This is a genomic window from Arthrobacter sp. 05T444, assembly GCF_056395905.1.
In genome coordinates this window covers 56,130-169,522 of sequence record NZ_JBFTKK010000007.1, presented here as the reverse complement: position 1 = coordinate 169,522, position 113,393 = coordinate 56,130, and the positions used below count along the sequence as shown (strand labels likewise).

Sequence of the window (113,393 nt, the reverse complement as noted above, 5' to 3'; positions counted from 1 at the left end):
CACCTTCGCCACCGCCGGTGCCCCGCTGAATGCGTATGCCACCGGATCCCTGACGTGGACATCGTCCGATAACAGCGTGCGGTCTCCGGTGGCGGTGCGGCCGGTGGCCCCGTAGCCGCTGTCACCGTAGCCGCTGTCCAGCTGCCGGACACTTGGCTGGCGGGCACTTAACAAGGACGACGCCGGCACTCACCTCACGGGGTGAGTGCCGGCGTCGTGCGCTGTCCCGTTCTTGCGGGTCATCCCGTTGCCCGGCCTAATCCGGAGCTCAGCTCCGGGCGGCGCCGGTTGCGGCGATGAGGTCCATCATCGCGCGGTGCAGCGTCTCCACCTGTTCCCGCGTGAGGCCCAGCTTGGCCATCATGGTGCCGGGAACCGAGGTTGCCTGTTGACGCAGTGCTGCTCCGGCGGGGGTCAGCGCCACGGCCAGGGTCCGTTCGTTTCCCTCGACGCGGCGCCTCGAGATGAAACCGGCCGATTCCAGACGACGGAGGAGGGGGGAGATGGTGGCGGGCTCCTGGGCAAGTGCCTCGCTGATGTCACGGACTGAGCGGGGGCTGGATTCCCACAGGCACAGCATGACCAGGTACTGGGGGTGGGTTAGGCCCAGCCTCTCCAGGACCGGCTTGTAGGCGCCGACGACGCCGCGTGAGGCGACCGTCAGCGCGAAGCACAACTGGCGTTCCAGCAGAAGATCGTCCTCCACGGATTCGGCAGCGGCGTCGTGGACCGCTTCGTCGGCGGCCGGGTACGTTGCCGGGGCATTCCGGTTCCCTGTCATGAGCGTTCCTTCAATAGTTAGTGCACTAATAATTAGTGTATCGTTGATTCTGGCAGCAGCCTTCGAAATGGAGAAGTGGATACCGTGGCAAAAGAGAATGCTTCACAACGGTTCATGCGGGCAACCGGCAAGCTGAAGGCGATATTCGGCCCCGCGAACCGGAGTTCCCTGGTGCACGACATGACCGAGGAGAACCGCAGGCTGCTCGCCCAGCGCGAGGCCGAAACCCAGCAGTGGGAAACGGTCCACCGCCCGGACGGCAGCACCTACGTCGTGCCGCGCAATCCGGACGATAAGTCCCTCCGCTAGGCGCTGAAGAGGCCGGGGCCTTTTCGGCAGTCCCGGCGTAAAATGAGGGCACTGGCAGTTACGAAGAGCAGATGCTCGACCTTCGTTCAGGGAAGGAGGTGGGACTTGTGGCACATGTACTCGCTGGCTTTATGGACCTGACCGACAGGCTCCGGTTCGTATTCGGCCCTGCCACCCAAGGCGATTCCTCAGCGCCGGTGGTTCACATGCATGACGACTTCGAGCACGCCTCGGAAGACGATCTGGCGCAGTTTGAGGTCGAGACCGATTCCGAAGGCCATCACTACGCAGTGCGCAAGAGCGATCTCCAGTAGGGGGAAATCCTGAAACTTGCGCAGTGAACACGACGCATTGAACATGGCGCGCTCCACGGCGCATGACCAACGCGACTGCTGGCCTGGCTGAGCCAGACCGGCAGTCGTTTTCTTGTGCCTGAAGCCTTTGGTTAGCGGCCTGTGCCGCCGTAGACCGTTGCCTCGTCTTCGCTGTCCAGGTCGAACGCCTTGTGGATGGCCCGGACGGCGTCGTCCAGCAGATCGGCGTGCGTCACCACAGAGATGCGGATTTCTGACGTGGAGATCATGTTGATGTTGATGCCGGCGTCGGACAGGGCCTTGAAGAACGTGGCCGAAACGCCCGGGTGGGAGCGCATGCCCGCGCCGATCAGCGAAAGCTTGCCGATCTGCTCGTTGTACTCAATGCTTTCGAAGCCGATCTCCGGCTCGGCCGCCCGGAGGGCCGCGAGGGCGTCTGCACCTTCCACGATGGGCAGCGTAAAGGAAATGTCCGTGCGGCCGGTCCCGTGCGTGGAGACGTTCTGGACAATCATGTCGATGTTCGAGTGCGCGTCCGCGATCACCTGGAAAATCGCGGCTGCCTTGCCGGGGATGTCCGGAACACCCACGACGGTGACCTTGGCTTCGGACCGGTCGTGTGCAACACCGGAGATGATTGGCTGCTCCAAGGCAACTCCCTCTTGAGTCTTGATTTTGTCGTCGGCGCCCGGCAGGACCCAGGTGCCTTCGTGCTGGCTGAATGAGGAACGGACGTGCAGCGGCACACCGAACCGGCGGGCGTACTCGACGCACCGCAGGTGGAGGATCTTGGCTCCCGACGCGGCCAGTTCCAGCATTTCCTCGCTGGAGATGCGGTCGATTTTCTGGGCGGATGGCACCACGCGCGGATCGGCGGTGTAGATTCCGTCCACGTCCGTGTAGATCTCGCAGACATCGGCGTCGAGGGCGGCCGCAAGGGCAACGGCGGTGGTGTCCGAGCCGCCGCGGCCCAGGGTAGTGATCTCGTTGGTGGTGCGGCTCATGCCCTGGAAGCCGGCAACGATGGCAATATGGCCCTTGTCGAGGGCCGTCCGGATGCGGTGCGGATCGACATCGATGATCCGGGCCTTGCCGTGGATGCCGTCGGTGATCATGCCGGCCTGGGAACCGGTGAAAGACTGGGCGGAGGCGCCGAACTTGTTGATGGCCATTGCCAGCAGCGCCATGGAAATGCGTTCGCCGGCGGAGAGCAGCATGTCCATCTCCCGGGCCGGAGCGGAATCGGTGACCTGCGCAGCGAGATCCAGCAGTTCGTCCGTGGTGTCGCCCATCGCAGAAACCACCACAACGACCTCGTTGCCGGCTTTCTGCGCGTCGACAACGCGCTTGGCAACCCGCTTGACGCCCTCCGCGTCGGCCACCGAGGAGCCGCCGAACTTCTGCACGATGAGCTGGGCGGTGGCGGCCGGCTTAACGGCGTGCTCCTGCGGCTGCGGCTCGGTCTTCACATCGGTACTGGGCATACTCATGCGTGCACCTTCACTGGATCAATCGGAGTTCTGGAGGCCAGGCGGCCTTGCGGCGCGGCGGCGTAACTGATGTGACCAGTTTATCGCCGCCCCCGGCGGGCGTTGAATTGTGACCCCGGACGGTCAGCTGAGGGCGTTGCGGCGGCCCTCGAAGGCCCGGCCGAGTGTCACTTCGTCGGCGTACTCGAGGTCGCCGCCTACCGGGAGGCCGGAAGCCAACCGTGTCACTGCGATGCCGATCGACTTGAGCATCCGGGCAAGATACGTGGCCGTTGCTTCCCCCTCGAGGTTGGGGTCGGTGGCAATAATGATTTCCTGGATGGCGCCGTCGTTGAGGCGGGTCAGGAGTTCGCGGATCCGCAGCTGGTCGGGACCGATACCGGCGATGGGGTTTATCGCGCCGCCCAGCACATGGTATCTGCCCCGGAAAGAGCGGGTACGCTCCACCGCCAGGACATCCTTGGATTCTTCCACTACACAGATGACGGAGGGGTCCCGGCGCGGGTCCCGGCAGATGTTACAGAGCTCCTGCTCGGTCACGTTGCCGCAGGCCGTGCAGAACTTAACACGTTCCTTGACCGTGGTGATGGCATCCGCGAGGCGCTTCATGTCCTGGGGATCGGCCTCCAGAATGTGGAAGGCCAGCCGCTGGGCCGACTTTGGCCCGACGCCGGGCAGGCGTCCGAGCTCGTCGATCAGCTCTTGAACTGCACCCTCGTACACAACGTCCTCGATTACTTGGTTGGAAGATGGCCGCTAACCCGTGCCGCCGGCACGGCGCGACCGGCGACGGACAGCGGACGGAGCGGGCGGGCAGTCCGTTCTAATAACGGGGCACCAGCGGACTTCCGTCCAGTGACCGTTCCTCAATCAGCTTTCCGCCCAGAATACGCTCAACCGCGGCCCTGCCAAACACGCCGGACTCCTCGATGGTTTCGTCGTCCGCGCTGGGGATGTCCTGTACGTAGGACGCCACGGAGTCGGCCTTGCGGGCCGGTGCCTTCGCCCGCCCTGCTTCGGCTTCTGGGCTGTTCGACAGCCTCTGGTAGAGGCTGAGCTTTCCGCTGGCGGGAAGTACAGGTGCCGCCTCGGGCGACGCAGCCGGGACTGCCTCAGGGCGGGGCTGTGAAGCGGGCGCCGCGCTTGGCGCGAATGCAGTGGCGTGGGCTGCCGGAACCGGAGCGGACGCCATGGCATAGGCAGGAGCGAACGCTGGCGTGCCTGCTTCAGGCTCGGTGGATTGAGCCTGTGCCGGAACGTGGGCGTCGACCGCAGCCGGCGTGGACACCGAAGCGCCTGCCAGGACCGGTTCCGCCGGGGGCACCTGAGCCGTTGCCGGTTCATAGCGCGGTGCAGTTGTTGCTGGCGGCGTTTGCCCACTTCCATCCGCGGTTTCGCCCGAATACTTGCCCACATTGCTTTCGGAGCCAATGAGCCACACGCCGGGGGCCTGTTCCACGGCACGCGTCCAGGGGTCGCCGGAGTTATCGGGCACTGACTGGCGGTCAGTTTGGCCGGGTCCGTCCTTTTGTTCGGCGCGTTCAGCTGGTGCCGGGTGCCCAGTCGGTGCCGATACCGCGTCGGCAGCCTGGCGCGGCAGATCCTGCGACGACGGAGCATTGTGCTGCTGACGTTGGGGCGAAGGCTCCCAGTCCATGGGCGGTTCTTCGTCCAGGGGCGGGGCGTCCTCGTCGAGGGGCGGACCCCAGTCGTCGTCAGGGTAGGAGTAGGAGCCGCCCAGTCCGGCACCGGATTGCTGCCCAGCGTCGCCTGATGGCAGGTCATCTGATGACACGGCGTCTGATGACACGGCGTCGTCCGGTTGGCCGGCGTCGGCGGGCTGCAGCGAAGCGGTGGCCGCAGGAGCGGGCGAAGGCTGACTGCCGGTGCCGTGATCCGGGGCGGTTGGAGCGGGTGCCGGACCAGGGGGCGGCGTCCAGCCTGACACGCCAGCAGGCGAGGCTGGTGGGGTTGAAGCCGACGACGGAACCACCGCGGAAGCCGCACCGGGCGAAACGGCCGATGCCGCTGCCGGCGCTTGCACCTGCCGCTCCGGTTCCCGCGCGGATTGAGGCGTGGCCGGGGTCAGCCCCCAGTCCGCATCCGTGGTGGTAGCCGGGATGTCCCGGCTAGTAGGCCCTTTTGGGTTTGGGTCAGAGCTCGCTGCGCTATTGGATCCGCCTGCCGTCGCAGTGATCTGGCAGTCGATGCCGATGGTCTTGTGGATGGCCTGCCGCAGGTTCTCGGAATGGTCGGCGCGCCCGAAGGCTCCCGCCAGCCCGGGCGTCGTGAAGACCAGCGTCAGCACCTGACCGTCGAACTGGCCAACCTGGGCGTTGGGCTCCACAAGCGCCCAGGTGCTGCGCTTGATTTTCGTGAGCGTCTGCAGGATCTCCGGCCATGCACGCCGCAGCACTTCGACGTCGGCGGCTGCACCCGCAGGCGCTGAAGCTGCTGCGCGAGGGGCAGTGGCCGGAGTTGCAGCAGGTGCTGAGGGCGCCACTTCCGGGCGTGACTCCGCGGCGTGCGCAGGCGCGGCGCCGGAGGCGGGCGGGGCAGCCTGCGCAGGTTGAGCGGGTTCTTTTGGCTGGGCGTGCGGAACGGGCTCGCGTCCGGTGCCGGCAGCCGAATCGGAGGACGGCCTGCGGACGCCTGGCTGCGGTTCTTCCACCGGCCAGTCGCTGCTGCTGATCCGGGGTGCAGCGATGGTCTCCCGCTCTGCAGGCGTGCCGACCTGCGGGACAGCCGGTGGGTGGCTGCCTGGCGCTTGAGTGGCAGTCCCGGCGGTCGAAGGGGCCGGCGTCGTAGCGGGCGCGGGAACAGCGGCCGGTCGGGGAGCAGCGGCCGGTGCCGGGGGAGCAGCGGGCGCGGGAACAGTGGCCGGCGTCGCAGCGGGCGCGGGAGCAGTGGCCGGGGGAGCAGTGGCCGCCGGAGCGCCGACGTCGTTCCCTGCGTAATTGAGTCTGCGCTCCACGCGGTCGATCCGCGCCGCAATGCCGCGTTCGGTCTGTTCCGAACTGGGCAGCAGGATGCGGGCGCAAAGCAGCTCGAGGTGCAGCCGCGGGGAGGTGGCGCCGGTCATCTCCGTCAGGGCGGTGTTGGTGACGTCGGCTGCCCGCGACAGTTCGGCGGCGCCCAAGTTGTGCGCCTGGTTCTGCATCCGCGCGATCTGGTCGGCCGGCGTGCCCCGAAGGATGGACTGTGCGCTTTCCGGCATGGCCTGGACGATGATGAGGTCCCGGAAGCGTTCCAGGAGGTCTTCGACGAAGCGGCGGGGATCATGCCCGGTCTGAATGACACGGTCCACCGCCCGGAAAACGGTCGCGGAATCGGAGGCGGCAATGGCCTCAACCACATCGTCCAAGAGCGAAGCGTGGGTGTAGCCAAGGAGCGCGACGGCGAGCTCGTAGTCCAGGCCGTCGGGTCCGGCTCCGGCCATGAGCTGGTCAAGAACCGACAGCGAATCCCTGACAGAGCCTGCGCCCGCGCGGATGACCAGAGACAGCACGCCTGGCGCCACGGGAACGTTTTCCTGCTTGCAGAGCAGCTCGAGGTACGCCATCAGCGGTTCCGGCGGCACCAGCCGGAAGGGATAGTGGTGCGTGCGGGACCGGATGGTTCCGATGACCTTGTCCGGCTCGGTGGTGGCAAAGATGAATTTGATGTGTTCCGGCGGCTCTTCAACGATTTTCAGCAGGGCGTTGAAGCCTGCCGAGGTGACCATGTGGGCTTCGTCGATGATGAAGATCTTGTAGCGATCCCGAACGGGGGCGTAGGTAGCCCGCTCCCGGAGGTCCCGGGCATCGTCAACACCGCCGTGGCTGGCGGCGTCGATCTCGATCACGTCGAGTGATCCTGAGCCGCCGCGGGCCAGTTCAATGCAGCTGGGGCACACGCCGCAGGGGGTGTCTGTGGGACCTTCCGCGCAGTTGAGGCAGCGGGCCAGGATGCGGGCCGAAGTGGTCTTGCCGCAGCCGCGCGGTCCGGAGAAAAGGTAGGCGTGGTTCACGCGGTTTTTGCGCAGGGCCGTCATGAGCGGCTCCGTGACATGTTCCTGCCCGATAACGTCCGCGAACGAATCGGGGCGGTACCTACGGTAAAGGGCGGTAGTAACAGTCACAGAGAAAACCCTACCAATCGGGACTGACATAAAAGACCCCCCATGCACCCGCCAGAGCCCGTCTACCCTTGCTACCTTCCGGTCCTGGGGGAGTTCAACAGGATGACGCCACATGAGGGGCCGTCAGACAGTTTACCCGAAGTTTCGGCGTGCCCCGAATCGGCCCGGGAGCGCCCCCACGCCGGCTACCGATGCCCGTTCACCGGCCAGGTCATGAACGCCGGTTCCTCGTAGGGGTGGGCCGCCCGCAGTGCACGTACGACGGCGTCGAGCACGGCATCATCCACCACGCACTCGATCCGGTGTTCAGGCACCATCTCCTGCACACCTTCCGTGCCGAGAAACGGCCGGGAGCCGCTCAGGGGCGTGAACCGCCCCGTTCCCGGCGACGTGAAAGAGCAATGCGAATAGTGGCCAAGCCGCCCGGCACCCGCGTCCCCGACGGCGGCCATCAGGGCCTCGGCATGTGACTCGGGAACATACACGACAAGGGCGTGGAGCTGCGACATGACACCCATCCTGCCAGCCGCGTACCGGCCCGTCACGGCCGAACAACCACGGCGAAAAATAGGGCCCAATCCACTCAATTGGGCGATGCCGGAAAGTTCGGGTATTCTAGTATCTGCTTTTGATTCAGAAGCAACTGGAGAATTCGCCTAGCGGCCTATGGCGCACGCCTGGAACGCGTGTTGGGTTAACGCCCTCGGGGGTTCAAATCCCCCATTCTCCGCCATCGTAAACCCCGGTTCTGACATTGTCGGAACCGGGGTTTCGTGTATTCGGGCTTCCCTCCCAAATTACGGAGCTCCCAGCTTTCGGATCCGCTGCCGGGCGGCGCGCTCGCTCGGACTCATCCGGCCCAGCGCCAGGCGCACGACGGCGAGAGTCGCGCTGGTAGCCAGCTTCACCGGGAGGGGCAGCGGGCCAAGACGCGCCTGCCGCAGTCCCAGCATCTCGCGGTATTGGGGTTCCAGGCTGAGCACCGCTCCTTGGAAAAGCACCCGGTATCCGGGCTTCAGGGAGGGGTGCAACGGCGGATTCCGAATGAAGGCCACGGTCTCGGCAACCCTCTGGTCCGCGCGCAAAGCGCCCGTTGCAAACCACGCGTCCAGCTCCCGTTTCAGCTCGGTCTCGCTGAGGGGTGGAGAATTGATGCCCATCAGCCGGCCTGCCTGCGCCCACTCACGGACGTAGGCATCGGGTCCGCCCGGAATGGGGCCGCCCCACCTCTTGTGTGCCTCCAGAAACGAATCGACGAAGGTGACGTGCACCCAGGTGAGCAGCTCAGGATCGTTGGCCGAATAGTCCCGGGCGGCGCCCGTCCCGTCCACGTACGTTCCGCGAACTGACTCGTGAATACGGAGCACGGAGCTGGTCGCAGCCTGTGCATCGGCCGTGGACCCGTAAGCGACGGCGTGGATCCAGCGGGTTGTCCGGGCGAGGCGGCCCAGGGCGTCCTCGCGGAATCTGGAGTGGTCGTGGACCCCGGCGAGGACGCCAGGATGAAGCGACTGCATGAGCAGTGCCCGGATTCCTGCGACCAGGGTGGGCATGCCCCTGTGGACAGCCCAGACGGCGGATCCCGGCAGGAAATAGCCGGCGTCGTCGCCCTCGGCGAACAGCTGCATCCATTCCGGCGGCGCGTCAGGGCTTCCCGTGAGGGTCCGCTTAACTTCTGCCTGCCATTCCCTGGGGAAGTTGCGCATGTTCTATTCTCGCGCACCCGGCCTGGGCCCCCTAAACCTATATTGGGCCGGTGCTTACCCCCCGTTTTAGGGGGTTTCCCCCTGCTCGTGCCTGTGGCCACAATGGAGGACGCGCTCGTCGAGACAGGAGTTTGACGGGTCCAATTTCAGGAGAATTCTGTGGCAGCTCATGGGGGATACCGACACGCACCGAGGGTAAACGGCCCGGGCCGGATTGCCTTGCGGAGCCTTTCCGCTGCGGTGGTCGTGGGGTTCTCCGTCTTCGCCTTCGGATTCCAGGGACCGTCCGGTCCGGTCCCGCAGCCTGCTGCGGCCACCATCGCACTGACGCCTCCCTCGGGCACAGTAGGCCCGGCGCTGCTTGACCCGGACAGCGTCCCCGACGGGCATGAAGTGGACGGGGCAGCCGCCGACTCCGCTGCAAAAATACCTTCCGGCCGGACACCCGGGGGCAGTTCTGCCCGTGGTGCGTCGGCAAAAACCGGCGCCAAACCGCAGACACCCGGAGTCGCGTCGACGGTTCTGAAGCGTCCCGGCAAGGGCTTCCTCATGGCTCCGCTCGAAGACCTGGTTCCGAGCTCACCGTTCGGGCTGCGTCACAATCCCCTGACCGGGGAGGCCGGAGAATTCCACTGGGGCCAGGACTTCGCCGCCGCCTGTGGAACCCGGGTCTATGCTGCCGACTCCGGCGTGGTCCGGGCGGCCGGTTGGCACCCGTGGGGCGGCGGCAACAGGGTTGAGATCGACCATGGAAATGGCCTGATCACAACGTACAACCACCTGCGGGGCATCGCCGTGGAGAAGGGCGATCACGTCCGCGTCGGTGAGGTGATTGCCGAGGTCGGTACCACCGGATCCTCCACCGGATGCCACCTGCACTTCGAAGTCATCAAGGACGGGCAGCACGAGGATCCGATGAAGTGGACCTTCCTGCCCATCCGGCAGGTCGCGTCCCTGAAGCCTGGCGTTATGGCCAGCTTCGACCCCGACGCGCCGAGCATGGCAGGCTGGACGATTCCCTTCCTTGACGGAAGCACGGACGACGGCGGCACCTCACCGGCTGTTTCGGCGGTGGGCAGCGACCCGAAGCCGAGTGCCGTCGCGAGGTCTTCGCGGCCTTCCCTGCTCACCAGTTCGTCATCGCAAGAAGTTGTCGCAACGCCGAGCCCCCGTGTGACGCCCAAACCGGATGTTGTCACCAGGCCGGCCGCCCCCGCGGTGACGCCCAAGCCGACACCAAAACCAACGCCGACTCCAACCCCAACGCCTGTGCCACCGCCAACCCCGACTCCAACCCCCACCCCGGTGCCAATCCCGACGCCGGAACCGGCGCTCCCACCGACGCCTGAACCGGCACCGCAACCGACTCCGGTCCCGCCTGTAGACCCGGCCCCGGAAACACCTCCGGCTGATCCGGCGCCTCCCGCGGATCCGCTGCCTCCCGCAGAGTCAGTGCCCACACCCCTGACGGAACCAGCGCCTACGCCGGCTCCAACGCCGACCGAGCCGCCAACTCCGACGCCGACGGAGCCGCCGGCCCCGACGCCGTCAGCAGCAGTCGATTCCGCGGCTGATCCAAGTGTTGTCACAAAAGAAGCCCCTGCGGATGCGCCCGCAGGAACTGAAGCTGCCGTGACGGCGGATCCCACCGCCGCGCCGTAATCGCGCGGCAGGGTTCGCCGTCCGGCTCCAGCCGGTAAGGAGGTCGAAGGAATGCAGCGGCTGCAATTACCGTTGTCATTAATATCAACCATGCGACCGGCCAGAGAGCACCATGTAACTTCCCTCCCCACGATTCCGCCGACACTCAATGACGGAACCGTCATTGATTTTGGACGCTTTACAGGGAACACAGTGCCTGTTGGCTTCGGTGTCACAGTCCCGCTGACCGCCTGGACAGATCTCGATGGCCAGGAACAGCACCCCGCGTACAGCGAGTTGACCAAATCCAAGAAGAGCATTCTGCCTTGCACGGCGCGGTGGAACCCCTGGAAGTTCCGCATGAACCAAGCTGTGAAGGTGGAGATGTGGGGCGGCTCGCCCCCGCCGTTGATCCGGCGTGACCGGACCTCCGGCAAACCCAAGAAAGCGGCCATCGCATGATGACCGCCAATATGAAACGAAAGCGAGGAGCGTTAGCCAAGAAGCGGCAGGCATCGTAATTTTTCAACATGCCAACTTCAGTTTCCCCAAAGTTTGCTTTTTATCTGGTTGGATGGAGCGTACTGAGAGGGAACACTGGAGGCGCCCGCTTCCTAACTACCGCGAAGGCAGCAATGGAGCTCATCGAGGCCGAGCACCCCAGGCCACGTCATTTTCTACTCCACCTGAGTGACCCCCACCTGTTGGGAGGTCCGGACCCCCTTTACGGCGCAGTTGACAGCGAAGCGCGCCTAATTCAGCTATTCGACGAGGTCCAGGCATCAGGCGCTCGTCCGGAAGCCGTCATTTTCACCGGCGACCTGGCGGACAAGGGAGACCCCGAGGCTTACGCCAAACTCCGCGCGATCGTTGAACCGGCGTGCGGGGATCTGGGCGCCAAGGTCATCTGGGCAATGGGTAACCACGACAACCGCGCCAATTTCCGGGCCGGTCTGCTGGACCAGCCGGGGAATGATGACCCCGTGGACCACAGCTATTACGTCAACGGCCTGCGAGTCATCACCATGGACACTTCCGTGCCGGGATTCCACCACGGCGAGCTCAGCGGCGACCAGCTGGACTGGCTGGCCGCGCAGCTGGAAACCCCGGCCCCGGACGGCACCATCCTGGCGCTGCATCATCCGCCGGTGCCCTCGGTGCTTGACCTGTCCGTGCTCGTGGAGCTTCGCGACCAGGCCGCCCTGGCTGCCGTGGTCCGCAACTCGGACGTGCGGACCATTCTGGCAGGGCACCTTCACTATTCCACCACTGCAACCTTCGCCGGTATCCCGGTGTCGGTGGCCTCGGCCACGTGTTACACCCAGGACTTGAACGTCCCTGTGGGAGGCACCCGCGGCCGTGACGGCGGGCAGGCCTTTAACCTGGTGCACGTGTACGAGCACACCATCGTCCATTCGGTGGTGCCGCTGGGCGCGGCGCCCACGGTGGGGGAATACGTCAGCCCCGAAGAATCCGAGCGGCGCCTCGTGGCCGCCGGAGTCCGCATCCCCGAGCATGCCAAGCGCCCGGTCCTGACCGCAAAGTCCTAGCCCCAGGGGCCTGACATCGAGGCGGCAGGTCTGCCGCGGCGACGCAATCGCCGCGGCAGGCCCTTACTTGTCCCAGCCCTTACTTCTCCCAGGGTGCCTTGATGGGGTAAAACTTCTCCAGGAAGTCGGTGACGAGCTCGGCCCGCTCCTCGGCCGGAACCTCTGGGAAGCTGCCGTCATTGAGGCAGAAGAAGTCCATGTTGCGCTTAGCCAGCAGCTTGGGCAGATAGTTCAACCCCGCCCGGAGGGTCGTGTCCACGTACCTGACCTTGGCCGCTGTCTGGGTGACAGCACGGCCGGTGAGCAGCGCGTAGTAGTGGTAGAAGGAATTGGTCACGGAGATGTTGTCCGCCGCGCGGAAGGTGCTGGCCGCAGTCTTGGCGAATTCATTAGGGAACTCCTGCTCCATCTGGGCCACCACGCTGCGCCTGAGGGGCGCGGCGGAGTGCTCCAGGTGGCGCGTGGTGATCCGGCCAAAGCGGTTCCACAACAGCTTCCGGTTCACCCTGGCGGCATTCTCGAAGCCGCTGCGCTCGGCTGCGTTGTCCCCGAGCCCGATCCGGGTCTCGGCCTCGATGAACTTGGTGATCCCGCCCGGGGTGAAGAACATGTCCGGCCCCACAGGACGCCCGAAGAACATGTCGTCGTTGGAGTACAGGAAATGCTCTGAAAGACCCTCGATGTGGTGCAGCTGGCATTCCACGGCCTGGGAATTGTGGGTAGGGAGCACGGACGGATCGGCGAAGAACTCTTCGCTCCGGACAATCGTCACGGACGGGTGGTCCGCCAGCCATTCGGGCGCGGGGGAGTCCGTAGCTATGAAGATGCGGCGGATCCACGGCGCGAACATGTAGACGGACCGGAGTGCGTACTTCAGCTCGTTGATCTGCCGGTACCGCGCTTCGTGGTCGTCACCCTCACCGAGGACAGCGCCGGTCTGCCGCGCCCTGCGGGCTGCGATGTACTCCGGAGAACTGCCGTCTACCCACGAGAAAACCAGGTCGATGTCGAAGCTGATGTCGCTCGCGTGATCAGCGAACATGTTCTCGATGGTGGGCCAGGTGTGGCCATAGCGTTCAACGGTTCCCCGCACGGCGTCCTGCGTCAGCATGGTGCGGCGCGTCAGCGAGTTCTCGATCGGCAGGATGAGCTGGTCGCCCTCGAAGCTCCAGAGCTCCACCTGCACGCCTGCGGAGGCGCCGAACTCGAAACCGCCGTTCGGCTCCACCCGGGGCCTGTACAAGCGGAAGATCCTCGCCTGACGGTTGGTGGAAAGTTCACCGTCCGCCACGAGCACGGAGGTCTTCTTCTTGGCGTCCACGGTCATGGAGTAGAACGGCTCGTTGCGGCACGCCTCAACCAGGGCGGCCCGCAGCTTCTTGCGGTTCTTCCAGTCCAGGGCGATCACAGGGCGGTCGTTGTTGCCCCGGACCAGCAGGTAATCCAGGCTGGCGCCTGCCAGCACCGTCCGCAGGAAGAGCAGGTCCTCCACCATGGCCTGGTAGGGCGTGCGGTTCTGGTTGATCAGTGCATACCGGCCAGAGCGACGGACCACGTCAGGGCGGTGCTTGAGGCGCGCAACAGCGGCCGGCGACGTTACTTCCGCAAGCACCGGGACATCCTCGGAAGTCTGTCCGCCGTAATAGATGTCGTCCTGAACCGTTACGTCTGTAATGGGGATTCTCCGTGCTGCTAGGGGATGGGCTCTTACTTGCATGATAGTCCTGCCAAAAAACTGCAGGAGAACAGTGCCGCCGCCCAGAGTGGCGCGTGCGGCCGAGCGGCGGGAGCGGGCTCAGCCCGCCAGCGCCTCACGCCAGCTGCGAAGGAAAGCCGCTCCGGCGTCGTCGTGGATGACCGTCGCATCCAGGCCCAGGTCGGTGGCGGTGAGGATGTCGTAGGGCTTGACCGGCACTCCGTCCGCGGGCCGGACGTCCACATGCTTGACCGGGTGGTCGTTGTGGTGCAGCCAGTCTGCCATGGCGTAGTCCGTCCGGGAATCACCCACGGTCCGCCAGGCCTGGGGCGTGACGCCCTGCGCCGCGAGGAGCTCCACGGCCCGGCTCGCGCCGAGGTCCTTGCCGAGCCGGACGGACTCGATGTCCGTGGAAATGATGGTGGGGTCCACCCGGTAGTCGACTTCGTCGTCGGAGTTCGGTGCGTGGTGGTCCAGCCGCACGACACCGAGGCCGTGGCGCGCCATCAGTTCCATGGCTTCCTCGTCGAACAGGTGCTGCTCGGCCAGGTATTCGCTGTTGGGCACCTCGATGTGCTGTTCCACGGACACCATGGCGCGCTTGGTCTCATCAAAGAACATGTGCGAGGAATAGTCCTCCGCCACCATCCGGCGAATATCGTCACCGTAGGCGGCGGGGACAGCCAGTTCGTGGTCCACATGGACAGGGCCGGGGCCGGCAGCCGTGTAACTGAACCAGACGGCGCCCTTTTCACAGATGGCATGGATCAGCGTTCCTGCCGGCATCCCCGCCGCGATCATGGGTTCCATGACCTGCTCGCGGATGAAGGCGTCCGAGCGCCCGGTGTTGAAGATGATGGGGATCCCGGCGGCGGCCAGTGCCACGAGGTCCGCGATGATTTCCGGCTTGACGTTCCTGGTCACGGGGCTGGCCACGGGGCCGTCGACGTCCAGGAGGAGGGCAAGGGGAGGAGTCGACGGCGTGTGGGCGCCTAAGGTGGCAGCGGCGGCATTCGCGGGAGGTGCAGTCATGGCTCCATTCTGACAGCCACCGCCTGCCCGGGGCGCCGAGGCAGGCAAATCCGGGCCGGATGTGACACATGGTTACTGTTTGGCTACAACCTCCGATGCGGGCCGGTTCCACATTCCCTTGGACAGGCAAGGTGCTTAGGCTTGCATGGTGATATTCAAAGCTGTGGGCGAGGGACGCCCGTACCCCGACCATGGTTTCAGCACGCCCAAGGACTGGGCATCGCTCCCGCCGCGGCCCGTGCGGCTGGATGAACTTGTAACCACCAAGCGGACTCTGGATCTCGAGGCCCTGCTGGCCGAGGACTCCACCTTCTTTGGCGACCTCTTTCCGCACGTTGTGCAGTACCAGGGCACGCTCTACCTGGAGGACGGCCTGCACCGGGCTGTCCGGACGGCACTGCACCAGCGCACCGCCATTCACGCCCGTGTGCTGGTGATCGATGGCTAGAAAACGCAAGGACGTCACGGTCCTGCATGGACACCGCGTCATCACGGGTCCGGAGCTGCGGGCCACGTTCGTGGAGCAGGACGACACCCTCGACCACCCCGGCAGGCTGCGGCGCCGGATCCTGCACGGCGTGGTGCTTATCTTGCTTCTTGCGCTGATCGTTGGGGCGATCCTGGCAGCCCTGGGCATCATGAACGGCCAAATCAAAATTCCTGGAACCGAGGAAAGCGGGGCGAAGGCTTCGGCCTGCCCCGCCGCAACGTTTGACTACACCCCTAACGCCAAGGTCAAAGTCAACGTCTTCAACGCCACGAGCCGGGCCGGCCTCGCCAAGTCGGCCGCCAACGAGTTCAAGGTCCGCAAGTTCGGCGTCGGCAAGGTGGGTAACACCGAAACAGGTTACCGGGGCGTGGCCGCCGTGGTGTCCGGTGCCGCCGGCCAGGCTGCGGCCTTCACCGTCCAGCGGAACGTCCCGGGGTCCGACTATTTCAAGGACGGGCGCACGGATGCCAGCGTTGACGTGATCCTGGCCGGCGACTACCGGGGATTGGCCAAGCCCGAGTTGGTGGACCAGACCCCTGGCAAGCTGAGCTGCCCGCGGGAAAGCAGGCGCATCGCGGATGATGCCCCGTTGCCGGTCGTACCCACGCCAAGCGTCAAGCCCTGAACGGCGGGAGCCTAGCCGGCCACGGCGGGCCGCCCGCCGAGCGGGACAGGGCGGCCGCCGTCGTCGAACCTTGCACCGGAACCCAACTGGATGAAGCGCACTGTCCTTGAAATTCTTTCCTCCAGGTCGTCCGGCTCCTCGCTTCCGCGGGCCGCGCTGGAGGACAGTGTTCCGTGGATCAGCTGGGCCTGCTGCCGGACGTCTGCCACGGGCAGGTAGCCCTGGTCCATGCCGCTGCGCAGGATGTCCTGCAGGAGGTCACTCAGGCCGCCGACGTGATCGGCGAGCTTGGCGAAGGACGCCGGCGAAAGAACGGCGCCCATGGCCGGTCCGGGCGGCAGGTGGCGGCGGCTGAGGTCCTCCACCTGGGCGCGAACATACAGGGCGAGCCGGTCCACTGGATTCTCCAGGCGGCTGAGCGACTCGCGCAGTTCCGCCAGAAAGCGCTCCGTTTCGACGAGCGCGTACGAGATGAGCAGCTCTTCAATGTCGGCGTAGTAGTTGTACACGGCCGTCCGCCCGATTCCGGCATGGCGCGCAACGTCCGTCATGGTCAGCCCGGGCAGTCCGTGGGTGAAGAGCAGCTCGCCGAAGGCATTCAGGATGCGGCGCTGGGTCTCGGCGCGCTGCGCAGCATTGCTGGGGGCCGAAATCCGGGGCATACGGACACTTTACCGCGATCTGTCAGTAAACCCCGGGCGCCGACACCCGAACAATCCGAGAATCAGACGGCGCAGCCGTCTGGACCGCATGCCTCGCCGCCGTTTGCGCCGGCGTCCTTGGTCCCGGCGTCGGCCGCGACCATCACCAGCGGATGCGATTCCTGCCACGCCTGCTCCAGCGCCATGCTGAACGTTGCGGACGGCTGGGCGCCGGAGAGCCCGAACTTGCGGTCGATGACGAAGAACGGGACGCCGCTGATGCCCAGGGCGCGCGCTTCGGCAAAGTCGTGCCGCACGTCGTCGGCGTACTTGTCGGAAGTGAACAGCTCCGCGACGTCGACGGCGTCCAGGCCCAGCTCCCGGCCGAGGACGGTGAGGTATTCGCGGCTGCCGATGTCCTTGCCGTGTTCGAAGTGGTCGCTGAGGAGCCGCTCCTTGGCGGCATCCTGCTTCCCGTGAGCGGCGGCCAGGTGGATGAGCCGGTGGGCAGTGAAGCTGTTGGCAACCACGACGGCGTCGAACCGGTAGTTGAGCCCCTCGCCTCGGGCCTCAGCTGCCACATGGTCAAACATCTGTGAGACCTGCGCCGGGGCCATGCCCTTGCGAGTACTGAGGTAGTCGAGCTCGGTGCCGTCGTAGTGCTCGGGCAGGGAAGGGTCAAGCTGGTAGCTCCGCCACTGCACCTCCACGGCATCGCGGTGCGGGAACTCGGCCAGGGCGGCCTCGAAACGGCGCTTGCCGATGTAGCACCACGGACACGCGACGTCTGACCAGATTTCAATCTTCATGCTTGCCACAACCTGAACCCACGCGCTGGCATTCCTGCCGTGCACTGTTGGCTTGGCCACAGCGCACAGCGCACAGCTTCAGTTACCAGCCTTGCCCGGCGTCACTGCGGACAATATCGTTTGACGTAGGTTATGAAGTCAGCCGTCGGATGCTCTTCATCCGAACGCCATCGTTAGTTCTGCCCCGATGCGCCGAGGACGGCGCCGCAGCCATTGTGCGGGGCCGTCTGCTCTGTCACCTGGGAGGCCGGGGAATGCGGATAGGACTTATTGCGGGACCCTGGATTCCCGTTCCTCCGCCCTCTTACGGCGGCACCGAGAGGGTGGTGGACAGCCTTGCCCGTGGTTTTGCGGCTGCGGGGCACGAGGTGTTGCTGGCTGTTCCCTCCGACAGCGAATGCCCGGTCCCGCGTGTTTCGGGGATGAGGGTTTCGGAACCTGCCGAGCTGGGGTCCACCCTTTCGGAGCTCAGCCACGTGATACGGGCGTACCAGGGCATGCGGGGTGTGGACCTGATCCACGACCACACGATGGCCGGTCCGCTGTACGCCCATCGCCCCTCCTCTGTCCCGGTCGTGACGACGATCCACGGCCGGCTGACGCCCGCAGCGGCGGACATCTACCGGGCCGTTGGGAGGACCGCCAGCATCATCGCCATTTCCCGCGATCAGGTCACGCATGCGCCGGACGTGCCGATCGCACGGGTAATCCACCACGGGCTGGACCTGTCCACGGTCCCCACGGGCACCGGCAAGGGGGGCTACGCGTGCTTTGTGGGGCGGGTGTGCCCGGACAAGGGCTTGGTTGAAGCAATCGCTATTGCCCGGAAGGCAGAAATTCCCCTGCGCATCGCGGCAAAGATGCGCGAACCCGATGAGTTGCGGTTTTACCGGGAAGTCGTGAAGCCCCTCTTGGGCCCCAACGAGGACTTCATGGGGGAGATCACGGACGACGAAAAGTACGCGCTCATGGGCAACGCCGTCGCATTCCTAAATCCCATCCAGTGGCCGGAACCGTTCGGCCTGGTCATGATCGAATCCCTGGCCACGGGGACACCGGTAGTGGGCACTCCGGTTGGCTCGGCTCCGGAGGTCGTGGACCACGGTGTCACCGGGTTTCTGGCTTCCTTGGCGGAACTGCCAGCGCTTCTGCTGGGCGTGGCCTCACTCAGCCGGGAAGCTTGCCGGGCCTCTGTAGCGGAGCGCTTCAGTTCTGCCCGCATGGTTGCTGATCATTTGGAGCTGTTCGCCAGCGTTCTGGAGCAGGGGCAGTCTTTCGGGGTTCCGGATCCGGGGGCGGTGCACGAGAATCAGATGCGGGATCCCCTGGGGCGCGGAGTAGAAAATCGAGGGCCTGCTGGAATCTGAGTCTTGCATTGCCGCAACTGCCCGTAGGAAAGGAAGCAGCCCGTGAATGCGTGGAACTCCGATACGGAGGCAGGTCCCTCGGAAGCAGGCGCGGTGACAGTCGTAGAAGGATCGTCGTTTTGCATCTCGTCCGACAGCGGAGACATTGTGACGGGTGGAACGCAAGGCGTTTTCTACCAGGACACCAGGATCGTTTCCCGCTGGATGCTCCGCGTCAACGGAGCACTCCGGGAACCGCTGGTAGCCAGGACGCCCACCGCTTTCCAGGCGACGTTCGTAGGGCGGGCCCGGTGGGCGGACGGGAGGTTTGACAGCCCGTTGGTGGTTCAGCAGCAACGGCACGTGGGCCCCGGGCTGCGGGACGACATCACGATCCGCAATTACTCTGGCGAGGCAGCCGTGTGTGACATCGAACTTAGCCTCGATTCCGACATGGCCGATCTCTTCGACGTCAAAGGCGCCAGGGTGACGACCGGGGCTGTCGTTCGCAGGAGCGTCCATGACGGGGAGCTCCTTATCGAGGCCGAGCGCAACGGCCAGCGCCGGGGCACGGTTCTCCGAGCAGCCGCCGCGCACGTGCGGGAGGATGCACTGACATTCCGGGTGGAGATCCCGCCCCGGGGGCAGTGGTCCACGAGCGTCATCGTGGTGCCGCTGATCAACGGAAAGGGGCCCGATGAACCGTTCAGCGAAACGGCCTCGCCCCACCAACGGACGGGTGTGCAGCGGCATATCGCGTGGGCGGAACACGTACCGCGCATTACCGTCACCGACTGGAATGTTCAGCACGTGCTGAGCCGCAGCCAGAGCGATCTGGGGTCCCTGCGGATTTTTGATGCCGCACACTCGGGGAGGGTGGCGGTCGCCGCCGGTGCCCCATGGTTCATGGCGCTCTTCGGCCGGGATTCACTGCTTTCCTCCTACATGGCCCTGCTCGTGGACCCCGGCCTGGCCGCCGGGACGCTGCAAACCCTGGCCGAAATTCAAGGCACGAAGGTGGACCCCGATTCGGAGGAGGAACCCGGCCGGATCCCCCATGAAGTGCGGTTTGGCGTCAATGCCGGCCTGGCGCTGGGGGGTACCTCCTACTACGGCACGGCCGACGCCACCCCGCTGTTTGTGGCCGTGCTGAGTGAGCTCAGCCGTTGGGGACTGGGCGAGGACATCATCGGTTCGCTGCTGCCGCATGCGGACCGTGCCTTGGACTGGATCGAGCACTTCGGGGACCGCGACGGCGACGGCTTCGTGGAGTACCTGAGGCCCAACCCCCACGGATTGTTGAACCAGGGGTGGAAGGACTCGTGGGACGGGATTAATTTCGCCGACGGCAGGATGGCTGAGCCACCCATCGCACTGTGCGAGGTCCAGGGTTACGTCTACTCCGCCTACGTGGGCCGGTCGCTGCTGGCCCGCTGGGCCGGGGACTCGTCATTGGAACACCACTGGGCCGAGCGTGCTGCCACCGTGAAGGCGTCGTTCAACGAGCGGTTTTGGCTGCCCGACAAGGGGTATTTCGCCATCGCGCTGGACAAGGACAAGCAGGCGGTGGACTCGTGCGCATCAAACATGGGCCACTGCCTCTGGGTAGGAATAGTCGATGAGGACAAGGCGCCCATGGTCGCCGAGCGACTCATGTCGCCGGAGATGTTTACGGGGTGGGGCATCAGGACACTGGCCTCGGATATGGGCGCCTACAACCCTGTCAGCTACCACAACGGCTCCGTCTGGCCGCACGATACGGCACTGGTGGCCACCGGGCTCATGCGCTACGGCTTCGTGGACGAGGCCCGCCGGGTCGCGGGCGGGCTTTTTGCCGCCGCCGCGCATTTCGACGGACAGCTGCCGGAGCTGTTCTGCGGTTTTGACCGGAGTGACTTCCCGGAGCCGGTGCCGTACCCCACAGCCTGCTCCCCGCAGGCGTGGGCAGCAGCCGCTCCGGTGCAGTTGGCCCGGATTCTTTTGCGCTTTGACCCAGACTTCACGCGGAATGTCCTGCACCTGGCGCCCATACTGCCGGCCGAGCTCGGCGATGTCCGGGCAGAAAACGTCCTCTTGGGCCGCTCCAGGATCACCATCCGGGCCCATAGGGGGGAGGGGAGCGTGGAGGGGTTGCCTCCCGAACTGAAGCTCCGGAAGGAGCCGCGTCCGCCCCTTAACAGTGACCTTGGCGGTTAGCTATCCCAGCCTGCGCTCCATCACGAAGTCATGTTCCACGGTGCTGCCCAGCTGAAATGACTTGGTTCCCACCTTCCGGAAACCGGACTTTTCGTAGAACCGGATCGCCTTGGCGTTCTCGCTGTTGACGCCGAGCCACATCCCGGCGGCCCCAGTACCTGCGGCGGACTCGAGGCTCGCGTGCATGAGTTCGGCCGCGGCGCCGAGACCGTGATGGTCCGGGTGCACATAGCATTTGCTGAGCTCGACCGACGGGAGGGCATTGAGCGCGGAGGCCACGCCCGGATCGGAGGTTGGCCGGTCCACGAGCAGGCTGTAGCCGCGGAGGTCTTCGCCGGCATCAATGACCAGGACCGTCACCGCGGGATCGGCGAGGTACGCACGGAAGTGGCGCTCGCTGAGTGTGTTGGCGAGGTGGGCAGCGATGTCCTCACGCGATGATCCGGGCGGGCATGCCAGCGGAAAGGTGACGGCAGCCAGCTCGGCCAGCCGCCCGGCGTCGTCCGCGGCCGCCTTGCGGATAGTGTGCGTCATGCAGGTCCTCCGACGAGAGTGTCTTGTACAGGTATGCTCGATCGCCACGCCATGGCCCTCGGCAATCGCATGGTCGGCGATGAGAGAGCCGAGGCGCCACGCATCGTGGTGGTCAAAACTCGCGAAAACGAGTTCTTCCTCGTGCTGCCGCAGTTCAGCGATCCGCGGCGAGACGGTGTCAGTCATTCGAGACTGTCCCTTCCGGCACGGCATCGGCGTCGTAGCTAAGCCCGATCTGGCGGCGGATCTCGTCCATCGCGGCCATCACCGCCACGCTCTCGTTCGGCGGGAGAGTGGTACCGGCAGTGGAGCCTTCCCGGACCAGGCGTTCCAGCTCAACCGCCTGGTACTGCATCCCCCGGCTCTTGACGGGCTGGTCGAACCTCTCCACAACATTTCCGCGCGTGTCATACACAGTGAAAGGCGTGGGGTTGTACCAAGTGGACTCGATGTCGATCCAACCCTCCGTCCCGATAACCACTGCCCGGTTCGCTCCGGCGGCATCCAGCTCACAGTCCACGAGGGCCTGCTGTCCTTGTGCGTACTCAAAGATTGCCGCAGTCTGGCGGTCCACGCCCGTGGTTGTCATCGAGGCACTTGCCCGAACGGCGGACGGAGTGCCGAACACGTCGAAAGCGAACGAAACCGGGTAGATGCCCAGGTCCAGCAGCGCTCCGCCGCCCAGCGCGGGGTCGTTCAGCCTGTGCGCAGGATCCTTCGGCAGGTTTTGATTGTGGCTGGCCACCAGCTTGCGGACTTCGCCGAGCGTGCCCTCGGCAATGATCTCGCGGATTCGGGCCATGTGGGGGAGGAATCGGCTCCACATGGCCTCCAGGACCACAAGGCCCTTGGCCTCGGCCAGCGCCACGATCTCCTGCGCTTCGCGGGCGTTCATGGTGAACGACTTCTCGACCAGCACGTGTTTGCCGGCGTTCAGGGCGAGGAGAGCGTGGGCATGGTGGAAAGTGTGCGGGGTGGCAACGTAAACCACGTCAACGTCCGGATCCTCAACCAGCGCTTCGTAGCCTTCGTGGGCAGTGGGAATGTGGAACTTGTCGCTGAATGACTTGCTCGATTCCACCGTGCGGGAGCCGACAGCCTGGACAGTAAAACCGTTGTCGATCAGGTCCTGCGTTTGCAGACCGGCGATGAATCCGGTGCCGAGGATTCCCCAACGGATTTGTCCGTCAGAGGTGCCGTTGCTGTAGTTGGCCACGTGATTAGTCCTTTGTTGAATCTGAGCTAGAGAGCGGGTACGCCACGAACGCAAAGCGCTCAGAGTCCGGCGACCAGCTCGTGACGTTGAGGGTATCCTGGCCACCGAAAAGGGGCCACGTGTGCAGCGGCGTTGCCCAGTCACCGGTGGAGACAAGTACGACGGCGACAGGCAAGTCGGCGGGGTGGCCTTCGGTTCCGCGGGGGAACCGGATGTAGCTGGCAAAGCGCCCGTCGGGAGAGACGTGCGGAAACCAGTCGACGGTGTCAGACTCCAGGAGGCGCTCGAACCCGCTCCCGTCAACCTGCACACGGGCAAGCTGGGCGTGGCCCGGGAGAGAGGTAAAGGACTCCGTGTTCAGATAGAGCCACTTTCCGTCCGGGGAATACTCCGGTCCGTCACAGTGGCCGCTGCCGACATTGACGCTGGCGGTGGCGCCGCCGTCGGCCGGGATGGTCATCAGCCTGCCAGGTTGGGTGAAGTCGCCCGCCTCGATACGGACGTAGGCAAGCTCTTGGCCGTCCGGGCTCACCCCGTGGAGGAAGTGGAAGGATCCGTCGTCCTTGGTGATGCGCTCGGCCTGGCCGCCACTGAGCTCGGCACGGTAGATGTGGCCGTCATTCGCCGAGAGGTAGATGCCGGTGCCGTCCGGGTCCAGGACGTGGTCATTGTTGAGGTCCGGGACGCCGGTGAGAGGCACTCCTGTCAGCGACGCGCCGGCGACGTCCAGCTTCCAGAGCTTCCCGTCGCCATTGAGGACGAGTGAACCGCCGTCGAGGGTCCAGTTCGGTGCCTCCAGGAGAACGTCCTCCGTTGAGTACACCAGCGCGGATTCTCCGGAGACCGAGGCGGCCCATACCTCGCAGCGCTGGCCGGGTTGGAGGGTGCGGATCACCTTGCTTCTTCTTTCGTAAGATCCTTGATCCTGATGTTCCGCCACCGGCACTGTGCGCCCTTGCCCCAGCGGGCTTCGCCGAACATGGCGTCATTGTCGTGCACTTCGAGCGCGATGTGGCCGCGCTCGCTGAGCACTCCAAGGACAGCGTCGGGATCGTAGTTGGGCGAGTCAAGGCTGGCGGTGTCCAGTTCGGCGACCTTGAGGCCGTTGACCCAGGTGGTGATGACCGGCAGTGTTCCTACGCAGCGGATCCTTAGCTCGTTCCAGTCGTCCCAGCGCCACACTTTGAGGAAATCCTCGACGTCGGCCGCGTATTTCAGCCGGGCACGTTTGTCTTCGGTGACGGGTTCCACCGAGGTGGCGGGATCGTCGGCAATCAAGCCGACCGGGCGGCCGTCGGCATCCCGCGCGGCATCGATCGCGAACGGCACGGCGGAAAAGCTTGCGAGTCCGTTGCCGAAGAATCCGCGGATGCCGCCGGACGGCCTGTGGTCCACCAAGACCTGGAAACCCTCCCACGTGTCTGGCCGGCGCCGGATCATGACGCCCGTGTCGGCCGGCCAGTCGGGGCGCATTTCCAGTACGAGCTCGAAGTCGCCGAACGCCTGCTCGCTGACCAGGTAGCCGCCGTACCCGCTGCCGGGGGAGTCTTGCTCGCCCACCAGGACTCCGTCCTCCACGAACCAGTGAGCCGCGTGCTTCTCGGGTTCCGCCGGCCGCGCCAGGCCGCGGCGGTCGAACAGCTCCAGGATGCTCGGACCACCCGGGTATTCCGTGCCGTAGACGCGGGGCACAGTGCGCCAGCCGGACAGGCTGACGCCGTCGAACAGCGGAAAGTACCTACCGCCGTCGGGCGCTTCAGCCTCAGAGGCAGTGTCCGGCGGGCCTGCCGGAGCCGTGTTGGGAAAACCCACCTCCGCTAGTCCTTGCTGCTGAAGGCGGCGTCGAAGGATGTTTGGGAGGCGGGGAAATCGAACTTCTTGAGCGCGGCGAGGGCTTCGGGGGCGCCGTGGAGGCGGTCCATGCCGGCGTCTTCCCACTCGACGGAAATGGGGCCGGTGTAGCCGATCGCGGTGAGGGCGCGGAAGGAGGATTCCCAGGGGACGTCGCCGCGTCCGGCGGAGACGAAGTCCCAGCCGCGGCGGGGGTCGCCCCAGGGAAGGTGCGAGCCCATGACGGTGTTCCGGCCGGTGGGGCGGAGCTTGGTGTCCTTGCAGTCCACGTGGTAGATCCGGTCCTTGAAGTCCCAGATGAAGGAGACGGGGTCGATGCCCTGCCACATGAAGTGGGACGGATCCCAGTTCAGGCCGAACGCCTCGCGGTGCCCGATCGCTTCGAGGGTCCGGACGGTGGTCCAGTAGTCGTAGGCGATCTCGGAAGGATGGACTTCGTGGGCGAAGCGGACTCCGCAGTCGTCGAAGACGTCCAGGATGGGGTTCCAGCGGTCGGCGAAGTCCTGGTAGCCGGCCTCGATGACCTTTTCCGGAACCGGCGGGAACATCGCGACGTACTGCCAGATGGAGGAGCCGGTGAACCCGACGACGGTGTCCACACCGAGGGCCTTGGCGAGCCGGGCGGAGTGCTTCATTTCCTCCGCGGCGCGCTGGCGGACGCCTTCGGGGTCGCCGTCGCCCCACACCTTCGAGCCGACGATGGCTTCATGGCGGAAGTCGATGGGGTCATCGCACACAGCCTGGCCCTTGAGATGGTTGGAGATGGCCCAGACCTTCAGGTTGTATTTCTCCAGGAGCGCGAGCTTGGACTCGACATAGCCGGGCTCGTCCCAGCGCCAGGCATCCAGGTGGTCCCCGGACACGGCGATTTCCAGGCCGTCATAGCCCCATCCGGACGCGAGCCGGGCAACTTCCTCGAAGGGCAGGTCGGCCCACTGGCCGGTGAACAGGGTATACGGGCGGGGCATGTCAGGCTCCTTCGGTGACCGGGGCGGCAGCGGATGCCGTCGCGCCGGTGGGCGGGATGAGTTGGATGATGGCACTTTTCGCGGCCGAGGACTCTTCGACGGCGTTCAGGACACGCTGGACGGTGAGGCCGTCTTCAAACGACGGGGACGGCGCGGTCCCTGTTGCTATCGCGGCGAGGAAGTCCCGGATTTCGTGGGTGAACGTGTGCTCCCAGCCGATGGTGTGCCCCTGGGGCCACCACGCGGCCAGATAGGGGTGCTCTGGTTCATTGACGAGGATGCGGCGGAAGCCCTGTTCCCGGATCGGAGCGCTGGCATCCAAATATCCGAGTTCATTCAGAGACTCAAGATCAAACAGCATGGTCCCACTGTCGCCGTAGATCTCCAGCGTCAGGGAGTTCTTCCTGCCTGTCGCCACCCTCGAGACTTCAACCGAGGCGATGGCCCCCGAGGCGAGGGACAGCGTGGCCCAGGCGGCGTCGTCGACCGTCACCTCTTCCATGCCGTGGGCACCCGGCCGCTGGGTGGTGAACGTGTGCATGCGGCCGGATACCTCGGTCACGGCGTCGCCGAGGAGGAAGAGCACCTGGTCGATCGCGTGGGAGGCGATGTCGCCCAGGGCGCCGGATCCTGCCGTTTCCTTGTTCAGGCGCCAGGTCATCGGCGACTCCGGATCCACGAGCCAGTCCTGCAGATAGGCTGCCCGGACGTGCCGGACCCGTCCAAGCCGGCCCTCGGCGATAAGCTCACGGGCCAGTGCCAGGGCGGGGACACGGCGGTAGTTGAAGCCGATCATCGATTGCACGCCGCGTTCCCTCGCGGCCCGGGCGGCGTGGGTCATGGCCTCTGCCTCGGCCAGGGTGTTGGCCAGCGGCTTCTCCACGAGCACGTGCTTGCCGGCCTCGAGCGCAGCGATGGCGATCTCGGCGTGCATCCAGCCGGGCGCGCAGATATCGACGATGTGGATGTCGTCCCGCTCCAAGACCGTGCGCCAGTCTGTGGCGGACTCCGCCCACCCATACTTGGCCGCGGCCGCCGCCACCTGGCCGGCGTCCCGGCCCACGAGGACTTTCTGCTCGAAGGCCGGGACATCGAAGAAGCTGGCCACGTTCCGCCAGGCATTGGAGTGGGCCTTGCCCATGAACGCGTACCCGATCATCGCCACGCCCAGAGTCCTGGTTCCCGGTCGCGTTCCTTGGGATTCTTGGGAAGTCATTGCACTGTTCCTAAAGTGTGGGTGCGGTGGGGTTCCAGTCCTCGGGGAGGGCTGCGGACGCGGGCGCTGAGCTTTCGACATCCACGAAGGTTCCCGATTCCATGGACTCTGAGATTGAGACCATGGTGTCCAGAACGTGGTAGGCGAGGTTGCCGGTGGCGCGGTGCGGGACTCCCGCTCGGATGGACCGGGCCATGTCCAGCACGCCCATGCCGCGGCCGTTGGCCGGACCGGTGGCCGGGATGGTGGTCCAGTCCTCGTCTCCCGCACGCCAGAGCCGCACGGCGCCGTCGAAGAAGTTGGGGTCCGGGAGCGAGATGGTGGCCTCTGTGCCGGTGATCTCCACGAATCCCATCCGCAGGCGCGGGGACTCGAAGCTGAAGACGCTGTGCGAGGACTGGCCGCCCTCGAACTGGGCCATGGCGCTGACGTGGGTGGGGACCTCGACGGTGAATTCCTCGCCGGCCTTCGGGCCGGAGCCGATGACGCGGACTTCCTTGGCCTTGGAGCCGACGGCGGCCACCTTCCGGATGGCGCCGAAGGTCTGTACCAGGGCCGTGAGGTAGTACGGGCCCATGTCGAACAGCGGTCCGGCACCGTACTGGAAGAGGAACGCCGGATTCGGGTGCCAGGATTCCGGTCCCGGGGTCTGGAAGGTGGTCATGGCTGTCAGCGGAGTGCCGATGTCGCCGCGCTCGATCAGCCGCCGTGCCGTCTGGAGGCCGGCGCCGAGGAAGGTGTCCGGGGCGCAGCCAAGCCGCAGCCCGGCCGCGTCTGCTGCCTTGAGCAGTCCCAGCCCGGATTCGCGGTCCAGCGAGAACGGCTTTTCCGTCCAGACGTGCTTGCCCGCGTTGACGGCGGCCGTGGCCACTTCAACATGGGCTGCGGGGATCGTGAGGTTGACGATGATCTCGACGTCGGGGTGGTTCAGTGCCGCATCCACCCCGCCCCATTCGGGGATGCCGTATTCCTTCGCCCGCGCCTCGGCGGCCTCCTCGAAGAGGTCGGCAATGATGTGGACCTTCAGGTCCGGGAAGACCGTGAGGTTGTCCAGGTACTGCTTGCTGATGACACCGGCGCCGATGACGGCGACGCCGACCGGCCCCCGGCGCGAAGCTGCGCCGCTCATGCGCGCGCGCCTTCGCTTGCCGCGGTGTTCAGGAAGGCGAGGCTCTGGGCGATGCCGTCGAAGATGTCACCGGAATAGTCGTCAAATTCCACGACACCCACTTCCAGGGATTTGGCCGCGCCGATAACGTCCCACACGGCGATCTTCCCCTGGCCGGCCGGCTGCTGGGCCTTGGTGTCGGTGCTGAGGGGCCCGTCCTTGATGTGGATGAACTTCACTCTGTCACCGAGGCGCTCAAGCACGGCCACGGGGTCCTGGCCGCCCACGGCGACCCAGTAGGTGTCTACTTCCAGGACCAGCTCGGGGTCGAGCAGCCCTGCGAAGTACTCCAGGGCGGTCTGGCCTTCGATGGTGGACTCCAGTTCCCAGGCGTGGTTGTGGTAGCCCACGCGGATGCCGTATTCGGCGCCCTTCTTGGCTGCGGCGTTGAGCTTGGCTGCGGTGCCCTGGATGTCCTCGGCCGACTGCCAGTGTTCTGCCGGCAGGTAGGGGTCAATGACGGTGCTGATGCCCAGCTCCTTGGCGGCGGCAAAGATTTCGTCCTGGTCCTGGCTGAGCAGGGGAGCGTGGCCGGACGGGGCGGTCAGGCCGTTTTCCTTCAGCGCTGCACCAAGTTCCTTGGCCGTGGCCACGAAGTTGTAGGGCTCAACCTGGGTAAAGCCGATCTCGGCTACCTTTCTGATGGTGCCGGGCAGGTCCTCCTGCATGGCATTGCGCAGGGTGTACAGCTGGAGTGAATAAGACATGTCGTTCCTTTGCGGGAGTTGGATTGTTCTCGAAAATGGGTCAGGGCCTAGCGGCCGGCGAGGGATCCGCCGATGCCGCCGACGCTGAAGTACTTGTTCAGGGTGGCGAAGACGATCACTGGCGGGAGCATCATGATCACGGCGAGGGCCATGACGGAGGTCCAGTCTGTCTGGTTCTGCTGGAAGAAGGACTGCACGCCCATGGGGAGGGTGAAGATCTCCGTGGAGCGCAGGAACACGATGGCTACGAGGTAGTCGTTCCAGGCCAGCAGGAAGGCGAAGATCGCGGTGGAGAGGATGCCCGGCAGGGAGTTGCGGAGCACCACCTTGGTGAAGGAGCCGAAGACGGAGCAGCCGTCGATCCAGGACGCTTCTTCGAGGCTGATGGGGATGGAGTCGAAGTAGGCGGCCATCATCCACGTGGCCACGGTCATGGTGGAGCCGACGTAGATGATGGTCAGGCCCATGAGGTTGTCCACCAGGCCCATCCCGGCGAACAGGATGAACAGCGGCACCACCGAGGTGATGATCGGCAGCGACTGCATGACGAACAGGAGCAGAGAGTAGCCGGAGACGGCTTTGCTGCGGCCCCGGGACAGGACGTAGCCGGCGGGTGCGGCGACGGCTACCGAGACGATCACGGTGCTGAGCGTGGTGATGAGGCTGTTCTGCAGCCAGGTGGCCGCGAGGGTTTCGGAGAACACGGAGCCGAAGTTCTCCAGCGTGAATCCGGTTGAGGTGCTGTTCGGACCCGGTGTGAAGGCGAGCACGACCGTGACCATGATGGGGACGAGAACGATCGCGGTGATGGCCAGGATCAGGACGAACCGCCACCATTGGTTGCGGTGCCCTGCTTCGGAAAGGACACTTCGGTTTTTGACGGGGCCGGTGTCGGCGACGCCGAGGACCGGGCCGGTTTCGGGATGGGCGTGGACTACTGCGCTCATTATTCGACGCTCGACTTTCGGATCTGGCGGTACAGGAGAACGGAGATGACCACCAGCGTCATGGTCATGAGGAAGGCGATGGCGACGCCGGGTCCGGTCTGGAAGTCCTGGAAGACGCTTCGGTAGGCAAGGACCACGAGGGAGGTGGTGGCGTCCACGGGACCGCCGCCGGTGAGCAGGTAGATGGTGGGGAAGTCATTGACGCAGAAGATGGTCATCAGGATCCAGCTGATGTAGGTGGACCTCGCGATCAGCGGCAGGGTGATCTGGCTGAACTGCTGCCAGCGGGTGGCGCCGTCCATGCTGGCGGCTTCGTAGACGGTGGTGTCAACGGAGGCCAGGGCCGCTGAAATCATCATCATCATGAACGGGAAGCTGACCCAGACTTTGAAAACCATGACGGTGACGGCGGCGAGGGTCGGGTCCGCGAGGAAGAGCGGGGTGCCCAGTCCCAGGTTCCTGAACAGTGACGGGATCAGGCTGTCCGGCGTGGCGACGAGCCAGTTCCAGGCGGTGGAGGACACTACGATCGGGACCACCCAGGGCAGGAGCAGGAGGACCTTGAACGTTCCGCCGGCGGGGATCTTGGTGCGCAGCAGGAGGGCCAGTCCCAGGCCGACGAGCCAGGAGCCGAACACTCCGACGATCGTGAACATCAGGGTGAATCGGGCGGCTTTCCAGAAGGCATCGGAGCCCAGGACATTGGCGAAGTTGTCGGCGCCGACGAAGTTGCCGGTGGAGATCAGGGAGCCGTCGTGCGTGGCCTGGATGCCCGCGTACACGAGCGGGTAGCCGTGGATGAGGACGAGAAGGATCACCGAGGGCAGCAGGAGCCAGAAGAATGTCCGGCTGGTCTGCGCGCTGAGTCTGCTCTTGCGGTTGGCCGGTCCTCCGGGCCCGCCGGGGGCAACTCCCCGGCGAGCCCGGCTCAGGCCGTTCTGTGCTGTAGTCACTGACATGGGAGGACCGCTTACTTCTTTATGACTGATTTAAGGCCGGACTCGAAGGCCTGCAGCGCGGACTTGGCGTCAGTCTTGCCGGTAAGGATGGTCTGGGTGAACTGGTTGAGCGCCTGGCCGCCGTCGAGGACGGCGAGGTTGTCGTTCAGCACGGTCCCCTGGGAGGCAAAGGTCTTGGCGATGGGCTGCCATTCCTTCACGATCTTGACGTTGTTCGGGTCGCTGGCGAACTCGGGGAGTTCGGTGATGGACTTGAAGACAGGAAGCGCGTTCATCAGCTTCTGCCGCCACAGTTCCTTGAGCTGGCCCATGTAGTGGACCAGGAACGCCTCCGAGGAAGCCTGCGAGGGGGTGTTCGTGTACATCATGATGTTGTTCGGGAAGACCAGGCCGTGCTTGTCGCCGTGCGGGCCGGCGATGGGGCTGGCCACCACAATGTCACCGGATGTGTCGCCAACGCGCTCTGGGACGCCCAGGACGTATGGACCGAAGGCGGCCTTCTTGTTCTTCCACATGGCGTTGAGGTTATCGGTGGTGTAGCTCACTGAGGCCGGGTCAATAATCCCGTTGGAGACCAGTTCGAGGAGGAACTCGATGGCTTCGACGTTGCGGTCGTTCATGACGTCGAGCTCGCCGTCCTTGGTGAACACCCCTCCGCCGTTGTTGACCATCATCATGATCATCGAGTGGTTGCCGATGTTGTTGCCTGCGCCGGAGCCGGTGGCGAAGCCAAAGGCGCCGATATTCTTGAGCGCCTTGCCGGCCTCAAGCAGGGAAGCCCAGTCCTTGGGCACCTCCACGCCAGCCTTCTCGAACAGCGACTTGCGGTACCAGAACACGCGCATGTCCAGCTGCCACGGGACGGCCACGTAACCCTTGTCGGACTTGAACGGTTCGAGCACGCCCGGCAGGAAATCATCGAACTGGCCGTTTTTCTTGAGCTCATCGACCACCTTGTCGGCGTAGGCGATCTGGCCCTGCTTCTCGAACTGGAAGGCCTGGAAACCGCCGCCGGTGGACACTGCAGGCCCGGTCTTGGACGCGATGGCCGAAGAGAAGGTCTGGTAAAAGTTGTTCCACTGGATGGTCTGGTAGCTGGCCTTCAGATTGCCCGAGGCCGGTGAATATCCGTCAACGAGCTTCTTGGCGGCGTCGTTGTAGGCCGGGGTGGCCCACGGCATGTCCCAGAACTTGATGACGCCGTTGCCCCCGCCGCCGCCCTGGGAGGCCGAGCCGCCGCCACAGGCGGCCAGGAGCGGAACGGAGGCCGCGGCGGCGGCGAAGCCAAGGAATCCCCGGCGCGAAAAGGCGGAGGATGCAATGGAGGATTTGGTAGACACGATGGTTTCCTTTCAGGTCCGGGCTAAGTGAATGCCCGGCCCCTTCTCGACAATGAGCGGATAGTGACTCTGGAATTGGAATGCTGGTGGTGCTGACTAGCTGTTGAGTTGGCTAAGGAGCGAAGTAACTGCCATGAACCGCGCCAGATCGTTGGCGGGGGTCCCGGAAGACAGATGCGAGTGGACCCTCGACCAGGTGGTCCGGTGGGATGACTCGTACAGTGTGGGAAGCGTCGTCGCCCCTTCTGCCGTTACCATGCGGACTTCGGCCGGCCAGGCTGCTGCCGGGTCCGGCAGCACGACGTCGGCGCGTCCCGCTGACGTGAGAATCGAAACGCTGGCCGTGGAAGGCAGCGCCGACGTGATGATGCCCTGGAGCGCTGCAGGCACTCCACCGGCAAGGACTCCAGCCACGGTGTAGCCGTTCCCGCTGCGCTGGATCAGCCTCACGTCCTGCAGGTCAATCCCGCATTGCAGGATGACGGCGAGGTGTTCGGTCAGCAGGTGCAGGGGATCCGTTCCGGGCGGCGCCACGGCAACCGAGTCCAGCAGTACGGCCTCATTGATTGCGCCGGCAATCGCGCCGCGGACGTTCGTGCCGACCAGCGCTACGTTTCCGGCCCACTGCTGGTCAAGCACAACGACGGACCCCGCGGCGGGTGCCGTAGCGGTCAGCCCGGCAAGGTCCTCAGCCACCGGCGCGGAGACCACAACGCCCTTGGCGCCGCTGCGGATCGCTTCGGCGGCGCGTTCGGCCCACCCTGCATGACCGGCAACGGCGACGACATCCGGTGTGCCGGCATCGGGCGTTCCTGCCGCCGTGGCAAAAGACAGGGGGAGGGAAGCAACGACGGCGGAGACCGCACCTGACGCTTCGGCCTGCGGATCCGCGGATACGGACAGCTGCGTGGTCATGCGTTGATCTCCTCATCTGCGGTGGTCCCGCTGGCTGTGCCGGCATCAACCCGGGCTGTATCAAACCGGCTTGCGGCCGACTCGGCGATTGCCAGCGCGAACTCAAGGTCATGGATGAGCGTCTCGGCAGATGGCGGCCGGCCCGTTCCCCGCGCCAGCTCAGCCAGCTTGCGCCATTCGCCCTCGTAGCCGTTGTGGCCGAAGGGGCCCAGGACCGTGGTCTGCCCGGCTTTCCGGATCTGGGCTGTAGCGGAGCCTGCGTGAACATAGGACGGGGTGAAGTCGATCTTCAGTGCCGCGTCATTGCCGATGGCCTCGAATACCCAGGACGGTTCCCAGGTGGCGTTCATGGCGGCACGCAGTTCGATGGTGACATCCCCGGCCCGCAGGGAGATGACATAGCCGAAGGGTCGGGCGATCTCCGCGTGCAGGACTTCCACGGAGGCAAAGTCGCGGGTGAAACGGCGAACCAGGGGAAGATCGTGGATGGCCAGGCCCATCACTCCGCCCTTGAGCATGGCCTTGATGACTTCGGGGTCAGTTGAGTCGCGATCCGGCATTGGAACCCGGCCGACGATCTCCGTGGCGAAGTCCTCAAAGCGCGGATTGGGCGGCAGGACGATGGAGGACCGGATCGTGTGGACCTTCTCAGGGAGATCCTCCCAGGCCTCCTCGGCCGCCAGCCAGCCCGGATCGAAGGTGTGCATGGCGCCGACGATGATGGGAACGCCGGTTTCGGCTGAAACGGCGGAAATGCCGGCTGCTTCCTCGCCACTCATGGCGAAGGGCTTTTCGCACAGCACCGCCTTCTTGCCGGCCCGGCAGCTGGCGATCACCTGCGCCGCGTGGAACTGGTGCGGGCTGCAGATGGCAACGATGTCCACATCGGGATCGGCGAGGAGTTCTTCCATGCTGGTGCTGAAGTGTGCCCCCACCCTGCCGGCAACTGATTCGGCCACGGCCAGATCGACATCCATGATGTGGCGCACCTCAAGAATGTCGCGGAGCCTGGCCAGCGACGGGAGGTGAATTGCCTGGGTGACAGGCCCTGCGCCCAGAATTCCGACACCAAGCGGCGCCCGTGATGCCTGTTGTTCGCTCGACAAGATTATTACCTCTTTGTAATCGCTGGAACACTGCATGCCCCTGTCCGCGAATGCTTGGTGACGGGGCTCACAGCCAAAGCTAGAACTACTTTTGTCGATCGTCAAGCAAAAGTCGGAAAGTCTCCGACAATCTTTCTGGTGTGTGACACCCAGAAGCAATCGTGCTATCAAGGATCCATGAGTCCACGAACGGGTACAGGCAACACAGCGGAGCTGACTACTGCCGACGGCGTCGGCAGTCTGTCCCGCGCCGGCGACCTGTTTCAGCTCCTCCGCGACGGCAAGGCGCGAACGCGGGCGGAACTGGCCCTGACCACCGGGCTTGCCCGTTCAACCGTGGCTTCCCGCATTGACGCCCTGATCTCCTCCGGGCTCGTGGGCCCGGCGGGTGAGGCGACGTCGAGCGGCGGCCGGCCGCCGTCGCGGTTTGCCTTCAAGCCGGCCGCGCGGGCAGTGCTGGCTGTCGACGTCGGGGCGACGCACGTGATCATTGCGGTCACCGACCTCGGCGGGAACATTCTTACGGAGCGGCGGCTGGCCCAGGATGTGGCCGAGGGGCCGGAGGCCGTGCTGGGGCGGATTATCGCCGAGGCCACGTCGCTGCTCACGGAGACGGGACGGGCGCCGGGGGACCTTGCCGGCATTGGCATCGGGCTGCCAGGCCCCGTGGAACACGCCACCGGGATGCCGGTGAAGCCCCCCATCATGCCGGGCTGGGACGGGTTTGACGTGGTCCGCTATGTCCAGCGCTCGCTGCCTGTTCCGGTACTGGTGGACAACGACGTCAACATCATGGCGCTGGGCGAACGCACCGCCCACTGGCCTGAGCACGACAATTTCCTGTTCATCAAGGTGGCCACGGGCATCGGCGCCGGCATCATCAGCAGCGGTGAATTGCAGCGCGGCGCCAACGGCACGGCCGGGGACCTTGGCCATGTGCGGGTTCCCAGGGGCGACGAGGTGCTGTGCCGGTGCGGCAATTACGGCTGCCTTGAGGCGCTGGCATCCGGCCCGGCGGTGGCCCTTTCGCTGGCGGCGCAGGGGCTCAAGGCTGAAAACGGAGGGGACGTGCTTCGCCTGGTGGCCGCGGGCAACCTGCCGGCCATCCAGGCGCTGCGCCAGGCAGGCCGGGACGTCGGCGACGTGCTAGCCACGGTGGTGAACCTGCTCAACCCTTCCGTCATTGTGATCGGAGGCAGCCTTGGCCAGGCCGGCGAGCATCTCATGGCAGGCGTGCGCGAAGTTGTTTACCGGAGATCCCTGCCCCTTGCCACCACGCACCTGCGCATCGGCCTGTCCATGGCTGGAGACCAGGCTGCGGTACTGGGTGCGAGCCAGATGGTTACCCAGCATGTGCTGTCCCCGGCGGTCATCGAGGCCACGCTGCAGGCTACGGGGTAGTCGGAACAGCCAGACCGACATTCAGACTGAAGTGAAACGGAGGCATGAAACGTGAGCAATCAGCAGCCCGCACCCCTGAAGGTCGGCGTTGTGGGGATCGGATGGGCCGGTCAACAGCACATCAAGGCCTACAAGAATATTGACGGCGTGGAGCTCGTGGCCGTTGCCGCCCAGGAGGCGGACCTCCTGGGCAGCCTCAAGGACGAGTACGGCATTCCCCACACGTTCGCCCGCTGGGAGGACCTGATCGGGTTCGAAGGACTCGACGCCGTCAGCGTCGCCGTGCCCACGTTCCTGCACGCACCGATTGCCATTGCGGCGCTTGAGCGCGGACTGCACGTCCTGAGCGAAAAGCCGCTGGCCCGCAACGGCGAAGAGGGCCGGAGTATGGTCGAGGCTGCTCGCAAGGCCGGCCGCGTCCTGGACGTCGCCTTCAACCACCGCCGCCGGGGCGATATCCAGAAGCTGAAAGGCATCATCGACGACGGCGAACTCGGCCGGCCGTACTACGCCAAGGCATCCTGGCTCCGCCGCCAGGGGATCCCGATGCTGGGCAGCTGGTTCACGAACCCTGCGCTGGCGGGCGGCGGCCCCCTCGCGGACATCGGCGTGCACGTCCTGGACTACTCGCTGCACCTGCTGGGTGAACCGAAAGTGCTGTCTGTCTCGGCCTCCACGCACTCCGAGCTGGGCCCCCGCGGCCTCGGCGGAAACGCCCGGTACACCGCCATGCAGTCCGCCCACAAGTTCGAAGTTGAAGACTTCGCGTCGGCGTTCATCCGACTGGAGGGCGGCGGCACGCTGATCCTCGAGGCCGGCTGGGCGGCGTACCGGGAGGAGGATGACCTGCTGGACTTCACGGTTTACGGTACCGACGGCGGAGCGGAACTGCGCGCCGTCGGGGCCTCCAATGCCCCCGTCGCAGGCCTGCGGATCTTCAAGGAGAAGGACGGCGAGAACGCGGACTACGAGGTGGTGGCGGAGCAGGGCCGCGCGCACGACGCAGTGGTGGAGGACTTTGTCACCGCCGTCCGCGGAGGTGAGACCGAGTGGGGCGCCCACGACGGCTCACTCGCGCTGAGCCGCGCGCTGGTGCTCGATGCCTGCTACAAGTCCGCCCTCGAACAGCGCGAAGTGAGGCTCTGACATGACTGACAAACTCAACATCCTGGTCTGGAACGAAGGCGTCCACGAATCCCGCAACCAGCCTGAAACTATGGCCGAGATGTACCCCAGCGGCATCCACGGCGCCATCGCGGACGGGCTGAAGGGTTTCTACCCGGACTCCGGCATCACCACGGCCACGCTGGCAGACCCGGAGCACGGACTCTCGGAGGAGACCCTGGCCGCGACCGACGTGCTGCTGTGGTGGGGCCACGTGGCCCACGATGACGTCAGCGACGAGGTGGTCGAGCGCGTGCAGCGCCACGTACTGGGCGGCATGGGGCTCATCGTCCTCCATTCCGGCCACTTCTCGAAGATCTTCACCGCGCTGCTGGGCACCACCTGCTCGCTTAAGTGGCGCAACGACGGCGAACGCGAACTCGTGTGGACCGTCAAGCCTTCGCATCCGATTGCCGCCGGTGTGGAAAGCCCCATGGTGATTCCGAAGCAGGAGATGTACGGCGAGCTCTTCGACATCCCGGATCCGGATGACCTCATCTTCATCAGCTCCTTTGAAGGCGGCGAAGTCTTCCGCTCGGGGGTGACCTTCTCCCGGGGCAAGGGCCGGATCTTCTACTTCAGCCCGGGGGACCAGGAGTACCCCGTCTATCACCAGCCCCAGATCCGGCAGGTGATCGCCAACGCGGTGGGCTGGGTGGCGCAGCCGAAGCAGTTCCGGGAAGCGCCGGGAGTGAGCAACGCGCCGCGGGACTGGTACCTGTAACTGAGCACTGACGACCATGTCCTGGCGGGCCGGAGCGCAGCGATGTGACCCGGCCCGCCGACTTTTATTCTTTCGACATAAGCCCGCCGTGATAGCAATGAAGTGATGAAACCGCTTGCCTTTTTCTTGCCGCCAGCCCGGGCCGCACTGTGAGGGCCCGCCTGGGCTCCAGGGTCCCCGGCAGCTGGGTTCTCCTCGCCTGCATAGGACTCATCGCCCTTAACATGCGGGGACCGTTCGTGGCGGTCGCACCCGTGGTGGGTCCGATGCAGCAGGATCTCGGCTTTTCGCCCGTGGAACTGGGTCTGCTCACCGGAATCCCGGTGCTGTGCTTTTCGCTCGCTGCGCCCCTGGCGTCGCTGGCGGCGCGCAGGCTGGGCGCAGAGGTGGCCATCACGCTGACCCTTCTTGGAGTCCTGGCAGGGGTCATCGTCCGGTCCGCCGGCGGCGGCGTGCTGGTGATGCTCGGGACGGTGATCCTGGGCGTGGCCATCACGGTGGGCAATATCGCGGTGCCGCTGATCATCCGGCGTGACTTTTCCTCCCGCCGGCAGGGCACCGCAATGGGCATCTATACCGCGGCCCTCAACATCGGGTCCTTCCTCACCTCGGTGGTCACGGCGCCCCTCGCCGAACTGTGGGGCTGGCGCCCGGCACTGGCCGCCAGCGCGTTGTTCGCTGTCGCCGCAATAGCTTTCTGGGTGCCCGCCGCCGGCCGCGGGTCATTGGTACCCGCCGCCGACGACGGCTCCGGTGGGCCGCCAGCCAGCGGCCGCCCCCCTTCACGCTGGATTACCGTGGGCCTGACCGTCGGTTTCGCCGGCCAGGCCATCTCCTACTACGGCGTCACGGCCTGGCTGCCCACGTTGCTCGCTGACGAACTGGGGATGGCGCCGGCTGCCGCCGGCGCGGGGTCGTCGCTCTTCCAGATTCTTGCGATCGCGGGCGGCCTTGGGGTTCCGATGGTGGCGCGCTTTGCCAGCACGACGGCGGTTGCCCTCACCCTGGGTGCCATGTGGCTGAGCGTGCCGTTGGGACTGCTGGCGGCGCCCCAGCTGTGGTGGCTATGGTCTTCCCTCGGCGGCGCGGCCCAGGGCGGCGGCATCACGGTCATCTTCATCGCCATCATCAAGCTGGCCCGCGACCAGGTCTCGGCCGGCCGGATGTCAGCGGTCGTCCAGGGTGTGGGCTACTGCTTCGCCGCGGCGGCCCCGACTGTCGTGGGCTACGTCCACAGCATCTCCGGCACGTGGTCCCTCCCGCTGCTGCTGATCCTGGGTTCGGTGCTGGCGTTCATCCTGGGAACAACGCTGTCAGTGCGCAAGGTGCCGAAACAGCGCTAGGCACCACCCGCCGTCGCGCCCCTGCCCCGCTCTAAAACCCCTCAGCGCGAACGAACACCTAAGCCCTCCACGCAAAAGCGCGAACGAACACTTAACCCCCCGTGGAAATGGGGCCTCAAGTGTTCGTTCGCGCTGGAAGGTGGTTCCGTTGCCGGGCTGCCTCCCCGGATTTCGGGGGTGCTGTTGCGGAGGCGTGGCAGCCCGGCGGACGGAGATCTCTAGGCGGCTACGAGTTCGTCCTCGATCGCTTCGGCCGTGGCGTCCACGCCCTGGCGGGCCTCATGCAGGTACCGGGCGTACGCCGGAACGGTGAGGAAGCTGGGGAACTTGTCGCTGAGCGTGACTTCCTCAAAGATGTCGCGGGCGTCAGCAAAGCGGTCTCCGTCGAAGCGTTCCAGTGCGGCGAACTCCTCGTCCAGCATGTCCTCAACCCACTGCTTCGTGATGATCTCGCCGTGGTCAGTGATGGCGCGGGAGTAGATCCACTGCCACAGCTGCGAGCGGGAGATTTCCGCGGTGGCGGCGTCCTCCATCAGGTTGTGGATGGCCACGGCGCCGTTGCCGCGCAGCCAGGATTCGATGTAGCGGATCCCGACTTCGATGTTGTTCCGGATGCCCTGCTCCGTGATCGTGCCCTGGGTCGCGGCCACGTTGATCAGGGCGCGGTCGTCGGGGATGACGTCCTCGCGCAGGCGGTCCAGCTGGTTGGGGCGGTCGCCGAGGACGCCGTCGAACACCTCGCGGCACACCGGAACCAGGTCCGGGTGTGCCACCCAGGATCCGTCGAAGCCGTCGGCGGCCTCGCGAGTCTTGTCCGCGCGGACCTTTTCGAAGGCGTTGGCGTTGGCGGCCTCGTCCTTGCGGTTGGGAACGGCTGCGGCCATTCCGCCGATCGCCATGGCGCCGCGCTTGTGGCAGGCGCGCACCAGCTGTTCGGTGTAGGCCCGCATGAACGGTGCGGTCATGGTCACCTGGCCACGATCCGGCAGGACGAAGCGGGGGCCACGTGTGCGGAAGTTCTTGATGAGCGAGAAGATGTAGTCCCAGCGGCCGGCGTTCAGGCCCGAGGCGTGGTCCCGCAGTTCGTAGAGGATCTCCTCCATCTCAAAGGATGCCGTGATGGTTTCGATCAGCACCGTGGCGCGGATGGTGCCCTGCGGAATACCGAGCAGGTCCTGGGCCAGGATGAAGATGTCGTTCCACAGCCGGGCTTCGAGGTGGTTCTCGATCTTGGGCAGGTAGAAGTAGGGACCCTTGCCCTGGGCCAGGAGGCGGCGGGCGTTGTGGAAGAAGTACAGGCCGAAGTCCACGATGCCGCCGGCAATTGGCGTGCCGTTGATGAGCATGTGCTTCTCGGGCAGGTGCCAGCCGCGGGGACGCACCACGATGGTGGGCAGATCCTCGGCGGCGCGGAGCTTGTATTCCTTGCCTTCCGGTGATGTGAAGTCGATGCGGCGTTCCAGGGCATCCGTGAGGTTCAGCTGCCCCTGGATGACGTTGCGCCACGACGGCGTGGAGGAATCTTCCATGTCCGCGAGCCAGACCTTGGCGCCCGAGTTCAGCGCGTTGATGGTCATTTTCTTGTCCACCGGGCCGGTGATTTCGACGCGGCGGTCCTCCAGGCCCGGCGCCGGGGGAGCAACCCGCCAGTGGGGATCGTTGCGGATGGACTCGGTCTCGCGGAGGAAGCGCGGATCCTGGCCCCCTGCGATGTCCTCCCGCCGTGCCTTGCGGGCCCGCAGCAGCTCCTCACGCCGCCCGGTGGTCGCCTTGTGAAGCTTGGCGACGAACGCCAAAGCATCCGGAGTAAGAACCTCGCCCTGCCGGCAAATCGGCTGCGCGGTCAACGTAATCCCGTTGATAGTGAAGTTGTCAGTGAAGCTGTTCATCTCAATTGCTCCTAAATAGGAAGAACGACGGCGACACGCACTCAGGTGCGGTCCTCACCAGGCCGAAGGTGTCGGTGTTGCGGCAGCCTGCGTAAAAGGGGCCCTGTGCCCGGGTCCGTCCTCGCTCAGCGAGGTCGGACCCGGGCATGGGGAATAGCAGGCAGAGCAATGCCGGACCGAAGGCCGCAGGCAAGTCCCGCCGTCGAACGAGTGCTAGTGGAACTGGCCTTCTTCGGTGGATCCCACCAAGGCCAGGGTGGATGCGTTCGGGTTGAGCGCAGTTGCGATGTCGTCGAAGTAGCCGGTGCCGACTTCGCGCTGGTGCTTGGTCGCGGTGTAGCCGCGGGTCTCGGAGGCGAATTCCTTCTCCTGCAGCTCGACGTAGGCGCTCATGCCTTCACGAGCGTAGCCGTGGGCGAGGTCGAACATCGAGTAGTTCAGGGCGTGGAAGCCGGCCAGGGTGATGAACTGGAACGTGAAGCCCATGGCGCCGAGTTCACGCTGGAACTTGGCGATGGTGGCGTCGTCCAGGTGCTTGCGCCAGTTGAACGACGGCGAGCAGTTGTAGGAAAGCATCTGGTCCGGGAACTCGGCCTTGACGGCCTCGGCGAACTTGCGCGCCAGTTCCAGGTCCGGGGTGCCCGTTTCCATCCAGATGAGGTCAGAGTACGGGGCGTAGGCCTTGGCGCGGGCGATGCAGGGTTCGATGCCGTTGCGGACCTTGTAGAAGCCTTCCGGGGTGCGGACTGGCTGTCCCCCTTCGCGGAGGATGAACTCCTGGTCGCGCTCGTCGACGTCCGAGGTGATCAGGGTTGCTGCCTCGGCGTCGGTGCGGGCGATGACGACGGACGGGGTGCCGGCGACGTCGGCGGCCAGGCGGGCCGCGTTCAGCGTGCGGACGTGCTGCTGGGTGGGGATGAGCACCTTTCCGCCGAGGTGGCCGCACTTCTTCTCCGACGCGAGCTGGTCCTCCCAGTGAACGCCCGAGGCGCCGGCCTGGATCATGGACTTCATGAGTTCGTAGGCGTTGAGCGGGCCGCCAAAGCCGGCCTCGGCGTCGGCGACGATCGGCACCATCCAGTCCTCGACCGTCTGGATGCCCTCGGAGAACTCGATCTGGTCGGCCCGGAGCAGGGCGTTGTTGATGCGGCGCACAACCGTGGGGACCGAGTTGGCCGGGTAGAGCGACTGGTCCGGGTAGGTGTGGCCGGAGTTGTTGGCGTCGGCGGCCACCTGCCAGCCGGAGAGGTAGATGGCGCGGAGGCCGGCCTTGACCTGCTGCACCGCCTGGTTGCCGGTCAGGGCGCCCAGAGCGTTGGTGTACCTGCCTTCCTTGTGCTCCTCGGTCAGCTGCTTCCACAGCTTTTCGGAGCCGCGGCGGGCCAGCGTGTGCTCTTCAGAGACGCGGCCGCGGAGGCGGACGACGTCGGAAGCCTTGTAGTCACGGGTCACACCTTCCCAGCGGGGGTTGGCGGCCCACTCGAGCTCCAGTGCGGCGGCCTGCTCTTCGGGCGTCTGCTGGGTGGGCTCAAATGCTGCAGTCATCTTTGTCTCCTAGTTTGTGCTCCGGAAGCCGGCCCGTCCTGCGTCTTTGCAGTCGGGGCCGGCTGGCTCGGTGCGGTGTTTCTTTCCGTGTTCCCCACTTTTCTGCACTTTCGAAGGGGTTACTAGAGGAAAACCATGGAAAGAAATGCACTTCTTCGCGTAAGCTCAAGAAATGCACACAACCAGCTGGAGCCGCCAAGCCGAATCGCCGCCGTCCCCCGCCGCGCCGGACGTCGACGTCATCAGCCTGGGCCGCCGCGTCCGGCACTTGCGCAAAGCGGCAGGGAAGACCCTCGATGACCTCAGTGCCGCCGTCGGGACGGCCCCCAGCCAGCTGAGCCTGATCGAAAACGGCAAGCGGGAACCCAAACTGGGCCTGCTGCAGCAGCTTGCGGCGGCGCTGGGCGTCACCATCGACCAGCTGCTGGGGGCAGAGCCGCCCAACCGCCGGGCGGCGCTGGAGATCGAGCTGGAACGCTACCAGCGCAGCCCGATCTACGAGTCCCTGAACCTGCCCAAAATCCGCATCAGTTCGCGCCTTCCCATGGATGTGCTGGAGTCCATGGTGGGACTCCAGCACGAGCTGGAGCGCAAGCTGAATGAGCAGATTGCGACGCCCGAAGAAGCCCGCCGCGCCAACGGTGAACTGCGGGCCATGATGCGCGAGCGGAACAACTATTTCCCCGAGTACGAGGCCGAGGCCCAAAAGGTCCTGGCGTCCGTGGGGCACACCAGCGGCCCGCTTTCGCATCACGTGATCGCCGACATCGCCGGGCACCTCGGCTTCTCCCTGCACCACGTTGGCGACCTGCCGCATTCCACGCGTTCAGTGACGGATCTTAAGAACCACCGAATTTATCTGACGCAGAATGAGCGCTCGGACCACGATCCCCGCTCCGTGCTCCTGCAGGCGTTGGGCCACTACGTCCTGGGCCACCAGACCCCCACCAACTACGGGGATTTCCTGATGCAGCGGGTGGCCACCAACTATTTCGCGGCGGCCCTGCTCCTTCCCGAGCAGGCCACCGTGGAATTCCTGCAGAAGGCGAAGCTAGCCAAGGAAATAGCTGTGGAGGACATCCGGGACGCTTTCGCGGTGTCCTATGAAACAGCCGCCCACCGGTTCACCAATCTGGCCACCCAGCACTTGGACATCCGCACGCACTTCCAGAAGACGCACAAGAGCGGAATCATCTACAAGGCGTACGAGAACGACGGCGTGACGTTCCCGCACGACCATACCGGCGCCATTGAGGGCCAGTTCTCGTGCAGGAACTGGACCAGCAGGGTGGTCTTCGATGTGGCCGACAAGTTCAGTGCCTACAACCAGTACACTGACACCCCGGCCGGGACCTACTGGTGCACAGCCCGGACGGAACGCTCAGCCAATGGTGAATTTTCCCTCTCCGTGGGCGTGCCGTACGCGCACGTGAAATGGTTCCGCGGGCGTGACACCACCGAGCGATCCAAGTCCACATGCCCGGACGAGAACTGCTGCAAGCGTCCGCCGGCCGCGTTGGCGTCGGAATGGGCGGGCAACGCCTGGCCGTCCGCCCGGGCACACTCGCACCTGCTGGCGGCCATGCCCCCGGGTGCTTTCCCGGGCGTGGACGAGACCGAGGTGTACTCGTTTCTGCAGGCGCACTCCGGGAGCTAGCGCGCGCACGGTCCTGGGCGCTGCCCCGCCCGGCCCCTGTGACGCTCTCTCACGTCCTACGGGTTGTCGGCGGACGCTCTCTCACTTCCTGCGGGTTGTCGGCGGACGCTCTCTCACTTCCTGCGGGGCGCCCCAAGCTGGGCGGACTATATTGGGCCCTGTCAGCTCATCAACCTGATCGCGGAAGTGTGCACTCATGGCCAAGGAACTCGCCACCCAGCTCATCGAACAACTTCAGGCTGCCGGAGTGCAGCGAATTTACGGGATCGTGGGGGACAGTCTCAACCCGATTGTCGATGCCGTGCGGAAGACCGGCGGCGCGACCAATGGCGGAATCGACTGGATCCATGTCCGGCATGAAGAGGCCGCCGCGTTCGCCGCCGCTGCGGAAGCCCAACTGACCGGCCGGCTTGCAGTCTGCGCCGGCTCCTGCGGTCCCGGCAATCTTCACTTGATCAACGGGCTGTACGACGCGAACCGCTCCGGAGCGCCCGTTCTGGCCATCGCTTCGCATATCCCGAGCAAACAGATCGGCAGCGGCTTCTTCCAGGAAACCCATCCCGACCGGATTTTCAACGAATGCTCCGTGTACTCGGAACTGGTGAGCACAGCGGAACAGGCGCCCCGGGTGATGCACAGCGCGATCCAGCACGCTGTCGCGTTAGGGGGCGTCGCCGTCGTGACCCTTCCCGGCGATATCGCCGGGCTCGAAGCGACGGGCGAAACTCCGCTGCCCGCTGTTTTCCGGCCCGCCACCCTCACCCCGGCCCCGCAAAGCGTCCGGGAGCTCGCCGATGCCATCAACGCGGCGGACAAGGTTGCCATCTTTGCGGGCGCAGGAACGCAGGGCGCCCACGACGAAGTCGTCGCCCTCGCGGAGTTAGTGGGCGCCCCGATAGGCCACTCGCTGCGGGGCAAGGACTTCATGCAGTACGACAACCCGTACGACATCGGGATGACCGGGCTGCTGGGCTATGGCGCCGCGGCCGAGGGAATTGAGGACGCGGACCTGCTGATCCTGCTCGGCACAGATTTTCCCTATGACCAGTTCCTTCCAGGTACCCGCACCGCCCAAGTGGACCGCGCTGCCCACAAGCTTGGCCGGCGGACCGACGTCGACGTCGCCGTCCATGGCGACGTGCTGCCCACGCTCACCGCACTGACGCCCTTGATCACCCGGAAGAAGAGCCGCCGCTTCCTCAACCAGATGCTCAAGAAGCATGACCGGCTCATGAACAAGGCAGTGGGGGCCTACACCCGCAAGGTGGAAAAGAAGCAGCCGATCCACCCGGAGTACGCGGCTTCCCTCCTGGACCAGGTGGCGGCGGAGGACGCCATTTTCACCGCGGACACCGGGATGTGCAACGTCTGGACCGCCCGCTACATCAATCCGCTGGGCACGCGCCGGTTGATCGGCTCGTACCTGCACGGCTCGATGGCCAACGCCCTCCCGCACGCGATTGGCGCCCAACTTGCCTACCCCGGACGGCAGGTCATCTCGGTCTCGGGCGACGGCGGCCTGTCCATGCTGCTTGGAGAGCTCATCACCGTTGCAGCGCATCGTTTACCGGTGAACGTGGTGGTCTTTAACAACTCCACCCTAGGCATGGTCAAACTTGAAATGCTCGTGGACGGGCTGCCCGATTTCGGCGTGGACGTGCCCGACGCTGACTACGCCGCCGTCGCCCGGGCGCTCGGCTTCCACTCCGTCCGCGTCACCGATCCGGCGCGGATCGAGGACGCCTACCGCGAAGCCTTCGCGCATCCGGGACCGTCGCTGGTTGAACTCATCACGGATCCCAAGGCGCTGTCCATTCCGCCGAAGATCACCGGTTCGCAGGTCCTTGGCTTCGCGACCGCCATGTCGAAAGTCGTCCTCAACCGCGGCGCCGGCGAGGCCGTGAGCATGGCGCGGAGCAACCTGCGCAACATCCCGCGGCGTTAGGTTCAGCAGCGGACGACGACGGTGCTGCCGCCGTCGTTCGCCTTCGACGGCGGCTGCCGCGCGGCGGTGGTCACCGCCCGCGGCGCTCGGCCGCCAGCAGCGCCGCCGTCTTTTCGATGAGTCCGTACGGTATGGGCTTGCCCAAGGGGAATTTCAGCGTTCCCTTGGCGGACCGGTACGGGGTGATTTCAGCTTCGAAGTCAGCGTCTCCGGCCGGCACTGGATACACGGAAATATGGTGTGCCCACCCCGCGAAATACACCACATACTTCCCGTCCAGGGTGATGGTCGGGATGCCGTAGCTGATCTCTTCGCCGGAACCCGGCACGGCAGCGGAACACCGGCGCCGGATCTCCTGGAGGGTGCCCTGCACCTCGACGGGGAACGACGCAATGTATTCGTCAACGCTGTTGAAATGGTTTGCCATGCATCGTTCCTCCATCCCTCCAGGTCCCGACGGAACCGCCTCTACTCCGCTTCCGGCATGTCTCGAGGATACGCCGCGGCGGGATCTGAGAGAGCGTTGGCGAAATCGTTGCGAAAAGTGAGAGAGCGTCGGAGCAGGCGAGACCAAACCGACGGCGAACCGTGACCCGGCAGGCATCGAACTGGCGGGGTCAGGCTGGTTGACTGAAGGGAGATGGGCGGGATCCCGTCAAATGCAGGTAAAAGGGGGAGCAATGAAGACATTCCGCATGGCAAGCATCGCGGCTGCAGGGGCGCTTGTGGCGCTGACAGGGTGTGCGGCTTCGTCTCCAGAGCTCCTGAAGGCCGACGGCGTGGAGCGGGTTTCGGTTGACCGCGCCGCTTATCCCGCTGAGCTTCGCTCCTTCCGGGCTTCCGCTTTCGGGCTCGGCGAGGCCCTGATGGCTGACGGCGGCGACGGTGCCAACGGGAACGTGGTGTCCTCGCCCGCGAGCCTCCTGGTTGCCCTCGCGATGCTTCGCGCTGGCGCTTCCGGCGAGACGGCGGCCGAGATGGACAGCGTCCTACAGCTCCCCGCGGCGAACCGCGATGAGGCCATGAACGCGGTTCTCGCTGCGCTTGGGAAGTTCGACGGCGACCCCGGGGCCGTGGACGAGGACAACCCGCCGCGGAAACCCGTCATGCACAGCGCCAACGGATTGTTCGTGGATAAGGACGTGCCCACCGGGGAGTCCTTCCTGGACACTCTTGCCCGGCACTACGGAACCGGTGTGTATCCCGTGGACTTCAGCGATGAGGGTGCAACGAAGCCCGCCATTGATTCCTGGGTGAACAGGAACACGGGCGGCCGGATCAAGGAAGCCCCCGCCGAATACGATCGCCGGAACACGTTCAGTCTGCTCAATTCCCTGTACTTCGCGTCCGCGTGGAGCGTGCCGTTTGACCCGGGCGAGACCTCGGACCTGCCCTTCAGAACGGCATCCGGCGAGGAAATCGAGGCGCCCGCCATGCACAGCATGCTTCAGATGAAGTACGCGGAAGGGCCAGGCTGGCGCGGGGTGGACCTTCCCTACGCCGATGGTTTCGTCATGCGCCTCGTTTTGCCGGATGCTGCAGCCAACGCCGGGACCGGTTCCCGCCCCGCCTCCGCTGCCGTCACCGCTACACAGCTCACGGAAATCGCGGACGCCTTCGATGCCGCGCCGCTAGAGACAGTGCAGATCCAGCTGCCCCGTTGGGACCACAAGTGCAGCTTTGACCTCCGCAAAGTCCTCGAAACCGTGGGCCTGCACAAGACCCTCAGCACCACCGAAGACTTCAACAACATCCAGCCCAAGATGATGCTCACCCAGGCCGCACAAGCTGCCAACATCACGGTCGCCGAAAAGGGCACCATCGCAGCGGCGGTCACCCAGATCAACGGGATGGTTACCAGTGCTCCGCCGCAGCCGGAGCGGTCCATTGCCTTCGACCGGCCGTTCCATTATCAGATCGTGCACGTTGAAACCGGCCTGCCGCTGTTCATGGGAACCGTGGCCGATCCGCGCTCCTAACCCGACGCTCTCTCAGATCCTGCAGCGAAAACGCAGACGCTCTCTCAGCAGGTGGGAGAGCGTCCGGGTTTTTGGCGCGAAAGGTGAGAGAGGGTCCTGGTTTTGGCGCGAAAGGTGAGAGAGGGTCCTGGCTGAAGGGCCGCTGGGGTTACCGCGGACCGCCCTGCCAGAGCGCATCGAACGGGGCGCCTGAGGCCACACGGTTGCGGATACCTGCAGTGACAAACGACTTGGCAGTCCGTGCTGCCTCGAGGGGAGTCGCACCCTTCGCGAGCTCGGCAGTCACGGCGGCGGCCAGCGGACAGCCGGCGCCGGAGACAGCCACCTCGCCGACTTTCGGCGCGGACAGGACTTCAAGCGTTTCGCCGTCATAAAAGACGTCGACGGCGTCCGGACCCGAAAGCCGGACTCCGCCCTTGGCCAACACGGCTGCCCCGCTGAGCTCGTGGATGCGGACGGCCGCCTCTTTGAGGGTTTCGACGTCGGTGATCTTAACCCCGGAAAGCGATTCCGCCTCGAATTGGTTGGGCGTGACGAACGTGGCCAGCGGCAGAATCTGGGACTTCAGCGCCTGGTCGGTGTCCAGGGCGTGCCCCGGCTCCTGGCCTTTGCAGATCAGCACCGGATCCAGCACCACATTGCTGAACCCGGAGCGGACCAGCGCGGAAGCAACGGTGCCGATGGTGGCCGGGCTGCCCAGCATGCCGATCTTCACGGTGTCCAACACGGACGGTGCGCCGGAAGCGGCACCGTAGGCCGCCGTCGTCGCCTCCAACTGGTGCGCGATGACCTCCTGGTCCACGGGGACGAAGCGGTGGTTCCAGCTGTTCCCGGGATCAAAAGAGACGATGCAGGTTAGGTTGGCTATGCCGAAGACGCCCAGTTCCTGGAACGTCTTCAGATCAGCCTGTGCGCCGGCGCCGCCGGTGGCCTCGGAGCCTGCGATGGTCAGGACGACGGCGGGAGCGGTCCGGTCAGGGGTCTCAGCAACTTCAGCAAGGGTCATGACCCCATCCTGCCACCGGCCACAAAGTGCCTGCATTGTGCGCATGACCAAAAATAAAGGCCCGAGACCAATATGACCAAAAGCCGAGTGGTGCCGGTCACGGGTCATAGGGTGGCGGACGGCGTTGCTTTCTTGCCGCGCTGAATCCAGGAAGGTTCATTGATGAGCACCCAACTGACCGAGACAGCACAGACCCGAAGAGCGGTCGGCAACATCCTCAAAGGCTCCGCCGGCAACCTCGTGGAGTGGTACGACCTCTACGTTTACACAGTCTTCGCGGCGTATTTCCAGTCGCACTTCTTCAGTTCCAAGGACGAGCTGCAGGCCGGGCTCGAGGCCATGGCCGTCTTCTCGACGTCCTTCCTGATGCGCCCCATCGGCAGCTGGTTCTTCGGCCGGTACGCGGACCGCAAGGGGCGCAAGGCCGCGCTGACGCTCAGCGTGACCATGATGTCGGCCGGCTCGTTCGCCATCGCGGTCCTGCCCACCACGCAGCAGATCGGTGTTTGGGCGCTGGTCCTGCTGATCTTCGTCCGCCTGGTCCAGGGCTTCTCCGTGGGCGGCGAATACGGCACGAGCGCCACCTACATGTCCGAGGCCGCCACGTCCAAGCGCCGCGGCTTCTTCTCCAGCTTCCAGTACGTCACGCTCATCGGCGGCCAGATGCTTGCCCTGTTGGTCCTCGTCATCCTGCAGAACGCCACGGACAAGGGCACCCTGACCGAGTGGGGCTGGCGGATCCCGTTCGCAATCGGCGGCGTTGCCGCTCTGGTGGTGCTGTGGCTCCGGCGCTCCATGGAGGAAACGCTGTCCGAGGATCAGGTGCTCGCTGCCAAGGCCCCGGCGGTTGCCGGCGAGGCCCGGCCCGGCAGCATGAAGCTGCTGTTCACCCGGCACTGGAAGCCGCTGCTGATCTGCATCGGCGTCACGCTCGGCGGCACCGTGGCGTTCTACACCTACACCAACTTCATCCTGAAGTTCATGAACGATACGTCCGGCATCGCCAAGACGGACACCTCGGTCATCAACTTCTGGGCGCTGCTGATCTTCATGCTCCTTCAGCCGGTCTACGGGATCATCTCCGACAAGGTGGGCCGCAAGCCGCTGCTCCTCTGGTTCGGCATCACCGGCGTCCTGTTCACCTGGCCGCTGCTGTCCGCGCTGTCCAACACAAAGGACCCGTTCACCGCCTTCCTGCTGATGATGGGCGGGCTGCTGATCGTCGGCGGCTACACGTCCATCAACGCCCTCGTGAAGGCCGAGCTCTTCCCGGCCTCCATCCGCGCGCTCGGCGTCGGACTCGGCTACGCGATCGCCAACTCACTCTTCGGCGGCACCGTGCCCCTGATTGGCGCGGCGCTGCAGAAGTCCGACCAGGTTGACCTCTTCTTCACCTACGTCACGGTGGCGATCGGCATCTCACTTCTGGTCTACATCTTGGCTCTGAAGAACAGGAAGATCACGCACCTGGACCGCGAACAGGGCAACGCCTGGCCGTCGGCCCCGGCGGAACGCAAGGATGACGACGACGATCGCGTCAACGCCTAGCTTCCCGGAATAGTACGACGGCGGGCGGCTGGCTCAGCGGTGACCTTCGGGTTCCAGGGGCCCGGCGGCCCGCCGTCGTCGTAACCCCATGCTTCAGACGGGCTTTGCCCGATACTCGGGTGCGACAATTGGAGGCGGCCCGGCGCTGATGCCCGGGCTTCCAGTGCTAATACAGCCGGCCGACCTGCGTTGTCCTTTCAGAAGGACCGGGGCGGCCGAGCGAACCACTACGAATGGAACACCCATGACCTCCGCCAAGACCCTCCCGGCCGCAGCACCGCCGAGGTTTGCCTCGATCGGCTCGCCCTACTTCGGCATCATGATGGCCTTGATGGCCGTGGTGCTCATCCTGTCCAACATCGGGGCATCAAAGGGAGTGGCCCTGGGGCCAATCGTCACGGACGGCGGCTTCTTCCTGTTTCCGCTGGCCTACATCCTGGGCGACGTCATCAGCGAAGTGTACGGCTTCAAGGTGGCGCGCAAGGCCATTGTCACCACCTTCGCGTTGTCCGTTTTTGCCTCCCTCTGCTACTGGATCATCATCGCGCTGCCCGGCTTTGACGACGAGTTCGGCGCATCCAAGCAGGCCGCGCTCGAGGGCGCGCTGGGTCCCGTTCCGCAGATCGTGCTGGCCTCGCTGCTGGCATTCTTTGCAGGCCAGACCATCAATTCCTGGATCCTAGTAAAGATGAAGGCCCGCACGGGAGAGAAGTCGCTCTGGGCACGCATCATGGGCAGTTCGGTAGCCGGGGAGTTCGTTGACACGCTCATCTTCTGCAGCATTGCGGCATCCGTCATCGGCATCACGGACTTCGGCACGTTTGTGAACTATGTGCTGGTGGGCTTCCTGTACAAGACCCTCGTGGAGTTCCTCTTCGTCCCGGTGACGGCCCTCGTGATCGGCTGGATCAAGAAGCGCGAGCCGAGCTACGGCGCGGTGCGCCAGGCAGCTTAGCCGACCGGCCGCCGTCGTACTGCTGCACCGAGGTAGCCGGTAAAGTGCGAGTTCGCCGCAAGCTCCCTGTGTGTCACACAACAGCCTGACACACAGGGAGCCTGCGGCGAACTGGCAGGCTTCCGGCGACCCCGCCCGTTTCCGGCGACTTCGACGGCGGCGCGCCCGCCGGCGCAGGCGGCCGAGAGGCGCAGGAGACCTAGGAGTAGTACCGACCCAGCGTCTCGGCCTTGAACCCGAAGAAGTCGCCGGATTCGATGGCCAGCCGGGCGTCGTCCACCATCTTCACCACGAAGCGCTCGTTGTGGATGGAGATGAGCGTGGCGGAGAGCATCTCCTTGGCCTTGAACAGATGGTGGATGTACGCCCGTGAGTAGTTCAGGCAGGCGTAGCAGTCGCAGCCGTCCTGCAGCGGGCCGAAGTCGCGCTTGTACTTGGCGCCGGAGAGGTTGAACCGCCCGTCCGGGGTGTAGAACGCGGAATTCCGTGCGACGCGGGTGGGGGAGACGCAGTCGAAGGTGTCCGCGCCGTTTTCGATGGCCGTGAAGATGTCGTCCGGCTCGGAAATGCCGAGCAGGTGCCGGGGCCTGTTCTCCGGAAGCTCCTCGTTGCACCAGCGCACAATCGTGCCGAGGTTCTCCTTCTCCAGGGCACCGCCGATCCCGTAGCCGTCAAACGGCATGGCACCCAGGTCCCGGCAGGCTTTCCGGCGGAGGTCCTCGTACTGCGCGCCCTGGATCACGCCGAACAGGGCCTGGTACGGCTTCCCCGCGCGCTCCGACGTCAGCCGGAAGTGCTCATCGAGGCAGCGGAGGGCCCACAACCGCGTGCGCTCCAGTGATTCCTCCTGATAGCCGCGCGAGTTCTGCAGCGTGGTGAGCTCGTCGAAGGCGAACATGATGTCCGCACCTATCTGGTGCTGGACCTGCATGGAGATCTCGGGGGAGAACCGGTGCCGGTCCCCGTTGAGGTGGCTCTTGAACCACACGCCGTCGTTGTCCACGTGGGCCAGGCGCTCCTTGCCGGCGGCCACGGCATCGTCGGACACAGTCTGGTCCATGGGGGGCGCAGTCTTCATGTCGATGACCTTCTTGAACCCCGAGCCCAGGCTCATCACCTGGAAGCCGCCGGAATCGGTGAAGGTGGGGCCCGGCCAGTTCATGAAGGCGCCCAGGCCGCCGGCCTCGTCCAGGATCTCCGGCCCCGGCTGCAGGTACAAGTGGTAGGCGTTGGCCAGCAGGGCCTGGGCGCCGAGCTCCGCCATGGACTCCGGCAGGACGGACTTCACGGTGGCCTTGGTGCCGACGGCGATGAAGGCCGGCGTCTGGATCTCTCCGTGCGGGGTGGTGATGGTGCCGGTCCGGCCCAGGAACCCGCCCCCGTTGGCGGCCACCTGTTCGGCGGACGGGCTGCAGGTCTCAGCGAGGCGCTTTCCCACGCGGAACGAGAACTCCGACTGGCGGGCTGGCGGCACTGGTTCAGGATTGGCTGGCACGGTTCCAGTGTGCCAGCTTGCCCCGGCTAAACCTCAGTGGATGGGCTCTGATGTGGGGTAGTTCTCAGCCCGCCAGTCGTCCCACAGGCTGCGGATGGTTTCGAGGCTGTGGGCCCCCAGACCGTAGGTCGAGAGGATCACGAGGGAGCCGCCGTCGGGCCTGACTTCCGGAATCACGGGCTGGTCGGCCACAATCAGGAGGCCATCGCCGTGTTCGGCGTAGCTGTGCACGGTCAGGCCCACCTGGTGGTTGGTTTTGTACCAGACCCGGCCAGAGACTTCCTCGCCCGTGCCCAGGGTCAGCGAATAGTTCTCCCCGGCGGCCGGGATTTCCTTCAGCCCCAGTTTTTCGATCGCCGAGCCCCCGGTGCCCGGAACGGAAAAGAAGCAGGTCCGGCGGGTGCCGTGGGGATGCCGCTCCAAGGCAAACCGCAGCTGCTGGAGGAACGTCAGCCAGCCCTGGGTGATGTCTTCGTCCCAGGCCGCCCACTCGGAGTTGTGGTCCAATGCCGCGCGCGTGACACTGACCTCGGTTCCCGTAGGCACCGGTTTGAGACTGAAGACGTCACCGCCGTCGACGGTCAGCGAAGTGTGGTCCGAGCCCTCAACCACGGTGCTGTTGAAGTAGATCTCATTGATTTCCGCGCTGAGGTCCTCGGCCTCCCAGCCATGCCACTGGGCTACTTTGGCCGGTTCACGCAGCATCGTCCAAACCTGCGGGGCATCAGAATTGATCACAACGCTCAGATTGTTCGTCATGGCCTGAATTTACAACTTCGGTACAGCCCGGGGCTAGAGGAAACAGGGAATCATCCGAAGCCCGCGCCGGGCAGTCATGGGCCTACGCCCGGACTGACTCCAGCTCGTTCGCGATCCGCCGCTCCAGCTCACCGGCGCTGATGGTCTGCGACCCGCCGTGCGCGCGCAGGAACAGCAGTGACTCAAGGCGCAGCAGCCGCCATTCGCGCTCGGCCTCATGGTTGGAATTGTCCATGGAGCGGAAGATTTCTTTGTCGTACAGGTTCGGCTCGTTCAGTGACCGCTGGCGCACCCGGGCCTGCATCCTGGCCTTAAATGGGTCATTTTCCTGGTTGTCCGGCGCGCGGAGCAGCTTCTCGTACACGGCCGCGCGGTCTTTCTGGCCGGTCTGGCGGCAGATGTAGGTGGACAGTGAGAGCGACGCTTCCACCGACGACCAACGGCCGGGGTTGCCGTCGAAGGGCAGCACGTTCAGGAGGTCGGCAACGGCGAGTGCGCCGTCCGTGTCCTTGAGCATGATGAAAAGCTCGTGGGCGAGGTCGCTGAGGTCCTTGAGGCAGCTGCCGGACTTCGTGTTGATGCCCTTGACCAGCTTGTCCGCCAGCAGCAGCACTCCAACGGAATCCGGATGCGCCTCTGCCACGGCCTCCACCACCGATTCAGGCGTCCCGGCGGGTTCCGGGATAAGTGCCAGGTCTTCGGCGCTTGGCCCGATCACCGCCGGCGTCGTGACCGGCAGGGGAGGTACGACGACGGCGGGAGGCGCCGGCGACGGAGCCGCCCCGCCGTTGGGGTGCTCAACGACCTGAAGCGGGGTGACGACATCGGACTCCTGGGCGGCACCGGGCTGGACCTCGGCGTCCTGGACTCCAGTGTCCCCGCCGTCCTCGACGCCGCCGTCCTGGACCCCGCCGTCCTGGACGCCGCCGACCGCGGACCCTGCCGGTCCCCCGGAAGCGGATTCTGCGCCGGCGATCCGGACCGACGAGCCGGCGGCAATCCGCAGCATGCCGCCGCCGGTGAGGGTCGCGAGGACGATGGCCGGCGTGCCGAAGTCATCGTTTTCGATTTCCACTGAGTGGACTTCGGCTGACCGCTGGCCGTCCGGCAGGAGAAGGTGGTCGCCCGTCTGCAAAGACCCAGCCTGCTGTGCGCGGTAGGTCTGGGCAGCTGGTTGGTGGTTCATCGGAGTCCTTAAGTTCTCTTGCGGTCCGCCCAACAGTCTACAAAGGAGGGAGTGCGAAGTCGGGGAGGCGGGACCCTCCGGGCGCTGTCAGCCGCCGACGCCGGCGTACGCCAGGGCCTGCCGCACAAGCGCTCCGCGGCCGCCGCTGAACTCAAGCTGGACGCCGTCGCTGAGCACTTCCTGGGGAGTCATCCAGGTGAGCTCCAGGGCATCCTGGCGCGGCTCGCACTCGCCGGTGACGGGGATGACGTAGGCAAGCGAGACGGCGTGCTGCCGGTCGTCGGTGAAGCCCGTGTGTGACGGCGCGGGAAAATATTCGGCCACAGTGAACGGCACCGGGCTGATGGGCAGCTGCGGGAACGCGAGCGGGCCGAGGTCCTTCTCCATGTGGCGCAGAAGTGCGGCGCGGATGGTTTCGCGGTAGAGCACGCGGCCGGAAACAAGCGAACGGACCATGGTCCCGTCCGCGTCCGCCTGCAGGAGCGTCCCCACCTCGTTCACGAATCCGAGCGGATCGAGCCGCACCGGCACGGCCTCCACATAGACCATGGGGAGCCGTCCGCGGGCCTCAAAGAGGTCCTCGTCGGAGAGCCAGCCGGGATTGGGGTCGGGGGTGCGCACGTTCATGGTTAAGTTCTACCGCATCACCACCCGTCCGGCCGCCGACGCGTGGGATCTCAGCTCTCAGCGGAGGCGCTTACGCAGATCTAAACACCGAGATCTCGCCCTTGGCGGCCGCAGCCCTAAACCCCGGGCTACGAACCGCGGGGAGCCCGCTTCGAGATCCAGAGCGTGGGCGGCATATGCGCGGCGGCAGCGGCGTCGCCGGCCACGTCCGGGTTGGCAACATGCAGCGAACGCCCGAAGGCTTCCTCGGTCACGCTGACCTCGTGCCCCGCCGCGGTGAGCCGGACACGCAAAGCATCCAGATCGCCGTCATACTCAAATCCGAAGCCGGACCGCGCTGGGCCCGAACCGGGGCGCACCATCAGCACCCCGCCGTTCTTGGCGGTGAAATCGGCGGTTTCATCGTCATCCGGGACGGGACGGAACCGGGCACCGATGCCCCTGAGCGTGTCGGCCGCCGAGGCGGTGTCTTCGGTGAACCAGACTGCGACGACGGACAACCCCGTATCGGCGTCGGCACATTGTGCGAAGTGGGCGGCTTTGTCTGCCATGAAAGTGAAGCCGTCCTCGCCCGTGATCCTGCAGGAGTCGCCGACATCCGGCGGGACCAGCTCGGCCGGAGTGTTTCCAGTCTCCGCCCCCGCCAGATTGGTGCGCCGGGCGAACTCCTCAAGATCGCCCACCTCGACGCCGAACGACGTGGTGCCGTCGTTCCCGGCACCGGCCGGGGCGTGCTGGAGCGCAATCCGGCCGGAACCGGCGTCGAACTCCCGCCAGGAGTCGTCGTCCAGTGTCTTGATCAGGCCCAGGTCCGTGAGGAGCCGCTCCCACGGTTCCATCCGGGATGTGAAGTGAACGGGGCGGACACGCAACATGGGCTCTCCTCGGATTCGGACACGGTGCTGTCATGGCCATAATGCCACGACTTGAATAGTCCGGCACGGGGCAGAATAGGCGCATGGGCGTTGAACTCGAGGAACTGCTGGTCCCGGATGCCGCCGCGTGGCGCGAGTGGCTGGAATTGAACCATTCACACAGCCCCGGCGTGTGGCTCGTCCTGCACAAAAAGGGCGGCACCGTCACGGAACTGGACTACGACGCTGCCCTCGATGAGGCGCTGTGCTACGGCTGGATCGACGGCCAGGTCAGGAAGCGCGACGGCGGCAGCTACTTTCAGCGCATGACGCGCCGCGGCCCGAAGAGCCCCTGGTCCGAGCGGAACGTGGGCCATGTTGCCAGGCTGGAAAGGGACGGGAAAGTGACCGCCGCCGGCCGGGCCGCCGTCGACTCTGCCAAAGCGGACGGCCGCTGGGAAGCGGCGTATTCGGGGCAGGCGACGGCGGAAGTCCCGGACGATCTTGCTGCCGCCATTGCTGCCGTCCCCGACGCGCAGGCGACCTTCGACGTCCTCACCTCGGTGAACCGCTACGCCCTCATCTACCGCACCAATTCGGTCAAGCAGGCCTCCACCCGGGAACGGAAAATCGCGGGTTTCGTGGAGATGCTGGCCCGCGGCGAGACCCCGTACCCGCAAAAGAGGCGCCCGGCAGGGCAGACCGGGGCATGACCCGGTCCGGGAATGCAAAGGGCCCGCCGCGGTAAAATTGTTGCCACCCAACACGATCGGCGGACATGCAGAGGATTTCCCTACGGACGATGGGCCCCCGTGCCCTCTGGATCGCGGTGGCCGGCGTTTTGGTCCTCCTGCTGGCCGTCGCTGCCGCCGTCAACCTCGCCTCCGGCGCCCGGCAGGACGGGCAGAAAGGAACGGAGCCCGCACCCGCTCCCCCCGGCATCAGCCGGCCCGAGGGAGCCTCCCAGTTCCGCCCCGGCTACCACCTGACCCCCGCGAAGGAGTGGATGAACGATCCCCAGCGGCCGTTCCTGCTGGACGGGGTGTGGCACTACTACTACCTTTACAACGCCGACCATCCGGAGGGAAACGGCACCGAGTGGTATCACGTCACCAGCACCGACCTGGTGCACTGGAAGGACGAGGGCGTGGCCATCGAGAAGTTCAAGAACGGCCTGGGCGACGTCGAAACGGGCAGTGCCGTGGTGGACCACGACAATACGGCGGGCTTCGGCAAGGACGCCGTCATCGCCGTGCTGACCCAGCAGGACAAGGGCGTCCAGCGGCAGTCACTGTTCTACTCCACGGACAAGGGCTTTACTTTCAAGGCCTATGACCGCAACCCCGTCATGGACAACCCCGGGCAGCAGAACTGGCGGGACCCGAAAATCATCCGCGACGACGCCAACCGACAGTGGGTCATGGCCCTGGCCGAGGGCGAAAAAATCGGCTTCTACACCTCGAAGGACCTCAAGGACTGGCGGTACGCCTCAAGCTTCGAACGCAAGGGGCTGGGCGTGCTCGAGTGCCCGGATCTGTTCCAGCTGGATCTCGACGGTGATCCCGCCAAACGCACGTGGGTCCTGGCAGCCAGCGCCAACGGCTCCGAAGAGGGCCGGACCACCGGCGTGGCCTACTGGACCGGAAAGTGGGACGGGGCCGCGTTCACCGCGGCCGACGAAACACATCAATGGCTCGACGCCGGATCGGACTTCTACGCGGCCGTCACCTGGGATGATCCCCGCCTTCCGGCAGGCGAACGGATGGCCTCCCGCCACGCCATCGGCTGGATGAACAACTGGGACTACGCGCGCAAGCTGCCCACCACTGACTGGCAGGGCGGCGCCGATTCAATAGTGCGCGACATCCGCCTGAAGACGGTGCACGGCCGCCCCTCGCTGGTCTCGGCGCCCACCGCGTCCATGTCCGTCCTAGAAGGTACGCCGGCGACTGTGGGCGAACGGCAGGTCACGCCGAACGGCGCGGGCGAGCTGCCGGCTCCGAAGAGCGGCGCGTACCGGCTGGATGTGACCCTCGAACGGAGGCCGGACGACGACGGATCGGAAGCCCTCCTGAAGCTGACGAGCGGCTCCGCGGATTTCGCTACGGTCGGCTACAACTTCGAGGAGGGCAAGGCCTCGCTGTCCAGGGCTGCCGTGGTCCCCGGTGTGGAGGCGCTCGGACCGGTGTTCACGGACCGCAGGACTGCCGCCAGCCCGCCGCGCAACGGGACCGCTCCCGGCCGGGGAACGGTGGAGCTGACTCTTTTTGTGGACTATTCGTCAGTGGAAGTCTTCGTCAACGGCGGCGAGCAGACCCTGACCTCGCTGGTCTTCCCCCGGTCCGGCCAGCACACGCTCAGCACCACCACTTCCGGCGGAAGCGTGCTGCTGAAGTCGTTCAGGTACACGCCGCTGGCCGCGGCGCGCTAGGCTCAGGCGCGCTAGGTCAGGCACGCTGGCCAGGGGCCCCTCTGGGCAGGCCCAAGGGTTGGTGGGATTTCGGCAGGCCCAATCAGCGGCTGGACGTTCAGTCGCCGGCGCCGTCGAGCGGAAATGCCACCGCTTCGCCCACCACGCGCAGGCACAGCTCGGTGCCGGGCTGGGCGATGGACGCGTTCCAGTGCCGGATGGTGATCACTTCGCCGCCGCCGGGGTAGCGGTGGTCCGGCATGGCGCCGGCGAGCTTCGGCGGTACGGCCAGTTTGAGCCGCACGGTGGTCTCGGGGCCGAAATAGTCGGTGTCCACCACCACGCCCCGGATGGGGCCGTCCTCGGCGATGCGGATCTGCTCCGGCCGGAGCATGAGCTGTACCCGGCCCTGGGCCGGCGGGCGCCGGACAGGAATGCCGCCCAGCGAGCAGGTGGCCAGGGAGCCTTCCATCCAGGCATCGAGGATGACGGCGTCGCCCAGGAATTCGGCGGTGGCACGGTCCGCCGGGCGGGTGTAGACGACGAACGGGTTGCCGATCTGCGCCAGCTTGCCGCCGCGCATCACGGCCACCTGGTCGGCGAAGGACAGGGCCTCCGCCTGGTCGTGCGTCACCAGGATGGTGGTCACGCCGGCCTCGTTGAGCACCTTGGCCACCGCACGGCGTGTGGCCACCCGGAGACCGGCGTCCAGGGCGGAAAAAGGCTCGTCCAGCAGCATGAGCTCAGGCTCGCGGGCCAGCGCCCGTGCTAGGGCAACCCGTTGCTGCTGGCCCCCGGAGAGCTGGTGCGGCCGGCGCTTGGCCATGCCCGTGTCCAGTGAGACCATCTCCAGCAGTTCGTTGACCCGCGCGGTCACGGCGCGCCGCCCACCGTCGAGCTTTGAGGCGCTGAGCCCGAAGGCGATGTTCTGGCCCACGGTCAAGTGCGGGAACAGGGCGCCGTCCTGGGCCACATACCCGACGTGGCGCTTGTGCGCGGGCTTCCACACGCCGTCGCCCGCAACCGGAGTGCCGTTCAGTGAAATGGTGCCGGTGCCGGGATGCTCAAAGCCGGCGATCAGGCGGAGCAGCGTGGTCTTGCCGGATCCGGAGGGTCCCACGATGGCGGTGGTGCCGCCCTTGGCCACGGACAGGTTGACGCCCTTGAGCACAGCCTGGGGGCCGAAGTTCTTGGTGACGCCGTCTATCACCAGGTGGCTGTTGGTGCTCGGCGCCACTGACGGCGAGATCCGGGGTTCCGGAAGCCTGGAGGGCGATTGTTCGGTCACTGTCCCGCTACTTTCTTGGACTGCTGGAAGAGCAAATAGGTCATGGGCGCCGAGATCACGATCATCAGCAGGGCGTAGGGCGCGGCGCCGGCGTAGTCGATTTCGCTGCTCTTGCTCCAGAACTCCGTGGCGAGCGTACGCGTGCCGTTGGGGGAGAGGAGGAGCGTGGCGGTCAGCTCGTTGGCGATTGCCAGGAAGACGAGTGCCGCACCGCCGGCGGCCGCCGGTGCGGTCAGGCGCAGAGTCACGCGGAGGAAGGACAGTAGCGGCGGGCTGCCGAGGGCCTGTGCGGCCTCGTCCAGCTCTTTGGGTGCCTGAGCCAGCCCGGCGCGGATGTTGACCAGGGCGCGCGGCAGGAACAGTAGGACATACGCGGCAATCAGCACGCCCGCCGTCTGGTAAAGATCGGGGATCAGCCGGATGCTGACGGTGACGAAGGCCAGGCCCACCACGATTCCCGGCATGGAGCTCGTCACGTAGTTGGACAGTTCCAGGGCCTTGCTGAACCAGCCGGCGTGGCGCACGGCCAGGTAGGCCATGGGGAACGCGACGGCGGTGGTTGCCACGGCGCCGGCCAGCCCATAGCCGAGCGTCTGGAGAAGGGCCGGCATGAACTCGCCGGCCGTCCAGATGTCGGCGCCCCCGGCGACGATCCAGCGCAGCACGAACAGCAGCGGCAGCCCGAACGCGAGGGCTGTCAGCGCCAGGAGGGCCAGCTGTGCGGGCAGCTGGTAGGTGCGCAGGGGGAGCCGCAGCGCCCTGGCCTGGGCGCCCGAGCCCACCCGCGCGTACCGCGCATTGCCGCGGCTGCGGACTTCAAGGAGCAGCAGGATCAGGCAGAAGAATACGAGCACACTGGCGAGCATGTTTCCGGCAGTGCCGTTGAACGTTGACCTGTACTGCACCATGATCGCCGTCGTGAAGGTGTCGAACCGGATCATGGCGAAGGCGCCGTATTCGGCGAGCAGGTGCAGCGAGACCAGGAGGGCGCCGCCGGTCATGGCGATCCGCAGCTGCGGCAGGACCACCCGGAAGAAGGCCCGCCAGGCGCCGAGCCCCAGCGACGCCGCGGACTGTTCCACCGCGGGGTCGAGCCGGCTGAGGGTCGCTGCGGCCGGAATGTACACGAGCGGGAAGTAGGACAGCGTGGCGATCAGCACGCCTGAGGACAGGCCCTCGAGCGACGGCACGGCAGACACCCACGCATAGCTGTTCACGAACGCGGGAATGGCCAGCGGAGCCGCGAGGAGCACAGCCCAGATTTTGTGGCCGCGCAGCTTGGTCCGTTCCACGAGCCAGGCGCCGCCCACGCCCAGGACCAGGCACAGCGGCACGGTGATAGAGATCAGCAGCACGGTGTTCAGCAACAGCTCGCCGACCCGCGGCCGGAAGATCAGCGCTGCTGCCGTGTCCCAGCCGGTGGCTGCCGTCATGAAGGCGACATAGCCCAGCGGGACAAGGGAAAACAGTGCGATCAGCACTGCGAGGACAACGACGGCGGATACGCCGAAAGGCGGGCGGGGGCGCTTGCCCCGGCCCGCCGTCGTCGTGCTTCCGGACGTAGCCGGCGCCGATGGATCGGTGATCACAGAATTACAGCAGTCCTGCCTTGGTCATCAGATCGGTGACCTTCTGGGAGTTAAGCTTGGCCGGGTCCACGGTGGGGGCCTGAAGATCCTTGATCGGGACCAGCTTCTCGTTGGCCGGGACGTCCGAGGCGATGGCGTACTCGAAGGACGTGCCCTTCTGCAGGATCTCCTGGCCCTTCTTGCCAGTGATGAACTTCAGAAAGGCCTGGGCCTTGTCGGCGTTCTTCGAGGATTTCAGCACGCCGCCGCCCGAGATCGAGAGGAAAGCGCCCGGGTCCTGGTTCTTGAAGTAGTACGGCGAGACGTTCTTCGAGTTCTCAGCCGTCTTGGCCTGGTCGCCGTAGTAGTAGTAGTGGTAGATCAGCGCGGATTCCACCTCGCCGGCGTTGACGGCCTTCATGGCGGTGCTGTTGCCCTTGTAGACCTTGGCATTGTCCTTCATGGCCTTGAGCCACTCGTCGGCCGCGGCCTCGCCCTTGAGTTCGACGAGGGCGGCAACGATGGCCTGGAAGTCGGCGCCGGACGGTGAAGCGGCCCACTTGCCCTTCCACTCCGGCTTGGCCAGATCCAGCATGGACTTCGGCAGCTTGTCCTCGGTCAGCTTTGTCTTGTCGTACACAAGGACGGTGGAGCGGGCAGCGATGCCCGTCCACTTGTTGGTGCTCGGACGGAACGCTTCGGGGACCTGGGCGACGGTGTCCTTGTCCACGTCAGCGAACAGGCCGGCGTTCTCCACCTGCGCCATCGCGGGGGAGTTCTCGGTGAGGAAGATATCCGCCGGGGAGGCCTGGCCCTCCTGGACGATCTGGTTGGACATCTCCGTGTCGTCACCCTGACGGAGGGTCACCTTGATGCCGGTTTCTTTGGTGAACTCGTCCACCCACTCCTGGGTGAGGCTTTCGTGCTGGGCGTTGTAGACCGTGATCTCGCCGTTGGTACCTGCCGCGGAGGACGTGCCGGACGGGGAGGCGCTGGAGCCGCAGGCCGACAGGCCGAGGGCTGCTGTGGCGGCGATTGCGATGCCGGCCAGCGCGTTGTTGCGGATCTTCATCGGGGCTTCTTTCTGCATAAGTCTGGTCGGACCGCAGTCCTTGTGAGCTGGGGAAGTTAGGTGAAGCTCACTCGAAAAACTGTAGGTTAGCCATACCTAAGCTACCAAGCCGCAAGCCTTGAAAGTGATAAGGATCACATCAATTACGTAACTGTTGCGTGACGTAATTCTCGGTCTCGTTGCTGGGTGGGGCTGCTCGGCGGGCCTACTGGGCGGCCGTGCCGGATTGCTTGCCGGCGGCTACTGCCGCCGCGGCTTCGAGGATCATCCAGGCCTGGAGCTGGGTGGAAAGTTCGACGGCGGCCCCCGGCGGATACGTGTCACTGGCCCGCCGACGCGGCTCCGAGGAGAAAAGCAGGCGCCCCTCCCCGCCGTGCCATGCGAGCGGCTCGGCGGGGGATACGGTCCTGCGGCCGTTCCAGAAGGCTTCGGCGGTGTCCGTGACCAGCCGGGCGGCGGTGGCCCGGGTGCCCTCCGGCAGCCGTCCGTCACGTGCGGCGAGCGCAAGGTAGCGCGTCAGGATCCCGGTGAACAGCCCGCCGTCGCCCGTTCCGTCGCAGCGGAGGACGGCACTGGCGCCGCCGGTGCCGTCGGTGCCCGGCGGCCCTTCCGCCGTGAGATGGCGAGCCACCGCATCCACCACCACGGCGGCGCGCTCCAGGTTTTTGGCGCCGCCGAGCTCCAGCAGGGCGCCGAGGACGGGCCCCTGGTTGTACGTGTAGATGGCACTCTCAAGGACTGTCTCGCCGGTCCTGCTGATCCGGAGGCCGTCCAGGTAGAGGCCGCGTACGGAATCGAAGAGCCTGGCGTCGAGCCAGTCCAGCAGCGCCTGGGCCCTGGCCGGGTTGCCGGTGCGTGCATAGTAGAGCGCCACCGGTGCCGTGGCCGGGGTGTTCTTGAAGTCCCGCTTCTTGCTCCAGAACGTGCCGCCGCCAAGGTCGTCGGTGGAGGCCGAGTCGAACTGGAGCGTCAGGCTCTTGCGGATCCGGGCGTCGCGGCGGCGGGTTGGCCTGCGGCTCTCCTCGGCCAGCTTCTCCAGCCGGAGGGTGGACAGGGCCAGCCAGGCCATGTCGTCGTAATAGCTGTTGACGAACGTCAGGAAGTTCCGCAGGCGGATGCCGGTCACCAGGCGGGACGCGAGCTGGCCGGCGCCGGGGCGGTGTTCGCCGTCGAACCGGGCCGGAGGCTGGCCGGCGGTGCCGAGTTCGCGGCGGCCGGTGTCCACAAGGCAGTCCACGTAATGCGCCTGCCACCAGTAATGCCACGGCCGGACGAGGTTCCGAAGGCGCCCCGAGGGGCGGGTGATGGCGGCGATGTGGGTTCCGGGCAGGAAGAACAGCCTCTGGCCGAATATGTGGGTGACCGACCGCGCGGCCTCATTGGCGCGGCCGGCCCAGTCTGTTGGCGTGCCGGACTTCCCGGGACTGGGCTGGTCCTCAGGGGCGGCGGAAGCGTCGAACTGGGTCATCCCGCCAGCCTAGCGAATGCTGCGAAAGGTGCGCCCGGGGTTGCTTTCAGTTAACATTCACTAACTAATGTTCGCCGCCGGTCGCCGGTTTCCGCATCAAGGAGGATGTATGAACATCAAGGGTTCTGTCGCGCTAATCACGGGCGGGGCGTCCGGACTCGGCGCTGCCACGGCCCGTCGGCTGTTCGACGCCGGCGCATCAGTGGTGCTCGCGGACCTCGGCTCCTCTGCCGGCGCGTCTTACGCCGGTCAGCTGAACGCCAGCCGCGCTGCGGGCGCCGCAGGCGGCGGGAACACTGTCGTCTTCGCCCCCACCGACGTAACCGACGAGGCCCAGGTGCAGGCCGCCGTCGACGCCGCCGTGGCGCTGGGTCCGCTGCGGATCGTGGTGAACTGCGCCGGTATCGCGACCCCTGGCAAGGTTCTGGGCCGCGACGGCGTCCTGCCGCTGGAGACCTTCAACCGCGTCATCCAGATCAACCTGGTGGGCACTTTCAATGTGGTGCGCCTGGCCGCCGCGGCGATGGCTGCCACGGAGCCTGCGGTCACCGGGCTGGGCGGGGAAGAGCGCGGCGTCATCATCAACACGGCCTCTGTTGCCGCGTTCGACGGACAGATCGGCCAGCCGGCCTATGCCGCATCGAAGGGTGCCGTGGCCGCCATGACCCTGCCGCTGGCCCGGGAACTGGCCCGATCGCTGATCCGTGTGGTGACCATTGCGCCAGGCATCTTTGAGACGCCCATGATGGCCGGATTGCCGGCAGAGGCCCAGGAGTCACTCGGGAAGCAGGTGCCGCATCCGTCCCGGCTGGGCCGGCCCGCCGAGTACGCCAACCTCGCCGCGCACATCATTGACAACGCCATGCTGAACGGCGAAACCATCCGCCTCGACGGTGCCATCCGGATGGGCCCGAAATGACGCCGCTGACCGCCCTCGAAACCCTGCCCACGGCAGACTTCTTCGACTACGAATCCCTGCTCAGCGCTCCGGAACAGCGCAAGCTCAGTGAGCTGCGGGAGTTCCTCGCTGCCGAGATTGCCCCGTACGCGGCGGAGTGGTGGAACAAGGCCGAATTTCCGTCGCACCTCCTGCCGAAGCTCGCCGCGCTGGAGCTCAGCACCCCGGCCCAGCGTGGCTACAGCAACCTGTTCGCGGGGCTGGTGATCGCTGAAATTACCCGCGTGGACACCTCAATCGCCACTTTCTTCCTTGTCCACCACGATCTCTTCGTGGAATCGCTCTACGAATTCGGCTCGGAGGACCAGCGGAGCCGGCTTCTCGACGACGCTTCGAACCTTCGCACCACCGGCGCGTTCGCGCTGACCGAGCCGGAGCACGGCTCCGACGTCGCCGGCGGCATGGAGACCAGGGCCCGCCGGGTGGTCGGAGGGGCGGACCACGGCGGCGACTGCTGGGTGCTTAACGGCGCCAAACGCTGGATCGGCAACGGGACGTTCTGTGACTACATGCTGGTCTGGGCACGCGACGAGGCCGACGGCGCAATCCGAGGCTTCATCGTGGACGCGGGCCTCCCCGGTGTGAGCCGGAGCAGGATCGAGAACAAGATCGCACTGCGGACCGTGCAGAACGCCGACATCCTGTTCGAGGACGTCCGTGTTCTCGAGGCGGACCGCTTTGCCGGCATCAACAGCTTCGCGGATACGAACGCCCTGCTGCGCGGATCGCGGATCAGCGTGGCATGGCAGGCGGTAGGGCAGCAGCTGGCGGCGTTCGACGTCGCCCGGCAGTACGCCGTCGAACGCCGGCAATTCGGGCGCCCGCTCGCGAAGTTCCAGCTCATCCAGCAGCAGCTGGTGTCGATGCTGGGCAATGCCGTGGCGAGCATGGGCATGATGGTACGGATCGCGCAGCTGCAGGACCTGGGTGCCGCGGACATGGCACAGGTGGCCCTGGCCAAGTCCTACACGAGTGCCAGGATGCGCGAGACGGTGGCCATGGGGCGGTCCGTCCTTGGCGGCAACGGGATCGTCACGGACTACCGGATGGCCAAGATCTTCGCCGACGCCGAAGCGATCTACACCTACGAGGGCTCCTACGAGATCAACACGCTCATCGTGGGCCGCGCCTTGACAGGGGTGTCCGCGATCGCCTGACGCTCAGGGGTCGGGCTGTTTTTCGCCCGCTTCGATCCGGACGTCGAGGCTGTTGTTCTTCACCGGCATCGGGCACGTGCCGTAGGGCGTGAAGGCGCTGGGGTAGTTGATGGCGCGGTTGAAATCAAGGATCACCGAGCTGTCAGGCCGGGGCCGGGCCGTGGACACCTTGCGCCACTCGTCGGTGGTGTCCCCGTTGGTCTCGTCGTGGAATGTGACGGTCAGGGCGCCGAGCTTCTCCTCTTCTGCATGGAGCCGGTACTCGTGGTCCTTTCCGGGCAGCCGAAAGACGAGTTCGCCAACACTCCTGTGCACGCCGTCCACCAGCGGGTTGGCCGTGGCGATCGGAACGTCCTCCGGCTCGGGAAACGCCTCGAACCGGGCCTCGACCACCAGGTCCGGGCGGTAGTCGAAGGTCGGCACGCCGTCGAACCCGGTGAAAACCGGCGACTGTGCATCCCGGGTGCGGATGGCATATTTGTCCGCACGCATGGCCAGTTCCACCACCACCTGCGTGCCGTCCGCGCCACCGAACTGCACCCACATCAGCGACTCCTCATCCGCGAGCCGTGCGGTGACGGTGCCGTCGACGGGCCCGCCGGTCTCCACGAACGTCAGCCCGTCGGCCGCCACTGCGGTGAGTGTCGCCGTCGTGCCGTCCGCTGACCACAGGCCCGGGGCGAGTTCGACGGCGGAGGGCTGGCTTTCCAGCCACTGGAACGACGTGAGCGTGAGCCAGCCGTGCCTGGAGGCGAGGGCGGTGTTGCGGCTGTTCCGGAAGCGGTGCCAGCGTTCCAGCTGGGCATCTGGGGCGGTGCTCATGGTTCCTCCAACGGTGAGTGGCTGCCTGTACAACCTTAAGCGGAGGCACGTCATTCCGCCCTTACCCCGCCCGCCCCGACCACTTCAAGGACGCGACGGCATCTGAGACATATTCCCGGCTGCAGCACGCTCCGGGTAACATTCCATAGGAACAAGTAACCCGGCTCACAGTATCCAGCGCAGTGTACGAGCCAAGTCCGAACCCTCGAAAGATAGTTTCCATGGCTGACACTGCAATGAATTCCGAAACAGATCTCGCCGCAGAACTCCGTGCGGACGTGCGCCGCGTCTCCACCCTGCTGGGTGAATCGCTGGTCCGCCAGCACGGCCCCGAGCTCCTGGATCTCGTGGAGCAGGTGCGCCTGCTGACCAAAGAATCCAAGGAGGCCGCCCGTGGCGGTGCGGATGCCACCGGTCCATGGAGCGCGCACGACGTCGTTGCCCAGGTCCGCGAGTTGCTCGCCTCCCTGCCGCTTGAGCAGGCGACCGACCTGGTCCGCGCCTTTGCCTTTTACTTCCACCTGGCCAACGCCGCTGAACAGGTCCACCGGGTCCGCGGCCTGCGCACGCGGCAGGAGAAGGACGGCTGGCTCGCCAAGGCCGTCGCCGACATCGCCGGCCAGGCCGGCCCGGCCGTGCTGCAGGAAGTGGTCAACGAACTGGACGTGCGGCCCATCTTCACTGCCCACCCCACCGAGGCCTCCCGCCGTTCGGTGCTGGACAAGATCCGCAAGCTCTCCGATGTGCTGGCCGAGCCCACGGCGGAGGGCACCACTGCCCGCCGCCGGCAGGACCGCCAGCTGTCCGAGATGATCGACCAGATGTGGCAGACGGACGAGCTCCGCCAGGTCCGGCCCACCCCGGTGGACGAGGCCCGCAACGCCATCTACTACCTCAACAGCATCCTCACCGACGCCCTGCCCGAGATGCTCACGGATCTGTCCGCACTCCTCGGCGAGCACGGCGTCACCCTGCCTGCCCAGAACGCCCCGATCAGGTTCGGTTCGTGGATCGGCGGCGACCGCGACGGCAACCCCAATGTCACCGCGGCCGTGACCCACGACATCCTCCAGCTGCAGAACCAGAACGCCGTCCGGATCAGCATTGCCATGCTTGACGAGCTCATCTCGATCCTGTCCAACTCCACGGCCCTGGCCGGCGCGGACCAGGCGCTGCTCGATTCGATCGACGCGGACCTCGCGAAGCTGCCCGGCCTGGACCGGCGCATCCTCGAGCTCAACGCCCAGGAGCCCTACCGGCTCAAGCTGACCTGCATTAAGGCCAAGCTCATTAACACGGGCAAGCGGGTGTCGGCAGGATCGGCGCACCAGTCCGGCCGCGACTACACCTCCACCGAGGAGCTCATCTCCGAGCTGGAGCTGCTGGAACTCTCGCTGCGGAACCACTCGGCGTCGCTCGTCGCGGATGGTGCCCTGGCCCGCGTCCGGCGCGCCATCGCCTCCTTCGGCCTGCACCTGGCCACCCTGGACATCCGCGAGCACGCCGACCACCACCATGACGCCGTCGGGCAGCTCATGGACCGCCTGGGCGGCCCTGGCATCCGGTACGCCGAACTGACGCGCGGCGAGCGTCTTGAGGTGCTGAGCGCGGAACTGGCGTCCCGCCGTCCGCTGTCCGGCCACCCGATTAAGCTCGACGGCGTTGCTGACGGCACGTACGACGTCTTCCGCGAGATCCGGCGCGCCCTGCGCACCTACGGCCCCGATGTCATCGAGACGTACATCATCTCCATGACCCGCGGCGCGGACGACGTCCTTGCCGCTGCCGTCCTGGCACGTGAGGCCGGGCTGGTCAGCCTCTTCGGCGACGCCCCGTACGCAAAGATCGGCTTCGCCCCGCTGCTCGAAACCGTGGAGGAACTGCGGGCCTCCGCGGAGATCGTGGACCAGCTGCTGTCCGATCCCTCCTACCGCGAACTTGTCCGCCTGCGCGGCGATGTCCAGGAAGTCATGCTGGGCTACTCGGACTCCAACAAGGAGTCCGGTGTGATGACCAGCCAGTGGGAGATCCACAAGACCCAGCGCAAGCTCCGCGACATCGCCGCCAAGCACGGCGTCCGCGTCCGCCTCTTCCACGGCCGCGGCGGATCCGTCGGCCGCGGCGGCGGGCCCACGTACGACGCAATCATGGCCCAGCCCAACGGCGTGCTCGAGGGTGAAATCAAGTTCACCGAACAGGGCGAAGTCATCTCGGACAAGTACTCGCTGCCGGAACTGGCCCGCGAGAACCTGGAGCTGTCGCTGGCCGCCGTCATGCAGGGTTCCGCGCTGCACCGCACCCCGCGGACGTCCGATGACCAGCGTGAGCGCTTCGGGCACGTCATGGAGACCATCTCCGACGCCGCCTTTGCCCGTTACCGCAGCCTGATCGATCACCCCGACCTGCCGGCGTACTTCATGGCCTCCACGCCCGTGGAGCAGCTCGGCTCACTCAACATCGGTTCCCGCCCGTCCAAGCGCCCCGACTCGGGCGCCGGCCTCGGCGGCCTGCGGGCCATCCCGTGGGTGTTCGGCTGGACCCAGTCCCGGCAGATCGTGCCCGGCTGGTTCGGCGTGGGCTCCGGCCTGAAGGCTGCCCGCGAGGCCGGCAACTCAGGCCAGCTCGTGGAGATGATGGAAGGCTGGCACTTCTTCCGCTCGGTGCTCTCCAACGTGGAGATGACGCTTGCCAAGACGGACATGGACATTGCCGGCTACTACGTGGACACCCTGGTTCCCCCGGAACTGCACCACCTGTTCCGCGCCATCCGCGAGGAGTACGAACTCACGGTCACGGAAATCCAGAACCTCACCGGCGAGAACGTGCTCCTGGACGCCCAGCCCACGCTCAAGCGGTCACTGGAAATCCGCGACCAGTACCTCGACCCCATTAGCTACCTCCAGGTGGAACTACTGCGCCGTGTGAGGGCCGAAGGGACCAGCATTTCCGGTGCCGAGATCGACGAGCGCCTCCAGCGGGCCATGCTCATCACCGTCAACGGAGTCGCGGCCGGCCTGCGCAACACGGGGTAGCGCCGGGCGTTCAACCACCGACGCTCTCTCACTTCCGCCGTCTTTTCCCAAACGCTCTCTCACCCGGTGAGAGAGCGTTTGGGTTTTTGGTGCGGTAGGTGAGAGAGCGTCGTGGCGGGGTCAGGGGTGGTCGCCGTATGCCGGGCCGTAGTGCACCACGATGGTCCGGCGGCGCGTGTCATCGTCGGCATAGGTGACTGTGCTCAGCGGCACGCCGTAGAGGTCGGATAGCGCCGAGTCCGTGAGCAGCTCCGAAGCCTGACCAGTCCGGGCGCCGCTGCGGCCCAGGAGGACCACGCGGTCTGCGAGCTGCAGGGCATGGTCGGGGTGGTGGGTGCTGAGCAGCAGGGCCATTCCGCCGGCCATCAGTTCGCGCAGGACGGTCAGGACCCGGACCTGATTTTTCAGGTCAAGGCCCGTAGCGGGCTCGTCCAGCACCAGGACGGGGGAGCCGGATGCGATGGCCCGCGCGATGAGAATCAGCTGTTGCTCGCCGCCGCTTAGGGTGGGGAACAACCGGTCCCGCAGGCCGCCGGCGCCCACGCGTTCCATCGCCTCCGCGGCAGCTGCCCGGTCCGCAGACCCCGGTGTCCGGAAGACACTTACATGCCTCGCCCGTCCCATCAGAACCATGTCCAGCGCGCGGTAGGCGAAGGCGCTGCCGTGGGCCTGCGGCACGTATCCGGCACTTTCGGTGCGGCGGACCGTTCCCTCTGCCGGTTCGAGCAGGCCGGCGGCACAGCGCACCAGGGTGGTCTTGCCGCTGCCGTTGGGTCCGAGCACTGCGGTGGCCGTGCCGGCCGGCACCCGGAAACTGACGTTCCGGAACAGCCACTCCTTCGCCGTGTAGCCGAAGCCCACCCGCTCCAGTTCAAGCACTGTCCCAGATCCTTTCCCGGTTCCGGCGCAGAAGCAGGAAGAAGGCGGGTGCGCCAATCAGTGCGGTGAGCACTCCCAGCGGAATCTCGCCGGCAGTCGCGGTCCGGGCAAGTGTGTCGACCAGGACGATGTAGGCCCCGCCCAGCAGGAAGGACACGGGCAGCAGTACCCTGTGGTCCGGTCCCACCCACATCCGGGCAAGGTGCGGAACCACCAGGCCCACCCAGCTCACTGCACCGCTGACAGCAACCGCCCCGGCCACGATCAGCGCTACCGCGACCAGCACAACCCAGCGCAGCGGACCGGGCTGTACCCCCAGGGCGGCGGCGTCGTCGTCGCCGAGTGAAAGCACGTTGATGCGCCAGCGCAATAGCAGGAGTATCGCGGCGCCACCCAGGACGGGGACCAGCGCCACCAGGACCTTCGTGAACGTGGCTGTGGCAACGCTGCCAAGCAGCCAGAAGACGATGGCCGGCAGGGTGGTGTTGGGGTCCGCGATGTAGGTGACCAAAGCGACCAGGGCGGAGAAGAACGACCCCGTGACCACCCCGCCGAGCACGATCATCAGCATCGGGGTTCCTGCCCGGCCCGAGGTGATCAGGAACAGCGTGGCGAGGGCAACCAGGCCAAAAACGAAGGAACCGGCGACCAGCAGGAACGTGCCCAGGCCGAGCAGCAAAGCCAGGGAACCGCCGAAGGACGCGCCGGCGGAAACCCCGATGATTTCCGGGCTGACCAGCGGATTGCGGAAGATGGCCTGCAGGGCCGCGCCCCCGATCGCCAGGCCGCCGCCCACCAGCAGGGCGAGCAGGATCCGCGGCATCCGCACGAGCAGAACGACATTCTGCTCCGTGCCGCTTGCCTCGGTGGGGAACGGAACGAGCTGGGCACCGAGGATCTGGACGACATGCCCCACCGGCACGCTGTACCGGCCGGCTGCCAGCGCCAGCAGTCCTGCGGCTGCCAGGAAAACGGCGGTAAGCGCGATGGGCCCGAAGATGGCAGGTTCGCGGCGCCGGTCGAGGGGACCCCGCCCCGATGCCTTCCGGTCAGCCCGCAGGCGGCGGCTGTTCAGGCCCCTGCGGTTAAGGCCCCTGCGGTTAAGGCGCGGAGTCCTCGCTTCATCCAGCATTGAACTGTTGGTAGTGGGCGGACCCGCCGTTTGTCTCAGTCCAGAGAATCTTGTCCAGCTCCTTTGCCGTCAGCTCATGGTTATAGAGGAACCGGAAGTATTCGGTGGCTTTGCCACGCAGCCCCGACTGCTGCCGAGGGAAGGCGATGTCGGCCAGCCAATGCCACATCAGCGGCGACTCCTGGCCGGGCGGGTCCCAGCGGTAGCCGCCGAGCGGCACCTTGTACACACGGCGGGTGCGCACCGCAGAAACGTCCTTCCACACGGGATCGGAGTAGATGTCCTGGGGCATGGCCGCATCGAAGTTGCCCAGCAGGATCACCTCGGGGTCCCAGCGCAGGACCTGCTCGACGTCGAGACCCACCATGCCGGACCCCGGCAGGGGATCGTTGCCGGTGGCTGGGTTGGTTGCCCCCACGAGCTTGATGTAGAAGTCGTTGTAGCTGTTGGCTGCAGCAACCTTCAGGCCGCCGGTGAAGCGGTTGAAGTAGAGAACGCTGGGGCCCTTGGTGCCGCGGCCGGCTGCCAGAGATTTGATCTCCGCCAGTTCCTGGTCGCTGCGGGCCTTGATTTCGGTGGCGCGTTCCGGTTTGCCGAGCATCGCGGCGAACAAGGTCACCCAGGCGTCCACGTCCTCCTGCCTGCCCGTGTTTTTCAGGCCGATCACCTGCAGGCCGGCCTTCTCCAGCGGTTCGATGAGTTGTTCATCCGACCACTGGATGACGACGTCGGGGTTCAGGGCGCGCACGCTCTCAACGTTCGCTGTGAAGTCCTGGGTGGCGATTTCATGCGGCAGGTCCAGGGTGCGGGGAAACATGGTGCCCATGATGCCGTCGCGCATCGCCACCCAAGACACATTGTGCATGGCGGCGAGATGGTCGGCGCTTCGGTCCACGGCCACGAGCAGCGATGCGGAGGGCATGGGGATGGTCACCACGCGGGTGACGGGCTGGGCGAACGTGAGGGTCTTGCCGCGCTGGTCGGTGACGCTGATGTTTTCCGCGCCGGCTTGGGTGCCGCTGCCGGAAGGGGACGACGGCGGTGCGGAGCCGGATGCGCCGCATCCCGCCAGAAGGGCTGCTGAACCTCCCGCCACAAACACCTGAAGGGCCGTGCGTCGGTTCAGATCGGCGACTCCCATGTCTGACCCCCTGAGCTCGGTTCTTCACAGCATCCGCTCGAACCGCATGGCTGTCAACGCTGCCCATCGCAGGCTTCCCATTCGCCGCTTGCCGGGTTGCGGGCTGTCCGGTACTTGCCTGCCACTTGTCGGTGACAGGGGCCGGTGTTACTTTCAGAGGACCCTTGCAGAAGGTGGCCAGCTGATGGTTATCGACGGTGCCCAATTGTTTGTCCGCTATGCCTACCCGCCGAATTCGCGCGGCAGCTGCGGGCCCCCGGACAGTGACGCACTCCTTCACTACGGCCAGTCTGGCGTGACCGACGAGGGCCTGCGCGAATTGGCCAAGGGCTTCGCGGGGGCGTGGCCTTACCTGGAATTGATCGCCGGCTCCCATGGCATACCGGACCCGCTGGACGCCCGCGTCGTCGAGGCATATTGGGTGGGCAACAGCCTGCTGGACTCCGTGGGCATCACCAACATCGGCAACTCCATGGAAGACCGCTTCCGTGCACGCACGGGCAGGCAGTTCCCGCACCTTGTGGAAGGCGTTCTGGCCGGCGGAGTACCGCACCACAGTTTCCATGTCTTCGAGATCTACCCGTGGTTGGGTCTGCTCCGCGATGACCGCCGGTACGCCACAGCGTTGCACGTGCTGGACCGGTGCCGGATCCGGTGGGGTGAGGTGCTGGCTGTCACCGGCGACGACGCAGTAGTGCGTACCTGGCCGCTGTCATGGGATGGAACGACGCTGGATGTGGGCGGCCCGGAGGTGGAGTCGGCCAAGTATGCCGTAAACGGCACCGGCTTCGTGGCGGGCCTCGCGGCAGGGGACGTGGTGTCACTCCACTGGGATTGGGTGTGCGACCGCCTCAGCCCGCATCAGCTGCAGCAGTTGAAGTACTTCACAGCCCGCCACCTCAAGATTGCGAACAGCGGCGTGGAGCACCGTGGCGCAGCAATAGCGCTGGAGCGGTAGAACTGCCTCAGCGTTGCGGATAGCACTGCGCCCGGCGTACAGCGCCCTGCGGCGGCAACCGGACGTAGGCATGGTCCGGACGTAGGCATGGTCCTGGCGGCAGATGCCGAAAGCTATGGTGAGTGCGGCGCCGCGCCGTCCGTATCCTCTGGAGGCTTCACGCCGGTGGAACCGCGCGGAGACGACGTGCCGGTGGGACGCTCAGCCGGAGATTCGTCGGTGCCCGTGTGTTCGCGCCCGGCCTCCGTGCCCTCCTGTTTGATCACGTCCTCACCCCGACGGGTGGTGCTCTCGCCGACACCTCGCGGTGGGGGAGCCGCGTCCTCGGGGGTTTCATCAGAGCCGGGGTGTGCCGGCTCCCTTGGCGGCGGTTCGCTGCCGAACGCGCGCGCCGTGCCCGGGGCTGTCCCTTCGGCCGGCTCGGTCGGAGTGGGTTCATCCGTGGGTGACATCTTGCTCTCCTCGCTGTATTTGTGTTCGTCAGCCGCCTCCGGCTGCCCTGACCGGTTTCTAGCGGGTATCACCTTCGGGTTCTCTGGGGCGACCCATCAGTTCCAGGCCGGTCATTGCCCGTTCGGCGCCTGCGTCGTCGACCCGCTCCAGGGCGAAACCCATGTGGATGAGAACCCAGCTGCCCGGCGCCAGCGGGCCGTCGTCGAGAAGTCCGATATTGATTTTCCGCCGCACACCGGCCACATCAACGAGGGCGAGCTGACCGCCGTAGCCCTCCACGAGCTCAATGACCTGGCCTGGTATTCCGAGACACATGACCGCTACCGCCTTAGGTTCTGATGGAAGAGTGCCGGACACTGTGCCGGGCAACGAGCGAGCCGACGGCTTCCACTGCCCGCGGAACGGCGGCCGCAACCGTGGCGGAGAGGCCGAGGCCTTCTGTCACGTCCGCGGGAACGCAGCCCACCACATAGGTGAGGGGCAGCTCTCCGCCGAGGGACCGGAGGCGGCCAAGGACGGCTACCGGGTCCATGCCATGCGGGTCGAGGGAAGCGGCGCCGTCCAGATCCTCGCTACGTACATGCAGAACCCGGATGCTTCCCGGGGCTGACTCCGAAGGCGGTTCGCGTGCCGCTGACGGGTCCGGGTCCGCTGGTCCCGCTGCGTGCAGGTGCCCGTCAGGCGGCACCGCATCCACGAGCACCAAAACGTCCACGCCGCCCAGCAGGTCGTAGGCCAGATGCATGCCCCGAATGCCGTAGTCGACCACCGTTACGCCCGGCATCGGCAGGGCTGCCTCCGCGGCCAGCCTCCGTGCGACCTCCGGACCGAACCCGTCGTCACGCAGGAAGATGTTGCCCACTCCGGCCACGAGGACACGGACCGCGGGGGAGGTGGTGGGGGGCTGGATGCCGGACGTCACATCCGGCGCACCTTCATGTAGCGCTGGATGTCCGGGACGGAGCGAAGCCCCACGTAAACAGCGCCGAGGGCTACCGCCGCGAGAACCCAAACGGTGGCCATTCCTACAATTCTCATCGCGGGCCTTCCTTTCCATCCTGATCCTGAAACCGGGGACTTGTTCCGGGCGGCATGGGTTCCAACGGTTCAAGTTCTTCCGGCGCGTAGTAGAAGGACCTGCCGTAACCCTCATGGAGGTCCGCAGCCGGGTCCTGCTCGAGCACCAAGCCAACGTGGGTGCTGCCATCGACGTCGAAGTGGACGCTCGTGACGCGCCCCGTTTGCCCGGCAAAAAACAGATCCTGGGCGTCCGCCCGCCGGGTGGGATTCACCCTGACCCGGCTGCCGCGCGACACCGGGACCCCGTTGATCAGGACCGCGTCTTTGTCCGGCTGGACACTGGCGTCCGCCTCGGGGTCCCACCACGGTCTATCACCGGCGGTCTCATCGCCGGGTGTGGCGTAAAGCGGCGGCCCGTCCGACGGCGGACGGCCCTCCGGCGCAGGGCCCGGGTCACCCAGCGCACGGGGATTACGCAGGATGCCATGCAGTTGCTGCAGTTCCTCGGCGGACATCGCTTCGCAGCGGTCGATGATCGCCGCCGCACGCGGATCCGTGGCACGGGCTTCCGCTTTTTCCTCCTCCGTCAGGGTCAGCACCCGCAGCGTGAGGATCTCGTCGATCTCGGTGGAGTCATACAGTGCCACCGAACTTTCCGGCGCTACCGCAGGATGGTCGTAGAGAATGATGGGGGAAACAAGAAGTACGTCCGTCTGGCCTTCCGGACCGGCCAGCACAGGCCAGCAGCGGTGCTGGGAGCACTCCGAGGCGGCATCCTGTGCGTCCTGGGGCGGCTCGAGCAGGGAGAGGAAATCCCCGTCCCTCAGGTCCAACAGCAGGTGGGTACCGATGAACGATGCGGCGATGGCGCTGTGACTGTTGCCCCGCCCGCGGACGTCCGATGCTGCGAAGTCCGTGGCCGTGTTCGCCGCCGACACCCGAAGCCGCACCAGCCGGCCGGTGACGGCGGTGGTTTCAAGCCTGACTTCACCCCGGAGTGCCCGGCGGCGGCGTACCAGCCGTCCGGCGGACTGCCCCGTCGGCCTTCCCCTGCCGTCGGTAAGTTCCTCGATGTCCTGGCCTGCCGGGACCTCCACCGGCACGATCAGCGGTGAGTCGGCCCCCGTCAGCTGCGAGAGCGGAAAGGGCCCCAGGGTTATGTCCTGTTCCACTGCCTCATCCCAGCTGATCCAGTGAGCGGTACCGATGGTGAGCTCATCCACCGGACTGAACCCGCCGCCGTCGTCCGCTTTTTCCGCGGTGCGCGTCTGAAGCTGCAGGAAGCGCAGATGCACTTCCACCTCGGCCTGCGGCCCGCGGCTCAGCAGGCAGTCGGCGTACATGCCGGGTTCTTCCCCGGCACCCGAGTCCGCCGCACCCGGCGGGCCGAGGATGCCAAACTGCCAGCGCGCCTGGTTCTTCTGCGACGAGGCGCGGTAGGGGTACAACAGGTAACCCTCGTAAAGGACGGCATCCGCCACCGCCCTGGCAAGGCTCAGACTCATGTTCATGGGACCAGGCTTCCTGCCACACCGTCTCCGGCCGCGCCGTCGCCCGGCACCCGGGCGGCCGCGCCGTCGCCCGGCACCCGGGCGGCTGCAGTAGCCAGCAGGCTTTCGACGGCGGCATCCCACGATGTGAGGCCGCGTGCGGACTTGTACTGCGCCAGGGCGGCCAGCACGTCCCGGTCCAGCCGGACCCAGCCGGCATTCGGGAAATACTGGTCCATCAGCCGGCGCCAGGCATCCACAGGCAGCCGGTAGGAAGCCTCGCGGTCCCAGGGCACTTGTTCTACGCCGAACCCCGTCTGCCCCTTGGTGAAGACGGTGCCGGAGAACAGCAGCTCCAGCGGAATTTCGCCCTCGCGGAGGGCATGCAGGTACTTGGCCGCGGCAACGTCGAAGTCAAAGGTGCAGGGCAGCGGCAGGTCGAATTCGGTGCTCCCCGTGAAGCCCTGCACCATGGTGCTGCATTGCATCCAGAGGAAGGACTTGAGGGTTGTGGGCCACCGGCCGCGGCCGCCGAAAAGGTCGAGCAGCCCTTGCTCTTCTTCGTCCGCGTACCCGCGGCGCTGCGGGAGAATGCGGACCTGGCACCGCAGGGCGATGGCGTGCACGGCGGCCCCGGTGACCTCGGTCAGCCGCAGCCGGGCTGTAAGTTGTGGTGCCGCCGCGTACGGCTCGGGCCGGATATCAACGACGGCGAACATCAGCTCGGTCACGGGAGGCCTCCGGGCACGGGTTTGCTGCGGCTGCTGATCCGGCTGAAGAACGCGGCGAGCTGGTCGCGGGCCTCCTGGCCGCCGTCGAAACCCCGCCAGCGGCGGCGGAGCGGGCCGACCAGTTCGTAGCACGCATCGACGGGGACAAGGTGGCAGTCTGCCTGCGGTTGCGTGGGCCCGGGACCGCGGATCAGGAGGGCTTCGGTGTCCGGGGCGGCCAGGGACAGCGCGGGATTGCGCGCGAGCACGGCGTCCCAGGCGTCCAACGGCAGCTCCGATTCGGTGGCCCCGGCGGGCCCGGGGTAGAAGGCGACGGTCCGGTCAAGCCTGGAGCTGCGGAAGAAGAAGGCCAGGCCCACCGGAATTTCCAGTTCATCCCACTGTCCCGGGCCCAGCTCGAAGTCGGGAAAGGAGAAGTATCTGTCCGGTACCGAGCGGTAGCGGAGGTGGGCGTTGCTGTCGGTGAAGAGGAGATAGCAGGGGCGGCAGGTGCACATCATGGCGTGGCTCTCGAGGTCCACCACGTGCTGGTGCACGTCCGCGATGGGCTCACCGCACATCTCGCAGCGTTCACCGGGCGGGCCTGCAGGACGGCTGGCGGAGATCCTGCGGAGCAGGGCCACCGGCAGGCCGCCCGAACTGCCGGCGCCGACAGGCCGGGTCAGCCGCCCGGTCCCCATCTCAGCCGCCCTGCCCGGAGGCGACGGGTTCGGCGGCGACCTGCCCGGAGGTGGCGGGTCCGGAAGTGGCCGGTACGGCGACGGACATCACGCCGCCCCGGACCAGCAGGGGCAACGGCTCCAGGTGCAGGTTCCTGTCCTCGAGGCACGCACCGGCCTGCCTGACATCGAAATGGCCGCGGCAGGTCGGGCAGCGCAGCAAACCTCCGCCAACTGGCGCCGCGAGGGCACGCTGCAGCGCCGCTCCCGCCATCGAACCGGTGCAGCGCGGGCAATAGTCGCGGTAGGCGTACACGTCCTGGCCGGTCCGGCAGGCCAGCACCGGGTAGCCGCCGACCAGGAAGCCCGCAACGTCGCCGGGTTCCAGCCCGGCGATCTCGGGGACAGGTTCCCAGGAACCGCCGGGAAGGTCCCGCCAGCCATGCCCGGCTGTTGCCTCCGCGGGATGGTTCATCCGCACCAGCAGCGCATCCACCGGGATCAACGCAGGCGTGGCAGCCTGCTTCTCCTGCTCGACGACCTCGATGGCCGTCACCTCCGGCGCGGCGGATTCAATCGCCTCCTCGACGGCGAACTTGAGCGTGACGGACGACGACGGGCAGCCCTGGCAGGTGCCGAGCAGCTTCAGCCGCACCACGCCCTCCGGGCTGATATCCATCAGTTCGACGTCACCGCCATGGGACCCAAGATACGGCCGGACGCTGTCCAGCGCCGCGGCTACACGGGCTTCCATGGACTGCGGATGCAGCCCGTGGATCACCAGCAGGCTGGACACGAGGTCGTCGGATGTCAGCGCCGCGAGGGTGCCGTCGTCGAGTTTTCCGCGTTCGTCGAGGATTTCCAGCATCCGTTCCAGACCCGAGCCGTACAGGTCCGTCACCTCGCGGACCAGGTCCTCGGCGCGCTCGCGGGCAACTGCGCCGCCGGCGCCGAGGGCGTCGAGGAGGGTGCCGATCCGGTCGCCCGTCTGCCGCGGCCGGTCCCCGCCGTGCATGGCCGTTACTCGCCGGTCAGGGTCTGGGTGGGTGAGTGCATCGTCTCAAGTGTTTGGCCGTTGCCCAGATACATGTGGACGCCGCAGGGGAGGCACGGGTCAAAGCTGCGGACGGTGCGCATGATGTCGATGCCTTTGAAGTGTTCCCGGTCGTTCTCCTCGAAGATCGGCTGACCCTGCACGGCATCCTCGTATGGGCCGGCCACGCCCGCCGAGTCTGTGGGGCTGGCGTTCCACGGCGTGGGCGGGTAGGGATGGTAGTTGGCGATCTTGCCGTCGCGGATCACCATGTGGTGCGACAGGACGCCGCGCACAGCCTCGGTGAAGCCGCAGCTGATTGCTTCGTCCGGGACCTCGAAGGTTTCCCAGGTCTTGGTGTGGCCGGCGCGGATTTCCTCCAGTGCCTTTTCCGCGAAGTGCAGCGCGGCTGCGGCGGCATACGCCTGGAAGTAGGTGCGGGCCCGGTTGCGCTCCAGCGTGTTGCTCCACTGCGGGATGTTCCACTCGAAGGAAACAGGACCCTTCAGCGCGGTCTTGGGCAGGTTGATCTGGACGCTCGTGCCGGTGGACTTGATGTAGCCGATGTCCACCAGCCCGGCCAGCGCCGTTGCCCAGAGGCGCGCCAGCGGCCCGCCGCCGGTGTCCAGCGCCAGGTTGTTCTGGCCGTCAAACCAGCGCGGGGACATGACCCAGCTGTACTTTTCCGCGAGGTCCCGCTTCTGCGGCCGCGGATTGGTGTGCTGGTTCCAGGGATGCCGCCGGTCCACCGGGTTGCCCAGTGGATCGTGGGTCACGAACATCTCCTGGTCTTCCCAGTCCTCGTAGTAGGAGGAGCCAAGCATGATCCGGATGCCCAGGTTGATCCGCACCAGGTCCGTGGTGACCAGGTTGCCGTCCACCACGACGCCCGGGGTGACGAACATCTTCCGGCCCCATTCGGTCATGTCCTTGTACTCGAAATTGCAGTAGTCGGGGTCCTGGAGCGAGCCCCAGCAGCCCAGCAGCGTGCGCCGCAGCCCCACCTGTTCGTACCCCGGCAGCGCCTCGTAGAAGAAGTCGAAAAGGTCGTCATGCATGGGGACGACTTTCTTCATGAACTCCACGTACCGCATGAGCCGCGTGATGTAGTCCGTCATCAGCTGGATGGTGGCAACTGTACCCACGCCGCCCGGGTAGAGCGTGGAAGGGTGCACGTGGCGCCCCTCCATGAGGCAGAACATTTCGCGGGTTGCCCGGCTGACCTGCAGCGCCTCCCGGTAGAACTCGCCGGTGAAGGGGTTCAGCGAGCGCATGATGTCGGCGATGGTCCGGTAGCCGTGCTCGCCCTCGTGCGGTGCCCGGGTGTTTTCCGCCTTGGCCAGGACGCCGGGGTTGGTCTCGGACACCATCTTTTCGCAGTAGTCCACGCCCACCAGGTTTTCCTGGAAGATGTTGTGGTCGAACATGTACTCAGCCGCTTCGCCCAGGTTCACTATCCACTCACCCAGGTTTGGCGGCTTCACCCCGTACGCCATGTTCTGCGCATAGCAGGAACAGGTGGCGTGGTTGTCCCCGCAAATTCCGCAGATGCGGCTGGTGATGAAATGGGCGTCCCGGGGGTCCTTGCCCTTCATGAAGATGGAGTAGCCCCGGAAGATCGAGGACGTGCTCTTGCACTCCACCACCTGGTTGTTCGCGAAATCGATCTTGGTGTAGATGCCGAGGCTGCCGACGATCCTCGTGATCGGGTCCCAGGCCATCTCCACCAGGTTGTTGTTGTTGTCCGCGCCGCTCCGGGAAGGCATTGGAATCGTGGAGGTCATTTTTCTCGCCTGTCTGGAAGTGGGTGGTTACCAGGTGCGCTGCGCGCCGGTAAGGAGCTCGCGTCCGGGCCGGCGCCATTTCGGCTCCTGGTCCAGGGTGTGGGTGGTGATGCCGCGCAACGCCCGGATGGCGGATCCGTAAGGCCGGATGGTGTTGGTGGAGAGTTTTCCGCCCGGAGGCTCGTCCATGAAGGGCATGAACTTGTCCGGGAAGCCGGGCATAGTGCAGCCGATGCAGATGCCGCCGACGTTCGGGCAGCCGCCGATGCCGTTCATCCAGCCCCGCTTCGGTACGTTGCACTTGACCACCGGGCCCCAGCAGCCGAGTTTGACGATGCACTTGGGGGAGCCGTATTCGGTGGCGAAGTCGCCCTGCTCGTAGTACCCGGCACGGTCGCAGCCCTCGTGGACTGTCTTGCCGAACAGCCAGGTGGGCCGGAGCGCGTCGTCCAGCGGAATCATCGGTGCCTGGCCAGTGGCCTGGTACAGCAGGTAAGTCATGGTCTCGGAGAGATTGTCCGGCTGGATCGGGCAGCCCGGGACGCAGACAATCGGGATGCCTGCCTTCGATCTCCAGTCATAGCCGAGGTAGTCCGGGACTCCCATGGCGCCTGTTGGGTTCCCCGCCATCGCGTGGATCCCGCCGTACGTGGCGCACGTGCCGGCCGCAATGATTGCGGTGGCTTTCGGCGCCAGGCGGTCCAGCCATTCGCTCGTGGTGATGGGCTGGCCCGTCTCGAGATCGTTGCCGAACCCGCACCAGTAGCCGCCGGGGTCGTGGAGTTTTTCGTTGGGGATGGACCCCTCGACCACCAGGACGAACGGTTCCAGTTCCCCACGGTCCGCCTTGCGGAACCACTCCAGGAAGTCGTCGGCTCCTTCCTGGGGTCCGCACTCGAAGTCGATCAGGGGCCAGTGCATGGCAATCCGCGGCAGACCGGGCAGGGCGCCGAGGGCGATCTCTTCGACGCTGGGCTGTGTGGCCGCCGTCAAGGCAACTGAATCGCCGTCGCAGCTAAGTCCGGCGTTGATCCACAGCACGTGAATAAGGGCTTCTTCGGCCTTGATGGATGCTTCGGTAGGCATCGGTGCCTCTTTCGGTGGCCCGTGAGGGCTCAATGTGCGTCTGTCAGAGATTCAGTCAAGGGGTCTGACCGGGATGTCGAACCGTCCAACCAGCCGTACCAGGCAGCCAGGCCTTCGCCGGTGGCGGCCGAGACGGTCAGGAATTCGGCCCGCGGGTTGACCTGCCGGATGCGGCGCAGGCACTCGTCGACGTCGAAATCGACATAGGGGAGCAGGTCCGACTTGTTGACGATCACGAGGTCGGCTGCCATGAACATGTGCGGGTATTTCTGCGGTTTGTCATCACCTTCCGTTACCGAAACGACCACGACCTTGGCAGTTTCGCCAAGGTCGAAAAGAGCTGGGCAAACGAGGTTGCCCACGTTTTCAATAAAGACTGTGGAGCCGGTTTCCGGGTCCAGGGCGTCCAGTCCGCGCCGGAGCATGTCGGCATCGAGATGGCAGCCGGCCCCGGTGTTGATCTGGATGACCGGACGGCCCACTGCGCGGATCCGGTCAGCATCCAGGGACGTTTCCTGGTCCCCTTCAATGACGCCGGCCTGCAAGTGCTCGCCCAGGTCCGTGAGCGTGCGGACCAGGAGCGTTGTCTTGCCGGCGCCGGGCGAACTCATGACGTTGAAGGCCCGGATTCCGCGGCCGGCAAGCCAGCCGCGATTCCTTGCCGCCAGCAGGTCATTCTTGGCCAGCAGGTTCTGTTCGAGTGAGATGGTCTCAGGGTGGCAGAGGGCATGCTGATGGCCGGGGTGTTCGTGCTCGTGTTCGTGCTCGTGTTCGTGCTCGTGGCCATGCTCGTGCTCGTGCTCGTGCTCGCGTTCGTGCTCGTGGCTGTGCCCGTGCTGATGCGGATGCTCATGCCCGTGGGTGTGGTGGGGTTCCTCGAGGGTTGAGACCCTGGTGTTCGCCTCATCGCCGCAGCCGCATGTTGTACACATCTATTACGCCACCTCCACAGACAGCACCATGAGTTCGCGGCCACTGAGAACTTCGACGTCCGCACTTCCGCAGGGGCAAAGCAGGATCAGGTCGGCAAGTTCGAATTTTTGGGCGCAGGTCCGGCAGCGGGCCAGGCCCTGAGGTTCATCGATCTGGAGCCGGGCGCCGGCCAGGGGCGTGCCGGCGGAAACAATGTCAAAGCAGAACCGCATGGCGTCCGGAAGCACGCCGGACAAAGGTCCAATTCGAAGGTTGACGCCGGTTACTGTCCGTTCCCCGGTGCGGTCCAGAACGGTGTCAACAAGGCTCTGCGTGATAGAGAGTTCGTGCATGGCGGCACTCCTTCCTGCCAAGATAGGCTCGCCGCGGATAAAGCGCAACCATCCAAAATGACTCCGGCGTATACTTCCGCTACATAGCGAAGTCATCCCAGCAGTCTGCATCGCATGTGGAACCCGAGGCTCGAACCATGAAGCAAACGGTGGCTGCGCGCTCGGCCCGCAGACGCGGCGGCCGCCGCGACCTGACGGGCCGGGAGTGGGCGTCGATCGGCGGCATGACGGCGTTCGTCGTGCTGCTGCACATCCTGGGCTGGGGCGTGCTGGCGGGTGTGGCGGCGCCGGAAAACGTCCAGTCTGGATCCGCCGGGGCGTTCGGCATTGGCCTCGGAGTTGCGGCCTACACCCTCGGCCTGCGCCACGCTTTCGACGCTGACCACATTGCGGCGATCGACAACATCACCCGCAAGCTCTGCGGCGAGGGCAGGCGCAGGATGTCTGTCGGATTCTGGTTTTCCCTAGGGCACTCGAGCGTGGTGTTCGGCATGTGCGCCCTGCTCGCGGCGGGCATCCGCAGCCTGACGGACCGGAGCGCGGCCGAAGCCACCGAAATCCACTCGGCACTTGGACTGATCGGCACCACCGTCTCGGGCCTGTTCCTTTATTGCATTGGCATCCTGAACCTCGGTGTCCTGCTGGGCATCCTTAAGTCCGTCCGGCGCATGCGCCACGGCGAAGACGGTGAAACCGAAGCGCAGGAGGTGTCCGGCGGCGGCCTGTTAATCCGGGTATTTGGCCGGGCGACACGGTTGATTACGCGCTCCTGGCAGGTGTACGGAGTGGGGCTGCTGTTCGGGTTGGGGTTCGACACCGCCACAGAGGTCAGCCTCCTGATTCTCGCCGGCGGAGCGGCGGCCTCCACCCTTCCCTGGTATGCGATTCTGACGCTGCCCGTGCTGTTTGCCGCCGGCATGAGCCTGCTGGACTCCATCGACGGCTGCTTCATGAACTTCGCCTATGGCTGGGCGCTGTCCAGGCCCGTCCGCAGGATCTATTACAACATCGTCATCACGGGACTTTCCGTCGCCGTCGCACTGGGCATCGGCTCCATCGAACTCATTTCCATCTTCGTGGAAAAGGCCGGGATAAGTTCGGGGCCGCTGGCTGCCATCGGCGGGCTCGACCTCAACTCGGTGGGATACACGGTCGTCGCTTTGTTCGTCTCGACCTGGATCCTTGCGCTGGGAGTCTGGCGCTTCGGCCACATCGAGGAGCGGTGGGCGAGTCCCGTCAGGAACGGTGACGCCGGCCAACGCAGCTAGCGGGCGGCGGCGCCAGCCCCCGGCAGGTGTCCACGGGAGTTACCTGCCAGTTCGCGCTGACGCTAGGGTGGATCCCATGCCGTCGTTCCAGACCAGACTCAAGATCACCGGGCTGAAGCCGGGCAACCCTCCCGAGGCCGTCATGGCCGCCGCTGTGGAGGCCCTGGGCACGCGCCATCACGTGGAATCGAATCAGCTTGACCTCGCGGGCGGCGTGCCGCAACTGAACCTTCGGTTCCTCGTGGAGGCCACCGAATACAGCGGTGAGAACAGCCAGGCGCTGGAATCGGCAGCAATGATGCGCGACGCCGTCGAACGCGTTGCGGTGACTGGCTCGCTTTCGGTGCTCCGCCGCAGCCGCGGCCGGTGGGCGCCCGTCTGACCGTAGCGGCCCCTGCCGTTTAGGGGGCAGGCTCTGCCGGACCGCCCGGTTCGTCCACCGGGGACCGGCTGCCGCGGCGCCGGGTGGCGATAATCCCGACGACGGCGCCGATCACCAGGCCTGCGGCCACCCCGATGAGCGAACTTGCCCAGAAGGGAAGCCCAGTGGTGGAACCGGTGAAGTAGCCGAGTCCCACGAGCCAGGTGGCCCAGAGCACCGCGCCCAGCCCGGCGCAGAGGCTGAAGCCGCGCGTCGAGACGTCTGCGATCCCGGCGGCAGCGGACGTCGCGAGCCGTCCGCCGGGAATGAACCGGGCACCGATGATGGTGCCGTACGTCGAGGATCGGCCCGCTTTGGCAATGGCTTCGTGGATGCCGTGGTGTATTTTCCGGCCCCACCGCCAGTGGTCCAGGACATGGCTCAGCCGGCGTTTGAAGAGCTGGAACACCACCACGTCGCCCACCCAGGAGGCTGCAGCAGCCAGCAGGCCGATCACGAACAGGTTGGCGCGGCCCTCGGCGGAGAGTGCGCCGCCGGTGATCAGGACCATCTCGGACGGGATTGGCGGGAAGATGGCGTCGCCGAGTACCGCCGGAATGATCCAGAAGTAGATCGCGGCTCCCCAGGTGTCCGCGTTGCCGAAGTCCATTGGCACAAGGTACCGCACTTGCGCGTCAGGACTTGCGCGTCAGGCCCACGGAGTGACGAGGATGCGCTTGAAAAGAGCGTTGTAGTTGTAGCCGGACGTGCCGTTGGTCATGATCACCGCGCCGAGGTTCCGGCCGGGGTAGAGGCGCATGACATTCCAGAACCCGATGCCCGTGCCGAAGTGTTCGACGTAGTTCGCACCGCTGCCGGTTGCGGGTTTCCGGAACCAGCCCTGGCCGTGCCGGAAACGGTTGCCCTGGACGGTGAGCCTGCGCATCGTTTGTGCGGTGGCCTCCCGGAGAATCCGGTGCTGACCGTGCATGCCGTCGTTGAGGTGAAGCTGGACGAACGCGGCGGCATCGGTCACAGGTCCCACCAGGCCCCCATAGCCGGCGCCGTCCACCAGGAAGGGATTCAGCGCGGTCTGGGAACCCTGCCGCGGCCCGGCAATGCCTTCCGGAAGGACCGCGGAAAGAAGCGGGGTGGCGGTCCGCGGAACCCTCACGTAGCCCGTGGCCGCGGGCCGCCCGGGTGCATAGGCAAACCCGGTGGCGGCCATTCCCAGCGGGTCCAGGACTGACCGCCGGACGTAGCTGTCAAAGGGCTCACCGGTGACCCGCCGGATGATTTCCGCCACCACCAGATACCCGACGTTCGAATATCTGCCGGCCTTGCCCACGGGATACCTGAACGGTCGGCGCATCCCCAGGATTCTCCGGAGCATTTCCCCTTGGTCCGGGCCGGGCTCCCCGGCCCGATGGATCCATTTGAGCGGCAGCGGGTTGCCCAAGCCCGACGAATGCGTGAGGAGGTGCTGAACCGTGGGCTGCCGGTCACCCGGTGCCCGGACAAGGTCGACGTACTCGCTGACGGGAGCGTCGAGGTCCAGCCGCCCCTCGTCTGCGAGCTTCAACGCTGCGGTTGCGGTCACCGGCTTGGTCATGGAAAACCAGAGATACGCGGTATCGGCCGTAGCCGGCGTGCCGCGGCCAAGATCGGCGAATCCGAGTGCGTCCGTATGCACCAGGCCGCTCCGGGAGACTACCGCGAGCGACATCCCGGGAACGTGCGCACGGGTCATGAGCTCCCGCATCTCCGCCCGGATGGCGTCCCGGCGGTCATCCCCGGTGGATTCAGGCGCGGCTGGATCGGGCATCGTCAAGGCTCCGTTGTTGCAGGGTCCCGCATTCAGTAGAAGGGCCGGACTCCGGCACGTCAAGCCCTGCCGGTGTCCATGGCCGCGCCCGCTTCACGACCTTGGCGCGCGGCTCTTCGCCACTGCCCTTCGCCACTGCCCTTCGCCACCGCTCTTCGCCACTGCCCTTCGCCACTGCCCTTCGCCACCGCTCTTCGCCACTGCCCGCTGCAGTGTCACACTGGCTGCATGCGGATTGACATTGTTCAGGGCGACATCACCGCGCGGCAAGTGGAAGCCATTGTGAACGCGGCCAATTCCTCGCTTCTGGGCGGCGGCGGTGTGGACGGCGCGATTCACCGTGCAGCCGGGCCGGAACTGCTGGAGGCCTGCCGCCTGCTGCGGGCTACGGAGCTGCAGCACGGACTGGCGGTCGGTGCGGCCGTGGCCACTCCCGGATTCCGGCTGCAGGCCCGGTGGGTCATCCACACCGTTGGCCCGAACCGCCATGCCGGGCAGACCAATCCGGCGCTGCTTGCCTCCTGCTTTACCGAAAGCCTGCGGATTGCGGAGGAGCTCGGCGTCCGGTCCCTGGCGTTTCCTGCCGTCGGTGCAGGCGTTTACGGCTGGGATGCCCGCAAGGTTGCGCAGGTGGGATTCGAGGCGGTCCGCGCCTACACCAGCCGCCCAGTCGAAGCCGGGGTGCCGAGGGTGGAGCTCGTGGAATTCGTGCTCTTCGGCGATGAGACGGCGGAAATTTTCCGGGCAGCTCTCGACGAGAGCAGTGGCGGCTCCGGCCAGGCGTAACGCCAACCGGGGCCAGCACACCAGGCCGGACGGTTACGGGCCGGACGGTTAACGGGCTTCGCTCAGCTCGAGCCTGCTGCGGTACTCCACGGGCTTCCCGGTGATCGGGTCCACGAAGCGGATGCCCCGGGCGAGGAGCTGGAGGGGCTTCGTGTAGTCGTCGGGGGCTTTGTCCAGCAGCTCCGGATAAAACGCATCGTGCAGGATGCCCAGGCCCAGCGAGGCCATATGCACCCGCAGCTGGTGCGTCTTGCCCGAGTGCGGCTCCAGCCGATAAAGTCCGCGGCGCCGTGCGGGGTTGTGGTGGGCAGCTGTGCCGCCGTGCCTGCCGGCGGCGGGGGAGGCAGCGGCGGGATGACCGCCGTCGGGAGTTCCGGCGTCGAACGTCCTCAGCAGGTCAATCCGGGTCTCGGCGTTGGGTTCGCCGTCGATGACCTCGGCGAGCAGGTAGCTGCGGGACTTGGTCATCCGGTTCCGGACAACGGCCGGGAACTCGACGGCGGCGTGCCCTGCCGACGGCTTCGCGGCGGCCACGCACTCGTACTCCTTCTGCACCTGGCGCTTTTCGAAGAGAACCTGATACCTGCCGCGGGTCTCCGGGTTGGTCGAGAGGAGCAGGATGCCGGCTGTCATGCGGTCCAGCCGGTGCATGGGGATCAGGTCCGGAAGGTTCAGCTGGTTCCGCAGCCGCACCAGCGCCGACTCCTGGATGTAGGTGCCGCCGGGCGTGGTGGGCAGGAAGTGCGGCTTGTCCACCACCAGGAGATGTTCATTCTGGTGGAGGATGCTCAGCTCGACTGGCAAGCGTGTTTCCGTCGGAAGCGTGCGGTAGTACCAGATGAAAGTGTGGTCCTCTAACCTGGTGCGCCGGTCCAGGGGGACGCCGCCTTCGCCCACGATCTCGCCGGCCGCGAACCTGTCCTCGATGCCCTGCGGATCGATGTGCCCCCAGCGGTGCATCATGTAGTCCATCGCGGTGGTCCACGGCCCTTCGTCCGGCAGGCGGAGGCGGGTCGCGTTCACGCCGTCGCGCACGGGAAGGGGGGATTGCATCACCGGTCCATTCTACGTGCCGTGCCCTGGGCGCCGTTTCGACGGTTCCTGCACTGCTGGATGTTGCGCATATCGAGTAACCGCGAGCTACCGACGAGAAAAAAGTTCTTGACAAATAAAGTTGTCGGTGGGCAGACTGGAGGCATGTTGGATATCGAAGTGATTGAGGATCCCTCAGCGGCCGAGGCTTCGCTGGATCCCATCCGCACGCGCATCCTCTGTGAGCTCGCAGAGCCGGGGTCCGCCACGCAGCTTGCAGGCAAGGTGGGGCTGCCGCGGCAGAAGGTGAACTACCACCTCAAGGCTCTCGAGCGGCACGGCCTGGTGGAGCTCGTGGAGGAGCGCCGCAAGGGCAATGTCACCGAGCGGGTGCTGCAGGCCACGGCCGCATCGTACCTGATCTCACCGGCGGCGCTGGCCTCCGTGGCGCCGGACCCGCACAGGTTCTCGGACCGCTTCTCGGCCTTTTGGCTGCTGGCGCTCGCCGGCCGCATGGTCCAGGAAGTCGGCAAGCTTATCGCCGGTGCTGCCGCGGCCAGGCAAAAGCTCGCCACGTTCGCGATCGACGGCGAGATCACGTTCCGTTCCGCCGCGGAGCGTGCGGCCTTCGCCGAAGAGCTCGGTGTCGCTGTCACACGGCTCGTGGACAAGTATCACGACGGCGGTGCTGCCGCCGGCGCACGCAGTGCGGCCTCGGGCGGGGGCGGACGAAAGCACCGGCTCGTCGTCGCGCTCCATCCGACGCTCAAGCCGGTCGAACCAACATTGGCGGAGCCCAGCCCGGCCACCACCACAGGCATAACCGCAACATCACCAGCTAAGGAGCAGGACAATGACTGACGACCGCGAATTCGAGATTGTTTTCGACACCGAACTGCCTGGCACTCCGGAGCGTGTCTGGGAGGCCGTCACCAAGGACACCCCGGCGTGGATGTTCCCCACGGACCAGTGGCCCGCTGTCCGCACGGTCGACGAATACCCCGGCCACCTCGTGACGCGCATGGACGGGCCGGACGGCTGGTTCAACCAGCTGGAGCACGTGCTGGAACCGCTCGACGGCGGTCGCACCAAACTCCACTACGTCCACAGCGGCATCTTCGTGGACAACTGGGATGAACAGTATGACGGCGCCAGCAAGCACACCGAGTTCTACCTGCACGCCCTGGGGCAGTACCTCAGGCACTTCGACGGCAGGCCGGTGGTGTTTACGGACGTGCAGGCGCCCGCGTCCTCGCAGACGCCGGACGGCTTTATGCAGCTGAAGAAAGCGCTCCGTGTGGAAGGCTCGTCCGCGGGCGATGCGGTGGAGACAGAGCTCGACGGCGTGGGGCGGTTGTCGGGGGTAGTGGACTTCTCCAATGAGCACTTCCTCGGCCTGCGTACCGGGAACGCCCTGTACCGGTTCTTCGGCCGCAACTCCTTCGGCGCGCCGGTTGGCATGACTGTGCACGACTTCAGCGGCAGCGGCGATTCCGAGGCCACGGCCGCAGCCTGGGGCGGCTTCCTGGCCAGGGTCTACGCCTAACAGCCTCAGGACCCGAAAACGGTCTGGGACGCCCTCTCACTTCCTGCGGCTTAAACCGGAACGCTCTCTCACCTCCTGTCGCTGAAACCGAAACGCTCTCTCACGCGGTGAGGGAGCGTTCCGGTTTCGTGCGTGAGGTGAGAGAGCGTCGGCCCGGATCGTGCGTGAGGTGAGAGAGCGTCGGCCCGGATCGTGCGTGAGGTGAGAGAGCGTCGGCCCGGATCGTGCGTGAGGTGAGAGAGCGTCGGCCCGGATCGTGCAGGAGGTGAGAGAGCGTCAGCAAGCCATTGGGTATCACGCGATGGCTGCGGCCGGGGAGTCCTTGAGTGTTCTGCGCAGCTGCGGGGCCGCGTCCAGCCGCTCTTGGGCGGAGCGTAAAGCCAGGACGGCCGTTTCGAGCTTGTCCGGCGGCAGGGTGAACGGCACGCGGAGATGGTTCTCAAAGACGCCGCCCACGCCGAAGCGCGGGCCGGCCGCGAGCCGGATGCCGAACTCGGGCGCGATAACGGTCAGTGCCGTGCTGCTGGCGGCGGGCAGCCGGCACCAGACGGCCAGGCCGCCGGAGGGCCGTTCAGGCTGCCACTGCGGCAGGTGCGCCCGCAGCAGATCCAGCAGCGCGGCGCGGCTTTCCCTCATCGCGTCCAGCCGGGCCGGCAGGGGCTCTGTGAGGGTGCGCACCAGATGGGCGGCCGCCAGCTGCTCCACCACCGGTCCGCCCAGGTCCATGGTGGTCCGGGCGGCGGCGAAGCGCTGGATCAGGCTTTCTGACGCGCGGATCCAGCCGGTACGCAATCCTGCCCAGTGAGACTTGCTCAGTGATCCGATGGAAACCACCGCGGGGCTGAAGGAAGCGAGCGGCGCCGCGGTCCCGCCGTCGAGGTTCAACTCACGGAGGGTTTCATCCGCCACCAGGACCGTGCCGGACGCGGTGGCGGCGCGGACCAGCCGGCGGCGCTGGGCGTCGGACATGAGCCGGCCGGTGGGGTTGTGGAAGTCGGGGACCATGTAGGCCAGTCTGGGGCGCTGCTGCATCAGCGCTGCCTCCACGGCGTCCAGGTCCCACCCCATTTCAGGTGTGGGACGCAGGGCCACCGGAACCATCCGGCAGCCCGTTGCCCGGATGGCATCGAGGGCGTTCGGATAGGTGGGGTGCTCCACCAGCACCTTGTCCTGCCTGCCCACCATGGCACGCAGCACGATGTTCAGCGCATGTTGCGCACCGGACGTCACCAGGATCTGGGCGGGCGTGGTGGATACCCCGACGGCGGTGTACCGGCCGGCGATTGCCTCCCGGAGCGCGGGGACGCCCAGTGCGTCATAGCCGAAACCAGGCAGCAGTGCCGGCAGCTCGGTCAGGGCGGCAGCAAACGCCCGGTGCACTACTTCGCCGCTGGCCGGGAGGGAGGCGTAGGCCAGGTCGATGACACCGTCGGGGACTGCGAGTCCCGGCGCGCCCGACAGTCCCGCGCGGGCTGCTGCGTCGGTCCCGGGAGCACGGTCCGAGCTGCTGGGCAGGCAGGTGCGTCCGCGGGTGCCCTGGCCGCTGCTGAGAAAGCCCTGCTCGCGCAGGCTTGAATAGGCCGCTGTCACGGTGGTGCGGCTCACGGCCAGAGTCGCGGCCAGCGTCCGCTCGCTCGGGAGCGCGGTTCCCAGCGGAATGCGTCCGTCCAGGACGAGGAGGCGGACGACGTCGGCCAGCTCGCGGTAGGCGGGTGTGGCACCGAGGTGCCACTGGCCCAGAAGGCGCGCGAGGGCCGTGGGGCTGAGGGATCCGGACATAAGGCCAGTATCTCAGACTGGCTATGGAAATCAATGCCAGTTGCGGTCAGGATGGTTCAATGATGACTCGCAGACTCCTCCAACTCTTCACCGGCCTTGCCATGTACGGCCTTTCCTTGGCGTTGTTCATCCGCGCCGGACTTGGCCTTGATCCGTGGGACGTGTTTCACCAGGGAATTGCCGGCAGGACCGGGCTGAGTATTGGCCTGGTGGTGATCATCGTCAGTTTCCTGGTGCTGCTGCTCTGGATCCCGCTGAGGCAGTGGCCCGGATTCGGCACACTCTGCAACGCGGTGCTTGTGGGCGTGTTCGCCGACGTTGGATTGGCGCTGATCCCGGTGTTTTCCCATCTCGGCGGCCAGATTGCCATGCTCGGCGGGGCCGTGGTGCTCAATGGGATCGCGTCCGCCTGCTACATCGGTGCACGGTTCGGTCCGGGAGCCCGCGACGGACTGATGACCGGCCTGGCCCGGCGCACCGGATGGTCCGTCCGGATGTCCCGGACCCTCATCGAAGTGGTGGTCCTGGGCACGGGTTGGCTGCTTGGCGGCTCCGTGGGTGTGGGTACCGTGGTGTACGCCCTGGCCATCGGGCCGTTGGTCCAGGTTCTGTTGCCGCGCTTCATGGTCCCCGCCGCCGGGACGGGGCGCGGTGCCCGCGGGGACGCTGCCGGCCGCGTGGAAGAGGCCGAAGCGCCGGTGGCCGCGTCCTGACGAGGCGGATGGCCCGCCGTGACAAGCAAATGGCGTGGCGACGCGCGAATGCACGCGTCGTCACGCCGTTTCCGTGTACCCCTCGCGGTCTGCGCGTCCTGTCAGGCCCCGCCGGTTCCAAGCAGGGGCTGGCACTTGGGGCAGAAGTAGATGTCGCGCTCCTCGGTCACCAGGTCCGGCGCCAAACGCGGAGCGCCCGACCTCGACGCGGTGGATGCGGGCGTGGCTGACCCGGGCGCACCGCCGCGCGGCACGCTCTTGCCCAATACCCCGTGGCGGATTGGAGTCCGGCAGCGAAGGCACGGCTGGTGTTCACGCCGGTAGACCCAGTACCCCGGACGGCCCGCAGCCCGGCCCACCGGCGTCCCGCGCGCGTTGAGCACGGTAGTCCGGCGGCCCGGGCCGAGGTTGGCCTCGAGAAGCTGCTTCGCATCTGCGAACATGGCGGGCAGATCCGCCGCGGCCGCGACTGGCGAGGCCGGGTGGATTCCTGCGAGGAAGCACACCTCGCAGCGATAGATGTTGCCGATGCCGGCAAGGTTGCGCTGGTCCAGGAGGGCGACGCCGATCGGCACCTCGGGCGCTGAAGCCACGCGCCGCTCCGCCTCGGCCGGATCCCAGCCAGGGCCCAGCAGGTCCGGCCCCAGATGCCCCACGGCCCTGTCCTCCTCGGACGTCCGGATGACCTCAAGCAGTCCGAGGGAGAAGCCGACGGCGTCTGCCGCGGGAGTGCGGAGCACGCACCGGGCGGTGAATCCCGGTTTCCGCCACCGGCCGCCGGGCGGGTAGACCTGCCAGCTGCCCTCCATCTTGAGGTGCGAATGGATGGTCAGCCGTTCCTCGGCCGGACTGACCAGGCGCATGAGCAGGTGCTTGCCCCGCGGCACCACTTCTTCCATGGTCCAGCCCTGAAGGTTCAGCGTGGCGAAGCGCGGCACGCGGAAGTCCGAGGCGATGAGTTTCTGGCCGGCCAGGGCGCCGTGCAGCTGGTTGGCGGCCCGCCACACGGAATCGCCCTCAGGCACGGATCCTCAGTCCTTTCGGGGTGGAGTAGGCGCCGGCCGCCGTCAGCGCCACTGCGGCCGGCGTGTCCAGGATGCCGTGGCCGTTGACCTTTTCCATAACAAGCTTGTCCACGGCTCCGCGCTTCACGACGTCGACGAGGGCCGCGCCGGCCGCGGCAAGGACGGGTTCGTCTTCGGTGAAGACGAGGAGTGTCTTGCCGCCGCGTTCGACGTAAAGTGACAGGGCGCCGTCCACCAGGACGACAAGGGCCCCCGCCTTGCGGCCCGGACGGTGCCCGCTGCCCGCTTCCACGCTCAGGGCCGGCCAGGACAGTGCGGCACCGTACGGGTTGGCAGGGTCAGTGGCGGCCAGCGCCAAGGCCACCGGCTCCGGCTTGGCCAGCTGTGTGTCCTCGGAGTATGAGCGCAGGCGGTCCACCGTGGCCGGCACGGCGAACTGGGCCGCGCCGAGGTGTTCGATGAAGTAGCCGCGCCGGCAGCGTCCGGCTTCCTCAAGCCTGGCCAGCACCTTGTACATGAGTCCGAATCCGCCCAGGATGTTCTCCGCCATGACCGAGCCGCGGGTGACCACGCCGTACCTGTCCAAAAGCAGCTCCGCGATGGCGCGCGCGTGGATCGTGGGATCGAGCTCCGGGGACGGCAGAGCAGACCACCGCCCGGCTGCCAGCGGCGGAGTAGGAGCCGAACCGGTGACTGAGCCGTACCGTCCGCCGGCCAGCCCAGGAGAGCCCAGCAGTCCCGTGCCGTGTGACCGTCCCAGCCGGCTCATCCGCGGAGCCCGTGATCGGGGTGCCCTGGCTACCTGGCGGTGGGCAGTGTGCCCGCCGGCGATGAGTGACCGTACGGGCGCGAACGTGTCGCCGGTGACCCTGCCGGCCCATGCAAGGTCCCACAGCGCGGAGACGACGTCCTGGTCGCTGAGAACTGCATCCATTCCGCCGGCAATGTCCGTCAGCTGGCGGAAGAAATAGCCGCCGCCGTTGGTCTGCAAATGGTCCAGCAGCCGCTGCTGGGCGTCGCCGGGCTCAAAGTCGATCGCCGGATTCAGCGTCAGTTCCGCGGAGTCGGCCAGATGCAGGCTGACCCAGCCGTCATTGCCGGGGAGGGAGCCGGCACCGGACCAGAGGACCTCGCCCGCGGCCATGAGCTCGTCCAGCATGGCTGGCTGGTAGTTGGATACCCGGCTGGCCAGCACCAGGGGTTCCCAGGCCGACGCCGGAATGGGCACGCCGGACAGCTGATCGATGGCCGTGACGATGCCGTCCAGGCCGCGCAGGGCGGGCTGGCCGCGGCCGGCCCCGGGGGCGCGGACGTTTTGCCAGGCGGGCAGGAACCGCCCGTACGCAGTGGCGTCCACCGGCTCCACCTCGGCGCGCAGCGCGGCGAGGGAACGGCGGCGGAGCTTGCGGAGTACCTCGGCGTCGCACCATTCGCTGCCGGCCGGGCCAATGATGATTGCCGGTGCGGCAGCGTCCTCGGCAGGGGACGGCTCCGCCGGGGGCTCGACCTCGGCCGCGATCGCAGCATCAGGAGCCTGGGCAGGGCCGGCGCTTTGACCTTGGGTTACGGGGCCTGTGGTCAGGCTCGCAACCTGCTCGACGTGGGGCCGGAACTCGCCCTCCACCACGCGGCCGTCGGCGGCGAGCCTCTTCAGTGCCGTGCCGACGACGGCGACACCAAGTCCCAGCCTTGCAGCGGCCTCCGCAGCGGTAAACGGACCGTGCGTGCGCGCGTAGCGTGAGACGAGGTCGCCCAAGGGATCCGCCACCGGCTCAATGAAGGCAAGGGGCACGCCCATCGGCAGGGGGACCCCGATGGCGTCGCGCAGCCGGGCTGCATCTTCCACCGCGGCAAATCTCTCGGTGCCGCCGATGCTCACCTTGATGGCGCGGTTCGCGCGCTGGAGGGCGGCGAGGTGCGCGACGGCGTCCGTCAGAGGAGGCTCGGTGGCCCGGGTTTCGACGGGCTCAACCAGCGAGGTTTCGACAGGCTCAACCAGCGCGGTTTCGACGGGCTCAACCAGCGCGGTTTCGACGGGCTCAACCAGCGGGCTGGCGACCTGGGTTTCGACGGGCCCAACCGGCGCGGTTTCGACGGGCTCAACCGGCGGAGCCAGCCTGGCCGCCACCTCTTCCGGCGACAGCGGACCGAGCAGCCGCAGGAGGTCGGCGACGCCTTCGAGTCCGCGGACTTTCCGGTCGGCGGCCAGGCGCTGCAGTTCCAGCTCCGTGCCCTCAATGACCCTGGCATCCAGCAGTTCCCGCAGTTCTACGCGGCCCAGCAGTTCGTTGAGCAGGGTGGAATCGAGCGCCAGCGCGGCGGCCCGGCGCTCGGCCAGAGGGGAGTCGCCTTCGTAAAGGAACTGTGCCACGTACCCGAACAACAACGACTTGGCGAACGGCGAAGGCTGCTGGGTGGTGGTCTGCACGATCCTGAGCTCACGGCGTTCCACGGACGCGGCGATTTCTTTCAGGGCCGGCAGATCGTAGACATCCTGAAGGCATTCGCGGACAGTTTCCAGCACGATCGGGAAGGTCGGGTATTTCCGGGCGACGTCGAGCAACTGGGCGGACCGCTGGCGCTGCTGCCACAGCGGCTGCCGCTTGCCCGGAGTCTGTCGCGGCAGCAGCAGGGCGCGGGCTGCACATTCGCGGAAGCGGGAGGCGAACAGGGCGCTGCCGCCCACTTCGGCCGTCACGATCTGTTCGAGCTCCTCCGGGTCGAACAGGAACAGTTCGGCCCCGGGCGGTTCGTCCTCCATCATCGGAACGCGCAGCACGATGCCGTCGTCCGCGGCCATGGCGGAGCCGTCCAGGCCGTAGCGCTGGTGAAGCCGCTGGCCCACGGCCAGTGCCCACGGCGCATGCACGGGCATCCCGAAGGGGCTGTGGAGAATGACACGCCAGTCGCCGAGTTCATCGTGGAAGCGTTCCACCACGAGGGTGGTGTCACTGGGCACCACTTCGGTGGCCAGCTTCTGCTCGCTGAGGTACTGCAGCAGGTTGTTGGCGGCGAAGTCGTCGAGGCCGCTGGCCTTGCAGCGGTCGGTGGCAGGGCCGACGTCGGACGCTGACAGTTCCCGGACGAACGCGCCGAGGGCGCGGCCCAGGTCGACCGGCCGGCCCAGGGAGTCCCCTTTCCAGAACGGGAGCTTCCCCGGCTGGCCGAAAGCGGGGGAGACAAGCACGCGGTCGTGGGTGATGTCCTCGATCTTCCAGCTCGTGGCACCGAGGGCGAAGATGTCGCCGACCCGGGACTCGTAGACCATCTCCTCGTCGAGTTCGCCAACGCGCCGCCCGCCCTTGGCCGGGGACGGTGTGCCGGACGCTCTGCCATCCGCGCCTGGTCCGGCGGGTGAGGCCGCACCCTCCGACTCGGTGCCGATGATGTACACGCCAAACAGGCCCCTGTCCGGGATGGTCCCGCCGGACGTGACGGCAAGCCGCTGTGCTCCGGGCCTGCCCTCGATGGTCCCGGCGTTCCGGTCCCAGATAATCCGCGGACGAAGTTCGGCGAATTCATCGGAGGGATAACGGCCTGCCAGGAGGTCCAAGGTGGCCTCGAAGGCGGAGCGGGGGAGAGTGGCGAACGGCGCCGAACGCCGTACGGTGGCGAACCACTCCTCGACGTCGATGCTGCCAAGCGCGGTGGCCGCAACCGTCTGCTGGGCCAGGATGTCCAGCGGATTGGCCGGAACGCTGAGCCGCTCGATTTTTCCGCCGAGCATCCGCTCCACGGTGATGGCCGTATGGACGAGGTCCGCCCGGTGCTTCGGAAACAGGACGCCCTGCGAGACTTCGCCCACCTGGTGCCCGGCGCGGCCCACGCGCTGCAGCCCGCTGGCCACCGAGGGTGGCGATTCCACCTGGACCACGAGGTCAACGGCGCCCATGTCGATGCCGAGTTCCAGCGATGACGTGGCCACGACGCAGCGCAGCCGTCCGGACTTCAGATCGTCCTCGATCAGTGCCCGCTGGTCCTTTGACACGGAGCCGTGGTGGGCCCTGGCGAGCAGCGGCTCGGCGCCTGCGGTGCTCCCGGCCTGGGCCATCATGTGTGCCGGCGTGCCCGTGGACGTCGGGACGCCCCCGGACAGTGCCGGCACCGGGTCCTCCCAGCCGCCGCCCCCGACGGCCAGGAGCTGCCGTTCGGCGTGGATCTCATTCAGCCGTGCGGTCAGCCGCTCCGCGAGCCGCCGCGAGTTGGCAAAAACAATGGTGGACTGGTTGGCCAGCACCAGGTCCACGATTTTCTCCTCCACGTGCGGCCAGATGGAGGCCTGGGGCTGCAGCCCCGAGGCAGGGCCGGAGTCGAAGGCGCCGGCGGTGCCCTGGAGGTCAGACATGTCCTCCACCGGGACTGACACTGTGAGGTCCCAGTTCTTGCGGGAAGGGGGTGCCACGATCTCCACCGGGGCGGAGCCGGCCAGGAACTGCGCCACGAGCTCCCGTGGCTCTACTGTGGCGGAGAGTCCAATCCGCTGGGCCGGCGTGGGCAGCAGTGCATCAAGCCGCTCCAGCGACACCGCGAGGTGGGCGCCCCGCTTGGTGCCGGCCACGGCATGGACCTCGTCCACGATGATGGTGTCCACCTCGCTGAGCGTTTCCCGGGCCTTGGAGGTAAGCATGAGGAACAGTGATTCCGGGGTGGTGATGAGGATGTCCGGCGGGTTGCTGAGCAGGGCCCGCCGGTCGGATGCGGGGGTGTCCCCGGACCTGACGCCCACGGTGATGAGCGGCGCAGGGAGGTCCAGGCGCTTGGCTGTCTGCGTAATGCCGATGAGGGGTGAGCGGAGGTTGCGTTCGACGTCGACGCCAAGCGCCTTGAGCGGCGAAATGTACAGTACGCGGGTTTTCCGCTTCGGCCGTTTGGCCCTGGGCCGTTTGCCCTCGGAAGAAGCCTCGAGCCCGGGCAATTCGGCGGCCACCGCCGCTCCGGAAACCAGCAGCCGGTCCAGCGCCCACAGGAAGGCGGCGAGCGTCTTTCCGGAGCCGGTGGGGGCAACAACCAGGGCGTGCGAACCCGAGGAGATGGCTTTCCAGGCGCCCTGCTGGGCGGGCGTCGGCTCGGCGAAGGCACCAAGGAACCACTCGCGGGTGGGCCGGCTGAACTGGCCCATGGTGTCCACCGAAGATGTGCCGCCGGATGTGCCGGCGGTCCCCTGCGACTGCATGCCTCCATCATGCCCTAACGCACTGACAGTATTCCCGGCGCCTTGGATTGCGGGCGTGAGCCGGCCAGAAGCGGCTACTCGGCCGGCGGAAGGTTGTGTGTTGCCGGCCCTTCGAGCAGCTGCCCGTCGCTGCTGAAGCGGGAGCCGTGCAAGGGGCAGTCCCAGGATTTCTCATTGTCGTTCCAGTGCACGATTCCACCCAGATGCGTGCAGACGGCGGACAGGGAGCAGGATGCCCCGTTCACTGTCGACGTTGCCACCGGCTTGCGGCCGCGAAGGGTGACGGTGCCCGTGCCTTCCGCCGGCGCGGCGGTGCCGTACTGGGGCAGTTTCTTCAGTCCGGCCTTGCCCCAGTCCTTCGCGATCGTGGCTGCCACGCCGGCGTTGAGCGCCACGGCGGATGCTGCGCCCAGCGGGGACGTGACACGGCGGTGGATGGTGTCGGCCCACGGCAAGTGGCCGCCGAGGATGTCCGCGGCGATGCTGAGCGACGCGGACACTGCGTTGGTCATTCCCCACTTGTTGTACCCGGTGGCGAAGAAAATCCGGCCCCGGCCGCGGGGAAGTTTTCCGAAGAAAGGCATGAGGTTCGAGGCCTGGTAATCCTGGGCGGACCACGTGTGCGTCACCGCGGAGCCGGGAAAGTGCGAGCCCGCCCAGGCCAGGAGCTCGTCCAGGTGCGCCTGCTCCGACCCTGACGTCCCTACCGGATGGCCGTTGCCGCCCACCAGCAGCAGGCGCCGGCCGTCCGCCGGGTAGTCGCGCAACGACCGGACCGGTTGCTCCACGGACAGGTACATGCCCTCGGGCGGCGCCGAAGATCCGGACAGCTCCAGCGCGGCGGCGTAGGAGCGGTTGGGCTTGAGCTTGGCAAAGTACAGGCCGCGGTTCAGGATCGGCGTGCCGGTGGCCAGCACCACTTCGTTGGCGCGCACCGCACCGCGGTCCGTCTCGACCGTGGACGGGCCTGTTCCGCTCACATTCTGGACCCGGACGCCGGACACGATGGTGCCGCCGTGCGAGCGGACGTCCTCGGCCAGGGCAAGGACAACGTCCATGGGATTAATCTGGGCCTGCCCGCGGAGGCGCACGGATCCGTGGACGGGGAACGGGAGGCCGGCGTCGCGCACGTAGTCCACCTCGACGCCGGCGGCCAGTGCCACGGCGAGCTCCGCGCGTAGCGTTTCGGCACCCTTCGGCGTGGTGGCGTAGGTATAGGCGTCACGTTCCTGGAACGGAAGCCTGCGGGTTTCCAGATACCTCAGCAGCCAGGCCTGCCCTTCGCGGTTGGCCGCCACATAGGCATCCACAATCTTCTCGGAGTACTGCTGCCGGAGCTCCGAGAGGACGGTTCCCTGCAGCAGCGTGACTTTGGCTGTGGTGTTGCCGGTGGTCACGGCGCCAGGGCTCCTGGCTTCGAGCACGAGGACGTTCTTACCTGATCGTGCCAGCAGGAGCGCCGTGACCAGTCCCGTGAGGCCGGCGCCAACGATGACAGTGTCGTACGCCTCCCCCTGGCGGAAGTCGTCTCCGCTGAAAGTGTCGGTGCGGTCCAACCAAAGCGACGTCACGTAGATCAACCTGCCTTAAACGGTAGCCAGCCCGGGGCCCAAACCTGCGTCGGGCCCGGCCTGCCGGCAAAGACCTGACGTAACCGACAGTGTACTGACGGATGCACGGCGGAGAAACAGCTGCAGGACCGGAACATGTGCCCTAATCAGCGGGCCTGGAACGCACCGACAGTCAAGAGCTCAATGGAGGCGTTGCTGCAGGCGTCTGACGGCCTGGCCACGAAAAGGGAAGCTGTGTCCTCGGGCGGGTAGATCCGGAATCCTGCAGCCTGCACACGGACGCAGTCAGGGTAGTTGTGGGCCTGCGTGTAGCGCAGCACGGCGCTTCCCGCTTGTCCGGGAGCCAGCAGCACATCGGTCACCGGCGCGGACGTGTCCCGCTGGGCGGGCGCGCCGATCGGCTTGCCGTTGGGGCCGCTGGTCAGCGAGACGCCGGCGAAGCCCTTGAGGTGGCAGGAAGCCGTGCCGCTGTTGGTCAGGATCAGCTGCATGTAGACGCTGCCGGCGGCGCCGCCGCCGGTGGAATCCGTGGAGGCTTTCAGGGCGGATGCCTTGCAGAGCTGGCTTCCGGCACCGGTGGATGCCGGCGAGGATGTGGCGCTGGCGGCTGTGGGCCTGGTCGGCGTCGCTGAAGGCGCCGCTGCCGACGAGGACGACGGCGGGGCGGACGTTTCGGGGGCCGCTTGGCTGGTGCTCGCGGAGGCGGATCCTGCCGCCGGTTCCGTGCCCGACTGGCCGGCCGGCTGGCTTGGTCCGCAGGCGGTGAGCAAAAGCGCCAGGGCGGCAGCCGCCGTCGTGCCTATCAGTCCATTGTTGATTCGCTGAAGCCTCATGGCATTAACATTGCGGCCCTTTTTGCCTGAGTCAACGAAGCCACGGCCCCCTGGCCGATTTGGTGCCCGGATTGTGACATCCGGACCCTGGAAGCATGCGGAGCTCGGCCGGGTGAACCGGCCGCCGGGTGGCCTGCGGCGCTGCCGATCGGATGGCCGGGTGCGGCCAATGAATGATGCAACGATAAATCATGCCAGGACCGATAAAACGCCCGATAAATAGGCGGAAAGTCCGTTGATATGCCCATTTCCCTATGTCAGAATGAACTTGGTCTCGCTTGTCCACGAATTGGATAAGTTCAATTCGGATAGGAATTACAGCTCATAGTCTGGCCGCGCTTGTCCATCACTCCCGCAGCCAGCACCGCCCCCGGCTCTGCCGGAGGCGTGCAGGGTTGTGGGAGGCAGCTCGGCATTCACCCGCGGCAACGCCGCTGCGGGTGATCCTGAATAAGGCGCATCAGTTATTGGACCCGGCAACGCTGCCGGAGCCAATCGCGATGGGGGCTGAGGATATGACCGGTTGGCTTGTCCGCTGGAGTCTTAAGTTTCGTTTGATCGTTTTGGCCACTGCTGCCGGCATTTTAGGGTTCGGAATTACCGCCCTGCCATCCATGCCGGTGGATAATCTTCCCGAATTTGCTCCACCGCATGTGGAAATTCAAACCGAGGCGTTGGGCCTGTCCGCCGTCGAAGTTGAGCAGCTCATCACGTCGCCCATGGAGGCGGACCTGCTCAACGGCGTAGCCTGGCTCGACGAGATACGCTCTAAGTCCGTTCCGGGCCTGTCATCCATTGAGATGGTCTTTGAGCCGGGCACGGATATTTTCCGGGCACGCCAGCTGGTGGCGGAACGGCTGACGCAGGCGTTTGCCCTGCCGAACGTCTCCACTCCGCCGGTGCTGATGCAACCGCTGTCCTCGACGAGCCGCGTCATGATGGTCCAGCTGACCTCCGACGAAGTCTCGCCGATCGACATGTCGGTCTTGGCACGCTGGGACATCAAGCCCGCGCTCATGGGCGTTCCCGGCGTGGCGAACGTGTCCATCTACGGCCAACGCGAGCAGCAGCTCCAGGTCCAGGTGGATCCGGAAAAGCTCCGCGCGAAGAACGTCACGCTTGGCCAGGTGATTGAGACGGCCGGTAACGCTGTGTGGGTTTCGCCCCTCAGTTTCCTTGAGGCGTCCACGCCAGGCACCGGCGGGTTCCTGGAGTCCGCGAACCAGCGAATCGGCATCCAGCACGTGCTTCCCATCAGGACTCCCGCGGACCTTGGAAAAGTCAGCGTCGAGGGTGCGGCTGACAAGTCGCTGAAGCTCTCCGATGTGACCACGCTGAGCGAGGACCACCAGCCGCTGATCGGCGATGCCGTTACCGGCAAGTCGCCGGGCCTGCTGCTGGTAATCGAGAAGTTCCCGGATACCAGCGTTGGGGATGTGACGAAGCGCATCGAGGATGTTCTTGACGGACTCCGCCCGGGCCTCACGGGGATCACGGTGGATTCGACCGTGTTCCGTCCGGCATCGTTCGTCGAGTCCGCTGTGAGCGGGCTGGGTGTGGCGTTGCTGGTAAGCCTGCTGGTGGTGACGGCCGCTATCGGGCTGGCTTTCCGGTCCTGGCGGTATGCGCTGCTTGCCTTTGTTGCCATTGCTGTGGCTGCGATGGCCGCGGCACTGGTGCTGCAGTTCCAGGGGGCCGTGCTTAATACGATGGCCTTCGCCGGACTGATCCTGGCCTTGGTGGTCGTCATCGGTGACGTCATTCTGGACCTGCACAGTTTCCGGAGCGAAGCGACCGGTGACAGGGCGGCGCGGGAGAGCCTTCTCGCGCATGGGCTGCAGCGTTCCCGGGTTCCTGTCCTGTTCGCCGGTCTGGCCGCGCTGCTGGCGCTGGCGCCTGCACTGTTTGTGCCGGGCGTGGACGGGGCCTTCCTCAAACCGCTGGTGCTGTCCTACCTGCTGGCCACGGCTGTGGCGATGCTGGTGGCCCTGACCGTCACGCCGGCGCTGGCCAGCCTGCTGCTGCGCGGGGTCAGGCGGCCCCGCCGGAGCCTGTCGGCAATCCGCAAGATGAAGCTCGGTTACCGCCGGTCAACGGGTTCGTTCACCGGGGCCCTTGCTCCCATCGTGGCGATCACGGCGGCGGTCATGGCGATCGCAGCGGTTGCCGTGGTGCCGGGCCTGACCAAGGACTTGCCCATTGTGGGTTCCGTGCCTGACCGGACCCTCCTCGTGGAGTGGGAAGCCGCCGCGGGGACGAGTCCGGATGTTATGAACAGGGTGATGACGAACGCCGGAGAAGAGCTGAGCAAGGTTCGTGGAGTCTCGGCGGTGGGCGGCCATGTGGGACGGGCCATCACCTCAGACCACTCGTCGAACGTGAGTTCCGGTGAACTCTGGGTCACCATGGACGAAGGCATGAACTTCACCAGGGTACGGTCTGATGTCCGCGAGATCGTGGAGGGCTACCCCGGCCTGACAGCGAAGGTAACCACCTACCCGGAGCAGCAGGTTAGCGCCGCCGCCGCGGTGGACGACCGTCAGTTCAGGGTGCGCGTTTATGGCGTTGATTTGGCGATTCTGCGGGAGAAGGCCGATGAAATCCGCCAGATCCTGTCACGCACGAACGGCGTCGTTGACCCGCGGGTGGATGTCACCGTCGACCAGCCCGTAGCCGAGATCGAGGTGGATCTGGCGGCTGCCCAGAAGCAGGGCATCAAGCCCGGCGATGTGAGGCGTGCCGCTGCCACTGTGCTGCAGGGCATCGAGGTTGGGTTCCTGTTCGAGCAGCAGAAGGTGTTCCAGGTCATCGTCAAGGGCACGCAGAGCACGCGCAACAGCTTGACCAGCGTCGAGGACATGCTGGTTGACAAGCCAGAGGGCGGGCAGGTCCGGCTTGGCGACGTAGCGAAGGTCAGGCTCAGCCCGAACCAGACCGTGATCAACCACGACGACACGTCTCGCCGTGTGGATGTGGTGGCTGATCTGCAGGGCAGGAGCCTTGGCGACGTCACCAATGAAGTTCAGGCTGCGATCAAGGGAATGCAGTTCCCGTTGGAATACCACGCGGAGATCCCCAAGCAGTTCGGCGAGCAGCAGTCCGCCGGCGCACTGATCTGGTGGCTGGCCGCGGCTGCGGCGATCGGCATCCTGGTGCTGCTGCTGACGGTCCTTGGCAGTTGGCGGCTTGCGGGGCTGGTCTTCGTGCTGCTGCCGGTGGCCTTGTCCGGCGGCGTGGTTGCGGCCGATCTGACCGGGGGCTTCGGCTCGGTGTATGTCTTGGTGGCGCTGGCAGCCGTGCTGGCGTTTGCCATCCGGGATGCGGTCGTGCTGATGGGGACCTATCAGTCCCTGCAGGCGCAGGCTCCCTCGGCGCCGGCGTCGGTGAACATGAAGCGGGCGGCCTCCGAGCGTCTCCAGCCGACGGTATTGACCACTGTTATTACCGGCCTGGCGCTCGTACCGCTGGTGCTGCTGGGTGGTCCCGTCGGTGCAGGCATGCTGCTTCCGCTGGCGCTTATCGTGTGGGGCGGCCTGATCACCACGGCCCTGCTGACCCTGTACATCCTGCCAATCCTCTTCCTTCGTCTTGGTCCGGCCGCCAACACGGACTGGGGAAGTTCTTTGGTGATTAACAACGGTCCGGTTTTGCAAGAGAGGTCGGAATTGTCATGAAAAGCAATGGTGGTTTTGGGGGCTGGCGTCTTCTTCTCGTCTTGGCCTGGGCAGTCTCCGTGGGACTTAGCGGATGCGCCGCAGTCAAGAAAGAAGCCGCGCCGGCAGGGGTGGCCGCGGCCACCAAGGAAGAGGCCGGAGGGGACCTGAGCCGGCTGACACTGACGGACAAGGCTGTTGAGAGGCTGTCGCTGGCGACTGCCAAGGTTACAAAGGGCGCAGGCGGCGCACTGGAAGTCCCGTACGGGGCGTTGATCTACGATGCCACCGGCAAGACCTGGGTTTACACCAACCCGGAGCCCCGGACGTACATCAGGGCTGCCGTCACGGTTGACCGGATCACGGCCAACGTGGTCCGGCTCCGCACCGGCCCGGCAGCAGGAACTGATGTTGTCACCGTAGGTGCCGCGGAACTCTTCGGCGCCGAATTCGACACGGCGCACTGAGATGCGCCGGATTGTCGGGTTCAGCCTGAAATTCCGGGCGCTGGTGGTGGCCATCGCGGTGGGCATGATGGCGTTCGGGGGCGTCCAGCTCAGCACGGCTTCAGTGGACGTCTTTCCCGAATTCGCCCCGCCGAAGGTCGAAATCCAGACTATCTGCATCGGCCTGACCGCCTCCGAGGTGGAGCAGCTGGTGACCGTTCCGCTCGAAGATGCCCTGAACGGCGTTGAGCGGCTGGAGGACCTGCGGTCCAAATCGGTACCCCAGCTGTCTTCGATCGTGCTTATCTTCGCACCGGGCACGGACCTGCTCAAGGCCCGCCAGCTCGTCTCAGAACGGATAGCTACGGTCACCCCGACGCTGCCCACCTGGGCGGCGCCGCCGGTGATGCTGCAGCCGCTTTCATCCACGAGCCGGGTCATGAAAATCGGCCTGACCTCGGATGAACGCTCGCTGATCGAGATGTCCATGATCACGTACTGGAAAATCCGGGCACACCTGCTGCGGGTTCCCGGCGTGGCAAACGTTGCCATCTGGGGCGAACGCCTGCAGATGCTCCAGGTCCAGGCCATCCCGGAAAAGATGAAGGCCAAGGACGTCACCCTGAACGAGGTCATGGAAGTCACTGCCGATGCGCTGGATGCCGGTTTGCTGAAGTACTCGCCAGGTGCCGTCATAGGCACCGGCGGCTTCATCGGCACGCCGAACCAGCGGATCAGCGTCCAGCACGTGCTGCCCATCACCACCGCAAAGGACCTCGCGGAGGTGACCATTGAGCAGCGCAACGGCACACCCCTGAAGCTCGGCGACGTCGCCACAGTGGTGGAAGACCAGCAGCCGCTCATCGGTGACGCCGTCATCAACCAGGGTGACGGGCTGATGCTCATCGTCGAAAAGCTCCCCTGGGGCAACACCCTGGAAGTCACCAAGGGTGTCGAGGAAGCGCTAGCGCAGATGCAGCCCGGGCTCAGCGGCATCAACGTTGACACGGAAATTTTCCGGCCGGCCAGCTTCATCGAGGAGTCCCTGAACAACCTCAGCCGCGCGCTCCTGCTCGGCTGCATCCTCGTGGTGCTCGTGCTGGGAGCCTTCCTCTTCCAGTGGAGGACAGCACTCATCAGCCTGATCGCCATCCCGTTGTCGCTCGTGACGGCGGCGTCCGTCCTCTACCTCACCGGCACCACGGTGAACACCATGGTCCTGGCCGGGCTGGTGATTGCCGTCGGGGTCGTGGTCGATGATGCCATCATCGACATCGAGAACATCATCCGAAGACTCAGGCAGCACCGGGCACAGGGCGGAACCCGCTCCACCGCCTCGGTGGTCCTGGAGGCCTCGCTGGAAGTGCGCGGACCTATCATCTACGCCACGCTGATCATCATCGCCGCCGCGGTGCCGATCTTCTTCCTCCAGGGCCTGACGGGTGCTTTCTTCAGGCCGCTGGCCATCTCCTACACCCTGGCCGTGCTGGCCTCCATGCTGGTAGCACTGACCGTCACGCCGGCCCTTGCGCTGATCTTCATGCGCAAGGTCCCGCTCAAGGAACAGGAGCCGCCGCTGGTCCGTGTGCTCAAGCGGGGCTACCGCTGGATCCTGAGCAAGATGGTCCGGCGTCCGGTGGCAGGGTATGCGGCGTTCGGCGCCATGGCGGCGGTGGGCGCCCTGACTGCACCGCTGCTGGGCCAGTCGCTGCTGCCGGACTTCAAGGAGCGGGACTTCCTGATGCACTGGGTGACCCAGCCTGGTACGTCGGTGGAGGAGGAGTACCGCGTCAGCCAGAAGGCCTGCGCAGAACTCCTCACCATCAAGGGCGTACGGAACTGCGGCTCACACATCGGCCAGGCGTTCGCGGCCGACGAAGTGGTGGGGGTGAACTTCGGCGAAAACTGGATCAGCATCGACCCCGCCGCGGATTACAACACGACGCTCGCCAGCGTCAAGGAAGTCGTGGAAGGCTATCCCGGCATTCACCGCGACGTCCAGACGTATCTGAAGGAGAGAATCCGTGAGGTTCTCACGGGCGCCAGCAACGCCGTCGTCGTACGCCTATACGGCGATGACCTGGCGCTCCTGCGCAAGAAGGCAGCGGAAATCAAGGGCATCTTCAGCAGTACCGAGGGTGCGACGGATGTCCATACGGCGCTGCAGGTGGACGTGCCGCAGATCGAAGTCGAAGTTGACCTGGCAAAAGCCCAGAGCCTCGGGCTGAAGCCGGGCGACGTCAGGCGGGCCGCGGCGACGCTGGTGGCCGGTGAAGAAGTGGGCGACGTCTACCGGGGTGGCAAGGCCTACGACGTCCAGGTGTGGAGCCCCGTGGGTCTCCGCTCCGACATCACCAGCATCCGGAACCTTCCCATAGACACCCCCAGCGGGAAGCGGGTCCTGCTGTCCGATGTGGCAAGCGTCCAGCTCAGGCCGACACCGAACGTCATCGAGCGCGATGCCCATTCCAGGCGCATCGACATCGAGGCCAACGTGAAGGACGGTTCACTGGGCACGGTGGTGGCGGCGATGGAGGAAGGGCTCACCAAGGTGGAAATGCCTCCGGGTTTCCATACGGAAATCAAGGGAGAGTTCGCGGAGCGCCAGGAAGCGACCCGGACGCTGCTGACCCTCGCCATCGCGGCTCTTGCCGTGATTTACCTGCTCCTGCAGGTTGCCTTCGGGAGCTGGCGCCTGGCCACGCTGGTCATCCTCACCCTGCCGATCGCCCTCGTGGGCGGCGTGTTCGCCGCCTTCATGGGAGGCGGGGTGCTGTCACTGGGCTCGATTGTGGGCTTCCTGACCGTCATGGGCATCGCGGCACGCAACGGCATCCTGCTCGTCAACCACTGCCAGCACCTGGAGAGACACGAGGGGATGAAGTTTGGTCCCGAGCTGGTGCTGCGCGGTGCCGGGGAGCGGCTCTCGCCGATCCTGATGACCACCCTCGCGACGGGGCTGGCCCTCGTTCCGCTGGTGGTCCTTGGCAACATCCCGGGCCACGAGATCGAACATCCCATGGCGCTGGTCATCCTCGGAGGACTGGTGACGTCCACGTTGCTCAACCTCTTCGTGGTTCCGTCGCTCTACCTGAGGTTCGCCAGGCCGAAGGGGCGCCGCGACGAGGCACCGAAGGAGCCAGAGCTGGCCAATGCCTGACCTGAACCCGTGAGGATAATCAAGCCGTCCGCCGCCCACGCCCCGCCACACGCGGGAACGTGGGCGGCGGTGGCGCGGGTACGGAGTGGGGTTCCGCGCCTGACCGGCGGCGGCGCAGTTCGAGTGCCAGGCTTTCCTGCCCCCGCGCCATGGCCCAGCGGTGGTTGGCTGCGAACGCCGGCTTCAGCAGCCAGCTCAGGCGCCGGAGCAGCGGTTTGTGGGCGCTGACCTGCCAGTCGTACGTGACGACGGTTTCCGGGCCGTCCTGTTCGAAAACCCACCGGCCCGTTCCGTCGAGGTCGCCGGCAGCCCGGATCGTGAAGCCGCTGGTGGTGATCGGTGACGTGACGGTGAATGTCCAGCGGAGGGTATAGGGGAGCCATCCCTTGGTGAGCAGCCTGGCCATCCGCCCGACGCCGTTCTCCCCGCCCGGGTGGATGCGTTCCACCGCCAGATAGACCGAGGGCCACCAGTCCGGCAGGGTGGAGGGTTCGCCCAGGATGTCTGCCACTTCGTCCGGCGTTCCGGCCACACGCCACACAGTACGGAACACATAGTCGGTACTTCTGGTGCCGTGCGAATCCACCGTGGCCTCCTGCTGATTGCGCTCTGTAGTCCATTCAAGCGCTGTCCGCCCCTCGGCTCAATGCCCCCGTCTATATCCCTGGCTGGGGCGGCCTGTACTGACTTAACACCCCGCCATAGACTGCTGACGTACGTCGCTCTCTAACGCAAGGAGAAGTCATGAACTACGCAGGGACCGGCAACGAGAAAGCTGTGGCGGCCACCGATCTCAACAGGACACACGTCGGGCTGACAGTCAGTTTCCAGCCCGACGACGCCACCCTGGTATTTGGCCGCATCGGCGCCATCGTGCGTAAGGACACTGGGGTGATCATCGCCCTGGACGGTGTGGATGGCACCGCAGGGCTGCAGACGAATTACAGCGTGTCCCCGACTCAGAAAGTGTACGTCCAGCCGGACATGCTGACCAACACCGAAACCACCATCAAGGATCTGTTTGGCAAGGTCCAGGAGAATTTGCGCGGCCACAAGGGAGACCAGCGGCCGGACGAAATGTAGGACCGGCCGCCCACCGCCGGAACGGGCAAGGCAGACGGGCAAAGCAATGGGTGGAAGTTAGACGAAAGGAACACTTCATGAAGAAAATCCTTATGGTACTGACCAGCGTTTCCGAGATCGGCGATACCGGAGAGAAGACCGGCTACAACGTGGCCGAAGCTGCACATCCCTGGAAGGTCTTCAAGGATTCCGGGCATTTCGTCGACTTTGCGTCCATCCAGGGCGGCCAGCCTCCGCGTGACGAGGTGGACTCAGCAGATCCCATCCAGGTCGCCTTCGCCGAGGACGAGACCACGCGCGCCGGTCTCTACAACACTGCCCGCGTCGACGTCGTTGATCCCGCACAGTACGACGCCGTCTTCCTCGTGGGCGGCCACGGCACCATGTGGGACTTCCCGGACAGCGAAGGCTTGCAGAATCTGGTGGCCAGCGTCTACAACGCCGGCGGCTTGGTGGGCGCGGTCTGCCACGGACCGGCCGGCCTGCTGAAGGTGGAATTGGAGAACGGGTTCCGCCTCGTCGAGGGCAGGAAGGTTGCCGCCTTCACCAACGACGAGGAGGTTGCCGCAGGGAAGGACAAGGTCATCCCGTTCTTTTTGGCAGACCGACTTGAGGAACAGGGCGCCACCCATGTCTCCGCTGGTGTCTTTGAGGAAAAGGTCGTGGTCGACGACCGGCTGGTGACCGGCCAGAACCCGGCCTCAGCCGCCGGCGTGGCCAAGGAGATGGAGAAGCTCTTCGCAGAGGTCATCCACCAGGAAAAAGCCGAGGAACAGCACGAGACGGAGGCTCTGCGCGCCGGGAAGGACGCCGAGAAGAACGCCAAGAAGGCTGCTGCGGCAGGCACCGAGCACTAAAAGCCCGCAGCGCACTGATACTGGCGGCCGCCCCGACGACAGGGCGGCCGCCAGTCGCCGTACGTGCGCGCCGGCAACCACACAGTCCAACGCATCTGATTTTCCGCTGCGCTCATTGCCTACGAGTACGTTCCAGACAAAGCGAAAGGCCCTGCTTCCCTTTGTTTGCAAGGGAAGCAGGGCCTTTCTCATTGGCGGTGACGGTCATCATCCCCGCAGTTTCGCGGAAAATCCTCAAAAGCCCTGATTTTCCAGCTAGACGGGGGACTTTTGGTCACACTCTCCAACAGTTGAAAACACCACTTCACAGCGATTCCTTTGCCAATTATTTGCCAAGGAACCGATCCGGTCGGGCCAGGTCGAGCCCGCTGGCCACGGTGTCCAGGTCCGTCCTTGAACAGATGTGGGGGGCGGAATCGGGTGACGCGTTCAGGACCGAGCCGGGCGGCCCCTCGTTCTCCCTTTTTGCCAGCCCGGGACCGCGGCGTCAAGGGCTGCCTTGTCAGAGGAGAGGGTGTCTTCCCTTAGCTTCTGCCTTAGACCGTGGATCCACACTCCGAGGGTGTGTTCCTGTTCGGTGTCGTATTCGCGGTGGCGGGGCCAGTCGTTGCCCTCGGCGCGGTACTGCACAAGCTCTGCCAGCCGCGTGTGCCAGCGGGCTTCGTCGGCAGCTGTCCTAGCGTTGGTGTCCCAGCCGGCGATCCGGGCCAGTCCGTCCCGGTAGGAGGGATGAAGTGTCCCGGCGGCTGCCTCCCTGCGGCGCTGCCTGATCCAGGCTTCCATGGAACGCTCTGCCTGGTCAGTGGCGCGGCAGCCGGCCCGCGCCGGCGACCCAGGCGATGACTTCCTCCATCCGCGCCACAGCGGCCGGGGACAATGCCGCCCCGGCGGCGATGTGCGCTGCTTCAAGCTCGGGGTCCTGGCGGCGCGCAATGCCCAGGTGGTAGCCCACGGTCGCCGGCGCGGCGCGCACCACAGCGGCGATGCGGTCCCGGCCCAGGCCGAGACGGTACATCAGCACCCACTCGGCATACGGGGCCTTTCGCAGCAGTCCATCCATGATGGGGCTCATCCTGCCACGAGGTTCACCGTCGAAAAAGTGATCCGGGCGTATGTCGCGGGATCGGGGGGAGTGACTGGTTTCCGCTGCGCTCCAACCAGTTATCGGTGGTCCGCTGGCGCGGCCGGCTGTTGGGCATTTTTAGTTGGCCAGCGGACTAAACGCAAATTCTGGGAACCCAATAGCCACTGACCGGAGTCAGGAGAAGAAGGGGGCAAACTTCTGTGGTCGCTAGACCACAGTCACAGCTCCGTGCCGGTTTACTAAGAAAATCGTTATACCGAGGCTGACTAGGGCCGGTTTCCTCGACCCGGAGTTGGAACTGCCCTCTCCTTTGACCTCAACGACGAGCTTTCTGCCCTTTAGTTCAGCAGCAATGTCGTCACCGCGAACCCGACCGATGGCCGGAGCCCAACTCGTGATCGTCCAACCTTCCTTCTCTAGGTGGCTGCGCACGGCCGAGGAGACCTCGTCCTCCGCCAGGATCTGATCGGAGTCCCGTCCCATCGGTTTCTGTCGCATGACACATCCTCTCAGCGCCTGTTCTGACGGCGCACGCTCGCCCCGCCGGATGGTTTAGTGGTCGGCAATGACAGTGCAGTCTGACCCTTCTAGCCACCTTGAGACCAGTAGGCTAGCTGGTGTTCGTCACTGTGAGCCGGGTGTGGATTAGTCGGTTGCGGCGACTAGTCCTCCTTGATCGCATTGATCTTAAGTAGTTCGACGCCCTTAGCTGGGCTCTCGGCATTACCCAGTTCATCTTCAACGAGGAACTGGGGTTTTACTCGCCCCTCAGTCCGGCCGGATTCGACTTTCCAGACCGGCCCATTGGGGACGAGTCTGCCCATAGTCGCGCTCGTGGAGGCCCACCTAACGGTGAGCGATCCATCACTGATATTTTTGCTAGTAATGAGGTCGCCATAGCTGACCTCGTGTGGGCCAGTCCGCACTCCCTTCAGCGGTTGATCGCTGGCCGGGACATGGTAGAAATCCCATCGAGGATAGTTGTCCGGGTCTTTCCATGAAACCCTGAAGTCGATACCTGTCTGGTACCCCTGATCGGTCACGCGACCGCAGAAATGATAAGGATCATCGAGATCTTTGTCGGGGATCGTTGGGCCGTCGTGCTCTTTCATCGCTATCTGGTGCTTGGGCCCGGTGATGCGAATGTCCTTCATGGGGCCGCTGCCACTCAGGCCTGAGTAGTCCGTCAAGAGGAACCAATCGACCCCGTTCACCGGGGATGCGGGCGTGTAGGCGACGGTGAATGCTTCCGGTTTTGAATTTCGTCGTGATACTTCCGCGAGAGCTTCATTGCGTTCCTCGGCAAGGTTCAGGCTCCGCCGTCGCTCATCGGTGATCCGAAGGCCGCGAATCCATAGAACAGGCTTCTTCAGCCGTCGGATCATGCCGAGGATAAAACGCCGTGTGGCCCTTATCCCAAAAAGGACGAGCAGCACCACGATGATGCCGACCGGCGCCAGATCCTGCCAAAATCTCGGATTGGTTGGGCCTGAAATGGTTCCGGTCCAAATGGCGGCCAAGTAGACAAGGAATGGAGTGCTTACGCATGCACCTATGGCGCCCGCCAGGGAGTTCGAACCTAGATCGCTCTTTTTCTTATCTTGATCAGCCACTAAGAAATCCTAACGGTGCCTCACCCAGATCAGCGGTTCGATACAAATACTTAGCTTCCTATGTCCTGCCCGGGTTGCCCCGTGGCGAGGGAAGAGATGCCGCGCCCTGCTCGAAAGTTGCACGGTGGAACTGGTCCTCGGAGGAGCGGTCAAAAACGACGGTATGCGCCGACCGACTGGCGCTGTCCTGTGTGTTTACAGTTGATGGCGCCCGCGACCGAAACCGAAACTCATGTCTCCCAAGGCATTGGGGTGCGGGCAGCGCATGCAGGCTGTCCCTTTCCTGGCCAGTCGCGTCCGAAGGAGCGGTTGCAGGGACACCGCTTGGGAGTGTTCGGGTTTTTTAGCACCCGAAAGCGCGCAGGTTTGACCGTGGGACTGTAGTCGAGGGTTGCTCCGACCAGCACGGCCCGTGCAGCGTCGCTGACA

Annotated in this window: 102 protein-coding genes, 1 tRNA gene and 1 other RNA gene (2 of these 104 cut by a window edge); 37 read left to right on the top strand and 67 right to left on the bottom strand. The window is 66.0% G+C overall.

The features are described from left to right. A protein-coding gene (locus AC1DD3_RS09345; protein WP_230118720.1) for a S8 family serine peptidase crosses the window boundary here: on the top strand, positions 1-115 show its 3' portion. Its footprint begins 2,312 nt before the window's first position; 115 of the gene's 2,427 nt are visible here — the last part of the coding sequence; the start codon falls outside the window, past its left edge; it ends in the stop codon at positions 113-115. A 153-nt stretch (positions 116-268) separates the two neighbouring features. On the opposite strand, the gene AC1DD3_RS09340 is transcribed toward AC1DD3_RS09345, so the two are convergent. Further along, a complete protein-coding gene (locus tag AC1DD3_RS09340) occupies positions 269-781 on the bottom strand; it encodes a MarR family winged helix-turn-helix transcriptional regulator (protein WP_230118721.1) in 513 nt (170 codons plus the stop codon). A gap of 114 nt (positions 782-895) precedes the next feature. On the opposite strand from AC1DD3_RS09340, the gene AC1DD3_RS09335 reads away from it, so the two are divergent. Together AC1DD3_RS09335 and AC1DD3_RS09330 are read left to right on the top strand one after the other, a co-directional pair. Beyond that, a complete protein-coding gene (locus AC1DD3_RS09335; RefSeq protein WP_476875205.1) occupies positions 896-1,090 on the top strand; it encodes a hypothetical protein in 195 nt (64 codons plus the stop codon). 71 nt (positions 1,091-1,161) lie between these two features. Next, positions 1,162-1,404, top strand: a complete 243-nt coding sequence (locus AC1DD3_RS09330) for a hypothetical protein (protein WP_476875059.1) — start codon at positions 1,162-1,164, stop codon at positions 1,402-1,404. Between the two features lie 131 nt (positions 1,405-1,535). Here the strand turns inward: AC1DD3_RS09330 and AC1DD3_RS09325 are convergent, their stop codons facing one another. From AC1DD3_RS09325 to AC1DD3_RS09305, 5 genes are all read right to left on the bottom strand, one after another. Further along, entirely contained in the window at positions 1,536-2,894 is a 1,359-nt protein-coding gene (locus AC1DD3_RS09325) for an aspartate kinase (protein WP_476875060.1), read from the bottom strand. A gap of 123 nt (positions 2,895-3,017) precedes the next feature. Continuing rightward, positions 3,018-3,617, bottom strand: a complete 600-nt coding sequence (gene recR / locus AC1DD3_RS09320; protein ID WP_230118725.1) for a recombination mediator RecR — start codon at positions 3,615-3,617, stop codon at positions 3,018-3,020. A gap of 100 nt (positions 3,618-3,717) precedes the next feature. Further along, positions 3,718-7,044 (bottom strand): DNA polymerase III subunit gamma and tau, encoded by a 3,327-nt coding sequence (locus AC1DD3_RS09315; protein ID WP_476881492.1) that lies wholly within the window; start codon positions 7,042-7,044, stop codon positions 3,718-3,720. Beyond that, positions 7,043-7,139: signal recognition particle sRNA small type (gene ffs / locus AC1DD3_RS09310), an RNA gene on the bottom strand. The genes AC1DD3_RS09315 and ffs overlap by 2 nt, the downstream gene beginning before the upstream one ends. Positions 7,140-7,199: 60 nt before the next feature. Next, positions 7,200-7,523, bottom strand: a complete 324-nt coding sequence (locus AC1DD3_RS09305; protein ID WP_230118727.1) for a YqfO family protein — start codon at positions 7,521-7,523, stop codon at positions 7,200-7,202. Between the two features lie 136 nt (positions 7,524-7,659). On the opposite strand from AC1DD3_RS09305, the gene AC1DD3_RS09300 reads away from it, so the two are divergent. Beyond that, positions 7,660-7,747, top strand: a tRNA-Ser gene (locus tag AC1DD3_RS09300). Between the two features lie 64 nt (positions 7,748-7,811). On the opposite strand, the gene AC1DD3_RS09295 is transcribed toward AC1DD3_RS09300, so the two are convergent. Continuing rightward, a complete protein-coding gene (locus AC1DD3_RS09295) occupies positions 7,812-8,720 on the bottom strand; it encodes an oxygenase MpaB family protein (RefSeq protein WP_230118728.1) in 909 nt (302 codons plus the stop codon). A gap of 159 nt (positions 8,721-8,879) precedes the next feature. Here AC1DD3_RS09295 and AC1DD3_RS09290 point away from each other — a divergent pair, with 159 nt between their 5' ends. The 3 genes from AC1DD3_RS09290 to AC1DD3_RS09280 all read left to right on the top strand — a co-directional run bounded on the left by AC1DD3_RS09290 (position 8,880) and on the right by AC1DD3_RS09280 (position 11,911). Next, positions 8,880-10,382 carry a M23 family metallopeptidase gene (locus tag AC1DD3_RS09290; protein ID WP_476875065.1) on the top strand — a complete coding sequence of 501 codons (1,503 nt, stop codon included), beginning with the start codon at positions 8,880-8,882 and terminating at the stop codon, positions 10,380-10,382. A gap of 51 nt (positions 10,383-10,433) precedes the next feature. After that, positions 10,434-10,823: a hypothetical protein gene (locus AC1DD3_RS09285; protein WP_476881491.1), complete on the top strand. Its 390-nt coding sequence runs from the start codon at positions 10,434-10,436 to the stop codon at positions 10,821-10,823. Between the two features lie 173 nt (positions 10,824-10,996). Beyond that, complete coding sequence (locus AC1DD3_RS09280; RefSeq protein WP_230118731.1) at positions 10,997-11,911, top strand: phosphodiesterase; 915 nt, start codon at positions 10,997-10,999, stop codon at positions 11,909-11,911. 79 nt (positions 11,912-11,990) lie between these two features. On the opposite strand, the gene AC1DD3_RS09275 is transcribed toward AC1DD3_RS09280, so the two are convergent. Then, positions 11,991-13,628 (bottom strand): stealth family protein, encoded by a 1,638-nt coding sequence (locus tag AC1DD3_RS09275; protein WP_230118732.1) that lies wholly within the window; start codon positions 13,626-13,628, stop codon positions 11,991-11,993. A gap of 78 nt (positions 13,629-13,706) precedes the next feature. After that, positions 13,707-14,639 carry a Cof-type HAD-IIB family hydrolase gene (locus tag AC1DD3_RS09270; protein WP_230118733.1) on the bottom strand — a complete coding sequence of 311 codons (933 nt, stop codon included), beginning with the start codon at positions 14,637-14,639 and terminating at the stop codon, positions 13,707-13,709. 148 nt (positions 14,640-14,787) lie between these two features. On the opposite strand from AC1DD3_RS09270, the gene AC1DD3_RS09265 reads away from it, so the two are divergent. After that, positions 14,788-15,087: a type II toxin-antitoxin system VapB family antitoxin gene (locus tag AC1DD3_RS09265; protein WP_476875206.1), complete on the top strand. Its 300-nt coding sequence runs from the start codon at positions 14,788-14,790 to the stop codon at positions 15,085-15,087. Next, on the top strand, positions 15,080-15,754 hold the full coding sequence (locus AC1DD3_RS09260; protein ID WP_230118734.1) for a LytR C-terminal domain-containing protein: 675 nt from the start codon (positions 15,080-15,082) through the stop codon (positions 15,752-15,754). The genes AC1DD3_RS09265 and AC1DD3_RS09260 overlap by 8 nt, the downstream gene beginning before the upstream one ends. Positions 15,755-15,765: 11 nt before the next feature. Here the strand turns inward: AC1DD3_RS09260 and AC1DD3_RS09255 are convergent, their stop codons facing one another. Both AC1DD3_RS09255 and AC1DD3_RS09250 read right to left on the bottom strand, forming a co-directional pair. Further along, positions 15,766-16,416, bottom strand: coding sequence for a TetR/AcrR family transcriptional regulator (locus AC1DD3_RS09255; RefSeq protein ID WP_476875067.1), 651 nt, complete (start codon positions 16,414-16,416; stop codon positions 15,766-15,768). Positions 16,417-16,478: 62 nt separating this feature from the next. Next, positions 16,479-17,204 (bottom strand): DsbA family oxidoreductase, encoded by a 726-nt coding sequence (locus AC1DD3_RS09250; protein WP_230118736.1) that lies wholly within the window; start codon positions 17,202-17,204, stop codon positions 16,479-16,481. A gap of 254 nt (positions 17,205-17,458) precedes the next feature. Here AC1DD3_RS09250 and AC1DD3_RS09245 point away from each other — a divergent pair, with 254 nt between their 5' ends. Both AC1DD3_RS09245 and AC1DD3_RS09240 read left to right on the top strand, forming a co-directional pair. Next, complete coding sequence (locus tag AC1DD3_RS09245) at positions 17,459-18,571, top strand: glycosyltransferase family 4 protein (RefSeq protein WP_230118737.1); 1,113 nt, start codon at positions 17,459-17,461, stop codon at positions 18,569-18,571. Between the two features lie 42 nt (positions 18,572-18,613). Beyond that, the gene (locus tag AC1DD3_RS09240; protein WP_230118738.1) at positions 18,614-20,746 is read left to right on the top strand and encodes an amylo-alpha-1,6-glucosidase; all 2,133 of its coding nucleotides are present in this window, start codon (positions 18,614-18,616) and stop codon (positions 20,744-20,746) included. Here the strand turns inward: AC1DD3_RS09240 and AC1DD3_RS09235 are convergent, their stop codons facing one another. The 13 genes from AC1DD3_RS09235 to AC1DD3_RS09175 form a co-directional block, all read right to left on the bottom strand. Then, positions 20,747-21,280, bottom strand: a complete 534-nt coding sequence (locus AC1DD3_RS09235; protein WP_230118759.1) for a GNAT family N-acetyltransferase — start codon at positions 21,278-21,280, stop codon at positions 20,747-20,749. 178 nt (positions 21,281-21,458) lie between these two features. Further along, a complete protein-coding gene (locus AC1DD3_RS09230) occupies positions 21,459-22,496 on the bottom strand; it encodes a Gfo/Idh/MocA family protein (protein WP_476881490.1) in 1,038 nt (345 codons plus the stop codon). Positions 22,497-22,500: 4 nt separating this feature from the next. Further along, a complete protein-coding gene (locus AC1DD3_RS09225) occupies positions 22,501-23,391 on the bottom strand; it encodes a TolB family protein (protein WP_476881489.1) in 891 nt (296 codons plus the stop codon). After that, a complete protein-coding gene (locus AC1DD3_RS09220; protein ID WP_476881488.1) occupies positions 23,388-24,308 on the bottom strand; it encodes a 3-keto-disaccharide hydrolase in 921 nt (306 codons plus the stop codon). The genes AC1DD3_RS09225 and AC1DD3_RS09220 overlap by 4 nt, the downstream gene beginning before the upstream one ends. Before the next feature lie 5 nt (positions 24,309-24,313). After that, positions 24,314-25,315, bottom strand: a complete 1,002-nt coding sequence (locus tag AC1DD3_RS09215) for a sugar phosphate isomerase/epimerase family protein (protein ID WP_476881487.1) — start codon at positions 25,313-25,315, stop codon at positions 24,314-24,316. A gap of 1 nt (position 25,316) precedes the next feature. After that, the gene (locus tag AC1DD3_RS09210; protein WP_476881486.1) at positions 25,317-26,531 is read right to left on the bottom strand and encodes a Gfo/Idh/MocA family protein; all 1,215 of its coding nucleotides are present in this window, start codon (positions 26,529-26,531) and stop codon (positions 25,317-25,319) included. A 10-nt stretch (positions 26,532-26,541) separates the two neighbouring features. Further along, positions 26,542-27,660, bottom strand: a complete 1,119-nt coding sequence (locus tag AC1DD3_RS09205; protein ID WP_230118744.1) for a Gfo/Idh/MocA family protein — start codon at positions 27,658-27,660, stop codon at positions 26,542-26,544. Next, complete coding sequence (locus tag AC1DD3_RS09200) at positions 27,657-28,406, bottom strand: sugar phosphate isomerase/epimerase family protein (RefSeq protein WP_230118745.1); 750 nt, start codon at positions 28,404-28,406, stop codon at positions 27,657-27,659. The genes AC1DD3_RS09205 and AC1DD3_RS09200 overlap by 4 nt, the downstream gene beginning before the upstream one ends. 47 nt (positions 28,407-28,453) lie before the next feature. Continuing rightward, positions 28,454-29,353, bottom strand: coding sequence for a carbohydrate ABC transporter permease (locus AC1DD3_RS09195; RefSeq protein ID WP_230118746.1), 900 nt, complete (start codon positions 29,351-29,353; stop codon positions 28,454-28,456). Next, entirely contained in the window at positions 29,353-30,312 is a 960-nt protein-coding gene (locus tag AC1DD3_RS09190) for a carbohydrate ABC transporter permease (protein WP_230118747.1), read from the bottom strand. The genes AC1DD3_RS09195 and AC1DD3_RS09190 overlap by 1 nt, the downstream gene beginning before the upstream one ends. An 11-nt stretch (positions 30,313-30,323) precedes the next feature. Next, positions 30,324-31,652 (bottom strand): ABC transporter substrate-binding protein, encoded by a 1,329-nt coding sequence (locus AC1DD3_RS09185; protein WP_230118748.1) that lies wholly within the window; start codon positions 31,650-31,652, stop codon positions 30,324-30,326. Between the two features lie 96 nt (positions 31,653-31,748). Further along, positions 31,749-32,567 carry a hypothetical protein gene (locus AC1DD3_RS09180; protein ID WP_230118749.1) on the bottom strand — a complete coding sequence of 273 codons (819 nt, stop codon included), beginning with the start codon at positions 32,565-32,567 and terminating at the stop codon, positions 31,749-31,751. Further along, a complete protein-coding gene (locus AC1DD3_RS09175; protein ID WP_230118750.1) occupies positions 32,564-33,673 on the bottom strand; it encodes a Gfo/Idh/MocA family protein in 1,110 nt (369 codons plus the stop codon). Before AC1DD3_RS09175 ends, AC1DD3_RS09180 begins: the two co-directional genes overlap by 4 nt. Before the next feature lie 177 nt (positions 33,674-33,850). On the opposite strand from AC1DD3_RS09175, the gene AC1DD3_RS09170 reads away from it, so the two are divergent. The 4 genes from AC1DD3_RS09170 to AC1DD3_RS09155 all read left to right on the top strand — a co-directional run bounded on the left by AC1DD3_RS09170 (position 33,851) and on the right by AC1DD3_RS09155 (position 38,305). After that, complete coding sequence (locus AC1DD3_RS09170) at positions 33,851-35,074, top strand: ROK family transcriptional regulator (RefSeq protein WP_230118751.1); 1,224 nt, start codon at positions 33,851-33,853, stop codon at positions 35,072-35,074. Between the two features lie 51 nt (positions 35,075-35,125). Further along, on the top strand, positions 35,126-36,220 hold the full coding sequence (locus AC1DD3_RS09165) for a Gfo/Idh/MocA family protein (protein ID WP_230118752.1): 1,095 nt from the start codon (positions 35,126-35,128) through the stop codon (positions 36,218-36,220). Position 36,221: 1 nt separating this feature from the next. Beyond that, the gene (locus AC1DD3_RS09160) at positions 36,222-36,962 is read left to right on the top strand and encodes a ThuA domain-containing protein (protein WP_476881485.1); all 741 of its coding nucleotides are present in this window, start codon (positions 36,222-36,224) and stop codon (positions 36,960-36,962) included. 224 nt (positions 36,963-37,186) lie between these two features. Continuing rightward, entirely contained in the window at positions 37,187-38,305 is a 1,119-nt protein-coding gene (locus AC1DD3_RS09155) for an MFS transporter (protein WP_476875082.1), read from the top strand. Positions 38,306-38,523: 218 nt separating this feature from the next. Here the strand turns inward: AC1DD3_RS09155 and aceB are convergent, their stop codons facing one another. Together aceB and aceA are read right to left on the bottom strand one after the other, a co-directional pair. Further along, positions 38,524-40,194 (bottom strand): malate synthase A, encoded by a 1,671-nt coding sequence (gene aceB / locus AC1DD3_RS09150; RefSeq protein ID WP_230120461.1) that lies wholly within the window; start codon positions 40,192-40,194, stop codon positions 38,524-38,526. Between the two features lie 213 nt (positions 40,195-40,407). Beyond that, a complete protein-coding gene (aceA, locus tag AC1DD3_RS09145) occupies positions 40,408-41,739 on the bottom strand; it encodes an isocitrate lyase (RefSeq protein WP_476881484.1) in 1,332 nt (443 codons plus the stop codon). Positions 41,740-41,911: 172 nt separating this feature from the next. Between aceA and AC1DD3_RS09140 the strand changes: the two genes are divergently transcribed. Both AC1DD3_RS09140 and AC1DD3_RS09135 read left to right on the top strand, forming a co-directional pair. Next, positions 41,912-43,396 (top strand): helix-turn-helix transcriptional regulator, encoded by a 1,485-nt coding sequence (locus tag AC1DD3_RS09140; protein WP_230120465.1) that lies wholly within the window; start codon positions 41,912-41,914, stop codon positions 43,394-43,396. Positions 43,397-43,592: 196 nt separating this feature from the next. Continuing rightward, positions 43,593-45,341 (top strand): pyruvate dehydrogenase, encoded by a 1,749-nt coding sequence (locus AC1DD3_RS09135; RefSeq protein ID WP_230120467.1) that lies wholly within the window; start codon positions 43,593-43,595, stop codon positions 45,339-45,341. 70 nt (positions 45,342-45,411) lie between these two features. Here the strand turns inward: AC1DD3_RS09135 and AC1DD3_RS09130 are convergent, their stop codons facing one another. Next, complete coding sequence (locus tag AC1DD3_RS09130) at positions 45,412-45,768, bottom strand: iron chaperone (protein ID WP_230120475.1); 357 nt, start codon at positions 45,766-45,768, stop codon at positions 45,412-45,414. Positions 45,769-46,036: 268 nt separating this feature from the next. Here AC1DD3_RS09130 and AC1DD3_RS09125 point away from each other — a divergent pair, with 268 nt between their 5' ends. After that, positions 46,037-47,320 (top strand): serpin family protein, encoded by a 1,284-nt coding sequence (locus tag AC1DD3_RS09125; RefSeq protein WP_476881483.1) that lies wholly within the window; start codon positions 46,037-46,039, stop codon positions 47,318-47,320. A 148-nt stretch (positions 47,321-47,468) separates the two neighbouring features. Here the strand turns inward: AC1DD3_RS09125 and AC1DD3_RS09120 are convergent, their stop codons facing one another. Then, positions 47,469-48,326 (bottom strand): hydroxymethylpyrimidine/phosphomethylpyrimidine kinase, encoded by an 858-nt coding sequence (locus AC1DD3_RS09120; protein ID WP_476881482.1) that lies wholly within the window; start codon positions 48,324-48,326, stop codon positions 47,469-47,471. A gap of 162 nt (positions 48,327-48,488) precedes the next feature. Here AC1DD3_RS09120 and AC1DD3_RS09115 point away from each other — a divergent pair, with 162 nt between their 5' ends. Both AC1DD3_RS09115 and AC1DD3_RS09110 read left to right on the top strand, forming a co-directional pair. Then, positions 48,489-49,874 (top strand): MFS transporter, encoded by a 1,386-nt coding sequence (locus tag AC1DD3_RS09115; protein ID WP_230120481.1) that lies wholly within the window; start codon positions 48,489-48,491, stop codon positions 49,872-49,874. A 244-nt stretch (positions 49,875-50,118) separates the two neighbouring features. Next, positions 50,119-50,829: a queuosine precursor transporter gene (locus AC1DD3_RS09110; RefSeq protein WP_230120483.1), complete on the top strand. Its 711-nt coding sequence runs from the start codon at positions 50,119-50,121 to the stop codon at positions 50,827-50,829. 199 nt (positions 50,830-51,028) lie between these two features. Here AC1DD3_RS09110 and tgt read toward each other — a convergent pair whose 3' ends face one another. The 5 genes from tgt to AC1DD3_RS09085 all read right to left on the bottom strand — a co-directional run bounded on the left by tgt (position 51,029) and on the right by AC1DD3_RS09085 (position 55,771). Further along, on the bottom strand, positions 51,029-52,324 hold the full coding sequence (gene tgt / locus AC1DD3_RS09105; RefSeq protein WP_476881481.1) for a tRNA guanosine(34) transglycosylase Tgt: 1,296 nt from the start codon (positions 52,322-52,324) through the stop codon (positions 51,029-51,031). 33 nt (positions 52,325-52,357) lie between these two features. Continuing rightward, entirely contained in the window at positions 52,358-53,083 is a 726-nt protein-coding gene (locus AC1DD3_RS09100; protein ID WP_230120487.1) for an SRPBCC family protein, read from the bottom strand. A gap of 82 nt (positions 53,084-53,165) precedes the next feature. Continuing rightward, complete coding sequence (locus tag AC1DD3_RS09095; RefSeq protein WP_476881480.1) at positions 53,166-54,269, bottom strand: DUF6707 family protein; 1,104 nt, start codon at positions 54,267-54,269, stop codon at positions 53,166-53,168. 87 nt (positions 54,270-54,356) lie between these two features. Next, positions 54,357-54,896 carry an NUDIX hydrolase family protein gene (locus AC1DD3_RS09090; RefSeq protein ID WP_230120490.1) on the bottom strand — a complete coding sequence of 180 codons (540 nt, stop codon included), beginning with the start codon at positions 54,894-54,896 and terminating at the stop codon, positions 54,357-54,359. 128 nt (positions 54,897-55,024) lie between these two features. Then, complete coding sequence (locus AC1DD3_RS09085) at positions 55,025-55,771, bottom strand: VOC family protein (RefSeq protein WP_230120492.1); 747 nt, start codon at positions 55,769-55,771, stop codon at positions 55,025-55,027. A gap of 83 nt (positions 55,772-55,854) precedes the next feature. Here AC1DD3_RS09085 and AC1DD3_RS09080 point away from each other — a divergent pair, with 83 nt between their 5' ends. Then, complete coding sequence (locus AC1DD3_RS09080; RefSeq protein WP_476875096.1) at positions 55,855-56,463, top strand: YdeI/OmpD-associated family protein; 609 nt, start codon at positions 55,855-55,857, stop codon at positions 56,461-56,463. An 89-nt stretch (positions 56,464-56,552) separates the two neighbouring features. Further along, a complete protein-coding gene (locus tag AC1DD3_RS09075; RefSeq protein ID WP_476881479.1) occupies positions 56,553-58,181 on the top strand; it encodes a glycoside hydrolase family 32 protein in 1,629 nt (542 codons plus the stop codon). Positions 58,182-58,278: 97 nt separating this feature from the next. Here AC1DD3_RS09075 and AC1DD3_RS09070 read toward each other — a convergent pair whose 3' ends face one another. From AC1DD3_RS09070 to AC1DD3_RS09055, 4 genes are all read right to left on the bottom strand, one after another. Then, entirely contained in the window at positions 58,279-59,448 is a 1,170-nt protein-coding gene (locus AC1DD3_RS09070; protein ID WP_230120498.1) for an ABC transporter ATP-binding protein, read from the bottom strand. Continuing rightward, positions 59,445-61,037 (bottom strand): ABC transporter permease, encoded by a 1,593-nt coding sequence (locus tag AC1DD3_RS09065; protein ID WP_230120500.1) that lies wholly within the window; start codon positions 61,035-61,037, stop codon positions 59,445-59,447. Before AC1DD3_RS09065 ends, AC1DD3_RS09070 begins: the two co-directional genes overlap by 4 nt. Before the next feature lie 4 nt (positions 61,038-61,041). After that, complete coding sequence (locus AC1DD3_RS09060) at positions 61,042-62,088, bottom strand: iron ABC transporter substrate-binding protein (protein WP_230120501.1); 1,047 nt, start codon at positions 62,086-62,088, stop codon at positions 61,042-61,044. Positions 62,089-62,293: 205 nt separating this feature from the next. Beyond that, a complete protein-coding gene (locus tag AC1DD3_RS09055; protein ID WP_476881478.1) occupies positions 62,294-63,556 on the bottom strand; it encodes a glycoside hydrolase family 76 protein in 1,263 nt (420 codons plus the stop codon). Positions 63,557-63,665: 109 nt separating this feature from the next. Here AC1DD3_RS09055 and AC1DD3_RS09050 point away from each other — a divergent pair, with 109 nt between their 5' ends. Both AC1DD3_RS09050 and AC1DD3_RS09045 read left to right on the top strand, forming a co-directional pair. Then, entirely contained in the window at positions 63,666-64,475 is an 810-nt protein-coding gene (locus AC1DD3_RS09050) for an SDR family NAD(P)-dependent oxidoreductase (RefSeq protein ID WP_476881477.1), read from the top strand. After that, the gene (locus AC1DD3_RS09045; protein ID WP_230120512.1) at positions 64,472-65,671 is read left to right on the top strand and encodes an acyl-CoA dehydrogenase family protein; all 1,200 of its coding nucleotides are present in this window, start codon (positions 64,472-64,474) and stop codon (positions 65,669-65,671) included. The genes AC1DD3_RS09050 and AC1DD3_RS09045 overlap by 4 nt, the downstream gene beginning before the upstream one ends. A 3-nt stretch (positions 65,672-65,674) precedes the next feature. Here the strand turns inward: AC1DD3_RS09045 and AC1DD3_RS09040 are convergent, their stop codons facing one another. Further along, a complete protein-coding gene (locus AC1DD3_RS09040) occupies positions 65,675-66,493 on the bottom strand; it encodes a DUF1684 domain-containing protein (protein ID WP_230120514.1) in 819 nt (272 codons plus the stop codon). Between the two features lie 221 nt (positions 66,494-66,714). Between AC1DD3_RS09040 and ppc the strand changes: the two genes are divergently transcribed. Continuing rightward, the gene (ppc, locus tag AC1DD3_RS09035) at positions 66,715-69,525 is read left to right on the top strand and encodes a phosphoenolpyruvate carboxylase (RefSeq protein WP_230118760.1); all 2,811 of its coding nucleotides are present in this window, start codon (positions 66,715-66,717) and stop codon (positions 69,523-69,525) included. 120 nt (positions 69,526-69,645) lie between these two features. Here the strand turns inward: ppc and AC1DD3_RS09030 are convergent, their stop codons facing one another. From AC1DD3_RS09030 to AC1DD3_RS09020, 3 genes are read right to left on the bottom strand one after another with little or no spacing between them, the layout of a single operon-like run. Further along, positions 69,646-70,404 carry an ABC transporter ATP-binding protein gene (locus AC1DD3_RS09030; protein ID WP_476881476.1) on the bottom strand — a complete coding sequence of 253 codons (759 nt, stop codon included), beginning with the start codon at positions 70,402-70,404 and terminating at the stop codon, positions 69,646-69,648. Then, positions 70,397-71,536, bottom strand: a complete 1,140-nt coding sequence (locus AC1DD3_RS09025; RefSeq protein WP_230118762.1) for a FecCD family ABC transporter permease — start codon at positions 71,534-71,536, stop codon at positions 70,397-70,399. Before AC1DD3_RS09025 ends, AC1DD3_RS09030 begins: the two co-directional genes overlap by 8 nt. After that, complete coding sequence (locus AC1DD3_RS09020) at positions 71,526-72,677, bottom strand: ABC transporter substrate-binding protein (protein WP_476881475.1); 1,152 nt, start codon at positions 72,675-72,677, stop codon at positions 71,526-71,528. Before AC1DD3_RS09020 ends, AC1DD3_RS09025 begins: the two co-directional genes overlap by 11 nt. Positions 72,678-72,861: 184 nt before the next feature. On the opposite strand from AC1DD3_RS09020, the gene AC1DD3_RS09015 reads away from it, so the two are divergent. Continuing rightward, entirely contained in the window at positions 72,862-73,635 is a 774-nt protein-coding gene (locus AC1DD3_RS09015; RefSeq protein ID WP_230118764.1) for a DUF6390 family protein, read from the top strand. A 113-nt stretch (positions 73,636-73,748) separates the two neighbouring features. On the opposite strand, the gene AC1DD3_RS09010 is transcribed toward AC1DD3_RS09015, so the two are convergent. Genes AC1DD3_RS09010 through AC1DD3_RS08955 form a run of 12 tightly spaced genes read right to left on the bottom strand, consistent with a single transcriptional unit; the run spans position 73,749 to position 83,156 of the window. Continuing rightward, entirely contained in the window at positions 73,749-74,087 is a 339-nt protein-coding gene (locus AC1DD3_RS09010; protein WP_476881474.1) for a hypothetical protein, read from the bottom strand. 58 nt (positions 74,088-74,145) lie between these two features. Beyond that, positions 74,146-74,403, bottom strand: a complete 258-nt coding sequence (locus AC1DD3_RS09005; RefSeq protein ID WP_476875111.1) for a HypC/HybG/HupF family hydrogenase formation chaperone — start codon at positions 74,401-74,403, stop codon at positions 74,146-74,148. A gap of 13 nt (positions 74,404-74,416) precedes the next feature. Further along, the gene (locus AC1DD3_RS09000) at positions 74,417-75,010 is read right to left on the bottom strand and encodes a hydrogenase maturation protease (protein WP_230118767.1); all 594 of its coding nucleotides are present in this window, start codon (positions 75,008-75,010) and stop codon (positions 74,417-74,419) included. After that, positions 75,007-75,126: a DUF6893 family small protein gene (locus AC1DD3_RS08995; RefSeq protein WP_476875113.1), complete on the bottom strand. Its 120-nt coding sequence runs from the start codon at positions 75,124-75,126 to the stop codon at positions 75,007-75,009. The genes AC1DD3_RS09000 and AC1DD3_RS08995 overlap by 4 nt, the downstream gene beginning before the upstream one ends. After that, the gene (locus AC1DD3_RS08990; protein ID WP_230118768.1) at positions 75,123-76,619 is read right to left on the bottom strand and encodes a hypothetical protein; all 1,497 of its coding nucleotides are present in this window, start codon (positions 76,617-76,619) and stop codon (positions 75,123-75,125) included. The genes AC1DD3_RS08995 and AC1DD3_RS08990 overlap by 4 nt, the downstream gene beginning before the upstream one ends. Continuing rightward, positions 76,616-77,329: a DUF6084 family protein gene (locus AC1DD3_RS08985; protein WP_230118769.1), complete on the bottom strand. Its 714-nt coding sequence runs from the start codon at positions 77,327-77,329 to the stop codon at positions 76,616-76,618. The genes AC1DD3_RS08990 and AC1DD3_RS08985 overlap by 4 nt, the downstream gene beginning before the upstream one ends. Then, the gene (locus AC1DD3_RS08980) at positions 77,326-78,009 is read right to left on the bottom strand and encodes a DUF5947 family protein (protein ID WP_476881473.1); all 684 of its coding nucleotides are present in this window, start codon (positions 78,007-78,009) and stop codon (positions 77,326-77,328) included. The genes AC1DD3_RS08985 and AC1DD3_RS08980 overlap by 4 nt, the downstream gene beginning before the upstream one ends. A 1-nt stretch (position 78,010) precedes the next feature. Beyond that, positions 78,011-79,003 (bottom strand): NifU family protein, encoded by a 993-nt coding sequence (locus AC1DD3_RS08975; RefSeq protein WP_476881472.1) that lies wholly within the window; start codon positions 79,001-79,003, stop codon positions 78,011-78,013. Between the two features lie 5 nt (positions 79,004-79,008). Beyond that, positions 79,009-80,805 (bottom strand): nickel-dependent hydrogenase large subunit, encoded by a 1,797-nt coding sequence (locus tag AC1DD3_RS08970; protein WP_230118772.1) that lies wholly within the window; start codon positions 80,803-80,805, stop codon positions 79,009-79,011. A 27-nt stretch (positions 80,806-80,832) separates the two neighbouring features. Next, positions 80,833-81,891 carry an NADH-quinone oxidoreductase subunit B family protein gene (locus tag AC1DD3_RS08965; RefSeq protein ID WP_230118773.1) on the bottom strand — a complete coding sequence of 353 codons (1,059 nt, stop codon included), beginning with the start codon at positions 81,889-81,891 and terminating at the stop codon, positions 80,833-80,835. A 29-nt stretch (positions 81,892-81,920) separates the two neighbouring features. Next, positions 81,921-82,823: a hydrogenase nickel incorporation protein HypB gene (hypB, locus tag AC1DD3_RS08960; RefSeq protein ID WP_476881471.1), complete on the bottom strand. Its 903-nt coding sequence runs from the start codon at positions 82,821-82,823 to the stop codon at positions 81,921-81,923. Between the two features lie 3 nt (positions 82,824-82,826). Then, entirely contained in the window at positions 82,827-83,156 is a 330-nt protein-coding gene (locus AC1DD3_RS08955) for a hydrogenase maturation nickel metallochaperone HypA/HybF (RefSeq protein ID WP_230118775.1), read from the bottom strand. Between the two features lie 137 nt (positions 83,157-83,293). Here AC1DD3_RS08955 and nicT point away from each other — a divergent pair, with 137 nt between their 5' ends. Continuing rightward, positions 83,294-84,424, top strand: a complete 1,131-nt coding sequence (gene nicT, locus AC1DD3_RS08950; RefSeq protein WP_230118776.1) for a Nickel transporter NicT — start codon at positions 83,294-83,296, stop codon at positions 84,422-84,424. Positions 84,425-84,500: 76 nt separating this feature from the next. Next, on the top strand, positions 84,501-84,806 hold the full coding sequence (locus tag AC1DD3_RS08945; RefSeq protein ID WP_230118777.1) for a hypothetical protein: 306 nt from the start codon (positions 84,501-84,503) through the stop codon (positions 84,804-84,806). 19 nt (positions 84,807-84,825) lie between these two features. Here AC1DD3_RS08945 and AC1DD3_RS08940 read toward each other — a convergent pair whose 3' ends face one another. Beyond that, positions 84,826-85,455 (bottom strand): DedA family protein, encoded by a 630-nt coding sequence (locus AC1DD3_RS08940; RefSeq protein ID WP_230118778.1) that lies wholly within the window; start codon positions 85,453-85,455, stop codon positions 84,826-84,828. A 39-nt stretch (positions 85,456-85,494) separates the two neighbouring features. Then, entirely contained in the window at positions 85,495-86,610 is a 1,116-nt protein-coding gene (locus AC1DD3_RS08935; protein ID WP_230118779.1) for a serine hydrolase domain-containing protein, read from the bottom strand. Between the two features lie 228 nt (positions 86,611-86,838). On the opposite strand from AC1DD3_RS08935, the gene AC1DD3_RS08930 reads away from it, so the two are divergent. Further along, a complete protein-coding gene (locus AC1DD3_RS08930; protein WP_476875122.1) occupies positions 86,839-87,396 on the top strand; it encodes an O-acetyl-ADP-ribose deacetylase in 558 nt (185 codons plus the stop codon). Between the two features lie 48 nt (positions 87,397-87,444). On the opposite strand, the gene AC1DD3_RS08925 is transcribed toward AC1DD3_RS08930, so the two are convergent. Next, positions 87,445-88,449, bottom strand: a complete 1,005-nt coding sequence (locus tag AC1DD3_RS08925; protein ID WP_230118829.1) for an RluA family pseudouridine synthase — start codon at positions 88,447-88,449, stop codon at positions 87,445-87,447. A 144-nt stretch (positions 88,450-88,593) separates the two neighbouring features. Here AC1DD3_RS08925 and AC1DD3_RS08920 point away from each other — a divergent pair, with 144 nt between their 5' ends. Together AC1DD3_RS08920 and AC1DD3_RS08915 are read left to right on the top strand one after the other, a co-directional pair. Next, positions 88,594-89,289, top strand: coding sequence for an ArsR/SmtB family transcription factor (locus tag AC1DD3_RS08920; RefSeq protein ID WP_476875123.1), 696 nt, complete (start codon positions 88,594-88,596; stop codon positions 89,287-89,289). Beyond that, on the top strand, positions 89,282-89,974 hold the full coding sequence (locus tag AC1DD3_RS08915) for an SRPBCC family protein (RefSeq protein WP_476881470.1): 693 nt from the start codon (positions 89,282-89,284) through the stop codon (positions 89,972-89,974). The genes AC1DD3_RS08920 and AC1DD3_RS08915 overlap by 8 nt, the downstream gene beginning before the upstream one ends. Before the next feature lie 294 nt (positions 89,975-90,268). On the opposite strand, the gene yczR is transcribed toward AC1DD3_RS08915, so the two are convergent. After that, positions 90,269-91,753 carry a MocR-like transcription factor YczR gene (yczR, locus tag AC1DD3_RS08910; RefSeq protein ID WP_476881469.1) on the bottom strand — a complete coding sequence of 495 codons (1,485 nt, stop codon included), beginning with the start codon at positions 91,751-91,753 and terminating at the stop codon, positions 90,269-90,271. A gap of 59 nt (positions 91,754-91,812) precedes the next feature. Here yczR and yczE point away from each other — a divergent pair, with 59 nt between their 5' ends. Next, positions 91,813-92,466, top strand: coding sequence for a membrane protein YczE (yczE, locus tag AC1DD3_RS08905; RefSeq protein ID WP_230118784.1), 654 nt, complete (start codon positions 91,813-91,815; stop codon positions 92,464-92,466). A gap of 101 nt (positions 92,467-92,567) precedes the next feature. Here the strand turns inward: yczE and AC1DD3_RS08900 are convergent, their stop codons facing one another. The 4 genes from AC1DD3_RS08900 to AC1DD3_RS08885 all read right to left on the bottom strand — a co-directional run bounded on the left by AC1DD3_RS08900 (position 92,568) and on the right by AC1DD3_RS08885 (position 101,068). Beyond that, a complete protein-coding gene (locus AC1DD3_RS08900; RefSeq protein WP_476881468.1) occupies positions 92,568-93,491 on the bottom strand; it encodes a DNA-formamidopyrimidine glycosylase family protein in 924 nt (307 codons plus the stop codon). After that, the gene (locus AC1DD3_RS08895; RefSeq protein ID WP_476881467.1) at positions 93,484-98,664 is read right to left on the bottom strand and encodes an Lhr family helicase; all 5,181 of its coding nucleotides are present in this window, start codon (positions 98,662-98,664) and stop codon (positions 93,484-93,486) included. Before AC1DD3_RS08895 ends, AC1DD3_RS08900 begins: the two co-directional genes overlap by 8 nt. Positions 98,665-98,738: 74 nt before the next feature. Further along, the gene (locus AC1DD3_RS08890) at positions 98,739-100,235 is read right to left on the bottom strand and encodes an FAD-dependent oxidoreductase (protein ID WP_230118787.1); all 1,497 of its coding nucleotides are present in this window, start codon (positions 100,233-100,235) and stop codon (positions 98,739-98,741) included. 146 nt (positions 100,236-100,381) lie between these two features. Beyond that, positions 100,382-101,068: a DUF4232 domain-containing protein gene (locus AC1DD3_RS08885; RefSeq protein ID WP_476881466.1), complete on the bottom strand. Its 687-nt coding sequence runs from the start codon at positions 101,066-101,068 to the stop codon at positions 100,382-100,384. A 500-nt stretch (positions 101,069-101,568) separates the two neighbouring features. Here AC1DD3_RS08885 and AC1DD3_RS08880 point away from each other — a divergent pair, with 500 nt between their 5' ends. From AC1DD3_RS08880 to AC1DD3_RS08870, 3 genes are read left to right on the top strand one after another with little or no spacing between them, the layout of a single operon-like run. Further along, positions 101,569-104,742 (top strand): efflux RND transporter permease subunit, encoded by a 3,174-nt coding sequence (locus AC1DD3_RS08880; protein ID WP_476881465.1) that lies wholly within the window; start codon positions 101,569-101,571, stop codon positions 104,740-104,742. Further along, on the top strand, positions 104,739-105,188 hold the full coding sequence (locus tag AC1DD3_RS08875) for a hypothetical protein (protein ID WP_230118790.1): 450 nt from the start codon (positions 104,739-104,741) through the stop codon (positions 105,186-105,188). Before AC1DD3_RS08880 ends, AC1DD3_RS08875 begins: the two co-directional genes overlap by 4 nt. Before the next feature lies 1 nt (position 105,189). Continuing rightward, entirely contained in the window at positions 105,190-108,327 is a 3,138-nt protein-coding gene (locus AC1DD3_RS08870; RefSeq protein ID WP_476875127.1) for an efflux RND transporter permease subunit, read from the top strand. Positions 108,328-108,346: 19 nt separating this feature from the next. Here AC1DD3_RS08870 and AC1DD3_RS08865 read toward each other — a convergent pair whose 3' ends face one another. Next, complete coding sequence (locus tag AC1DD3_RS08865; RefSeq protein WP_230118792.1) at positions 108,347-108,913, bottom strand: SRPBCC family protein; 567 nt, start codon at positions 108,911-108,913, stop codon at positions 108,347-108,349. A 158-nt stretch (positions 108,914-109,071) separates the two neighbouring features. Between AC1DD3_RS08865 and AC1DD3_RS08860 the strand changes: the two genes are divergently transcribed. Both AC1DD3_RS08860 and AC1DD3_RS08855 read left to right on the top strand, forming a co-directional pair. Then, the gene (locus AC1DD3_RS08860) at positions 109,072-109,410 is read left to right on the top strand and encodes a hypothetical protein (RefSeq protein ID WP_230118793.1); all 339 of its coding nucleotides are present in this window, start codon (positions 109,072-109,074) and stop codon (positions 109,408-109,410) included. A gap of 77 nt (positions 109,411-109,487) precedes the next feature. Beyond that, a complete protein-coding gene (locus tag AC1DD3_RS08855; RefSeq protein WP_476881464.1) occupies positions 109,488-110,267 on the top strand; it encodes a type 1 glutamine amidotransferase domain-containing protein in 780 nt (259 codons plus the stop codon). A 429-nt stretch (positions 110,268-110,696) separates the two neighbouring features. On the opposite strand, the gene AC1DD3_RS08850 is transcribed toward AC1DD3_RS08855, so the two are convergent. The 5 genes from AC1DD3_RS08850 to AC1DD3_RS08830 all read right to left on the bottom strand — a co-directional run. After that, the gene (locus AC1DD3_RS08850; protein WP_476881463.1) at positions 110,697-111,050 is read right to left on the bottom strand and encodes a helicase associated domain-containing protein; all 354 of its coding nucleotides are present in this window, start codon (positions 111,048-111,050) and stop codon (positions 110,697-110,699) included. Between the two features lie 16 nt (positions 111,051-111,066). Next, positions 111,067-111,327, bottom strand: coding sequence for a hypothetical protein (locus AC1DD3_RS08845; RefSeq protein ID WP_476881462.1), 261 nt, complete (start codon positions 111,325-111,327; stop codon positions 111,067-111,069). 231 nt (positions 111,328-111,558) lie between these two features. Further along, positions 111,559-111,849 (bottom strand): hypothetical protein, encoded by a 291-nt coding sequence (locus AC1DD3_RS08840; protein WP_476881461.1) that lies wholly within the window; start codon positions 111,847-111,849, stop codon positions 111,559-111,561. A gap of 164 nt (positions 111,850-112,013) precedes the next feature. Further along, positions 112,014-112,964: a hypothetical protein gene (locus tag AC1DD3_RS08835; RefSeq protein ID WP_476881460.1), complete on the bottom strand. Its 951-nt coding sequence runs from the start codon at positions 112,962-112,964 to the stop codon at positions 112,014-112,016. 230 nt (positions 112,965-113,194) lie between these two features. Beyond that, positions 113,195-113,393, bottom strand: the 3' portion of a protein-coding gene (locus AC1DD3_RS08830) for a HesB/IscA family protein (protein ID WP_476881459.1). 185 nt of this gene lie beyond the right edge of the window; 199 of the gene's 384 nt are visible here — the last part of the coding sequence; the start codon falls outside the window, past its right edge — the gene reads right to left on this strand; the stop codon is at positions 113,195-113,197.

Bases quoted from the DNA above. Each gene is read 5' to 3' on its own strand.
- AC1DD3_RS09340 (WP_230118721.1), bottom strand. From the start codon at position 781: ATGACAGGGAACCGGAATGCCCCGGCAACGTACCCGGCCGCCGACGAA.
- AC1DD3_RS09335 (WP_476875205.1), top strand. From the start codon at position 896: ATGCGGGCAACCGGCAAGCTGAAGGCGATATTCGGCCCCGCGAACCGG.
- AC1DD3_RS09330 (WP_476875059.1), top strand. From the start codon at position 1,162: ATGCTCGACCTTCGTTCAGGGAAGGAGGTGGGACTTGTGGCACATGTA.
- AC1DD3_RS09325 (WP_476875060.1), bottom strand. From the start codon at position 2,894: ATGAGTATGCCCAGTACCGATGTGAAGACCGAGCCGCAGCCGCAGGAG.
- AC1DD3_RS09315 (WP_476881492.1), bottom strand. From the start codon at position 7,044: ATGTCAGTCCCGATTGGTAGGGTTTTCTCTGTGACTGTTACTACCGCC.
- AC1DD3_RS09305 (WP_230118727.1), bottom strand. From the start codon at position 7,523: ATGTCGCAGCTCCACGCCCTTGTCGTGTATGTTCCCGAGTCACATGCC.
- AC1DD3_RS09295 (WP_230118728.1), bottom strand. From the start codon at position 8,720: ATGCGCAACTTCCCCAGGGAATGGCAGGCAGAAGTTAAGCGGACCCTC.
- AC1DD3_RS09285 (WP_476881491.1), top strand. From the start codon at position 10,434: ATGCAGCGGCTGCAATTACCGTTGTCATTAATATCAACCATGCGACCG.
- AC1DD3_RS09280 (WP_230118731.1), top strand. From the start codon at position 10,997: ATGGAGCTCATCGAGGCCGAGCACCCCAGGCCACGTCATTTTCTACTC.
- AC1DD3_RS09275 (WP_230118732.1), bottom strand. From the start codon at position 13,628: ATGCAAGTAAGAGCCCATCCCCTAGCAGCACGGAGAATCCCCATTACA.
- AC1DD3_RS09270 (WP_230118733.1), bottom strand. From the start codon at position 14,639: ATGACTGCACCTCCCGCGAATGCCGCCGCTGCCACCTTAGGCGCCCAC.
- AC1DD3_RS09260 (WP_230118734.1), top strand. From the start codon at position 15,080: ATGGCTAGAAAACGCAAGGACGTCACGGTCCTGCATGGACACCGCGTC.
- AC1DD3_RS09255 (WP_476875067.1), bottom strand. From the start codon at position 16,416: ATGCCCCGGATTTCGGCCCCCAGCAATGCTGCGCAGCGCGCCGAGACC.
- AC1DD3_RS09250 (WP_230118736.1), bottom strand. From the start codon at position 17,204: ATGAAGATTGAAATCTGGTCAGACGTCGCGTGTCCGTGGTGCTACATC.
- AC1DD3_RS09245 (WP_230118737.1), top strand. From the start codon at position 17,459: ATGCGGATAGGACTTATTGCGGGACCCTGGATTCCCGTTCCTCCGCCC.
- AC1DD3_RS09235 (WP_230118759.1), bottom strand. From the start codon at position 21,280: ATGACGCACACTATCCGCAAGGCGGCCGCGGACGACGCCGGGCGGCTG.
- AC1DD3_RS09215 (WP_476881487.1), bottom strand. From the start codon at position 25,315: ATGCCCCGCCCGTATACCCTGTTCACCGGCCAGTGGGCCGACCTGCCC.
- AC1DD3_RS09210 (WP_476881486.1), bottom strand. From the start codon at position 26,531: ATGACTTCCCAAGAATCCCAAGGAACGCGACCGGGAACCAGGACTCTG.
- AC1DD3_RS09205 (WP_230118744.1), bottom strand. From the start codon at position 27,660: ATGAGCGGCGCAGCTTCGCGCCGGGGGCCGGTCGGCGTCGCCGTCATC.
- AC1DD3_RS09200 (WP_230118745.1), bottom strand. From the start codon at position 28,406: ATGTCTTATTCACTCCAGCTGTACACCCTGCGCAATGCCATGCAGGAG.
- AC1DD3_RS09195 (WP_230118746.1), bottom strand. From the start codon at position 29,353: ATGAGCGCAGTAGTCCACGCCCATCCCGAAACCGGCCCGGTCCTCGGC.
- AC1DD3_RS09190 (WP_230118747.1), bottom strand. From the start codon at position 30,312: ATGTCAGTGACTACAGCACAGAACGGCCTGAGCCGGGCTCGCCGGGGA.
- AC1DD3_RS09180 (WP_230118749.1), bottom strand. From the start codon at position 32,567: ATGACCACGCAGCTGTCCGTATCCGCGGATCCGCAGGCCGAAGCGTCA.
- AC1DD3_RS09170 (WP_230118751.1), top strand. From the start codon at position 33,851: ATGAGTCCACGAACGGGTACAGGCAACACAGCGGAGCTGACTACTGCC.
- AC1DD3_RS09160 (WP_476881485.1), top strand. From the start codon at position 36,222: ATGACTGACAAACTCAACATCCTGGTCTGGAACGAAGGCGTCCACGAA.
- AC1DD3_RS09155 (WP_476875082.1), top strand. From the start codon at position 37,187: ATGCGGGGACCGTTCGTGGCGGTCGCACCCGTGGTGGGTCCGATGCAG.
- aceB (WP_230120461.1), bottom strand. From the start codon at position 40,194: ATGAACAGCTTCACTGACAACTTCACTATCAACGGGATTACGTTGACC.
- aceA (WP_476881484.1), bottom strand. From the start codon at position 41,739: ATGACTGCAGCATTTGAGCCCACCCAGCAGACGCCCGAAGAGCAGGCC.
- AC1DD3_RS09140 (WP_230120465.1), top strand. From the start codon at position 41,912: ATGCACACAACCAGCTGGAGCCGCCAAGCCGAATCGCCGCCGTCCCCC.
- AC1DD3_RS09135 (WP_230120467.1), top strand. From the start codon at position 43,593: ATGGCCAAGGAACTCGCCACCCAGCTCATCGAACAACTTCAGGCTGCC.
- AC1DD3_RS09130 (WP_230120475.1), bottom strand. From the start codon at position 45,768: ATGGCAAACCATTTCAACAGCGTTGACGAATACATTGCGTCGTTCCCC.
- AC1DD3_RS09125 (WP_476881483.1), top strand. From the start codon at position 46,037: ATGGCAAGCATCGCGGCTGCAGGGGCGCTTGTGGCGCTGACAGGGTGT.
- AC1DD3_RS09120 (WP_476881482.1), bottom strand. From the start codon at position 48,326: ATGACCCTTGCTGAAGTTGCTGAGACCCCTGACCGGACCGCTCCCGCC.
- AC1DD3_RS09115 (WP_230120481.1), top strand. From the start codon at position 48,489: ATGAGCACCCAACTGACCGAGACAGCACAGACCCGAAGAGCGGTCGGC.
- AC1DD3_RS09110 (WP_230120483.1), top strand. From the start codon at position 50,119: ATGACCTCCGCCAAGACCCTCCCGGCCGCAGCACCGCCGAGGTTTGCC.
- AC1DD3_RS09100 (WP_230120487.1), bottom strand. From the start codon at position 53,083: ATGACGAACAATCTGAGCGTTGTGATCAATTCTGATGCCCCGCAGGTT.
- AC1DD3_RS09095 (WP_476881480.1), bottom strand. From the start codon at position 54,269: ATGAACCACCAACCAGCTGCCCAGACCTACCGCGCACAGCAGGCTGGG.
- AC1DD3_RS09090 (WP_230120490.1), bottom strand. From the start codon at position 54,896: ATGAACGTGCGCACCCCCGACCCCAATCCCGGCTGGCTCTCCGACGAG.
- AC1DD3_RS09085 (WP_230120492.1), bottom strand. From the start codon at position 55,771: ATGTTGCGTGTCCGCCCCGTTCACTTCACATCCCGGATGGAACCGTGG.
- AC1DD3_RS09080 (WP_476875096.1), top strand. From the start codon at position 55,855: ATGGGCGTTGAACTCGAGGAACTGCTGGTCCCGGATGCCGCCGCGTGG.
- AC1DD3_RS09075 (WP_476881479.1), top strand. From the start codon at position 56,553: ATGGGCCCCCGTGCCCTCTGGATCGCGGTGGCCGGCGTTTTGGTCCTC.
- AC1DD3_RS09060 (WP_230120501.1), bottom strand. From the start codon at position 62,088: ATGAAGATCCGCAACAACGCGCTGGCCGGCATCGCAATCGCCGCCACA.
- AC1DD3_RS09055 (WP_476881478.1), bottom strand. From the start codon at position 63,556: ATGACCCAGTTCGACGCTTCCGCCGCCCCTGAGGACCAGCCCAGTCCC.
- AC1DD3_RS09050 (WP_476881477.1), top strand. From the start codon at position 63,666: ATGAACATCAAGGGTTCTGTCGCGCTAATCACGGGCGGGGCGTCCGGA.
- AC1DD3_RS09045 (WP_230120512.1), top strand. From the start codon at position 64,472: ATGACGCCGCTGACCGCCCTCGAAACCCTGCCCACGGCAGACTTCTTC.
- AC1DD3_RS09040 (WP_230120514.1), bottom strand. From the start codon at position 66,493: ATGAGCACCGCCCCAGATGCCCAGCTGGAACGCTGGCACCGCTTCCGG.
- ppc (WP_230118760.1), top strand. From the start codon at position 66,715: ATGGCTGACACTGCAATGAATTCCGAAACAGATCTCGCCGCAGAACTC.
- AC1DD3_RS09025 (WP_230118762.1), bottom strand. From the start codon at position 71,536: ATGCTGGATGAAGCGAGGACTCCGCGCCTTAACCGCAGGGGCCTTAAC.
- AC1DD3_RS09020 (WP_476881475.1), bottom strand. From the start codon at position 72,677: ATGGGAGTCGCCGATCTGAACCGACGCACGGCCCTTCAGGTGTTTGTG.
- AC1DD3_RS09015 (WP_230118764.1), top strand. From the start codon at position 72,862: ATGGTTATCGACGGTGCCCAATTGTTTGTCCGCTATGCCTACCCGCCG.
- AC1DD3_RS09010 (WP_476881474.1), bottom strand. From the start codon at position 74,087: ATGTCACCCACGGATGAACCCACTCCGACCGAGCCGGCCGAAGGGACA.
- AC1DD3_RS09005 (WP_476875111.1), bottom strand. From the start codon at position 74,403: ATGTGTCTCGGAATACCAGGCCAGGTCATTGAGCTCGTGGAGGGCTAC.
- AC1DD3_RS08995 (WP_476875113.1), bottom strand. From the start codon at position 75,126: ATGAGAATTGTAGGAATGGCCACCGTTTGGGTTCTCGCGGCGGTAGCC.
- AC1DD3_RS08990 (WP_230118768.1), bottom strand. From the start codon at position 76,619: ATGAACATGAGTCTGAGCCTTGCCAGGGCGGTGGCGGATGCCGTCCTT.
- AC1DD3_RS08980 (WP_476881473.1), bottom strand. From the start codon at position 78,009: ATGGGGACCGGGCGGCTGACCCGGCCTGTCGGCGCCGGCAGTTCGGGC.
- AC1DD3_RS08975 (WP_476881472.1), bottom strand. From the start codon at position 79,003: ATGCACGGCGGGGACCGGCCGCGGCAGACGGGCGACCGGATCGGCACC.
- AC1DD3_RS08970 (WP_230118772.1), bottom strand. From the start codon at position 80,805: ATGACCTCCACGATTCCAATGCCTTCCCGGAGCGGCGCGGACAACAAC.
- AC1DD3_RS08965 (WP_230118773.1), bottom strand. From the start codon at position 81,891: ATGCCTACCGAAGCATCCATCAAGGCCGAAGAAGCCCTTATTCACGTG.
- hypB (WP_476881471.1), bottom strand. From the start codon at position 82,823: ATGTGTACAACATGCGGCTGCGGCGATGAGGCGAACACCAGGGTCTCA.
- AC1DD3_RS08955 (WP_230118775.1), bottom strand. From the start codon at position 83,156: ATGCACGAACTCTCTATCACGCAGAGCCTTGTTGACACCGTTCTGGAC.
- nicT (WP_230118776.1), top strand. From the start codon at position 83,294: ATGAAGCAAACGGTGGCTGCGCGCTCGGCCCGCAGACGCGGCGGCCGC.
- AC1DD3_RS08945 (WP_230118777.1), top strand. From the start codon at position 84,501: ATGCCGTCGTTCCAGACCAGACTCAAGATCACCGGGCTGAAGCCGGGC.
- AC1DD3_RS08940 (WP_230118778.1), bottom strand. From the start codon at position 85,455: ATGGACTTCGGCAACGCGGACACCTGGGGAGCCGCGATCTACTTCTGG.
- AC1DD3_RS08935 (WP_230118779.1), bottom strand. From the start codon at position 86,610: ATGCCCGATCCAGCCGCGCCTGAATCCACCGGGGATGACCGCCGGGAC.
- AC1DD3_RS08930 (WP_476875122.1), top strand. From the start codon at position 86,839: ATGCGGATTGACATTGTTCAGGGCGACATCACCGCGCGGCAAGTGGAA.
- AC1DD3_RS08925 (WP_230118829.1), bottom strand. From the start codon at position 88,449: ATGCAATCCCCCCTTCCCGTGCGCGACGGCGTGAACGCGACCCGCCTC.
- AC1DD3_RS08920 (WP_476875123.1), top strand. From the start codon at position 88,594: ATGTTGGATATCGAAGTGATTGAGGATCCCTCAGCGGCCGAGGCTTCG.
- AC1DD3_RS08915 (WP_476881470.1), top strand. From the start codon at position 89,282: ATGACTGACGACCGCGAATTCGAGATTGTTTTCGACACCGAACTGCCT.
- yczR (WP_476881469.1), bottom strand. From the start codon at position 91,753: ATGTCCGGATCCCTCAGCCCCACGGCCCTCGCGCGCCTTCTGGGCCAG.
- yczE (WP_230118784.1), top strand. From the start codon at position 91,813: ATGATGACTCGCAGACTCCTCCAACTCTTCACCGGCCTTGCCATGTAC.
- AC1DD3_RS08895 (WP_476881467.1), bottom strand. From the start codon at position 98,664: ATGCAGTCGCAGGGGACCGCCGGCACATCCGGCGGCACATCTTCGGTG.
- AC1DD3_RS08885 (WP_476881466.1), bottom strand. From the start codon at position 101,068: ATGAGGCTTCAGCGAATCAACAATGGACTGATAGGCACGACGGCGGCT.
- AC1DD3_RS08880 (WP_476881465.1), top strand. From the start codon at position 101,569: ATGGGGGCTGAGGATATGACCGGTTGGCTTGTCCGCTGGAGTCTTAAG.
- AC1DD3_RS08875 (WP_230118790.1), top strand. From the start codon at position 104,739: ATGAAAAGCAATGGTGGTTTTGGGGGCTGGCGTCTTCTTCTCGTCTTG.
- AC1DD3_RS08870 (WP_476875127.1), top strand. From the start codon at position 105,190: ATGCGCCGGATTGTCGGGTTCAGCCTGAAATTCCGGGCGCTGGTGGTG.
- AC1DD3_RS08860 (WP_230118793.1), top strand. From the start codon at position 109,072: ATGAACTACGCAGGGACCGGCAACGAGAAAGCTGTGGCGGCCACCGAT.
- AC1DD3_RS08855 (WP_476881464.1), top strand. From the start codon at position 109,488: ATGAAGAAAATCCTTATGGTACTGACCAGCGTTTCCGAGATCGGCGAT.
- AC1DD3_RS08850 (WP_476881463.1), bottom strand. From the start codon at position 111,050: ATGGAAGCCTGGATCAGGCAGCGCCGCAGGGAGGCAGCCGCCGGGACA.
- AC1DD3_RS08845 (WP_476881462.1), bottom strand. From the start codon at position 111,327: ATGGATGGACTGCTGCGAAAGGCCCCGTATGCCGAGTGGGTGCTGATG.
- AC1DD3_RS08840 (WP_476881461.1), bottom strand. From the start codon at position 111,849: ATGCGACAGAAACCGATGGGACGGGACTCCGATCAGATCCTGGCGGAG.